The organism is Stetteria hydrogenophila (assembly GCF_054657575.1).
Genome location: NZ_BAAHYL010000001.1, coordinates 393,770 through 506,663, shown reverse-complemented (window position 1 = coordinate 506,663; position 112,894 = coordinate 393,770). Strand labels below are relative to the sequence as shown.

The following is a 112,894-nucleotide window of genomic DNA, read 5'->3' as shown; positions in this document are numbered from 1 at the left end:
CGAGGAGCAGCCTCTGCGTCGCCACGAAGAACACGAGGGTGGGGATCAGGTAGATGACCGCGGCAGCGGCGACTACGGGGAGGTAGGCGGTCTCCAGGCTGCCCCCGCTTAGCTGGCTGTGAATAAATGTCGCCAGCGTGGTCTTGGGGAGGAAGACGTAGACGTATATCAAGTCCTCCCAGCCCGCTAGGAAGGAGAAGATGGCGAGCGCCGCTATGCCGGGCTTCACGAGTGGGAGCACTATCCTCCTGAACACGGTGAACCTGCTGGCCCCGTCGACTATCGCGGCCCACTCCAGCTCCCAGGGGATCCTGTCGAAGAACCCCTTCATGAGCCATATGCTCATTGGGACCTCGAGGGAGGCCCTCGCCACGATGACGAAGAGGAAGCTGTAGAGCACGTCGAAGCTCGTGAGGAGCGCCCTGCTGGCCAGGCCGGCCTCGGCCAGCTCCCTGAGGGCGTTGTAGAGCGGCGACCTGGAGTAGATGTAGATGAAGTAGACGGCTATAATGAGGGCCACGCCTGGGAAGGCGTGGAGGAGCATGAGGAGCCTCATGAGCCCCGTCCTCCACTTGAAGTTGACCCTGGAGATGGCGTACGCCGCGGGGACGCTCGACGCCAGGACCACGGCCGTCACCCCCGCCGCTACTATGAACGTGTTAGCGATGAACTCGAGTACGTCCCTCGTCGAGTAGACCTGGCCCGCGGCGGGGGTTAACTTGCCCTGGAAGAACATCTTGTAGTTCTCAATGGTCCAGTCGACCTTGAAGTCAATGAATGGGGTGAAGACAACCGTGTCCGCGAAGCTCGTCAGCACGAGGAAGCCGTAGGATAACAGGAGCGGGGACGAGGCTAGGAGTAGGGCGAGCACGATGACTGCTGCGCTCCTCCCCTTCGCCAGGGGCTCCTCCCACTCGCTCCTCTCCCTACCCCTCCCTCCATCCTTTTCGTTCCTCCACCGCAGCCTCCTGGGGATCAGCCTCGAGAGCACTACACTTCACCCCTGGGCGGGGTAATCATCTCCTCGAACCTCATCACCCTAAGCGCTATGAAGCCGAGGATTGCGGAGATGACTACGAGCACCGTTGCAGCGGCCGCCGCCAGGGCCTGGTAGTTGACTGCTTTTCCGAACGCTGTCTGGAAGACGTACAGCGCCCAGGTGGTGCCGTAGTCCCTGTCCACCACGCCCCACTCGGTGAGGACGAATAGGTGCGGGTATGTGGTTAAGAGGCTCAGTAGCTGCCAGACCGTCACGAAGACTAGGTGCCACCTCGTCATTGGGAGGAGTATGTACCGGATCACCTGCCAGGTCGAGGCGCCGTCCACCCTCGCCGCGACTATCAACTCCCTTGGGATGCTCTTGAACGCGCTGTAGAAGACCACCATTCCAAAGCTGACCCCGACGAGGCCGTTGACGAACACTATGATGAGCCATGACGCCCAGGGCTGGACTGAGGGGTCGCTGCCCCACGAGATCGGGTGGTCTATCAAGCCGAGGTGGAGGAGTATGCTGTTAAGCGTCCCGAGCCTGCTCCCGTAGAAGAAGTAGTACCAGAGCAGGCCGAAGACCGCCACGGGGGTCATCCTGGGGAGTATCCAGAGGAGCCTGAAGGGGAGGCTCACCCTCTCCTCCAGCAGGAACGTGGCTATGGCGAGGGCTAGCCCCCCGAGGACGTTGACTAGGAGCGTGAGCAATGTAAACACTATAGTGGTCTTCACAACGTTCTCCACGTCGGGGTCGTGCCTTATAAAGTGTATTAGGTCCCTGTAGTGCTGGAGCCCGACGAACTTCTTGATCTTGTCGACCCTCCAGTTGTAGAGGTCGGTGAAGCTTATCCACATGGTAAGGATCGCCGGAATGATGTAGAAGAATATCACTAGGAAGAGGGCGGGCGCGAGGAAGAGGGTCAAGAAAAACCTTCTACTTCTAGGGGAGCGCTTCGCACCCATCACTTAATGCCCCTTTCCCTGCCGGGGCTAGCTCCTCCTTAGCGCGTAGATCACGGCTGCTATCACTATTAACACGAAGAGGATAGCGATCACGGTGCCCGCGCTGACCCCGCCGGCCTCCGTGGTGGTAGTCTCGGCCGGGGTGGTTGTTGCAACGGTTGTCGTGGTGGTTGTCCCTGTAGTAGTTGTCTGGGTAGTCGTCGTCTCCGCCGCTTCGGCGGCGGGGAATTGCCAGCCGCTGGGCACCTGGCCTGAGATGACGACCTCATCCTTCAGGACGGGGTCCGCCTTTATCTTTGCCTCGATGTAGTCTATGGCCTCCTCCGGCGTCAGCTCGCCTCTAACCACCTTGTCCGCCGCCTCGAAGTAGATCGAGGCGAGCTTGTCGTACGCCGGATGGCTGGGCGCTAGCTTGGTGTAGTCCAGCATGTAGCTGACGTTAGCTAGGAACTGGATGTTTATCGGGTCCGCAGTCTTAGCCACAATGTCCTTGATTGCGTTGATCACGTCGTCGTGGAGGTTTAGCTTGAGGTTAATCAGGTTATCGACCCAGTTGGGGTCCTTGAGCAGCTTTGAGGCCGCCTTCCTCACCGGGAGGTGGGCGCTGATCGCGCTGTGCACAGCGTTTATCTCAGGGTCGCTGGCCGCCACCACTATGAGGAACGCCAGCTCCTGGTAGGCCTTCCTGAAGTCTGGGTTGTCGTAGTTGGGGTTGCTCTTCCCAGCGTTAGCGGCTATCATCCACATGAAGGGCTGGCTTAGGGTCACGGGCTTCTTGCCCGGCTCGCCGGCGGGGAAGAGCGTGTAGTAGAACTTCTCCTTCACCTCCTCCGGGGTTAGCGGCCTGAACTCCCCGGTCTTCGGGTCCTTGTAATACTTCTTCGTCTGCCACTCGGTCCAGTGCCACGTGCCCCCTATGAAGAAGACAGTGTTCCCGGTGCCCCCGTCGGCCTTCCTGTCGCCCACGACCGTCGGGTGTATCTGCGTGGCCCAGTCCCACTCGAATATGTTCCTTGGGAGCAGGCCCGCGTCGGCGAAGGCCCTCTCCACCTTGAGCCACTTATAGACCGCCTCCTTGTCGAAGACCAGCTTACCCGTCTGGGGGTCGTAGAGCTTGCCGTCGAAGGCGTAGATGAACTGGATCAGGTCTGGGTGGACGCTGCCCTTCCTGTGTATGAGCCCCCAGTCGGCGCAGCCCTTCTCCACGGCCTCCTTGGCCTTGGCGTAGACGTCGTACCAGGTGAACTCCCCGCTCTTCACCTTCTCATCGAGGCCCTCGAGACTCCAGCCCATACACTCAGCCACATCCTTCCTAATGTAGAGCGGCCTAGCCTCGGTGTCCTGGGGCACGGCGTAGTACCTGCCCTTGTACTTGGCGGCCTCCATTAGGGGGGCATAGAAGTCGCTGAAAACGCTGTCCCAGTAGGCCTGAACCCACTCAGTTATGTCGAGGAGCCTCCCATCAGCCGCGAGCGGGGCTATGAACACGTAGCTGTTCACCAAGAAGTCACCGTTCCTCCCCAGCTCGTACTGGTTCACGAAGTTCTCGTATTGATCGTGGAAGTTCGGGGACCAGTCCCTTTCAATCTTTATCCTCACGTTAATGCCGTTGCTGGCCCAAATATCGTTAATGTCCTCCGCCGCCTCGACTATGCCCCACATTCTCAACACGCTATTAGGATCCCCGGTGGCCTGGACCTTATACACCACCTCCGTAACTCCGTGCTGCTCGAGCCACTCGCCAATGGCGATCACGTCCTTCTCGAAGTCCCCAGTCAGCTGCGGTGGCGCCTGAGCCCACACGGGGATTACAACGGCCGCAAGGGGCGCCGCGACGAGGACGGCCACGAGAAGTACTGGCAGCAGTCCTCTATAACCCATGCACCGACACCCTGAACCCTATTCTAATAAACAAATTTACATAGACCGCTCCAAAATAAAGGTTTGGCTCCAGGCCAGCCCGGGGCTCTATAGCTGTTACCCGCCATTACCGCCCCGGGCTGGCCTGGCGGCTCGTCGGGGTGAGTGGTGGAGAGGGGTGCCCGGGCTCCCGCCGGGCAAGGTGCCGGTGGAGCTGTTGGAGAGGTACGTCTTCAAGAGGATTGGGGTCGGGAGCGCGTCGGTCCTCCTCGGCCCGTCCTACGGCGAGGACTCTGCCGTGGTGAGCGCGGGCGGCTTCACGTTCGCGACCCACGTTGACCCCGTGACTGCTGCGAGCAGGCTAGCCGGCTGGCTTTCGGTCCACGTGGCCTGCAACGACGTAGCCGTAACCGGGGCTGAGCCGAGGTGGCTCCTCACCGTCATCCTCCTACCCGAGGGCGCCGGGGAGGGATTGCTGGACGAGCTAACCGGGCAGGTCGACAGGGCCGCGAGGGAGGTTGGGGCTATGGTGGTGGGCGGCCACACCGAGGTAACGCCCGGCCTGGGGAGGCCCATCATAGTGACGACCGCTATAGGCGCCGTGGCGGGGGGCTACGTGACAACCGGGGGCGCAAGGCCCGGCGACGTGGTGGTGATGACTAAAACCGCCGCAGTGGAGGGCACGGCCGTGCTGGCCACCGACTTCGAGGCCGAGCTCAAGCGTAGAGGCGTCCCGGGGGACGTGGTCGAGGCCGGGAAGCGGTACCTCGAGAGGGTCAGCGTGGTGAGGGAGGCCCTCCAGCTCGCCGGGTACGGGCTTGCGACGTCGATGCACGACCCCACCGAGGGCGGGATCCTCGGCGGGCTAGCGGAGATAGCCCACGCCTCCGGCGTCAGGGTGGTGGTTAGGGAGGAGGACGTCCCGGTCTCCAGGGAGACAAGGCTCATCGCGGAGGCGCTGGGCGTCGACCCCCTACGGCTCCTGGGCAGCGGCTCCCTCCTAGCCACGGTGCCCGGCGACCGGGTGGGGGAGGCGCTCGAGGTGCTCGGGGAGGCGGGAGTCAAGGCCAGGGTGATAGGCCGCGTCCTCGAAGCCCCGCCGGGCGGCGCAGGAGTGGAGCTGGTGAGGAGGGACGGCAGAGTCGAGCGCCTGCCACGGCTGGTGCAGGATGAGGTCTACAAGCTATTCTAGCCCAGCCTAGGCCGCGCCGCCCTCCGCCCCGGGCCCCCGGGCTTCTTTACGGCCTTTAAGGGGGTGCAGTGCTTAGCCCCGTGCATGGCAAGGTGGGGCTGCGTCTTGCCCAGGGCTGAGGTGTACCTGGAGTCAGCTTATGCCAGCCTGAGGAACGCGGGGTTAGCGCTCGCCGCGGCTTCGGTCCTCGCCCTCCTAGGCTTCTTCACGCTGGCTGTTGGCGCCTCGACCATCACGGTCTACGTCAACCCGGAGACCGGTGAGATAGTGCCGAACGCTACGAGGGCTGACGTGGAGGCAGGGATAGTGGTCGAGGAGGTGAGGGTGAACTCGACGATGCTCAAGACGCTCCTGTCCACGAGCCTGGGCAGGGCTGGCTCGCTGCTCGCAGGCCTCGGGGGCGAGGGTAGGATAGCCCACAGCGGCTACGCCGAGGCCCTCCTGCTAATGGCTGCTCTCCTAGCGCTCGCTGCGTCCGCCTACCTGCGGGGTGCGGCGGTGGTGTTCCGCGACTACGCCAGCGCCTTCAGGGCCGGAGTGGTGGGCGGCTGGCTCAAGATAGCCGGGTCCATCGTGCTCCTCTACACGGTCTGGCAGGTCTTCAGCTCGATCTCCCAGGGGAGCGAGGCCCTCCTCCTGGGTTCCCTCGGCTTCTACTACACTGGAGGCGTCCTAGTCACGGCGGGTGCAATCCTCTTCGCCGCGCCCCTAATCGCCGCGGGCGAGAAGGTCCAAGCCCCAGGGCTGGCTAAGGCTGGGGCTGCCCTCCTCGTGCTAGGAGCCGCCGTGGCGTTCACGGCCGTGAACACCGTCCAGCTGATCGCGGGCCCCCTGGTCTGCCTTGCCTCGGGCCTCACGCTAGCCTTGGCGGCCGGCAAAGCGTTGAAAGCCATAGGCGGGGCCTAGGCCCCGGCTACCCGGGGGGCTACAGGCTCCTCCTGAGGGTGTACACGTCGGCATTGTCGGCCACGGCTATGGTGTAGCGCAGGGGGTCCCGGCTCTTCTGCCACGCTATGAGCACCACGACCCCGCGGGCACCCGCCCTGACCGTCCTGACCTCTCCCTTGCCCGTGACCACGTAGGCTACGACGTCCCTCTCCTCGACCTTGTCGCCCTCCCTCACCGTGAAGTCCACCCTGACGCCGCCGGCCTCGACGAGCGAGAGCCTGGTCCCCCGGGGGATGTAGATGGCCTCGAAGCCCCGCCAGGGGAGGATGAGGGCGTACCCCCTCTTCGCCTTGCCCTCGAGCGGCTCGAGGACCAGGTCCCAGGCGTCCTCGTAGATGGCCTTGCCCAGCGCTAGGGGGCCTGTGGGGTTCGGGGACAGCTTGTAGGTGAGCGTCTCCAAGTCGACTATCATGTACTCCCCGGACTCGACTCCCTCAACGTAGAAGCGTGGAAAGGACTGGTAGTCCTGGGGGCCGTAGCCTCTAACCTCCTGGAGCTGCAATCCCGCCAGCCACCACCCTTACCCTTACGGCTACTTGTCTCTCTTAACCGCGAACCACGCCAGCTCCCTGAGGGCCTCCCTGGCCTCCTCGTCCCTGGCCGGCAGGGAGTCGAGGGCCTCCAGGGCCTCCCGCACGAGGGACTCGGCGAGCCTCTGGGCGTAGTCGAGCGCGCCGCTCTTCCTGATGAGCTCCGCCGCCTCCCGGTACTCGTCCTCCGAGGCCCTCCTGCCGAGGACGCTCCGGACCCTCTCAGCCTCGTCCCCGGGTAGGTTGCGGAGGGCGTAGAGCACGAGGAGCGTCTTCTTACCCTCCCTCAAGTCGTTGAACACGGGCTTCCCCGTCCTCGCCGGGTCGCCGTAGAGGCCTAGAATGTCGTCCCTGATCTGGAACGCCACGCCCACCCTGGCCCCGTAGACGCCGGCCCTCTCCTCCACCTCCACGGGGGCGCCCGCGGCTATCGCGCCGAGGCGCGTGCTAGCCTCTATCAACGCCCCCGTCTTGAGGTAGATCATCTCGAGGTACTCCTCCGGCGTGACGTCGAGCCTCTCCTCGAAGCTCATGTCGAGGGCTTGGCCCTCGCAAACCTTCTTAGCGGCGTCGGCGAGCGTCCTCGCCGCCCTCACCGTAAGCTCCGGGGGGAGCCCGGAGTAGGCTATGGACCTGAAGGACTCCGCGTGGAGCAGGTCCCCCGCGAGAATGGCGGTTTCCAGGCCGTACTTCGCGTGGACCGTCGGCACCCCCCGCCTGAACTCGTCCCTATCCATTATGTCATCGTGGATCAGGGTGAAGTTGTGGAACACCTCCACCGCCGCGGCTAGGGGGAGCGCCGCCTCCCCCGCCTCCCCGCCGCCGAGGAGCCTAGCGGTCAGCACCACCAGCGCGGGCCTCAGCCTCTTCCCGCCGGCCCTGATCAGGTGGAGGGCGGCCTCGTAGAGGTACTCGGGCCTGCCCTTCACGGTGTTGTAGATGTACTCGTCAACCCTCGAGGCCACCTCGCCGAGGAGCCTCCAGAGGACCCCGGCCGTCAAGCTAGTGCACCGCGGCGTTTAACGGCGAGGAGCCTCCTATATTTCGCTTCCCAGAGCCTGCGCTCCGTCACCCCCCGGGCCCCCAGCTCCTCCGCCAGCCTCCCGTGGATCACGACCGGCTTGAGCCAGTACTCCGCGATGCTCCTTGACCCCGTGAGGAGGAGCGCGGCCCTCAGCTGCGCCTTCAGGCTTGAAATGTAGCGGTCCAGGGCCTCCTCCCCGGATTTGAGGAGGATCCTGAGGGCTGGGAGGGCGACGCCGACCATGTCCGCCCCGAGCGCGAGGGCCCTCGCGGCGTCGAGCCCCGTCCTGACTCCGCCGCTCGCGATGATGCAGGCCTCGGGCGCCGCGGCCCTGGCCTCAGCCGTCGCGACAGCCGTTGGGACCCCCCAGTAGTCCTCGAAGCCCCCGGCGCCCCCACGGCCCGACCTGATGACCTCGACCTTCACCCAATTCGTCCCGCCGAGGCCGCTCACATCTATGCAGGCAACCCCTAGGGCGTGGAGCTGCGCCGCGGCCTCGCCGGGGATTCCGGTGCCAGTCTCCTTCACTATGACCGGGACGCCGGCCTCCGACGCTATCTCGGCTATCTTAGCGTACACGCCCCGAAACGACCTGTCGCCCTCCACCTGGAACAGCTCCTGGGCGGGGTTCAGGTGGATGGCTAGGGCGTCCGCCTCGATCATCTCCACGGCCTTCAGCGCCTCCCTCACGCCGTACCCCTTAGCCAGCTGGGGGGCGCCTATGTTGGCGACCACCACCGTTGAGGGGGCGTACTCCCTGACGACGCTGTAGGTGTCTGCTAGCTCCGGGTTCTCGATTGCGGCCCTCTGACTCCCGACGCCCACCGCTATCCTGTGCCGCTCTGCCACCCTCGCCAGGGCGGCGTTGACCTCCTTCACGTCCGGGTGGCCACCCGTCATGCCGGTGATCATTATCGGGGCGTCGAGGCGCTTGCCGAAGATGGTCACGCTCAAGTCGACGTCCTCCAAGCCCAGCTCGGGCAGGGGGTTGTGGACGGGCCTGACGTAGTTGAGGAGCGTGGACTCGGCGGCCTCCACGTCCCTCTCCATGACCACCCTGAGGTGGTCCAGCTTCCTCGACCTCGTGGCCTCCCAGCCGGGCCTGGCCACCTTGGTCACCTCGCCACGAGCGTGCCTCCCCTGCCCTCGATGAGGGCCTCCCAGACCCCGTCAACGCCGACTATGCGCACTGTGACCTCCCGGGGGATCCTGGCGGCCTCGGCGACTTTAGCCGCCATGCCGCCGGTCTGGTCGAAGCCCCCGGAGCCGTCGAGCCAGCCCGGGATCCCGCCGCTGACGTCTAGGACCTCCAGCACCCTCCCGTCGGGCCCCCTCACGCCGGGATCCCGGGTAGCGTAGACGACGCAGTCAACGCCCAGCTCCACAGCTAGGAGCCTGGCCAGCCTGTCGCCGCTGATTATCGACGCCCCTCCCCCGCAGAGCACGACGTCCCCGTAAGTCATGGGCGCCAGCCCCTTCGAGTAGTCCCTCCGGGCAACGGCGAGGTCGCAGCGGTCGCAGGAGCAGAGCGAGTGCGGGGGGTGGACGGTCACCGGGATCCCGTGGGAGATGAGCACGTCCGCAACCGCCACCGCGAGCCGGAGCATGTCGAGCTGCACGACCCCAGCGTTCCCCGGCGTCAGGGCCCCGCTGCCCCCGAGCTCAGCCACCGAGGCGTGGCCGAAGCTCCCCCCGCCGTGGACGAGAGCGAGCCTGCCACCGAGCCTGTGGTACTCGGCGAGCTGCCTCGCGGCGGAGGAGAGGGCGGCCCAGTCCACTACGCGGGGCCTCCTCTTGTCCGTGACCAGGCTACCCCCGAGCTTGACGACCGCCGACCTGCAGGCGAGCCGAGGCACGCCCGTGATCCCGGGAGGAGGAGCCTCCGCCCCCAGGGGGTTAATGGCTGGGATCCCTGGCGGCTGGGTGGATTGCCTCAGCCCTCTCTGGGGGGCAGGAGACCTCGATGACGCCGGGGAGGCCTGGGTGGGGCAGGCAGCCCGGCCTCGGCTGGACCCGCCACGCTGCGTGAGCGACGCCCCACTCCACGCTCTCGAGGGCCTCGAGGACCGCGGGGAGGCTCTCCCCCTCCCTCAGCATGACGGCCGCCGTTAGCACCGCCGAGCCCGCGAGGCGCACGAGGCTCTCGTAGACGCTGGAGCCGACCCTCTCCCTGTCAATGCTCCACCCGGGCTTCACTGCCTCCACGACCCTGTAGCCCAGAGGCTCCCCGGGGAGGGTCGCCTTCTCATCCACGCCCCTGTAGACGGCGAGCGACCCCTCCAGGCTGGCGTACCTCAGGGCCTCGACGGCGAGCGCCCACTCCCTCGGCATCTCCGGGTCTGCGAGCCCCGCGATCTCCATAACCTCCTCGACGTCGGGCCTCTCCCCGTGCCACCTCGCGACCGCGTAGGCCAGGAGCGCCGAGGCAGCGGCGTAGAGGCCGGCCTGCGAGTGCCACCCCCGGACCCCGTGGAAGACTGCCCTCACGCACAAGCCCCCGCCGAGCCCCTCGATCAGCCTCGAGGCGGCCTGCCCGAGGAGCCCAGCGGCCGGGCCATCGAGCCCCGAGGACTCGAAGCCCCCGCTCCCCCCGCACTCCCGGAGCGTGAACACCACCGAGACCTCCTCGGGGTACACCACGGCCAGGAATGGGTTCTCAGCGCCCGGCACCGGGATCCCGAGGGCTATCCACGAGGGTCGAACCGCGAGCCTGTACTCAGCCTCCAAGCCAGCCAACCCCAGGGAGGACGCTGGCCACGCCAGCCGTCCCCCCTATGAACACGCAGGCCCCCCATTAACGCCGGCGCCAACAGCGTTGCCTCGGCCACATGGCGCCCCGCCGCGAGGGCTTCACGAGCCCGGGGGAGCGCGGCGGGGCGCCCTCAGCTTGGGGTTGAAAGCGAAAGCGTGACCCCGCCGGCTCCGGGGCGGGCACGGCTGCAGCGGCGGGCGCCGGATTAATACCCCCCAAGCGCCTTATCCCCGTCTGGCTGTGAGGACCCGCTGTCCCCCCGGACGGCTTGATGGCGCTGCAGTGGGGTTTGCCGAGCCGCCCCGCCTCCCCTTGCTCACGCTCGCTCCTTCCTCGCGTAAATCACTAGCAGGCCGCGGCGCCTCTCGTACCTGGCCGTCGACGGGTCTACGGGGTGGGGCAGCGTTATCGTGGCCTTGTACCGTTTAATCGCGCCCCTCCACGCGACGTGCGTAACCGCCTCCTCCACCGCCTCCCTCCTCAGGCTCGCCTCGACCTCCACCCTGTCCCTGTAGACCCTAACATCCACCTGGTCCCCCGCGCCGGCGAGGTCTACCACGACTGCTATCCAGTCGCCGAGGTCCTCGACGCGGAAGAGTGGCTCTATGACGCCCTCCCTGAGCGCGGTCTCCACCTCCTCCAGCAGCTTCCCTGTAAAGCCCCAGTAGTCCTCGATAATCTCGGTCAGCCTTCTCTCCATAACCCTAGCGTTCCTCAGGAGCCTCGACAGAACGTCGAGGGGGTCCTCGCTCAACCCTAGAGCACCCCGCGGGCTACGTGTAGACGAGTGGAGCCCTATACTCCATCGGCTTCCCAAGCCTGCTCATGGCCTCCCTCGTCTCCTTCATGAGCTGCCTCAGCCTGAGCCTCAGCTGCTCGGCCTCCTCGAGGAGCTTCTCCACGCTAACCTCGAGCCCCGTCGCTTTGCCCAGCGCCTGGAGAGCCGCAGCGGCGGCCTCCGGGTCCGGGAAGTCTATGTAGGACTCGGCGAGCACCACGAGGTTGTTCACCTTCCTCCTAACCGACTCCTTCAGCACTATAGCGTAGGGGCCTACTATGATCCCGTTCTCGAACTTCTCGGCCCCCAGCCGGGATCCCAGCTCCTCCGCGCGGCTCCCCGTGGAGACCCAGTACACCTTGGGCTCGGCGCCCCTCATCCTCGCAGGGCTCCCGACGCCCGTGAGGCTGATTATGACCTCGAACCCCCTGCTCCTGGCGTACTCCACTATAGCGGAGCCTAGGGGTGCAACGCCCGCCGGGGCGACGGGTACGTCCGTTATCAGCACCGCGAGCTCCTCCCCATCCGTGTAGATCCTAACCGGGTGCAGCGGCCTCCCGTTGGCGACGACCGCGACCGGCGGGAGGAAAGTATAGCTCTCAATGCCCACAGCGTCCTTCAGCTTCCTCTCCCTGATGATGTGCATCGCCGCGATGGCACCCACCAGGCCCACGTCGGGGAGGCCGAGGACGAGGTACTTGGGCCTGCCCAGCTCCCCGTACTCCCTGAAGAGGAACCCGTTAATCTCCTCCTCGTAAAAGCCGCCTATCACCACCAATACCCCCGAGCGCCCGCCGGGCCGGTAAGACCTCGAGCCGCCACGGCCGGCGCCGAGCCTACACTTTAACGCTGGGAGGGTAAATGAGTGCATGAACAAAGGATAATAAACCTCTAGCCAGCCCTACAGCCTTCAAGCTGGTTCAAGGCGGGTGTGGAGAGCCATGGCTAAGATAAAGGTGTGGATAGACAGGGACCAGTGCATAGCCGACATGGTCTGCGTCAGCCTCTGCGGCGAAGTCTTCGAGATGAGCGAGGAGGACGGGAAGAGTCAAATCGTCGCCAAGTACAGGGTTGACCCCAACAACCCCGCCGAGGGCCTAGTGCCCGAAGAGCTCAAGGACTGCGTCGAGGCAGCCACCGAGAGCTGCCCCGTCTCAATCATCCACTACGAGGTAGCCGAGTAACCCGAAAGCAGGGACTAACCCCCTACAGCCCCTTGAGGGATCCCGGGGGGAGCACCCGGGCCCCCCGGGTTTCTGCCCCTACGCCCCAGGCCAACCCCTCCGAGGGCCTTCTGGGTCGTTGACGGGTGCCGGTTAGGCCGGCGTAGACACGGCCTAAGGGGCCGGGGGTTAGCCGGCTCGCTGCTCCTCGACTATCACCCTGCCGTCGGGGAGCACGGTTACCCTGCTCCCCTCCCTTACCCTGGAGAGGGCACTCCAGGGGATCCCGTCCACGAGTGGGATCCCGGCTAGGACGCAACCCGTCACGATTATTGGCTCGGCCTTCTCCATCACGACGGCGCTCGGGGCCCCATGCCTCTTGGCGAGGGCGTAGATCACGTAGGACCCCACCGTGGAGCCCCGGCCGGCCCTAGCGAGGAGGACCGCCCCCTTGAGACTCCTGCCGTCCCTCAGCTCCGCCCTTTCAACGTCCACGTCGCCGTAGAAGCTGATGTACTCCGTGAGCACCGCCCTCCCGGAGGCCCTCCCCGGAACGAGAGGCCTGCCCTTGAGCTCGACTGCCAAGGCTACCAGCCCCTGGAAGCCGCTTCGAGGAGCTCCTCCTCCGGCGCGAGCCCCACGCGGGCCCCCCTCCTCTCGAGGTAGAAGTAGGCCTTGTAGCTGTTGGTCCCAATCCTCGCCCCCTTAACGCTGAGGGGGCTGACTATCATGCAGGTGTCGCCCGAGACCTTCACCCCGAGCCTTGCCAGCCTCGCTAGGAGGCCGCTCCTCGCAGCCGCCGCGACTGCGAGCCTCGACGCCGAGACTAGCACGGGGATCCTCGCCCTGCCGAGCCGCTCGAGCCGGGACGCCAGCCTCTCCAGGTCCTCAAGCCCGTAGTGGGGGCAGCCTAGGTAGACGACGTCGACCGCGCCGGGGGAGAGCTCGGCCAGCCTAGCCTCCACGTCCTGCTCCTCCACTTCAACCCTCTCCAGCCGCCCGGGATCCCTCGGAGCCCCTGGGGTGACGCCAGGGATCACCGCCATCCCGATACTCCCCGCCGCGCCGAGGGCGGCGAGCATCTCCCTCAAAGCCACCTCCCTCGGCTTGGAGGCGAGGGCCACCAGCGGGGGCCTCTCATCCCTGTGCGTCAAGGCTATGATCTCCCCCAGCATCCCCGCCCTAGCCTCGTCCAGCCTCCCCGTGTAGACGTAGGCCCTGGAGGGCTCCCTGTTCTCGTCGAGGTGGAGGCCGTAGTAGTACGTCCTCCCCGTCACCGCCGCCATCACCGCGAGGGGGCCACCCTCCCTGTTGGTCCTGAGGCCCAGCACGGTGTTAGCGTAGACCACCGCGTTGCTCTCGCCCCAGGCGACGTGGGACCCCGCCGGGAGCCCCCTCACCTCGGGCAGGTAGTAGGGGGTGCAGGAGAGGGTGAGCCTCGCCCCCATCCTGCGCAGCGCCCTCAGGATCCTCGCCTGCCCCCCGGCGAAGGAGGGGCCGGCCTGGAAGAACGCGGGGGCCTCGAGGTCGAAGCCTATGGGGTTAACCGTCGTCGGCACCCTGAACCTCGCCCCCCGCCTCGGCGAGCTCCTCGAGCAGCTCGGCCCCGGGGTCCCCGAGGTTGTGGTAGGAGATCCCCGAGACGTGGGCGTGGCTTATCTCCACCAGCCTCTCCGCGCCGAGCGCCTCGCCGACCTTCACGATAACCCTCATTGCCCTGGCGACGCCCTCGCCGTAGTCGCCCCTCAGCATAGCCTCCTCGACGCGGGTCAGGTACATGCCGCACCTCCCTTGGGCAGCTCCACGCCCCACGACGGGGCTCCTCTGGGGAGCGTTTAGGGCTTAGGGTAGAACACTTAGCGACGCGCACCCACCCGCTGGGGCGCGCCGGGGGAGGGCTTGGCGAGCGACGGGGGCCTAGCGCGGTTCCTCGAGGCCGCGGGCTTCGAGAGGGTTGAGGGCGAGGTCGAGCCGGAGTACGGGGTCACCATGCTCCTCGCCGGCGGCGGGGGCCCCCTAGTCTTCAGGGTCCGCGGGGCGCCGCTCGACGCCGGGGGCAACGTGGTCTCCGCTAGGGAGAGGGTGCTCCAGGCGCTCGGGGCATCGAGCGACGCGGAGGCCTACGAGAAGCTCCTCAGGGCGATGTCGAGCCCGGAGCCGCTCAGGTTCACGGGCGCCCCCACCCTGAGGGAGGCGCCCCGCGGGCTCCTCGACGCCCCCGCGGTCAGGTTCTACGAGGGGGAGGGCGGCCCCTACCTCACGGCTTCAGTCTTCATCGCCTGCTGGAGGGGGGTGTGCAACGCGAGCGTCCACAGGGTCATGGTTAAGGGTGAGAGGGTCGGAGTGGTCAGGGTGGTACCCAGGCACCTCTGGCGCCTCTACAGGGAGGCGGTGGGGGAAGGGAGGGACCTCCCGGTCACCGTGGTGCTGGGCGTCCACCCCGCCGTCCTCCTAGCCGCGGCGTCGAGCCCGAGGCTCGGAGTGTTCGAGCTCGGCGTCGCCTCCGCGCTCCTCGGGGGCCTCGAGGTCTACGAGAGCCCGGTGCACGGGAACCCCGTGCCGGCGGGGGCGGGGGTCGTGGTCGAGGGCTGGCTCACCAGGGAGACCGCCCCCGAGGGCCCCTTCGTCGACGCGACGGGGACGCTGGACAAGGTGAGGGAGCAGCCGGCGCTGAGGGTGGAGGCCGCCTACTACAACCCGGACGGCGTCTCCCACGTGATACTCCCGGCGGGGAGGGAGCACTTGATGCTCATGGGCTTCCCGAGGGAGGCGCAGGTGTGGGAGGCCGTCTCCCGGGTCGTGCCGAGGGTCCACGCGGTGAGGCTCACGCCAGCGAGCGGCGGGTGGCTCCACGCGGTCATTGCGATCGAGAAGAACCACGACGGCGACGCTAAGAACGCTATACTCGCGGCGTTCGCCGGCCACCCCAGCCTGAAGCACGTCGTCGTCGTCAGCCCCGACATTGACGTCGACGACCCTGGGGACGTGGAGTGGGCGATAGCCACCAGGTTCCAGGCGGACAGGGACCTGGTGGTAGTCAGGGAGGCGAGGGGGTCCACGCTGGACCCCAGCGCCCCCGAGGGGTTCACCACGAAGCTCGGCCTCGACGCCACGAAGCCCCTCGGGGGAGGGGTGGAGTACGAGAAGGCCACGAGGATCCCGGGCCGGGGGCTGGTGAGGGTCAGGTAGCCCGCTCCTCCCCGGGGCCCAGCCCCGCCAGGGCCACGGAGGCCATGATGAGCGCCGCCCCCGCGACCTGCGAGGGGGTCATGGCCTCGTGGAGCCAGAGGTGCGAGGCGACCGCCGCGAACACCGGCTCGAGCTGGTAGATCACGGTCGCGGTCGCGGGGTCGACGAACCTCTGGCCGTAGACTTGGAGCGCAAAAGCCCCTATGCCCGGGCCGGCGGCGAGGTAGAGGAGGACTGCGAGCGCGCCGGGCGAGGGCCTGGCGATCCCGGAGGAGAGGGCGTCGGGGATTATGAAGGCCGTGGAGACACCCATCTCGGCCGCGGTGAACTGGAGCGGGTCCCCCCGGCTGTACCGGTCCACAATGATGACCTGGAGGGCCCACATGAACGAGCCCGCGAGCACCAGCAGGTCCCCAACGTTCAACCCCAGGTCGGGCCTGGTGAGGAGGAACATGCCCGAGAGGGCCAGGAGCAGCGTGGCCGCCAGCCTGGAGTCGTACCTCTCCGAGGCCAGGGACTGGTAGAGGTGGACCCACACCATGTGCAGCGCAGTGATGAAGGCGCTGTTGCTGGCGGTCGTGAGCCCCGTCCCCCAGCCCTGGAGCCAGAGCCCCAGAGCGTAGGCTACCCCAGCCAGGAGGCCCCCCTTGACCGCCTCCGAGTCGAGCCGGCCCCTGGCGAGGGACCAGGCCAGGTAGGGGGCGAGGAGGGCGAGGGAGAGAGCCCCCCTCATCCAGGTGTAGGCGTAGCTCCCAATCTCCCCGACCACAACCTTAATCCCCGGGAAGCTCGTGCCCCAGAGCATCGAGGTCAACACGAGCGCCGCCACGCCGAGGAGCCTAGACACCGCAGCCATCCCTCCACCGCAGCGCCCCTCGGAGAAGGCCCCGGAGCCCCGGGGGCTTCGGTAAGACGCGTGCCCACCGAAGTGTTACCGGGTAATTAGCCTGCGCCCCGCCCCGCCTGCCGGACCGTTAAAAGGCTCACAAGGCGGCTGCCCGAGCCTGGAGGCTCGCCCGGGGCCTGGCGGGGTGACTCGCTGCGGCTAGGGTTATCGCTTGGCTGCGGGGGGACCCTGAAGGGGTTAGAGTGCTCTCCAGCTCTAGGGGGCTCCTCGAGCCCCAGGGCTACACCTTCCTACTGCCTCCCCCGGGCTCGAGGGTCGTGGCCGACGTCGCCGTGATGCCCCTCCCGGGGAGCCCGGAGTGGGCGGCTTACAGGTCGACCCGCATCGATGCTAGGGGCGTGGTTTCCGAGCGGGATCCCTGGCTGGCCCTAGCCCTCGCGGTAGCGTACCCCAAGAGGGGCTTCACCCGGCTCCTCGTCGGAGTCGACCCCGGGGGCTCCTGCGGGGTCTCAGCGGTCGCCGACGGCGTGGTGATCTACACCGGCAAGGCGCCCTGCAGCCAGGTGGGGGGCCTGGTGTCCTGGATAACCTCCTGGGTGCCCCACTCGAGGCTCTCCGTCTACATAGGCACGGGCCCCGGCTACCCGGAGGCCTCGCTGAGCCTTGAGGAGGCGGGGGTGCCCTACATGGAGGCGGACGAGTCCGAGACTAGCGACCCGGCTGTACCGGGCCTGGCGAGGCACGCGTGGAAGGATAGAGACTTGAGGGCTTCGACCCTGATAGCCCTCCTGGGAGCGTACCGGAGGGGTGGGAGGAGTTGAAGGGAGTCAAGGCGGTGCTGATAACCAGGGGCGGGGACGTGGTCGTGGCCGAGTCTCTCTCCGAGGCGGAGGAGCTTATTGAGCGCGTGGACGTGGATGCATTCATACTCATCCGGGGCGAGGTCCTCTCGGTCTTCAAGGCGGTGAGGAGGCCCCAGGCCCAGCCCCGGGGGGCCGGGGTGGAGCGTGGGGCGGGGCCCCTCGCCGCGGGGGGCGAGGGCACTGTCGCGCTGGTCCTCGACCAGATGTTCAGGGGGTTCGCCGGGATACTCGAGAGGGAGCTGAAGGATGGCAATATCGAGATACACGAGGTCGTTGGGAGAGGGCTGCAGTCCACGCTGAAAGTCTCGGATAGGATCTACCAGGAGCCCGCCAACGACGACTTCGACGTCTTAAAGCTGGTCGAAACGCTTGCGGGGCGCTCGAGGCTCGTGGTATTCTTCACGGGCGACAAGAAGCTCGCCAGGCAGGCCTCCCTCCTGGGCCTGGGCAACGTCGTGGTTAAGTACATGCCCCCCAACGAGTACCCCGGGAAGGAGGCCCTCACCAAGGCGATGATAGAGGCGGTCAGGGAGGCGTTGCAGGGAGGATAGGGGCGATGGGGATCCCCGTAATAGGGCCTACGTGGTGGCTCCTCAGGCACCTTCCGGCGGGGTTGGCCTCTAGGGCGGTCCACTCAGCCCCCGAGCCCCTGGCGAGGCTGGCGGCGAGGATCGAGGGCAGGCGCCCCCAGTGGGGCGGGGGGTGCGTTGAAGTCAAGCGGCTCGGCGTCTGCGTGGAGAACCTTGCAGGCATCGCCGCCGGCTTCGACAAGGACGCGAAGCTCGCCTGGGTGGCCTGGGCGCTCGGGGCCGGCTTCCACGTCGTGGGGAGCGTGCTCCCGCACCCCCACAAGGGGGCTGAGAGGAAGGTTATGGCCCGGCTCGGCGGGGAGGCGACGGTCAACAGGCTCGGGCTGCCGAGCGAGGGCGCGGCGAGGGTCGCCGGGAGGCTCTCCAAGCGCAGGCCCCCCGGGATGCCGGTAGCGGCCAACGTCGCCTCCCTCACCCTCGACGGGTACGCCTCCGTCACTGAGGCCCTCGCCCCGGTCGTTGACTGGTTCGAGGTCAACGTTAGCTGCCCGAACGTGGAGGAGCACAGGCGGATGGAGGAGCCTGACCTGGCCCGGGAGGCGTGCAGGAGGGCGGCCGAGGCCGCCGGGGGCCGGCCGGTGCTCCTCAAGATACCCCCCGTGACGGGCAGGGACGAGGCGTGGACCTACGCGGACGTTGCTAGGGAGTGCGGCGCCGCGGGCGTGGTCGCGGCGAACACGCTGCGGGTCCAGTACAAGGGCGTCAACGCGGGCCTCGGGGGGGCCCCGCTCTACCCCATCGTGAAGTCCATGGTGAAGTGGCTGGGGGAGAGGCTCCCCAGCGGGAGCGTAATCGTCGCGGTTGGAGGCGTTGACTCGGGGGAGAAGGCGGTCGAGCTACTCAGCCTCGGAGCCAGCCTCGTAGAGGTGATCACCGCCCTCTTCCTCCACGGCCCCGCCAGGTTCAGGAGCATAGCCACGGCCACCAGGGCTTGGGCGATGCGCAACCTCTAACCCCCGCCCCGGCCCGGAAAGGCTAAAGGCGGAGCCCCTCCAGGCCGGTCTGCCCGCGTCCTCGGGGGCGGCTGCGCAGAGGCCCGGCCGGGCCTGCACTCTCGGGCTGGGGACCCGCTGAGGCGTGGTGGCCGGCATGGAGGGTGTGATAAGGCACTTCTGGATGGTCGAGGACCTTAAGCCGGCGCCCTACATCCTCGGCTCCATCGCTGCCGCCGTGGTCCTCTACAGCCTCTACGCTGGCTACAAGCGCTGGACCCACGGGGGGGAGAGGGTCGAGTGGGGCCCCCTAGGCTTGAGGCTGAGGTACCTGGCTAAGTACGCCCTCCTCCAGTGGAGGGTTGTCAGGCACAGGTTCCCGGGCGCGGTGCACCTCCTAATCTTCCTGGGGATGGGCTGGCTGCTCGCGGCCACCATCCTGAGGGCTCTCGACGCCGACGTGTTCCAGGCCCTCCTCGGCAGGCCCCTCATAGGCCCCGGGTTCTTCAAGGTGTACAAGCTCCTCGACAACCTGGCCGGCCTGATGGTCCTCGCCGGGAGCGCGGCCGCCGTGGCTAGGAGGGCTTTGGGTTTAACCCCTAACCTCCTCAGGGACCCCGCCTACTACCTGGTCCACGCCGGCTTCATGGCGGTGGCTGCGACGGGCTTCCTCCTGGACGGGATGGCCGCCGTGGGGAGGGATCCCGGGCTCGAGTCCCCGGCCTGGGATCCCGTAGGCTACCTGGTATACTCCCTGGCCTCCACCTGGGATCCCGGCCTCCTGAGGCTAGCCTACAGGGTGGCGTGGGTGACCCACCTAACCATAGCGATGGGCCTGCTGGCGCTCATCCCCTACACCAACCTCTGGCACATCGCGGCCTCCACGCTCAACGTCGCGCTCGCGAGGCGGGATCCGGGCGCCACCGCCAGGCCCGTGGAGGACTTGGAGGAGAGGATCGAGAGGGGAGAGCCCGTCGGGGTGGTGGCGCTCAGGGATACGACGTGGAAGCAGAGGCTCGACTTCGAGGCGTGCACGAGCTGCATGAGGTGCACCAATGCATGCCCCGCCTTCGCCTCGGGCAAGCCGCTCGACCCCCGCGGCCTGGTGGTGGCGCTGAGGGACAAGATGCTGAGGGGGGAGTGGGACGACCCCGTCGTCGGGGCCGGCGGCGGGAGGGTTAAGGTGGACCCGGAGGCCGTGTGGAGCTGCGTGACCTGCGGCGCCTGCGTCGCCGAGTGCCCCGTGCTAATCAACCACGTCGAGGTGATCATAGACCTGAGGAGGGGCCTCATCTCCATGGGGAGCGAGCACGTCCCAGGGGACGCGCAGAACGCCCTCTACAACCTGATGCAGCAGGGCAACCCCTTCGGCTTCAACCCGGCTGAGAGGGAGGAGTGGCTGCGGAGGCTCGCGGAGAAGTACGGCGAGGACGTGGTGGCAAGGGAGGGGGTGGAGTACGACTACCTCTACTGGGTCGGCTGCGTCGCCAGCTTCGACGAGAGGATAAGGCCCGTAGCTGAGGCGGTCATCAGGCTCCTGAGGATGGCCGGGCTGAGGGTGGCGGTGCTCCCCGAGGAGGGCTGCTGCGGGGAGCCCGCAAGGAGGATGGGCGAGGAGGCCCTCTTCCTCGAAGCCTTAAAGGAGAACCTCAGGATCCTCTCGCGCTACAAGTTCAAGAAGCTCCTAGTATCCTGCCCCCACGGCTACACGGTGTTCAAGCGCGAGTACCCAGCGTACAGGAGGCTCCTCGAGTCCAGCGAGGAAACCAAGCCGCTCGCCGAGCTACTCGACAGGCTGGAGGTGGAGCACCACACCGTTGCCCTGGCGAGGCTGGTCAGGGAGGGCAGGCTCAAGCCCTCGAGGCCGGTGAACGCCGTGGCGACCTACCACGACCCGTGCTACCTCGGCAGGTGGAACGGGGTGTACGATGAGCCTCGCGAGATCCTCAAGAGCATACCCGGCCTCGAGCTGAGGGAGATGCCGAGGAGTAGGGAGAAGAGCTTCTGCTGCGGGGGAGGCGGGGGGCAGCTGTTCTACGAGGTCAGGAGGGGCGAGAGGCTGGCTGCGGTGAGGGCCAGGGAGGCGGCCGGCACGAGCGCCAGGGTGGTCGCAGTAGCCTGCCCCTACTGCAACACGATGCTCAGGGGCGAGGCTGGAAGCCTCGGCCTCGAAGTCAGGGACGTGGCGGAGCTGCTGGCGGAGAGCGTCGAAGGCGACAGCGGCGGGGGCGGTTGAAGCCTAAAACCATCAGGCCCCCAGGCCCTTCCTGGGATGGGCCGGGTTGCCTGAGGAGTCCCTAGGCGGCTACACGGGGAGCGCCCGGAGGCTCCTCGAGGAGGCGGGGGCCAGGGTCGGGGACCTCGTGGAGGTCTCGGGCCCCGGGATCCCGGTGCTCAGGGGCGTGCTGATGCCCAGGTACGCCCTCTCGGAGAAGCCGGTGCTAGTGATTAAACTCGAGAACGGCTACAACATCGGAGTCAGGGTAAGGGATGGCTTGAAGGTTAGGGTGCTGGCGAGGGGGAGGAGCGGGGGGAGGCGTGGCGGCGCCCCGGCTCCCCTCGCCGAGCCGCCCAGGGAGCTGCCGAGGGAGAGGGTCATAATACTTGGGACCGGGGGCACGATAGCTAGCAGGATAGACTACGAGACCGGAGCCGTCTACCCCAGCCTCGACGCGGACGAGATAGTCCAGGCCGTCCCGGAGGTGCTGAGGTACGCCAGGATAGAGTCGAGGGAAGTGTTCCAGGTGTTCAGCGAGAACCTGACCCCCAAACACTGGGAGAGGATAGTGGACGAGGTGGCCAGGGCCATCGAGTCCGGCTACGACGGCGTCGTGATCGCCCACGGGACGGACACCATGGGCTACACCGCCGCCGCCCTCTCCTTCGCATTCCACAAGGGGCTCCCTGTCCCAGTCGTCCTCGTGGGGGCCCAGAGGAGTAGCGACAGGCCGAGCAGCGACGCGGCGTTCAACCTCACCGCCGCGGTGCTGACCGCTGCTAGGGCCCCGTTCGCGGAGGTGGTCGTGGTCATGCACGGGGAGACCGGTGACACGTACGCCCTCGCCCACAGGGGGACGAGGGTGAGGAAAATGCACTCGAGCAGGAGGGACGCCTTCCAGTCGATAAACGCCCCACCCCTCGCCAAGATCTGGCCGGACAAGGGCGTGGTCGAGGTTATAGACAACCGCTTCAGGCGCCGCGGCGAGGCCGAGCTGGTGGTGGAGAACGGGTTCGACGACAGGGTCGCGATCGTGAAGCACTACCCGGGCATGGACGGGGAGCTGATACACGTGCTCATCGACAGGGGGTACCATGGGATAGTGGTCGAGGGGACGGGCTTCGGCCATGTGAGCGACGGGGCCATCGAGGCCATCAGGAGGGCGACGGAGGAGGGGATCCCGGTAGTGGTCGCGACCCAGACGATATTCGGGAGGGTGAACCTGAACGTGTACAGCCAGGGGAGGAGGATGCTCGCGGCGGGGGCGATACCGGTTGACGACATGCTCGCGGAGACGGCTTACGCCAAGCTCTCCTGGGTCCTCGCGAGGACGAGGGACCTGGGGGAGGTTAGGAGGCTGATGCAGACCCCCCTCGCCTGGGAGATCGGTGAGAGGCTGGACCTGCGCCTGTACCCGAGGTGGTACCATGGCTGAGGGGATAGACTACCGGGCGATAGGGCTAACCGTCGGCCTCGAGATCCACCAGCAGCTCGACACGAGGAGCAAGCTCTTCTGCCCCTGCCCGGCGGAGCTCGCGGACGAGGAGCACGTCGAGTTCGAGAGGAGGCTTAGGCCGACGAGGAGCGAGCTCGGCGAGGTCGACGTGGCGGCGCTGTTCGAGTGGAGAAAGGGGAGGGTGTACGAGTACGAGGCCCCAGTGGGCCACAGCTGCCTCGTGGAGGCCGACGAGGAGCCCCCGCACCCGATTAACAGGGAGGCCGTGGTTATAGCGATGGCGATAGCCAAGGCCCTCAACTCGTGGATAGTCGACGAGGTCCACGTTATGAGGAAGATAGTGATCGACGGGAGCAACACGAGCGGCTTCCAGAGGACCGCCATAGTGGCGCTCGGCGGCTACATCGAGGTCGGCGGGAGGAGGTACAGCATCGAGACGATAGCCGTGGAGGAGGACGCCGCGAGGAAGGTGGGGGAGAAGCCGGGGCGGACCAGGTTCAGGCTCGACCGCCTCGGGATCCCGCTCATCGAGGTCTCGACGGGGCCGGATATACACGACCCCAGGGAGGCGTACGAGGTGGCGCTCGCCCTCGGCAGGCTCTTCAGGCTCACCGGCAGGGTGAAGAGGGGCCTCGGCACGATAAGGCAGGACTTGAACGTTAGCATCAAGGGCGGGGCTAAGACGGAGATCAAGGGGGTCCAGAGGCTGGAGCTTATACCCGAGGTGATCGAGTACGAGGCCAGGAGGCAGCTCGGCCTCCTCGAGATCAGGGAAGAGCTGAGGAGGAGGGGGGTCACGGAGGAGCACCTAGCCGACGCTAAACCCGTGGACGTGACGGAGGCCTTCAAGTCCACGAGGAGCAGGGTGGTCAGGAGGGCGCTCCAGAGCGGTGGCAGGGTCTACGCAGTCAAGCTCCCAGGCTTCCACGGCCTCCTTGGCAGGGAGCTGATGCCCGGGAGGAGGTTCGGCACCGAGCTGGCGGACTACGCCAGGTTCTGGGCGGACGTCGGCGGGATATTCCACACTGACGAACTGCCCGGCTACGGCATAACGAGCGGGGAGGTGGAGGCGCTCTACGAGGCCCTCAACGCTAGGAGGGGGTTCGACGCCATAGTCCTAGTCGCAGACGAGCCCGGGAAGGCGTTGAAGGCGCTCGAGGCCGTGGTGGAGAGGGCGAGGCTCGCCCTCCACGGCGTGCCCGAGGAGACCAGGGCCGCCCTCGAGGATGGCACCACGAGGTTCCTCAGGCCGAGGCCGGGGAGCGCGAGGATGTACCCTGAAACCGACATCCCACCGCTGGAGGTCACCGAGGACATGCACAGGGAGGCCGAGGAGCTGAAGCCCGAGCCGGTCGACGTCAAGCTGAGGAGGCTTGTGGAGGAGTACGGGCTCAGCAGGGACCTGGCGGAGCAGGTGATAAGCGACATACGCCTCGACCTCATAGAGAGGCTCATCAGGAAGTACGGGGGCAAGCTCAGCCCCAAGACCATAGCCAGCCTCTTCGTGGTCACCCTCAGGGGCCTACGCGGCGAGGGGGTGAACATAGACTCGATACGAGACGAGGCGATCGAGGAGCTCGTGGAGCTGATAGCGGAGGGCGCGGTGGCGAAGGAGGCTGCCGAGGACATACTGAAGCTCCTCGCCGAGGAGCCGGGTCTCACCGCGAGGGAGGCGGCTGAGAGGCTCGGCCTTACAAGGGTGACTCCCGAGGAGGCGGAGAGGATAATCGAGAAGATAATAGAGGAGAACATGGACAAGGTGAGGGAGCGCGGGGAGAGGGCCTACGGCCTCCTCATGGGCAGGGCCATGGCCGTGCTCAGGGGCAGGATCGACGGGAAGACTGTGTCCGACATCGTGAAGAGGAAGCTCTCCGAGGCGCTCTCGAGGATGCAGGAGTAGCCAGCGCCCCTACGCTGGGCCCCTTAAGGGTCTCGGCGCCGCCCCCCGTCTAGGCGTGGCTTTAAAGCCGGCTGGTCTTCCCGGAGCCCCACGGCGGTGATTCTTGCCCACCCGGGCCGGGGACATTCAGGGGTTCGTGGACTCCTTCCGGGAAGGCTTCAGGGCTGGAGGGGTGCTGGTGCGGGGCAGGATTTGGCGTGGCAGGTTCCCGGAGGAGGTTAACGTTGAGGCCCTAGTAGAGTCTAGCGGCTGCCGGGAGCCCCTCTTCCACGTTAAGGTGTTTAGTGGGAGGCCCCCGTACTACAGGCCCTGGCTCGAGGTCCACACGGTCTACTCTAGAGCGTGCGGCGTCTCCTTCGACGGGGTTATAGAGGACGCTGTCCTCGACCTCGCAGGGCTCTACGCCGGGCCCGGGGTCAGGGTCTTCGTGGAGTACGAGTGGGACCGGGAGACCCTCAGGGAGCTCGAAGCCGGCGTGCCCCCGGCGCTCTCGAGGCTCGGCTACAAGCTGCTCGTGAGGGGCTTCACCTGGTTCAAGGACTGGTACTACCCCGAGGGCTTCATGGAGGGCGGGAGGAAGCTGCAGGCCGAGAAGCCAGTCACCAGGAGGCAGGCGGAGGGGCACCTGAGGGAGCTGGCTGAGCAGGCCAGGGCGCTGCTGGAGGGGGGCCCGGCGCCCGGCGCTGAGGGGGCTGCAGCCAGGGCCCATGGGATCCTCCGGCTACTGGGCCTTCACTATCGCCTCTAGCACCGCCCTCGCAGCCTTCTCCATGTAGCCGGCCAGCTCCTCGTGGCTGAGCAGCCTCTCCTTCCCCGGCAACACGAGGTTGTCGGAGGCGACGAGGAGCGCGCCCGCCCTGAAGCGCCTCAGCTGCGCCAGCGTGAAGAGGGTCGCTGCCTCCATCTCCACCGCTATGAAGCCCAGCCTGGACATTCTCTCGGCGAACTCGGGGCTCTCAGCGTAGAACGCGTCATTGCTGAAGACGGGGCCGACGTGGACCTCTAGACCCGCCCTCCTAGCCTCCTCCTCGAGGAGGATGGTTAGCCTGGCGTCGGGGGCCGCCGGGGGGTTGACGCCGGGGAAGTACTGGCCTATCGTGCCGCCGGGGTTGTAGCCGGCCCCGGTAGCCACAACAGCGTGCCCAACATCGACCTCCCTGACGAGGCCGCCGCAGGTGCCGAGCCTAACCATGACCTCCGCCCCGAGCATCCTCAGCTCCTCAAACACTATCGCAGCGCTCCCAGCCCCTATGCCGTGGACTGCAACACTGACATCAACCCCCCTATAGCGGCCGGTGTAGACGTAGAGCCCCCTATTCTTGTTAACGAGCCGGGCGCCCTCAAGCATGCCGGCCACTAGCTCCGCCCTCGCGGGGTCCCCGACGACTACAACCCTCCTAGCGACCTCCCCAGGCCTAGCCTTGATATGCTGCGGCTGAGCCACGAGCACCCGCCCCTCAGGGAACCCGGGAAGAGAGCAGCCCTAACTATTTAAGGCAAGCTATTTACCCGAGCACCGCAGTACATGCATCCAACACCGCCACCGAGGCCCCCGCAACCGTCCTGGGCACAGCGAGAGCTGTGGAGGGAGGAGCGTGCAATTCTTGCATAACCAGTCTTCACAGGGGTCTCCCCGGGGGACGGGTGCCCCCCAAGTCTTCGCTACGTTCGGGCTCGATGCACAAGCCCCAGGGCGTGGGGTGGAGGCGGCTAGGGCTAAGCGGGATCCCTCAAGCTAGTAGGCCAAAAACTAAACAATGACTAGTGACGTGGGCGGCTCGAGGCCGCCGGGCTCGCTGTGGGCGGGGCTACCTTGTAGAAGCCTGCTGGGCGGCCTGCAGTATCTTCCTCTCGTACTTCAGCCTGTTCCTGAGCCTTGGAGGGAGCCTCTTCTTAGGCTTAGGCTCGATCTTGGGCGTCTGCTTCCTCACCTTTCCGGCCTTAGTCATTGAGCCGTGGGTTGGCATGCCTGCCGCACCCCTCCCCTGGGGGGTCTCCTCTATCGCACTCTTTTAAGGCTGACTCCGTGCTTCTTTAAACGCTGAGAGCGGCCTGCAGCCAGCCCGGCTGAGCCCGTGGCGGTGATGGGTTTGACGTCTAGGGTTTACATTGCGAGCCTCCCATACGGTAGCTTTGCACTAGACGAGCGGGGCGAGGTTGTAGACTACGAGCTCGGCCCGAGGGACATGGATGAAGCGGTGGAGGAGGCCCTGAAGATCGAGAGAGGCGAGCCCAACCAGGCGCTTACTAGGCTCGCGGAGAAGCTGAAGGAGCGCGGGTTAACCGACGTAGTGGTTGAGGTAGACGATGAGGCTAGGTTCTTCTCCAAGATGGGGTTCAACGTTGAAGTCGCGCCGGCCGCGGAGCCGTTCTACAAGGCTAGGCTCCAGATGTTCGACCTAGCCGTTAAGACCGAGTTTGCCAAGGATGAGAAGGAGTTCGCGGAGTGGCTGTTCAACGTCGAGGTGGAGTACACGAGGAGGAAGCTGAGGAGCGCCGCTGAGAAGAGGGACATGCTTGCAGCCCAGGCTGTAAGGGCTATCGACGACATCGACAAGACCATTAACTTGTTCATAGCACGCCTGAGAGAGTGGTATAGCCTCCACTTCCCCGAGCTCAATGACATCCTGAAGGATCACGAGCTCTACGCCAAGCTCGTGGCGGAGATCGGCAGGAGGGACGACATAACCGTGGAGCGCCTCAAGGAGCTGGGCTTCAGCGAGCAGAAGGCCAAGGAGATAGAGGAGGCCGCCAAGAACAGCATCGGAGCAGACCTCTCCGAGTTCGACTTGAACGCAATCCAGACTCTCGCAAGCATCATAACCCAGCTCTACCAGCTCAGGCGCCAGCTGGCCACCTACATAGAGGCCGTGATGAAGGAGGTCGCCCCGAACATCACCGCACTCGTAGGCCCGCTCCTGGGAGCCAGGCTCATCAGCCTCGCCGGGGGCCTTGACAAGCTCGCAAGGATGCCGGCCAGCACCATCCAGGTGCTCGGCGCGGAGAAGGCCCTCTTCAGGGCGCTGAGGACGGGTGGGAAGCCGCCGAAGCACGGCATCATATTCCAGTACCCCGACATCCACAGGAGCCCGAGGTGGCAGAGAGGTAAGATAGCCAGGGCCCTCGCGGCTAAGCTGGCGATAGCCGCCAAGGTCGACGCGTTCACCGGCAGGTTCATAGGTGACAAGCTGAGGGAGGAGCTTAGGCGGAGGATCGAGGAGATCAAGAAGATATACGCCAAGCCGCCGAAGAGGAAGAGGGAGGAGAGGAAGCCCGCCAGGCCAGCGCCGAGGCCGGGGAGGCGCGGCAAGCCGAGGCGGAGGAGGGGCAGGAGGTGAACCCGGAAGGGCTCGGCTCCTGGCCCAGTGGAGGGGGTGAATTGCTGTGGTTGAAGTGGTTGGGGTGAAGGAGCACCCTAAGTGGAAGGGCGTCTACGTTCTCGAGCTGGAGGACGGCAGCCTGAGGATCGCCACGAAGAACCTCGTGCCGGGGCAGAGGGTCTACGGCGAGAGGCTGGTTAGGTTCGAGGGCGAAGAGTACAGGGAGTGGAACGCTTACAGGAGCAAGCTCGCCGCCGCCCTACTCAAGGGCCTCATGGAGCTGCCGATTAAGGAGGGGGACAAGATACTCTACCTAGGCATAGCCAGCGGCACCACGGCGAGCCACGTGAGCGACATCATTGGCGCCGAGGGCAGGATCTATGGCGTCGAGTTCGCCCCCAGGGTTATGAGGGACCTCCTCCTCGTCGTGGCCCGGAGGAGGAACATCTACCCCATACTCGGCGACGCTAGATTCCCGGAGAAGTACAGGCACCTCGTCGAGGCAGTGGACGGGCTCTACGCCGACGTCGCGCAGCCCGAGCAGGCTGCCATAGTCTCTAGGAACGCCGCGTTCTTCCTCAAGGATGGCGGCTACATGCTCATGGCCGTCAAGGCTAGGAGCATCGACGTAACGCTCTCCCCAAGCGACGTCTACAGGAGGGAGATAGAGGTGCTGAAGAACTCGGGCTTCGAGATAGTCGACATCGTACACCTAGACCCGTTCGACAAAGACCACGCAATGATCTACGCCAGATACCACAGGGGCCGACAGCAGCAGTAGCCGCCCCCAACGCGCTACCCCTTAGGGGCTAGGTTTAGCTGAGAAGGCGCTGGAGCCGCTCCCGCCACGATCGTAGGCTACGGGGCACTTTCCACCGACGAGAGCACTTGGAGGGAGGTAGGCTCTAGCGGGTGGCGCGGCGCATTCAACTACTCAGCAGGCTTAACGCTGGACTCTTTCCCTCCCCATCCACCCGGCTCGAGGGCTTCCCCCTCTTTAGGGGCGAGCTAAAAGTTTAAAGGTAGACTGCTGGCTGTAATGGCGTGGAGCGGGGTGGTGCGGGTGGAATCGACTTTAGGCTTCTAAGCCGCGTCAAGCTTCTCGACCCTGTTACTTGCGTTAAGTGCCTCCTGGAGTCCCGGGCGGCAATGGCGCCGGGGGGTGATGTTGAGGGCCTCCTCGGGCTCCTCGCCGGGGCTCGCGGGAGAACTGAGCTGTTCATCGAGTCCTTCCTCAGGGTGTCCCGTGGGCGCGACATCCTTGCCCCTAGGAAGCGCGAGCTGAACCTGGAAGCCCTCAGGCTCCTGGAGGGGGTTGCGGGTGATCTCAGGGATCCCGTTCGGGGCATTGGCCTCGCCGCCCTCGCCAACTCAGTGGATGTCTGGATGCCTTGGCACAGGGATGGGGGTATAGACGCCCGGCGCCTTGGTGAGGGCGTGGCGTACCTGGAGCCTGAGAAGGCTCTGGCCCGCCTCCTAGACTCACCCGGCACGGTGGCTGTTCTCCTCGACAACGCCGGGGAGGCGGTAATCGACATAGCGTACGCTCTGCTAGCGCTTGCACCCCGCGCCTCCAAGGTCTACCTGGTCGCCCGGGGCGGGCCCTACGAGACCGACGTCACTGCCGGGGAGGCCGAGGAGCTGCTGCGGGCGGTGGCTGAGAGGCTGGGCGTGGATGCCGGCGGCGTGGAGACGGTCTCCACGGGCTCCAGCTACCCGGGGGTGGCTGAGGGCTTCGCCGCGCCCGAGACTGTGGAGCTGGTGAAGAGCGCGGACCTCGTCATCTCCAAGGGGATAGCAAACCTGGAAGCGCTGGCCGAGTACTGCAACGTCGACAGGGACAGGGTTATCGTAGCGTTCAGGGCCAAGTGCCCCGTCCTCGCCAGGATCTACGGCGTGCCCCTCGGCGCCGCAGTCGTGTCCAGGGGGTACCCCTGCATCGACGGCGGGAGGGGTGAGCCCGGGGGTGCCGGCTAGGGTTCTCGTGGTTGACCCCGTAGACCCCGTCCTGGACGGGATCCTGGCTAAGCACGGCATCCAGGTCGAGCGCCGCATAGGCCTCGCGAGGGGGGAGCTCCTCAAAATAATAGCCGGCTATGACGCCATCGTCGTGAGGAGCCGTACCCGCGTGGATGCAGAGCTCCTCGAAGCCGGGGCCAGGGGCAGGCTGAGAGTCGTCGCACGCGCCGGTGTGGGGCTGGACAACATAGACTTCGACGCTGCCTCCAAGCTGGGCGTGCGCGTCGTGAACACTCCAGGCCCGTCAACGCAGAGCGTAGCCGAGCTAACCATAGCGCTCATGATAATGGCGGCTAGGAGGGCTCTGGAGGCTAACCTGAGGCTCCGCGAGGGCGAGTGGTACAGGCCGCTCGGCATGGAGCTCTACGGCAAGCGGCTCTTCGTGGTGGGCTTCGGCAGGATAGGGAGGCGGGTAGCCGAGATCGCCAAGGCGATAGGCATGAGGGTCGCAGCCTACGACGTGGTCGACGTCAGGGAGGAGGCTAGGGCCAGGGGCGTGGATCTCGTGGCTAGCCTCAGGGACGGCCTGAGGGAGGCCGACGTCGTATCCCTCCACGTGCCGCTGACGCCGCAGACGTACCACTTAATCAACCGGGACACTCTCAGGGACTTCAAGAGGGGCGCCATCCTGGTCAACACGGCTAGGGGCGAGCTCATGGACACGGAGGCGGTGCTGGAGGCCCTGGAGAACGGCGTGCTCTCAGCCGTGGCCATCGACGTCCACGAGAGGGAGCCCCCAGGCGAGCGGGAGCTGCGCCTCATACGCCACCCGCGCGTAGTCGCCACGCCCCACATTGGAGCGTCAACGGCGGAGGCCCAGAGGAGGATAGCGGTTGCCGTAGCCGAGGAGCTGGCCCGCGAGCTGGGATCCCTGGAGGGGGTGGAGGGTGGTGGCTAAACTCTTCACGCCCGGGCCAGTCATGGTGCCGCGGGACGTTCTAGCCAGCTCCGCGAGCCAGGTGGTTAGCCACAGGGGGCCCGAGTTCCGCGAGATCCTCAGGCACGTGACGGAGGGGCTCGCCAGGATCTTCGACACCGACGGCTACGTGTACGTGCTGACGGGAAGCGGGACGACGGCGGTGGACGCTATGGCCTGGAGCATGGTGGCGCCCGGGGAGAAGGTGCTGGTCCCGGTCCTGGGCGAGTTCTCCAAGCGCCTCGCCGAGAGCCTGAAGAGGAGGGGCGCCAGGGTGGCCACGCTGAAGGCCGAGCCGGGCGATGCCCCGGGGCCCGACGCCATCCTCGGCGAGCTGGAGTCGGGCGATTATGACGCTCTGGCGCTGGTGCACAACGAGACGAGCACGGGCCTGGCCTACCGGTGGCTGCGCGACGTCGCACGCAAGGCCTCAGGGATGGGCGTGAAGGTGCTCGTGGACACCGTCTCCGGGCTGGGCGGGGAGGAGTTCAGCATGAGATGGGGCGTCTGGGCGGCGGCATCCTGCAGCCACAAGGCGCTCGCCGCGCCCCCAGGGGCCTCCTTCGTCGCCGTGAGCAGGGAGGCGGCTGAGTACTTAGAGAAGAGGGGCACGCCCGAGCAGACCCCGCCCCTGCTGGACCTTTCAAAGTACCACGCCTTCCTCAGGGATAGGGGCGAGACCCCCTTCACGCCGCCCGTCACGATACTCTACGCCCTCCGCCGGGCCATCGACAGGGTGCTAGAGGCGGGTGTAGACTCCTACGTGGAGGCCCACGCCGCCCGCGCCTCGCTGCTCTACGGGGAGCTGCCGAGGCTAGGCCTAACTCCCCTGGTCCGCGACGCTAGGCTGCGGAGCAACACCGTGGCGGCGTTCGAGACGGGGGCGAGGAGCGCCCTGGCGGTGAAGAAGCTGCTAGGGGAGAGGGGGTACGTGGTTGCAACCGGCATGGGGGAGCTCAAGGATCGAGTGGTCAGGATAGGCGTCATGGGCGACCTGACGATGGAGGACGTTAAAGGCCTCATCGACGCCATGAGGGAGGTGCTGCGCCAACCCGCCTCAAGCCGTGAGTCGCTCACGCGCTAGACACACGCCGCGAAGAGCCGCGCGGCATCTAAGCTTTAAGCACCAGCACCTCCCGTAACGTCTAGCCGGCGCTGGGCTGGCCAGGTAGTCCACTCATGAGCCTCCCCAGCGAGAGGCAGAAGAGGCTGATAACCTCCAGGTACAGGCACGAGGTTAGCAAGCTCCAGTCGTACCGGCCAGCATCTACCATCACGCTGGAGAAGGCCATGGCCTCGGCGAGGCCCGGGGTCCCCCTCGCCGACGGCTCCTTCCACGAGTTTGACCCCTGGCAGCTCAGGGAGATGGCCGGCGAGATCCCCAGGATCCTATGGCCCCTCGTAAACCTGCCAGTCACGCTGACTTACGAGCGCGACTCGTCCGGCCGCGCGTTCTTCCACGTGGCGGGTGACATCTGGCAGAAGAGGGCGGTGGGCCTCCTCCTCAGCGGGGAGCTAACCTCGGAGGGTAGGAGCGAGCTTACGGTTGAGGAAGCCCGGCTGCTCCTCTCGAAGTACAGGAGCCTCTTCTTCGTCTCACTCAGGCTTTAAGGCCCCACCCTCGGGATAATGGGTCTATAGACCTTGGCGGGATGAGCGGGGTTACGCACTGCCGAGCCCTTCTAGCCCGGGGCTATGCGGGTGGCCCTCCTAGGCGACCGCTTAGGGGAAGGCTGGGCGGCCAGGCGGGAGTCCTCGTCTTCGCCTTCTCCGCGTGACGGGGGAATTGGTGGATACTAATATTAATATCCCTCCAATGGAAGCACCCCTAAAGGGTTCAGAGGGGCGGATATGAGGTGCAGAGCGAGATAATTGCTAACCTACTCTTCAAAAGCGAGGCTGTGAAGAGGGAGTGGCTGAGGGTACGGAGGATCCTGGAGCCAAGGATTATCGAGGTCGCCAGGGCCGGGGCGGAGGCCGGTGTTGCTGAGATTTCCGAGTACATCGTGCGCGGCGGGAAGAGACTGCGGGGGTTTCTCGTTGTAGTCACCGCCGAGGCGCTCGGCGGCACGGTCGAGGACGCCATGGATGCTGCCGTGGCCATAGAGCTGGTGCATAGCGCCAGCCTCGCTATTGACGATATTATCGATAGGGACAGGGAGAGGAGGGGCGCGCTAGTCGCATGGCTCGCCCACGGCCTCTCCGGCACTATACTAGCGAGCCTCCTCATGATCCCCGTGGCTCAGAGGCTCACGGAGAAGTACGGGTTCAAGGCCATAATGCACGTGATCAGGGCGTGGGAGTCGACGGTGAGAGGGGAGATCCTGGACGCATTCCTAGCCGGCACCATTCCAGCTAAGAGGTATCCCGACCTGGCGTCCCTCAAAACCGGGAGCCTGTTCAAGCTCGCCTGCGTCCTCGGAGCACTAGCGGCGAAGAAGCCCGAAGCAGTGCCTTTAATGGAGGAGTACGGCAGCCTCCTCGGCAGAGCCTACCAGCTGGCCGACGACATAGTAGACTACAAGGCATACCTGGAGGGGAGGAGGAAGCTAGACCCCTCGGAGAGACTGTTCGAGAAGTGGGCCCGAGAAGTCCTCGGAGCCCGCAGCGAGGAGGAGGTAATAGAGAAGGCCCTGAGCGAGCTCTCAAGCATCGTGCTGAAAACGTCAAGGCTGGCATCAACCCTGCCGGCGACCAGTAAGCGGGAGATACTCGAGGCAATACCAGTATTCATAGCCGAGAGGATGCTCGGGGAGGCAAACCTCACCCTCCTCAAGTGAAGGGCCAAAAATAAACCCCCACACACGCCACTTAGCACGCGGAGCGCCGGGGTGGCCGAGCGGCCCAAGGCGGCGGGCTCGAGACCCGTTGCCCCGAAGAGGGGCGCGCGGGTTCGAATCCCGCCCCCGGCGCCATGGAGCCCCCACTACTCTCGAGAGCCCCCTGCAGGCGAGCCACGAGGTTGGGCCTTGCGCCGCTCAAACCAAACTCTTCCCACTCCTTAGGCCTACAAACCGGGCCCCGAGGCCGGAGTGGAGCCCTCAGCAGTCAACGCCGTCCCCACGGAAGCCGTCGGCACCCCCGAATCCTTCCTCATTGGGCCGCGTGCTGCGTCCGCGGGGAAGGGCTTAATTCCACAGCGCCAGCTGCATCCATCCACACTCTTTAACCTCCAGCAGCTCCAGGAAACGGGCTCCGGTCTATGCCCTTGGACCCCTTGTGGAGCGCACGGCCCTCCCGGGGAGCCCCTGGTTTTCGCCGGGAACCACTAGGACTTGGGGCGCGCCGTGGGCTTGCGCGTCTAGCGGGTTAATTAAAGTCTTAATACATCGTTGGGGTCAGAGTATTCAGTGTCGAAGCTGGGCTGGCGCTAGTGCGCCCGGCATTCTGCAGGGCTTGGGAGGGTGCTTAGCGGTGGATCCCAGGTTTAAGGCCGAATTTATCGCCGCGTGGGTTGCGTCGCGGTTGCTCGACTCGGCTACGACTTGGTTTATTTTGAGGAACAGGCTGGGGTGCGAGTTAAACCCTGTGCCGGTGAAGCTTATAGAATACCTTGGCTTGGAGCTTGGCCTGGCGGTGCACGCGCTCGTCGGTGTTATTCTGGGGTTTGTGCTGCTCTACGCGGTTCCAAAGATAATCATAAATGCCAGGCGCATGACTAGGTTTGATAGAGTAATCATTGCAACCCTTGGGAGGGAGAGGACGGTTAAGATTATACTCTACACCGCTCTAGCCTTGAGCTTCGTGCCGCCTATGCTGAACTCTACGTGGATAGTTGCGTCCCTGCTCTCCACCCGTTGAAGAGCGGGTGGCGGGTGCGGGGGGCTAACTCCTCCCAGCGCTCCTCGCTACTCTAATGGCTGCCAGCAGCTTCTCCACGGCGTCCTCAGCGTTGGAGCCGAGGAAGACTGCCATGGCCTCCTTGCCCCAGTCGCCCTTGTGGTAGATTACGTCTGGCACCTGGCCTCCGAGTTTTCTGACCGCCTCCTCGACGCCCCAGGGTATGGTGGCTCCCTCCCTCTCCTTCACCTCTGGAGGCTCCTTGGACCTGTCGTAGTATGACACCTTGAACCCGAGCCTTTCAGCTGCTTTAACGAGGTCCTCGGAGTACCTCACGTTGACGGCGGCCCTAACCTTGGGGTTGTACTTCATGACGCCTAGGACGTACCTGGCGAGGTGGCTGCTGGCGCCGAAGCCTATGGGCCCGGCGGGCTGGAGGGATCCCATCACCTTCACTATCCTGCCGTGCACGCCCACTACGTCGCCGGGGGTCCTGGCGTAGGGCTCGGGCAGCGCCTCCACCACGTTAATGCCGACCTCAGGGTAGTAGTTGACCACGTCGTCGCTGGCCTCTACGAGCTTTGCCACCGCTCTCTCAACGCTCTCCGAGGCCATCCAGCTATAGGCGGGTATGTGGATGTAGGCCATGGGGTTTACTGGACAGTGGCCCCTGCCCACTCTTAACCCGTAATCCACGGCTAGGGTGATTAACTTCTTAGCCTCCCTAATAGCGTCGACTAGGCTCAGCCCCTTCGCTAGGCCCGCGGCGATGGCTGCTGAAAAGGCGCAGCCCGTCCCGTGCGTGCACCCGTCCCTCACCCTTGGGGCCTTGAACTCCCTGAAGCCCCCCTGGTAGTAGAGCACGTCCACCGCCTCGTCGCCGGAGAGGTGCCCACCCTTGACGATTACCGCCTCGGCACCGTACCGCTCGGCTATCGCCCTCGCAGCCTTCTTGGCGTCCTCGAGGCTTTCTATCTTGAACCCCGCCAGCTTCTCGGCCTCCATCCTGTTCGGGGTGACAAGCTTAGCTAGGGGGAGGAGGTCGTTGGCCAGAGCCTCCACGGCGTCCTCGCGGAGGAGGGGGTCGCCGCTCTTGGCCACCATTACGGGGTCCACGACGAGCGGGAAGCCGTACCTGGCCACCTCCCTCGCGACCGCCTTTATTATACCAGTGTTGCTCAGCATCCCCGTTTTCCCGGCGTCGATCCCCAAGTCCTCCGCTACAACCCTGATCTGCTCCGCAACCATCTCAGGCGGGAGGTCGTGGATCGCGGTGACGCCCAGCGTGTTCTGGGCTGTAACGCTCGTAACTGCGAGCGTCCCGTGAACCCCCATGGCAGCGAACGCCTTTAGGTCAGCGGCGATGCCCGCGCCGCCGCCCGAGTCAACCCCGGCTATCGTGATAGCCACAGGGATCCTTCTTCCAGCCAATCCGGGGCCACCTGCCAAGACGAGTTATGCTTCGCATGACCCGGTAGAGAGGGTGCTGCGCGGGAATTAAGCCTTAAACAAGCGCCCCCACGCGTGCGCCGCCTTTAAGGAGCCACGCGTGGATGAGGCGGGCCATGTTTCCCCTTTAAAACCCTCCCCGGCCAGGGTTTTGTGGCTTAGGTAGAGCAGGGTGCCCTATTGAAATGGCGTCGAGTACATGGTCCTGGATGGGGAGGAGGAGGGAGCACGAGGCTCTATCGCTCTTGAAGGCTCAGGCCTCAAAGGTCCACGACTTCGTGGAGCTGCTGCAGAGGCTGGTTTCAGAGGCGCCCATGGAGAGGAGGGAGGCCTCCAAGATCCTCATGGAGATGGCAAGGCTGGAGAGGGAGATCCAATCGGCTAAAAAGTCCATCATAGAGGAGCTGGCCAAAGGCACGGCCGAGGCCCCCGAGAGGGCTGAGCTGGCAAGGCTCACTCTGTCAATAGCGGCTATCGCCTCCCACGCTAGGGCAGCCGCCAGGAAGGTCGTGGCCCTAAGCGACTTAATCGACAACGTTAAGGGCCACGCTAAGGCGCTAGCGGGGTTCGCCGAGAACTCCGTCCTGATCCTGGTTAACGCTGTAGGCAAGCTTGAGGAGGACCCGGCCGAGTCGCTGGCCATGGCGGCTAAGATCGAGGACTTGAAGAGGGCCGCCGACGAGCGGCTGGCCGAGGCGGAGGCGTCCATTTTAAGGGAATGCGACCGCGACGGCAGGCTCTCCGCCTGCCTAGCCCTGCTCAGGCTCTTCACGCTGCTGGCTCTAGTCACGAGCCAAGCGGAGAGCGCCGCAAACGTCCTGCGGGTGCTGATAGTGGTTAAAACCTACACCCCGCAATGAGCCGCCCGGAGCCTTGTGGAGGGCCTCAGGCAGGTTTGAGGGTTGACCAGGAGGTTGTTGACAGGCTCCGGAGAGCCTTCGGGCTATCGGGCTACGAGGCGAAGCTCTACCTCGCGCTACTCCAGGGCGCGCGGAGCCCTCGGGAGGCAAGCATTCTAAGCGGCGTACCCCTGCCAAGGGTCTACGACGTGGCCAGGCTCCTCGAAGCCAAGGGCTTGGCCAGGAGGGAGCCTGGCGGATGGTATACCCCGGTGCCTCCGAGGGCGGCGGTCGCGTCCCTAGTGGCTAGGATGGAGGAGGAGCTGAGGGCGAGGGTGAGCCTTGCCAGCTCCGTGGCGGGCGAGCTGGAGTCCCTCATCGACACCCTCAGGGAGGGCGAGGCTTCCTTCTCGCTAACAGCCCCCGGCGTCGCCTCGCTGATAGCCCAGGCCCTTAGGGAGGCTAGGGTCGCCTACGTCACCGTCGCGCCCGACAGCAACCTTTTCATCAACACGTTGAGGAGCGCCCTGAAGGCCTCCAGCCTTGAAGCAGTCCTAGCTGTGACGAGCCGCCCCGGCGGGTCGGAGCCCCTGCTCGAAGGCTTCGACTTCGTCGAGGAGTGCAGCGACCCAGACCACGGGCCAGTGGTGAACAGCGTCTCCACCCCTAGCTCCGCAGTCTTCGCGTACGAGGACTGCTCCACTGGCTCCATAGTGGGGGTTCTAGTTAAGTGGCAGTGCTTCACGGCCAGGTACTACAGGTCCCTCAGGGGGCTGTGGGAGCGGTGCCGGGCGAGGAAAGGTTCCCGGTAATAGTGGCGCTCGACCCGCCGGGCTTCACGGGGGTGGCCGAGTGGATCAAGTCCAGGTGGGAGACCCTAGCCGGCCACGTGGCTGGCTGCAAGCTCGGGGCGGCCGCCCTGCTACCCCTCGGCTTAGAGGAGGTCAAGTCTATAGTGTCGCACCTGAAGGATCAAGGCTGCCCGCTCGCAGTCGCCGACTTGAAGATCGCCGACGTGCCCCACACGTCGAGGAGGATGGCCCTCTACGCCCGCGAGGCCGGGTTCGACGTAGTCATCTCACACGCCTTCCCGGGGGCAGACACGGTCGCGGAGGTGGCGAGCGTTGAGGGACTACGGGTCTGGCTCGTCGCAACCCTCTCTAACAAGGGGGCGAGGCTCACCATGGACCCGAGCCTGCCCTACTTCATAAAACTAGCCTCCGGGCTGGGGGTTGAGGGCCTCGTGCTGCCAGCCACGGAGCCCGGCCTTGTGAGGCTCGCTAGGAGGCTCGGGTGGAGGGGTGTGATAGCGTCCCCAGGCGTCGGGGCCCAGGGGGCGGCGCCCTGCAGCGCCCTGGAGAGCGGCGCGACGCTCGAGATCGTGGGGAGGAGCCTCGTTCTAAGCGGGGATCCCCTCGGGTGGCTTAAGGCCAACTACGGCCGCTGCACCCAGGGGTAGGCCTGGAGGGGCGTCCTCACCCCTCGAGCCCGCGGGCCTCCACTACTTCGGCTTCAACGCTTCTCCCCGACTTCACCCCGGTGACTACGACCTCCTCCAGCAGGACCCCCCTCGGGAGCCTCGCCCTCACCGCCACGGTTAGGGGGTAGCTCCCCGGCTGCCTGGCGTAGCAGACTCCGCCGCTGCAGTCCTCGACCCAGAGGCGCCTCAACCGCGTGCCGGGCGGCGCCACCCGCCGGAGCATCTCGACGTCGAAGTGCTCGCGGACCCACCTCGTGAAGGAGCGGGCCTTGGCCTCCAGCCTCCTAGGGACGCCGTGCTTCATCCTCCACACCCTCGTCGCCGGGAGCGGCAGGAGCCTCCTGACGTTGACCCTCCTCACCATGTACCCCCTCCTTAGGACCTCCTCGAGGAACTCCCTGTTGAGCCTGTAGGTCTCAGCGGTCTCGCCTGGGAGGCCTAGGATGAAGTTGAGGCCGGGGAGGAGGTGGGGCAGACCGTTCCACCCCCTCCTGGCGCCTACGCGGTTCACTACCTCAACAGCCTTGAGGGCCTCCTCGGGGCTGGTGTTTAGGTTGTTCAGCTTGGCCACCCGAGGGTCTGCGCTTTCCAGGCCCATGGCCGCCACGTCGCCCGGCGTGTGGTGCTCTACGATGACTTTCAACGCCTCCAGGCTCTCGGCGGGGTGCCTGGCTATGGTTCCAGGGTTGACGTTGTCTATGTGGAGCACTTCAAGCGTCGGGGCGGCGCTGCGTATCCCCACGAAGAGCCTCCTCAACGCTTCCGGGTCGGGTTTGGGCCACTCCTCCTCCCCCAGCCCCCTGCTCCCGTAGACCAGTATGTCGGCCTGCCTTCCCAGCCTGAAGTTCCTGGCCCCCATGAGGTAGAGGGCTCTGACCTCCTCAGCTATCGCCCGGGGATCCCGCTGGATAGGCCTCCCCCTGAGGGGCTCGACGCAGAAGCTGCACCCCCCGCTCACCCAGCGGGCGCAGCCCCTGTAGGTCTCAAGCTCCACCACCAGGTTCCTCCCGTAGTTGGGGTGCATCCTGATGATCCTTGCACCCCTCACGGCGACCTTGTCTACGAGGGAGTAGTCCCTCCTAACCCTCCACGGCTCAGCCTTCTCGGGCCCGTACAGGGCCAGGTTGTAGAAGTACTCCTCAACGTCGCCGGTGACTAGGACGTGGAACATGGCCTTCTTGAACTCCGAGGGCGGGTAGGCGGGCCTGCCGCCCTGCAGCCCCATCCCCCACCTCGCGGCTGGCCCAGCGAGGACTAGGAGCGGCACGGACGGCGAGAGGATCCTGGCCCACTCGATAAGCTCCCTGGCCTCGGCCGGCCTCCCCCCGATGTACCTGCCCGGAACCACGACGCCGGCTATGAAGACCACTACATCGTACCTCGCAGCCCTCTTGAGCCACACCCGCGGGGACGACCTGAAAACGTCGACTGTGACGTAGTCCACCCTGTTGTGCTTGTTCGCCAGCCAAAAACTGCCTGCAATATACCTCGGGTACACGTCAATATAGGGCGGAACACCGAGGCCCCCCGGTTCATCGTTATACCCGTCGACTATTAGCACCCTCCACTCCTTCAACACCACGCCGGCGCCAGGCACCCCCACAGGGCCGTTGGGGAAGAGTTAGGCTGGGCTAGGCGTATAAAGCCTCGGGTTAAGCAGTGTAGGGAAGCACTGGGTAGGCCCGCGACGCCCCCGGATGGGGGAGGCTGAACGGGCCTCTCCCGGCCTTCAACTCCCTCCTCGCGGGGAGTGCGTGGGGCCAGGGTTTAGGCTAAGTTGCTCAACGGGAGATTCTCGTCGCCCTCTACGTTGCGGTGGTGTAAAATAAATTAAGCCGGCTCAGGGCTTCGCCTAGCCTCATATGGTGGCTTCGTGTGCCCAGCTACTCCATTAGAGCGGTAGTAGCACACCTAGGCGTCGCTCCATCGAGCCCCGAGGAGTACAAGGACCTCGCCGAGTCCGCCGCTTCAAAGCTCTACGAAGCCCTGGATAAGATCAACGTTAGGCCTGATAGTGTCAGGATCACGTTTCCGAACGGAGACCCGAGGGTCGCCGCTGAGGCCGCGCCCTACCTGGGCGAGGTTGCGGAGAGCGAGATGGTCCTCATCTCCCTGGGGGGAGTCGAGGCTTCCAGGAAGGGCTCCCGGGACTTCCTGGCGGAGGCCGCTGGGAACGGGGTCTACGCCCACGCCCTCCTCGACGAGCCCACGTGGGAGGTCGCGCTGGAGCTGGCCAGGACCATTAACGGCATAGCGGAGCTGGAGCCTGTTAAGGCGACGCGCATCGGAGTCAACGCGCTGGGCCGCCCGGTTCTAACGCCCTACTACCCCCTGAGCAGCAGCAGGCCCGGGGAGACCGGCGTCTCAGCCGCCGTAACCTACCCCAACGCCCTCGCCAAGGCTTACCAGGAGGGCGGGATCCCAGCGCTCGAGAGGGAGGCGGCTAGGATAGGGTTGGAAGTCCTGGGGGTGCTGAGGGAGATCGCAAGCGCGGCAGGGTTCAAGGCCTACGGAGTGGACCTAAGCGTATCCCCCTGGATGCAGGAGACCAGCCTCGGCCTAGTCGAGCTCGTGGCCGGCACCAGGATCCCGGAGCCGGGCTTCGCCCGGGGAGTCTTGGAGGTCAACAAGGCCCTGGCGAGGGCGGCCCAGAGCGTTGGCGAGTCGATAGGATTCAACGAGGTCCAGCTCCCAGTGGCCGAGGACCAGAAGCTGAAGCTCAGGGCGGCGGAGGGTGTGATAACAGCCAGTGACCTAGCCAGGCTCTCAGGCGTGTGCCTCGCCGGGCTCGACATGGCCGTCGTGCCCTACGACGAGAGGCGCGTCGCCGGCTTGATACTCGAGGTCTCGGCGTACGCTGAAACCAAGGGGAAGCCCCTAGGGGTCAGGCTGGTACCACTTCAGGACGTGGAGCCCGGGGACAAGGTGGACCTCGGCGCCTTCGGCGAGACGCCGGTTATAGCGTTATAGCCCAGCGGGGGGATCCCGCGCCCTCAACCTGTTTAAGGCGTTCCAGCAGCCCAGCAAACCGCTTGCCACCGTTGTAATCGTGCCGCTAAGGCAAGCGGCCCCTCGACTGGTAAATGCATCAACCGGTAAATATAAATCATAAATCTCGTACTTAAAAACCGCTTCGGGCAGGTGGGCAGGCCGCTTCAAGACGCTTCACTCCCCACAGGGTTAGATGGGGGCTGGGCTAGAGTGACAGTAACGCAGTCCATGGCTTCGCAGTACTCGGACGAGGAGCTTTACTCGATGCTGAGGCCATACGTGGCTGAGTGGTTTAGGAGGACTTATGGCGTCTTCACGGAGCCTCAGAGGGCCGCTATACCCTTAATCAAGTCCGGGAGGAACGTGCTCATATCCTCGCCCACCGGGACCGGCAAGACTCTCGCGGCGTTCCTCGGCATACTCGACGAGCTCTTCAAGCTGGGGGAGGCAGGGGAGCTCGAGGACAGGATCTACGCTGTCTACGTCTCCCCCCTCAGGGCGCTCAACAACGACATGAAGAGGAACCTCCTCAGCCCGCTGGAGGGCATTAGGAGGGTAGCTGAAGAGATGGGCGTCGAGGTCCCCGAGATCCGCGTGGCGGTGAGGACCAGCGACATCAGCCAGTCGGAGAAGCAGAAGATGCTCAGGAAGCCCCCGCACATACTCATCACCACGCCCGAGAGCCTGGCGATCTCCCTCGTCGCGCCCAAGTTCAGGGAGAGACTGGCCACCACGCGCTGGGTGGTGATAGACGAGATCCACGAGCTAGCCAGCAACAAGCGCGGGGCCCACCTCTCGCTCTCGCTGGAGAGGCTGGAGGAGCTTGTGAGGGAGGCCACGGGGAGGGGGCTCCAGAGGGTGGGGCTCAGCGCCACCATCGCCCCCCTCGACGAGGTCGCGAGGTTCCTCGGCGGCTACGACGACTTCGGCAGGCCGAGGCCCGTGGAGATAGTAGACGCAAGGTTCGCCAAGCCCATAGACATAAGGGTCCTGGCCCCCAACCTCGACTTGATCCACTCCGACCCGGAAGTGATAAACGAGGCCATCTACGACAAGCTGGTCAAGTTAATCAAGGAGCATGGAACGGTCCTCATCTTCACCAACACGCGGAGCGCCACGGAGAGGGTGGCGTACAAGCTCAAGAAGAAGCTGAAGGAGGCTGGGGTGATTAAGAGCGACAGCGAGGTCGAGACCCACCACAGCAGCCTCTCGAGGGACCTCAGGCTTGACGTAGAGGAGAGGCTTAAGCAGGGGAAGCTCAGGGTCGTCGTCTCCAGCACCAGCCTAGAGCTGGGGATCGACATCGGCTACATAGACCTCGTAGTCCTCCTCAGCAGCCCCAAGAGCGTGAGCAGGCTCCTCCAGAGGGTGGGGAGGGCGGGCCATAGGATAAGGCAGGTCAGCAAGGGCCGCATAATAGTGGTCGACAGGGACGACCTGGTCGAGTGCACTGTCCTAGCGAAGAGCGCCATGGAGAGGTTCATAGACAGGGTCCACATACCCAGGAACCCCCTCGACGTGCTGGCCCAGCACATCGTCGGCATGAGCATCGAGAAGAAGTGGAGGATCCAAGACGCCTTCAGGGTGGTGAGGCGCTCATACAACTTCAGGAGCCTCCCCTTCGACGACTTCATGAACGTGCTCCGCTGGCTCGCGGGCAAGCACGAGTTCGAGGAGGAGGGCGTCTACTCCAAGATATGGCTCGACGAGGAGGAGGGCACCTTCGGCCGCAAGAGGTCCGCCAGGATGATTTACCAGCTCAACGCCGGCACCATACCCGACGAGACGAAGATCCACGTATACACGACCGACGGGAAGTACGTGGGCGACTTGGAGGAGGAGTTCGCCGAGATCCTTATGCCCGGGGACATATTCGTCCTGGGCGGCCGCACCTACAAGTTCATATCGAGCCGCGGGATCAAGGTGTTCGTGGAGCCAGCTGAGGGCCAGAAGCCCACCGTGCCGAGCTGGTTCAGCGAGATGCTCCCCCTGAGCTACGACAGCGCCCTGAGGGTCGGGGCGTTCCGCTGCTACGTCGCAGAGAAGCTTCGCAGAGGCGAGGAGTCTAAACTCTTCCAGGAGCTGGTGGAGGACTACCTGCTCGAGCCCCACGCGGCCAGGACCATCATCGACTACTTCAAGGAGCAGCTCATGTATATAGGCGTGGTCCCCTGCCACAACCTGATACTGATAGAGTACTTCGACTACGACGAGGGAGTGGGGATAGTATTCCACATGGCCTACGGCAGGAGGGTTGTGGACGCCCTCTCTAGGGCTTACGCTTACGCCCTCAACAAGCTCGTGGGGACACCCGTCAGGATCACCGTCACCGACAACGGGTTCATGCTCACCGTTCCCACAGAGGTGGAAGTGAACCACGAGCTGATAAAGAGGCTGCTGGGAGAGGTTAGAAGCTCCAACCTGAGGCAGATACTGGAAGCCACCATCGCCAGGACCGAGCTTATGAAGAGGAGGTTCAGGCACGTGGCCCAGCGGAGCTTCATGATACTGCGCCGCTACAAGGGCTACGAGAAGAGCCCCGAGCGGCTCCAGCTAAGCGCACAGCACCTGCTGGAGATAATGCTCAAGAAGCGCCCCGACAGCCCCGTCATCAAGGAGACGTTCAGGGAGATACTTGAGGATTACATGAACATCGAGGCGGCCACCGAAGTCCTAAAACGCATAGAGTCCGGCGAGTACAGGATAGTAATCAAGGGCCCCCTGCCATACCCCTCACCCTTCGCCCACGGAATGGTAGCAAAGGGTTACAGCGACGTCGTCCTGATGGAGGACAAGAGAAAGCTCATAGCCGAGCTACACAAGAAGATACTCGAGTACATCGCGAAAGCCGGGCAGAAGTAGCCAAGACTCCCCTGGGGCCTCTCGGGGTTTAATGCTTCAAGGGGCTGAAGGACCTTCCGCTGCAAGAGGCTCGACCTACGCGGGCCTCCATCCCCCTATCCTAGTACCTCCTCACCCGGGGCCTTTCATGCCACAATGAAAAATCCGTATTAGGGCCATGAAAGCTTGTAGCTGCTACTATCTACTACTATCCCGGCGGGCGCCCTCGGCTCCCCCCGTGCAGCTTCACTCTAGGGCGGCGATGTAGCGGAGTATGTCAGTCCTCGTCACTATGCCTACCGGCTTACCTTCACTATTCAATACCACTAAGCGGCCGACATTGTAGTAGTCCATGAGCCTCATAGCCTCGGTAAGCCCCTCGTTCTCGTTTATAGTGAACACGTTCTTCCTCACATACCGCGACACGGGCGCGTCGAGGTCCATGTTGAAGGCCACCAGCGCCGCTATATCGCTAGTCGTGATGAACCCCTCTATCTTCCCGTCCTTGTTAACTATGGGGGCCCCCCTTATCCCGTGCTCGTGGAGCAGCCTCGCCACCTCCCTAACCGTCATGTCATTCCTAGCAACTATCAGGTTCCTAGACGCTATCTCTCCCACTCTCACGTCCGGTATCACGATGAGTTTGTCTACAGCGATGAGAGCCTCTCCCCTAGCCGGCTCCGCTTTCTCTATGACACCCTTGACAATCATCCTAAGGCTAGGGGCGCTCTCCACCCGAGCCTTGGCGCCAGGCCTCAGGGCCTCGGATGACCTGGAGAGCCTCACGAGGGCCTTGGCCTTGCCCGGGCCGAGGAGCCTCATAATTTCCATGTCAACAATGGTAACCTCATCCTTCAAGCCGTCGCTTTCGATTATAAGCTTCGCGTAACCCATGCCGGTGACGCTCAACTCCCCGCGAAGGTACTCGTAAGCCTTCAGCGTGGGCGCGTAGCCGCCAGCAGGCCCCGCTCTAGACGTTACGAAGCCTATTCCCTTGAGCCACATGATTATGTTACGCACAGTACCCTCATCCTTGCCGAGGAGTTCGGCGACCTCCTTACTCTTCACCATCCTACCCTTCTTCTCATATAGCCTCACGAGAGCCTCCAGGATTTCCCTCTGGACGTCTGTGAGTTTAGCCATAGAGCACCCCGCCTCCACTGCACCGCTACCGACTTTCATCTAACATAAACAAATAATATAAATCAATGACTAGCTTGAAGGTGTATCTATGAACGAAACCCGGCACCTATACAGCCCGGCCGAGGGTCTACGCTAAGCCTGTTCTGGTGCCCTATCCTTTTTATTAATTCTGGCTGGAGGTGAACCGTGGGGCAGGGAGGGTATTACTCTATGCCTGAAGAGAGGGTTATGCGTGAAAGCGGGGATAGACTGGTTAACCTAGTAGTTAGGCTTGAGATTTTAAGGAACAGGATACCCTACTCGGTAATCGACGGCTCCATGGAGGAAACCCTTAGATCCATAGCGCTCGAGATCGACGCGGGAAGAACCGCTAGCGAGGGGCTTGGCTGGGCTCGCGTGGTCAGGAACATGCTCTACTCCGACCTGAGGCATGAGGCGTTCCTCCTCTCAAAGCTCGCCAAGGCCCTGAGGAGGCGGATGAGCGCGTACGGGCGGCCCGAGATAAGCGGGGTAGACTACCTAACCCGGAGGATTGACTCGTTCCTGGAGAGGATAAGGGGCGAGCTAGGGTTCCACCCGCGCATACCCATAAGCATGCAGCACTGGCGCGACCTCAACCTATAGCCGGCCCCCTAGCGGTTCAGGTTCAGCGAGGGGCACCGCCCTGCTGGGCTGCCCCGGGCTCACCTTACCTGGATTGCCTTGGATGGATCGACTCCCGCAGGGCTTGGTAGAGTTTGAGGTAGCCATTGGCTAGAAGCGTTACCTCACCCCCGTCTACCCGGGCCAGTATATGTTTCGCCTCCATCCTCTTCATTACAGCGTACAGCTTGTCCACAGCTGTGGGGACTCCGTCCGGCACGAGGGCTAGGACTATTCTGGCCGGCGACCCTTCCCGCGGGACGCTTGGCTGCTCCCCGAAAATCTCGTATCCCGACTTGAACAGTGCTGAAGCCGCTATCTCTGCTGCCCCCCTCTTCAACCCTAGCAGCCTGCCTATGTAGGTGAGGATCCTCGCCTCCTCCCAGGGGTCGGGCGTGAACCATGCAGCGTTGTCACTCCCCAAGCCTATGCTGACCCCGGCCTTGTAGGCCTCGTCCACCCTGGGCAGCCCGAGGCCGTGCCACATGTTGCTCCTCGGGCAGACCACTAGCCCGATGCCGCGGTCCCTGAGCACCTCGAAGTCCACCGGGGCTAGGTGGGTCCCGTGGACTGCCACGGTGAAGCCCGCCTCTACCGCCAGCTCTAGGTCTCCGAGCATCCTGGCCCTCGGGGTCTCAGCTATGTGGGCGGCGGCGTAGCGTGACGCCCCAACCAGCCTCTTCAACTCGCCCGGGTCATAGTCGAGGGGGCTGCTGACCCCGAGCCCGTCGCAGCCCTCCGGCCAGCCGGGCCCAGGCCTTCCGAGGACTAGAACCCGGAGCCCCCTGACTCCGGCCAGCGCCTCGCGGGCGGCTCTACACCCGAGCCCTCCCCCCTCGCGGAAGTCAACCAGGAGCCCCACGCCCCTCTCCCAGGCGTGCAGGTAGACCCTGCGGATTGCCTCGACGAGCCCCCTGAAGCTCAGCCTCGAGAGGAGCCTGTGCTTAACCCCAGCCGGCGGCGCTACCGCCTCCTCTAGGCCTAGCTCGACCCCGAACTCGGGGAAGGCGAAGTCACCGCTGTGAATGTGGGCGTTAGCTGGCTGGGGGAGGATCATGAGCCAATCCCCGCCTACAGCCCCTCCGGGGCATGAGGACCACGACCCGATGCTTGCCACGAGCCCCTCCTCAATATTGATGCAGACCTTTTCCTCTACCTTGAACCCGTCGTCGCCCTCTATTAACGCGAACCCAGCCTTAATGTTCATAACCGGGCCCACCTTGATTCCGTTCACGCTTTTACATCGCTAAAGCAGACACTCACGTCAGAGTTTTTAGTTTAAAGATCTTGGCTGCTAGTAGCATGTGAGCGCCTCTAGAGTCCTGCGGGGAGCCTGAGGGTTAAAGGTGCACTGGGATGTCGGCGGTAACCGAGCACCTAGGCAAAAGGATCCTGCTCAGCCAAGCCTACCTCATAGTGTACTCGGCCCTCGCGGCAATAGTCGGGCGCGGCAAGCTGCTATGGCTGGTGATAATCCTCTTCTTCATACTGATGATTATTGTGCAGAGCAGACTAGGCGGGGGCCCCCTCGGGCAGGGGAGGGTTAAAGCCGAGGAGGTCGAGGCCGGGCGCACCCTCCACGAGGAGAACGACGTGAGGGAGCTGCAGATGAATGACAAGGAGCTAGCGGTGGAGATGCAGGAGCACTCCAAAGCAACCATGATGCTGAGCTTCGGGACTTTCATCTCCCTAGCATACTTCTTCCTGCTCTGGAGCAAGATCTCAAGCATTGAGAGCTACCTAGCCGGCAAGTTCGGCATCGGCCCGAAGACCGCAATGTTCCTAGCGTTCCTCATCTACTTCGAGGGAGTATTCATAATCAACCAGCTCTTCCTGCTCTACACGATTAGGAGGATAGGCAAGATGCCGGTGTTAAACATGCCTCAAGGCTTCAAGATCACGGAGAAAGGCATCATTCTTAAGGGGCTCGTGAGCAGGCAGGCGATCACGTTCCCTCTGCCCAGCGACGTTGAAGTTGTCTTAAACGAGAAGCGCAAGTTCGTGGAGCTAGTCAAGCACGGGAAGAGGAGCGTGACAAGGATCCGGCTGTACACTAAGAGCCCTAGAAAGGTTTACAGCCTCATAACATCGCTTAATGAGAGGTCTCGTGGAGGCTAGCGGCCTAGGTCAATGTGCTCCTCGACGCCCTGGATTTTAACGCCAAGCCTGTCGGCGGTGCATATTAGGAGCCGTCTGACCTCCTCTACCAGCTCCTTCAGCTTATCCCTGCTCCTTGCCTGGCCGTAAATCCTTATCTTGGGCTCTGTGCCGCTCTTCCTCACGAGTATCCAGCTCCCCTCGTCGAAGTCTATCCTTACCCCGTCAATGTCGGTTACACGCTCCTTACCGCTCCGCGTAAAGGCGGAGAGAACCTCCTCCTCCAGCTTCTCGTAGAGGACCTGCTTCTCATCGTCGCTGCCTAGCTTTACGCTTATCCTAGCCGAGGGGTAGGAGGGGAGCTCTTCAATGAGCTGGGCGGGCTTCTTCCCCGACTCCAGCGACAATTTAACCAGCAGGGCTGCCTGGTATATAGCGTCGACCCAGAGGCCCCAGCTCGGGTCTATAAGCTTCCAGGGCTCTGCCGCCATGAGTGCTCCCGGCGTCTCCTTCAGCTTTTCATGTGTCTTCCCCAGCTTGGCTCGCACCACCTTCCCCCCGAGTTTCTCGACAACCTCATCGACCTCTATACCGACATCGACTGAAACTATTATAGTGCCCTTCCTCTCCTCCAGCTTGTGCTTGGCGAAGAGGGCTATCAGGAGGTCCTGCTTCACGAACGCCCTGCCCGGCACGGCGAGCGCCAGTCTATCCGCGTCGCCGTCGTGGGCTAGAAGGGCGTCCAAGCCTAGGCTTTCAGCCCCCTTGATGTACTCTCTGAGAACGTCGGGCCTCGGCTCCGGGCAGCGGCCCGGGAACAAGCCGTCAGGGTGGCAGTTGAAGCTAACCACCCCCACCCCCAGCTGCCTGAGCACCCTCGGGGTGACGCCGCTGGCTGCGCCGTTAGCGCAGTCCACCCCCACCCTGAGCTTGATTCTGGGCGAGTGGACCCTCATCCTATCCACGAGGTCTCTCACGTACTCCTCCACAATCTCCGTGCCGACGATGAGCTTACCCACACCGTTCCATGGAGCGTGGAGGGCCTTCAAGTCACCCGTCAATATGAGTCTCTCGAGATCGCTCTCCATGGACTGAGTATACTCCATCCCATTATCATCGAATATCTTCAAGCCATTATCGGAGGGCGGGTTATGGCTAGCAGTAATTATGATCCCGGCCCTGCTCCTCGTGTGCGGGACCGAATACGCCAGCACGGGGGTCGGGACCAAGCCGAGGTAAATGGCGTCCAGCCCCCCAGCCATCAACCCTGCAGCAGCCAGCTGGGCGAGGAGAGGGCTGGTCGTCCTCACGTCGTGGCCCACAGTGGCCGAGCCACGCCCGCCTACATAGGCCGCTAGCGACAAGCCCACCCTATAGGTAAGCTCGGGCGTAATCTTCTCCAGGTAGGGGCCTCTAATGCCAGCCGTACCGAAGAGGCGCCCCAAGACGCTTCCACCGGAGGGGTGCCCAGCCGGTACCCCATGAATCCAGATTGCCCCTCCCGCCAGGGAATTTAGGTTTGCCTGCCGGACCGTAGCGCTTGATTCCTAGGAATGATTCCTAAAGATGAATATTCATCCCTATTCATCTATATCCTCAGGGTGTAGCGGCCGCCGTGCGCCATGGCTTTCGCCCGGCCCCCGCCGGGTCTTCACTCGAGCCTCGAGCGAGACTCCTTGACCGTGGAGAGTATGCCGCTCGGCGGCCCTGTGTAGATCGCTGCAACCCTCCACCTGCGCAGCCTAGTGACTTTAATGTATACCAGCACGTCGGGGCTGCGAAGGTTGACGGGCCTCTCGATTCCATTCATTATGGCTACCGCTGCGTCCCTCCTGTGCATGACCCTGCCGTTCTCGTCTAGCAGGTGGCCGTCTATCCTAACCGCTACCGAGCCCTCCGGGTGCCTCGAGAGAAGGGTGTGGACACTTCTCCTAACAGCGTCAATATACGGCTTAACCACGTCGTTCACGGGTATAATCCTTAGTATCGGCGTGCTCCGGGGCATGCTTCTCCTGAACTCCTCAACGGCCCTGAAGGGGTCGGGGGCTACGCCGTAGATGATGCTCTGCCCGTACCCGACGACCCTGAACTCATCAACCAAGGCCTCCAGCTGCCTGACAGCCTCCCTCCTCATAGGGAGCCCTGGAAGGTGCGTCACGATCAGGTTAAACCTCTCCACCGCCAACCACTCCCTAGCCACCCAGGGATAGCGGGAGGGGCGTTTAACAATGCAGCGACGCCGGGCAGGACTAGAGCCGCCCGCCGCTTCAGTGAAACCGTACACCTTCATATTCAGCACTATGAGCGTTGACGGCCGCATAGCGGGGGAGACGGGCTTCAGCAGGCTCAGCTGCCACGAGGACTTCGTCCTCCAGCACCGTCTTAGAGCACAGAGCGACGCCGTAATGGTCGGGGCCGGGACTGTCCTGGCGGACAACCCCAGGCTAACCGTCAGGCTGACACCCGGCAAGAGCCCGGCCCGGGTGGTTGTAGACGGGAGGCTGAGGAGCAGGCCCGACTCCAGGGTCTACCAGGGCCCTGGGCTGAGGGTGCTCATCACGTCAACCCGTTGGGGCCCCGAAGACCTGAAACCGTACAGGGAGGCCGGCGTGGAGGTTATCCAGGCCCCCGAGGACAGCCGGGGCCTCGTCGACCTCAGGCTTGCCCTCGAGGATCTCAGGGAGAGCTACAACGTGAGGAGGCTGATGGTCGAGGGTGGAGGCAGGCTCAACTACGAGCTGCTCGCCCGCAGGCTAGTCGACGAGGTCAGAGTTACCATCTCACCACTAGCCCTAGGCTCGGGGACCTCTATCTTCCAAAAACCCGAGGCTAGGATGGAGCCGAGCCCAGGCCCCCTCGCCAGGTTTATTCTAGTGGATTACAAGCCCGTTTGCGGCAACTGGCTCCACCTGGTATACAAAATACTCTATGATTAAGTAACGGAATTAAATCGAATTGAATTAGGAAAATTGGGGAAAGGGGGTAGGCTAGAATATTATGCCCTTATATGCCTCGTGGTAGATGGGGCTCGACTTAATGATCTTGAAGTACTTGGCCCTGTTGTACTTGACGCCCGGGCCTAGGCCGCCTCCAAACTCCTCCTCGTACTTCTCGATCGAAATCTGGTACTGCTGCTGCACGTAGTCCCTGTAGATCTGCTCCATCACGTTGAAGGCGCAGAAGGGCACCACCCTACCGTCGGGCATGAGGTAGTGTATGTTGCACCTCCTAACCCTGGTTACGTCGTAGTTGTATAGGTCCATGAAATGCATCATTCCGAGGAAGAGCAGGTTGTAGTGTAGCTCGCCCAGCGCGTCGTAGTTCTTCTTGACGAACACGTTCCAGAGCAGCTTCGTGATGTTCAGACCCTTCGGCAGCTTCTCCTTGTCAACGAACTTGCTTAGGTCCACTATTCCACTCATCAGTGCCCTCGCCTTCGCCAGCCTGGAGCCTGACTCGAGGCGTATCCTGTTCTCGTCGAGCCACTCGATGAACCCGTCTACGTCGAAGAAGTCGGTAATGGGTACGAATCTCTTGGGAACGCCGTCCTCGCCCCTCTCTACGAAAACGTAGGTTGCGGCGCCGCACATTGGGTGGTTGGCCATGCAGAACTGCTCCGTGCCAGTCCACGCTTCGATGAACTTGGCGAACTTAGCGGCCACCGGTATCGGGTACCACGCCTCCGGTGGTATCTGGTAGTCCGTCTGCTCCGCAATCCCCTTAATGGCGTCCGCGATGGTTATCCTGTACTTCTCCCTCTCCCTCTTCTTCATCTGACCGGTGAGGCTCACCGGCTGGAAGTTGACTGCCCTCACTATGTCCATGTGCTTCCCGGCGAACTTAATCATTGCCCCCATCTCGTGGTCGTTCACCGACTTTATGAGGGTTGGGACTAGGACAACGCTCGTCATGCCGGATTTCCTGAACACCTCGAATATGAACGGTATCTCCCAGTGGTTCTTCCAGTTAGTCTTAGGCGTCACCCCGTCGAAGCTCAGGTACACCGTGTTTACGCCAGCCTTCCTCAGGGCGCGGGCGTATTCTATGGCCTTCTGCGGGTCCTGGAAGTATAGCTCAGCGAACTTTATGCCGTTAGTGTTGAGCTGGATGTGCCTCACACCCTCCTCCTTAAGCATCTTAACGATCTCAACTAGGTCATCACGCATCGTGGGCTCGCCGCCGGTTATCTGGACGGCCATAGTCACGCCTTGCTTCTTCAACTGCCTTATCATAAACCTCATCTGCTCTATGGAGGGCTCGTACACGTAGCCAGCCTTCTCAGCGTAGTAGAAGCAGTACCAGCAGCTCAGGTTACACCTGTTCGTCACCACGAGGTTGGCGAGTGCGGTGTGGTTCTCGTGCATAGCGCACAGGCCACAGTTGAATGGGCATGGGGTGCTCAGTTGCACGTAGGGCTTCTTCACGCCCTTACCCGTCTCCTCGAACGACATCATCCTCCAGTAGAGCTTGGCGTCGCCGAAGTACAGCTCCTCTATCTCACCGTGCTCCGGGCAAACCTTCCTAATCCAGATCTTCCCATCCCGCTCGAAGACCCTAGCCGGCAGGAGCCTGAGGCAGTAGGGGCACAGGCTCGTCGTGATCCTTACGTGCTTCTCGCCCTCCCTAAGCTTGGGGAGGGGGCCTCCGATCGGTACCCTCAAGCCCGCTATCTCCACGTACGCGTTACCCTTCTCGTCCTGCTTAAGGGCACCCGGCGCCGGCAGAATGTCCGGCTTTTGGGGGGCCTTCTGAGGCACTTTTAGAACGGTCTTCAACTCTACCGGGCTATCCCTTGCCGGCAACACTCAAACACCCCGTAGCCAGCACTCTTTAACCCTGTGTTACTTCGTGGGTTACCCTTGTAAACGGGACCTGTTTAATATATAAATGTGTCTATACCCCCTTGGAGTTATAGTTTCAGCCTTCCCAGCCTTAACGCCGCGGCGATGATAGCGCGCCGCCTAAAGCGAGGCCCCACGCCAGCGGCCTGCCTTTAGGTTTCTTTAGCCTCAATCAAACTCGCCCTACGCCGCTTGGGGGATTTGGGGTGGATGAGCAAGGCTATGCGCTGGAAAACCTGGCCGAGGAGCTTGCTGGGCTCCTGCTCAAGAGAGCTGAGATGCTAGAAGCCGCCGCGAAGGAGCTCGTTGCAGAGGTCACCAGGCACAACATTGACGAGGTGCTGAAAAACAATAAAGTGGTCTTCCTATTCTTCACTGCTGACTGGTGCGGGCCCTGCATATCATTCATGAAGACGTTCAAGGAGGTCGCCGCCGCGAACCTGCACCCAGCAGTCTTCTACGGTAAAGTCGACGTGGACAGGTCCTACAGTATCGCCGACAAGTACGACGTGAAGCATATACCGTCGATCCTAGTGTTCGTGGACGGCAAGCTAGTTGAATCCATAATCGGGTCCATGGACAGGGCTAAACTCGAGGAAAAGGTGAAGCGGTACATCAAGCTAGCGCAGGGCAAGCAGTAGTGCGAGCGGTAGAGCAGCCCCGGGCCCACGCTGGCCCCCGGGATCCCCCGGAGCCGGTGTATCAGCGGGTTCCCGCCGGGGCTCCAGGCTTCTCCAGCCCGTGTTGGCCTGCTTGGCTGCGTGCCCGGCGGTAAGGGGTGTGAGGGTTTAACTGCCCGCGGCGCCCTGCGTCGACTGGCGGGGGTGCGGCGCTGAAGAGACGCCGGGTTGCCTGAGCTGCACGCAGTTTAATGATGTTTTCGCGGACCGTCGGAGCCGCGCCTCCCCCAGGCCTCTATGGCTCCCTGTATGATGCTCCAGGGGCTCCTCCCGGCTATGCTCTCGTAGATCGCCGCGACTTCGTCGAGGGTTGGGTTTCTCAGGCAGGCCAGGATCCTCCTCTTAACCCTCTCGTCCTCGCAGGCCCTCGCCGCCCTGGAGAGCAGGCGCCTGCCGTCACTGTTGAGGGTGAGCCTCTTGTCGAAGAATAGGGGGATCCCCGCCAGGAGCTTCTCGAGGAGGTTAATTACTTCATCCATCCTCCGGCATGGCTCCGCGCTTGCACCCCTCATCACTACCCTCCTCAGCTCCAGAGCAGCCTGGCGGGGATCCCCCGAGGGGGAGGCTCTCCTGGAGGGGCACGGGTAATATCGCATTGGGGCGGCCGCTCCGGGTTGCCTGGCGTTTACTTCTTCCCCTTCTCTCGCTTTCCTAGGTGCTCTTTTATGATCTTGGCTAGGACATACTTCAGTATGCCGCCGTACCTGTAGTACTCAACCTCTATCGACGTGTCTAGCCTGGCCTTGACCTTGAACTCCACCACGCGGCCGTCTGGCTTGGTGGCCCTGACTGTCAGGATCTTGCCTGGGTGGAGGCCCTCCTCTATGCCGGTTATGTCGTAGACCTCGCTTCCGTCGAGGCCCAGCGTCTTAGCGTTCTCCCCCGGCATGAACTCTAGTGGGAGTATGCCCATGCCCACGAGGTTGCTCCTGTGTATCCTCTCGAAGCTCTCCGCTATCACCGCCTTCACGCCCAGAAGGTAGGGGCCCTTGGCCGCCCAGTCCCTGCTGCTCCCTACGCCGTAGTTCTTGCCCCCGATGACTATGACGGGCGTCCCCTCCCTCTTGTACCTCATCGCCGCCTCGTAGACGTGCATCACCTCGCCCGTGGGCCAGTATATGGTCCACCCGCCCTCCCTGTCTGGGGTGAGGAGGTTCCTGAACTTCGGATTGTCGAAGGTGCACCTGGCCAGCACCTCGTGGTTGCCCCTCCTCGCGCCGCAGGTGTTCAGCTCCTCGGGCTTCACCCCCTGCTCGATGAGGTACCTGCCTGCGAGGCTGTCCGGGCTGATCCTGCCCACCGGGCTTATGTGGTCGGTGCTAACCCTGTCGGGGGCCATCACGAGAACCCTGGCCCCCCTGATGTCCCTGGGCGGGTCAGGGTCGAGCTTGAAGTCGTCGAGGAACGGGGGCTTCCTTATGTAGGTGCTCCTGGGATCCCAGGGGAACGTGTCGCTCTCCATCTCTGGGAGCCTCCTCCAGAACTCGTCGCCCTCGAATATGTCCCTGTACTTCTCCCTGAAGAACTCCGGGTCGAGCGCCCTCCCCAGGGCCTCGCGTACCTCCTCGCTCGAGGGCCAGATGTCCCTGAGGTAAACGGGCTCGCCGTTGGGGTCGTACCCCAGCGGCTCCCTCTCGAAGTCTATGTCCACCCTCCCGGCTATGGCGTAGGCTATGACGAGCGGCGGGCTGGCGAGGAAGTTGCCCTGCGTGAGCGGGTGGACCCTGCCCAGGAAGTTCCTGTTCCCGCTTAGGACCGCGACGCCGTAGAGGCCCCTGTTCTTCAGGGCGTCCTCCACCGGCTTGGGGAGGGGGCCGCTGTTGCCTATGCAGACAGTGCACCCGAAGCCGGTCACGTGGAACCTGAGCGCTTCGAGGTAGGGCATCAGCCCTAGCCTCTTCCAGTACTCCACCACAACCCTGCTGCCGGGGGCGTTGCTCGTCTTAACCCAGGGCTTGACCCTCAGCCCCCTCTCCACCGCCTTCTTCGCCAGGAGGCCCGCCATCAGCATGAGTGTCGGGTTGCTGGTGTTCGTGCAGCTGGTTATGGCTGCGAGCACAACGCTCCCGTCCGTGATCTCCCCCCTCTCGCCGGCGTGCTCCACCTCAATCGTTATCCTGCCCCTCCCCCTCTTCTTCAGGTACTCCTCTATCACCCTGGAGACCCTCTCCTTCGCCTCCCGCAGCGGGATCCTGTCCTCGGGGTGGCTGGGCCCGCTGATGCTTGGCTCCACATCTGAGAGGTCGACCTCCATCACCTCAGTGTACCTGGGCTCGGGCTCGTCCAGGCTGTACCAGAGCCTCACGAGCTTGGCGTACTTCTCCACGAACCTCGCGTGGCCGGGATCCCTGCCAGTCTGCAGTAGGTACTTGATTGTCTCCTCGTCGACGGGGAAATAGGCCATGGTGGAGCCGTACTCCGGCGCCATGTTGGCGATCGTAGCCCTATCCGGCACGCTCAGCTTCTTCATCCCCTCCCCGAAGAACTCTATGAACATGCCGACCACTCCCCTCCTCCTGAACTTCTCGGTCAGGTAGAGCGCGATATCCGTCGGCGTCACTCCCTCCCTCGGCTCCCCGACGAGCCTGACCCCCAGCACCTTCGGGAGGAGCATGTAGTAGGGCTGGCCGAGGATCACCGCCTCGGCCTCTATGCCCCCTATGCCCCAGCCCACCACCCCGAGCCCGTTGACCATGGGCGTGTGGCTGTCGGTGCCGAGCACCGTGTCGGGGAAAGCCGTCAGTCCCCGCCGGGTCTCCCTCACCTCGACCACGCTGGCCAGGTACTCGATGTTGACCTGGTGGATGATGCCCTTGCCCGGGGGGACTACCCGGAGGTTCCGGAAGCTCCTCTGGGCCCACTTGAGCAGCGTGTACCTCTCCCGGTTCCTCTCGTACTCCTTCTCCATGTTCCTGCGGAGGGCGAGGCGGGTGCCGTAGTAGTCCACCTGCACGCTGTGGTCTATAATTAAGTCGACGGGTATGAGGGGGTTCACTATCCTGGGGTCCAGCCCGTACTCCTTGACCTTGTCCCTCATCGCGGCCAAGTCCAGGATGGCCGGGACCCCGGTGAGGTCCTGCGTGATCACCCTGGCGGGGTGGAACGGCACCTCCCTCGCGCCGGCCGTCTCCCTCCACCTAGCCACGGCCTCAACGTCTGCATCCCCGACAACGTAGCCATCGTAGTGCCTGAGAACGTTCTCCAGGAGAACCCTGATGGAGTAGGGCAGCTCCTCCACGTCAACCAAGCCAGCCCGGCCGGCCTGGTCTATCCTAACGAGCCTAGCCCTGCCAGCGGGGGAGTCCACCTCGCCCCACAGGGACTCGACCAGGCCCGAGTAGTCGCCCAACCCCCTGCACCTTGCCAAGAGCCCCGGAAATGTGGGAGCTTAAGGAATTACCGGCCCCACAGCAAGACCCCGAGAAGGCCAGCCGGCCCCTGGGGGCCGGGGACCCTTCCAGGCGGGCGGCGAAGACTACCCGCGGCGGCGCACCATTTAAATCCTCCACCACCCCTAAGCCCAGTCAGGAGAGCCGCGGTCGCCTAGCCTGGCCAGGGCGCCGGCCTGCTAAGCCGGTGGGGGAGACCCCGCGCGGGTTCAAATCCCGCCCGCGGCGCCACTCCTCCCAAACCCGAACCTGCCACTTCCCCTAAGGAGGGAGCGCCGCCCGCGGCTTGAAGTGCTCTAAGCCCAACGCTTCAATCCAGGACCGCGAGGCTAGGGGGCCTACCTTCTCCTCCCTGGAACTCGGCTGTGGTGAGGCGCGGGAGTGAAGGCTCCGCGTGCGGCGCACGGCCTCCGGGCCCGCCCCGGGGAGCCTGCGCCCGGGGCGTTGCCCCGCGGCCGCCTCACCCCCGGGAGCCCCGCGAACGCTGGCGTCCGGGGCCAGGTTGCTCCCTTCCGGGCCTGGCCAGGTTCCCCCGGCTCCGGGCGGTAGGATCCCGCCCTCCGGCGGGTCCTCCGCCCCCGCCAGCCCCGCGGGAGGGGGTTCATCGCCGCTCCGCGGGGTCGCCCCGGAGGCTCCCTGGGACGGCCCGGATTACTGGCCCCCGCATTGCGCCTTCGGGCGCGGGCCTCTCCCGGCCCGCGGGGAGGCGGCGACCCTCCCGGCCCTTCCCGTGCGCCGGCTAGTATAATAGGGGGCGTGCGGTTAATAACGCGCCTCGGCCCCTCGGGGGAGGCTCGTTGCAGGCCTACGAGGCTCTAGTCATCCTTGGCTTCATACTGATCTTCGTTGGCGTGGCGCTGATCTTCATAGGCACACTAGCCCTAGCGTTCTCCTCGGGCAGGGAGGGTAAGGCGGAGGCTGGCGGCGTGGTTTTGATAGGCCCGATCCCGCTGGTCTTCGGCACCTCCTGGCGCGCCACCATTATTGCTTCTATAGTGGCGGTTGTCCTCATGGTTCTAGCCATAATCGTCATGCTCATGGCTAGGAGGGCAGTGCCCCCGGGCGCCTAGGCCCGGGGCCGGGGCTAGTCGTCCATGAAGGCTAGGAGCCCCTTCCTCGCAGCGTTCTCGGCTGCCTTGTACCTCCTGGCCTCTCCGGTTCTCCCGAGGAATTCGAGTATCGAAGCCACTGTCCCCGGCCCTATGCCGGGGATCCTAGCCAGCTCCCTCGGGTCGGCGAGGGCAAGGTCCTGGGGGATCTTGTAGCCGTGCTCGTAGAGCCTCCTAGCCCTCACCCTCCCGATCCCCGGTATTGAGACGAGGGGGATGAGCTCGGGCTTCACGCCGTACCTTATCCTCTTCTCCATCAGCCTGAACCTCCTCGAGACCTCCAGGCCCAGCTCCGGCATCGCCTCAGCCATGGCCGCTGAGGCCGCGGCGAGCCAGCGGGCGGTCTCGGTTATGGAGGCCAAGTCCCCGGGTCCCACGTCGTAGTCCTGGACTATCTCGTCGTCGAGCCTCTCGTTGACCCAGTCCAGGAGCACCATCATCGTCTTCACGGTGGCTATCTCCTCGGGGCCGACGTAGTCCATGAGGTCGAACACCTCGGGGGCGACGTCTAGAAGCCTGTCCAGCAGCCTGTCCCCCTCCCGCCTCCCCGCGGGGAGCCTGGTCATGTCCGGCATCGCCGCTATCACGTAGAGGATCTGCGCGTCGGTAACGTCCCCCTTAACCTTCGTGAGGATCTTCAGCACCTCAACGCTGGCGGGGTCGACGTAGTACCTTGAAACCACCTCGCCGAGCGGCGTGACGGTCAGCCTCCCACCCCCCACGCTCTCGACGAGCCCCAGCCTCTCGAGGTCGCGGAGCGCAGCCTCGACCGCGCCGTCGAGGCTCCCGTGCTGCCTCGCGTAAAGCGTCTCCCTGTGGACGAGCTTGACGAACTCCGCCCCGCCCGCTCCGAGGGCTATCAGGCCGAGCACGCTGTGCCTCACCGCCGAGGAGCTAGCCATCTTGCTCACAACGGGCTCGGGCTCCGCCTTGATGTACCCGGATACCAGCTCCTCCGGGTCGTCGCCGCCCTGAGGAACTATGACCGCCTCCCCGTAGGGGTCTAGCCCGGGCCTCCCGGCCCTCCCGGCGAGCTGCTTGTACTCGGCCACGCTTATCGGCCTCCTGTACCCGGACTCGAACCTGTAGTACTCCGCGACGACCACGCGCCTCGCAGGCAGGTTCACCCCGGCGGCGAGCGTTGGCGTGGCGACGATCGCCGCCAAGGCGCCGCGCTTGAACGCCTCCTCGACTAGCTCCCTAGCCTCCGCCCCCAGGCCTGCGTGGTGGTACGCCACCCCCCTCTCCGCGAGCCACGCCAGCTCCTCTCTCAGGGGGCCGGGGATACTGAGCCTCCTGATGCTCGAGGCCGCCTCCCGCGCTGCCTGCTCGTCGTAGTTGAAGTGCTTGTGGCTCCTGGCGAGTTGCTTGGCGAGCTGGACGGCCCTCCGCCTGGACTGCACGAAGACCAGGGACTGGCCCCCCTCGTTGCTGGCCTGGGCTACGATGTCCGCGAACTTGTTGCCGGCGACGCTCTCCACCTCCTTAACCCAAGGCTCCCCGCCCTCCCTGTAGAAGACTATCGAGTCCCCAGTGTAGACCCCCTCGTGGAGAGGGACGGGGCGCCAGCTGGTCTTGACGAGCCTCGCGCCGAGCCAGGCCGCTATCTCCTCCGCGTTGGGTATGGTCGCGCTGAGCGCGACCACCTGGACCCCCTTGCTGAGGACTCTGAGCTTCGCGATGAGCGACTCCAGGACGGGGCCCCTCTTCGGGTCCCCGACGTAGTGGATCTCATCCACTATCACAAGCCCTATGCCCGAGGCAAGCCCGGGCCTCAGCCTAAGGGTCGAGTCGAGCTTCTCGTAGGTCGTCACGACTATGGGGGCGTCCGGGATCCCCCGCTCGTAGTCGCCTATGCTCACCTTCACGCTGAACCCTAGCCTCTCGAAGACCCCGAAGTCCCTGTACTTCTCCATCGCAATACTCCTGAGGGGGCAGGTGTACACAACCCTCCCGGCCCCCCTCTCCAGCGCCGCGGCAGCTGCGAGCATGGCGGCCAGCGTCTTCCCAGACGCCGTGGGGGCGGCGATTACGACGCTCTCCCCCTCAAGGATCCCGGCCTTCACCGCCTCCTCCTGCGTGGGGTAGAGCCTCTCAACACCTATCTCCCTGAGGAGCCTGCCGGGGAGCCCCTTCAGGCCTGCAGCCATCACTCATCACACAACCCGGTAGCAGCCCTCCTTACCCCTGGGCTCGTAGATCAATCCTCTGGAGTGGAGCTTTTCAATTGCCTCCTTCACCTTGGCCTCGCTGACGCCCTTCCTCTTGAACTCCTCGATTATCTCCTCCTCCCTGACGCACCTCCTGCCCTCCTGCTTCTCCTTGACGAAGTCGATTATGGCCCCCATCAGCTTCCTCGTGCTGAACGTCGCCCCGGTGATTATTGTCCCGACGTCTATAACGCCGGACTCGACGTCGAAGCCCACGCTGGTGAGGAAGCTCAGCGTGAGCCTAATGGCCTCGGCCGCATCCTCCTCAGTGACCTCCTCCCGCAGCGCTATCTTAGCGTTCGCCTCGGCCAGGCGCACCAGCGCCTCGAGCTGCCTCGCGGTCACGGGTATAGGCACGAGGTCCTTGGACGCCTCCTCGGAGTTCTGCATGGCCGCAGCAACGCTCCCCCTGAGCTCTATGTAGAAGTCTCTCAGCATCTCTATGGCCGCCTTCGAGAGGCGCGGCCTCACGTACCTCCTAGCGTAGATTATATACTTCCTCAGCAGGTCCAGGTCTATCTCCGGCTTGAACCTCTCAGTGTTCCTGTGGCTCTCCAGGATGTAGGAGGCCATCTCGTAGTCCCTCCTGAGGTTCGGCACGTCCCTCAGGACGAATATCAAGTCGAACCTCGAGATGATCGGCGGAGGCAGGTTCACGTTCTCGATGAAAGGCCTCCTGGGGTCGTAGTAGCCCATCTTTGGGTTGCCGGCGGCGAGCACGCTGGCCCGAGCGTTCAGCCTGGCCACGATGCCGGCCTTCGAGACGCTTATGACCTGCTGCTCCATCGCCTCGTGTATCGCCGACCTGTCATTGCTATTCATCTTGTCGAACTCGTCTATAATCGCCACGCCGCCGTCGGCGAGGACGAGCGCCCCGGCCTCGAGGTAGAACTCGCCGGTCTGCTTGTCCCTGAGCACCGCCGCAGTGAGGCCTGCGGCGGTAGCACCCTTGCCGCTCGTCAGCACGGCCCTCGGGGCTATCCTCGCGGCCGCCTGGAGGAGCTGGGACTTAGCCATACCCGGGTCGCCGACGAAGAGGACGTGTATGTCGCCCCTAACCCTTATCCCCTCAGGCCTAACCTTGGGGACTCCGCCGAAGAGGAGGAGCGCTATAGCCTCCTTCAGGTCCCAGTTCCCGTAGATCCCCGGGGCTATGCTCGCCACTATCTTCTCCTTGATCCAGGGATCCCGCGCCAGCTCCCTAATCTTCTCCTCATCCTCCCTGGTTATGCTCACCTCCTCAAGAGCCTTCTCCGACACCTTGATGCTGTTAGCGTCTATGTAGAGGTCGAAGAGCGCTGAAGCCTTCGAGCTCGGCTGGTCCAGGCGCACGACCCCCACTATTGAGACCCTGTCACCAGGCCTAGCAACGTCGACTAGGTCATCGGTGAGCCTGACCTCGATGCTCCTTGGCATCTGGCCTCCGGGCACGTCCTCGGGCCTCTCCTGAACCACGATCTTCTGGTAGTCAACGTAGACGCTCTTCTCTTTAACCAGGATGAACCTCCCAGCCGACTCGCCGCATACAGGGCAGTAGGTCGGCTTCTCGAGGACGTCGCTGGTGATCTCCTCGTCCCCCTCCGGCCAGTCAAACTCTGCGCCGCACTTCGTGTGGAGGAAGCGTGCCTTCACAAGCTTGCTCTTCACCGGGAGCATCCTAGTTATTATTCCCTCGATTTGGACCATCTTCCCGATGTACTGTGACTTTATGTCCCTGATCTTCACGGTCTCGTAGAGGCCTATTATCCTCGGCACGAACTTCCTAACCCTTACAGCGTACTCAGGGTCCTCGAGCTTCACAACCTCCCTGATGGCCTCCCCGGCCTCCTTCAAGAACCTGTCCGGGTCGTCTATGACCGCCTCGGCAAGCTCGGTGTCGTACTTGTAGAGGTCCCCGTAGTCGATGATGAGGCTGTGCTGGTTGAAGTTGATCATCCTGCGCACTCTGTCGATGTACTTGAATCTACCCGTTTCATCCCTGAAGTTCCTCAGGAACTCGATGAAGCGGGTGCCGTAGTCTAGCTGCTCCAGCTCGCTCAACCCTCACCCCCCGCCGCGAGCCTCCTAACGTATCCCCTCCACTCCTCGATAACGGACTGTATTACGTCAAACGCTACGTGCTCCTCGGGCGTCATTCTATCCTTGTACTCGCTCGAGCCGCTCTGGGCGAGCCTGAGAATCTTCACCAGCCTGGCGTCGGCAAGGTCAAGCGTGTTCTTCTCGGCGACCTCCCTCTCCCTAAGCAGCATGGAGGAGGGGTTATCCTTTATCGCGCTGTTGAGCATGGAGACGTAATCCCTCACCTTCAAGTAGAAGTCTGGGGGTAGGGGCTGGATCTCATTAGCCCCCCGCCCCCTCTTCTCGCGGTAGTGAAGCATGTTGATCTCGTCGACGCTGAGGGGTCTCTCCTTGATTTCAACGTAGCCCTGCTCAGCCAGGAGCCTAGCCTGCCAGCGGGGGAGGTCCAGCTCGTCGCCCTTCCTAACGGTCACCTTCCCATTCGGTAGAGGCAGCTCCCCATAGTCTCGGAGGAATAGCACTCTTACATCCCTGAACTCGTAGTCGAGCTCTATCAACCTAAGCCTGTCCCCTATCAGGCCCACACCCGAAACCCCCAACAGGGCCTAAGCCCGGCAGGGCGTATAAACGAGGGGGACCTCCTCCCGGGGCTTCACACCATTTAGGCGCAGAGGCCCCGAGGATATGCCGGGGTGAGGTGGAGGGCGAGTGTCTACCGCCTTTGATATTCTGTGGACTGAGAAGTACAGGCCAAGGACCCTGGATGACATTGTGAACCAGACTGAGATAGTCGAGAGGCTGAAGCAGTTCGTTAAGGAGAAGAACATGCCGCACCTACTCTTCGCCGGCCCGCCGGGTACGGGTAAGACCACGGCCGCCCACGCGCTAGCCCACGACCTATACGGGGAGAACTACAGGCAGTACATGCTCGAGCTTAACGCCAGCGATGAGAGGGGTATCAACGTTATAAGGGAGAAGGTTAAAGAGTTCGCCCGGAGCAGGACCCCGCCCGGCATCTCCTTTAAGATAGTTCTCCTAGACGAGGCCGACAACATGACGGCCGACGCCCAGCAGGCGCTGAGGAGGCTTATGGAGCTCTACACCGCCTCAACAAGGTTCATACTGATAGCCAACTACCCCTCTAAGATCATAGACCCGATCCAGAGCAGGTGCGCCTTCTTCAGGTTCACACCCCTCAAGAAGGAGGACGTGATAGAGCGCCTGAGGTACATAGCTGAGAACGAGAATGTGGACTACGATCTCGAAGCTCTGGAGACCATATACGAGATAACTGAGGGCGACATGAGGAAGGCAATCAACCTGCTCCAGGCGGCGTCGGCACTGGGGAAGGTGACGGTTGAAGCCGTCTTCAAAGTCGTCGGCATGGCTAGGCCGAAGGAGGTCCGCGAGATGCTAATGGCCGCCCTCAGCGGCGACTTCACTGGCGCCAGGGAGAGGCTGAGGAAGCTCATGATAGAGTACGGCCTCAGCGGCGCCGACCTCGTGAGGCAGATCCACCGCGAGATATTTAGTAACGAGGTGAAGATCCCCGAAGAAGTCAAGGTGCTCGTGGCCGACTACCTTGGCGAGATCCACTTCAGGCTAATCGAAGGGAGCGACGACGATATACAGCTAAGCGCCTTCCTCGCCTGGCTATCCCTGGTCGGCAGGAAGGTAGGTGCTAAGGCTTGAGCCTCGCCTACAGGCACTTCAGGGGGAAGGTCCCCTGGATAATCAAGTACAGGCCAAAAAGAGTGGAGGACGTGGTAAACCAGGATACGGCGAAGAAGGTCCTCGTGTCGTGGATTAAGGAGTGGCTGAGCGGCAAGCCCCCCAGCAAGAGGGCGGCCCTGCTCTACGGCCCCCCCGGCGTCGGCAAAACCAGCCTCGTAGAGGCTATAGCGAACGAGTACAAGCTTGAAGTCGTGGAGCTTAACGCCAGCGACTACAGGAGGGCATCAGACATCCGCAGGGTGGTGGGTTCAGCCGCGTTCAAGAAGCCCCTGTGGGGCAGGGGTATAATCATTCTCTTAGACGAGATCGACGGGATCTCGGCCAAGGAGGACGCTGGGGGGCTAAGCGAGCTCCTGCACATAATCCCCAGGACTGCTAACCCGATAGTGATGACCGCGAACGACCCCTGGAAGGACGCCCTCAAGCCCCTGAGGGAGCACTGCCTCCTAGTCGAGTTCAAGGAGCTGGGTCTAACCCACATAGTGGCGATCCTGCAGAGGATATGCGACGCTGAGGGCCTCTACTGCGAGAGGGAGGCGCTAAGGTACATAGCTGAGAAGGCCGAGGGGGACGTGAGGGCGGCGATCAACGACCTTCAAGCGGTCGCGGAGGGCTACGGGAAAGTCACGCTGAGCCTCGTCAAGGCGCTCGTGCGCGGCCGCGAGAAATCCGTCAACCTCTGGCGCACCCTGACGGCGGTCTTCTACTCCAAGTACGCCTGGCAGGTTAAAAGGGCCATCAGCAACAGCGAGGAGGACTATGAGACGCTCATAGCCTGGATTAACGACAACATACCCCGCCGGTACTCCGATGTCGAGGACTACTACAGGGCCTACGAGGCGCTGGCCAGGGCCACGCTCTTCCTCACCAGGGCAAAGCTCTCCGACTGGTCCCTGCTCTCCTACGTCTTCGACCTAATGGGCCCGGGCGTCACCTTCGCCCGCAAACACCCGCACGCCAAGATGAAGTACGCGTACCCCGAGAGGATCAAGCTCCTAGCTCGGCTTAAGGAGACCAGGGAGACTAGGGAGCACCTCGCCGAGAAGCTCGCCTCAAGACTCCTAACCTCCAAGGCCACCGTTAAGAACGAGGTGATACCGGTGCTCCACTTCATATTCAGGGAGGCCCCGTCGCCCATACCAGCAGCTAAGCTGGCCCTAGGCTACCAGCTTACCGAGAAGGAGGTGAAGTTCCTAGCCGGCCACCGGGCCAGCGAGGTGCTGAAGGCTATCGAGAAGATAAAGAGGGCTAGGGCAGCGGAAGCCGTGGAGGCAGAGGCCTCCAGAGGCGAGGGGAAGCCCGTTGAAGCCGCCAGGCGGCCCGTGGGCCTCTTCGGCGAGCCGCTAGAGCCCCAGCCTTCAAAGAGGCAATCCACCAAGAGGAGTAGGTCGAGGTCCAGGACCAGTAGGAGGAGGCAGGGCACTCTCTTCTAGGCACGCTGTGGCTTTACTCGCCGGGCTTCTTCACCTTCTCGACAACCCTAACCTCTTCTATCACAGTCTCCGGGTAGTTGCCGCTCTCATCCTTCTCGATCGCCTTAACCATGTCCCAAACGTTGAGCAGCGCGGCCATTACGCCGGTGAGGGCCTCCATCTCGACGCCTGTCCGGGCGCGGGCCTTCACCTCTACGCAGACCTTAACCCTGCTCGACTCGGGGTCGACGTCCATCTTCACCTTCACCGACTCCACGGGGATCGGGTGGCAGTAGGGGAGTAGCCTAGGCGTCTCCTTAACCGCGTTTATAGCAGCGATAGTCGTCGCCGTCGCAACGTCCCCCTTAGGGATCCTCCCCTCCCGGATGAGGTTAATGGTCCCCTCCCTCAGCTTAATGGAGCCACAAGCCCTGGCAACCCTCAGGACAACATCCTTACCCGAAATGTCAACCATACCCAGCTCGGCCAACAGGGGCTACCCCTTTCCTGCTAGAGGCTCTCAATGGTCCTAATTAAGTCCCTAAGAGCCACAACCTTGGGGTCGTCAAAATTCGCTTCAACAATCCTAATCCTCCCGAGGTTCTTCACTCTGACGATGTTTAGGGATAGCAGGTGCTCCACGTGCTTCATTACCAGGTTGTAGTGGAGCCCCGAGAGTTTCACGAGCCTCGTTATGTTTATCTCTCCCTCCTCGAGTATGAGCTTGAGTATCTTGATCCTCCCCCTGCTGCCGAAGAGCTCCTCCAGCTTCAACCCCTCCCGCCCCCTCTGAGCTTAACATTGTTCACAACATAATCGATTAGCTCGATGAGGTTCCTCGACGGAATCTCGCCTACGAGCCTGATCTCCTGCAGCCTGCCTCGACCCGCTATCCCGGCCGGCTTCTTCTCGATCAGGCCCACAGCAACCAGCTTGTTCAGGTACTCGTGGAACTGGCTCTTCCTCCTAGGCCTGTCGCCCACCTCCTCCGCTAGGTTTGAGTAGGCGCCATAGATTTCATCCGTGGTAACCCAGCCCTTCCCCGTCCTCAAGATGAGGTCCGCTATAGCCTTGAGTATCAGGAGCTCGTGCAGGTTCAGGCTGGCGAGGTCCTGCATCGTAAGCCTATAGGGCGATAAGTCGGCTAGTGCTCTCCTCACGTCCTCCTCCTCGATAACGGACTTGCCCTCGTTCTCAGCGTAGAGCGCGGCCTTGTAGAGCGCCTTTATTGCACGCCTAGCGCTGCCATCCCTCCCCCTATCCACCCCTATACTGCCGGCTATGAGCGAGAGCAGGTAGGGGTCTATGGAGTTGGGGTCGTTGAAGCCTAGCTCAACCCTCTGCTCCAGGATCTTCTCCAGCTCATAGCTCGTGTAGCCGTCCAGCTTAATCCTCAGGTTCAACTGGGACTCGACCTGCGGCAGCTTCTTTTTCATCAGACTCAACGCAATGTGGTCGTAGGCGACTAGAAGTATGCTCACCCTGTCGGAGCCCTCGGACGGTATCTCCTCGTATATCCTGAAGAGCATGTACAAGTCCGTTATCTTGTCGGATGCGAGGAGGTTCTGGAACTCGTCGAGCGCTATCAAGAGGTACATGTTGCGCTCGTAGACGTAGTTCACGAGGAGCTTTAGGAGCTCTACGGGGCTATACCCCCTCAGGACGTCGTCCCTGAATGAGGGTATGAGCTTGACTATCACCTGGCTGAGGATGGCGTTGAGCGACGGCATGCCGAAGACGTTCACGTGGACATACCTAACCTTCACGCCCTCCCTTCTGCCGATCTCCTCCAGGGTCCTCCCAACGTAGCGTGCCAGAGTCGTCTTCCCAATGCCTACACGCCCTGTGGTGCCGTATATTACTGAGATGTCGCTGAACGTCGAGCCCTGGAGTAGCTTCCTGACGTAGTTTGATAGGAGCAGGTTGACCTCCCGTTCACGGTGAGGCAGGTCCGGCGGGAGGTACGTGTCCTCGAATACGTCGAAGTTTTTTATTATTCTACCCCCGCCAAGGAAGCTCATGGATTCTCCGCCCCACTATGTACTCGTGTTACATAGCTCCCCGGCGTTTCTATATAATTGTTACTTCACTTAAATCCACAAGTGTACACTTAACGCCGCATTGCCAGGTATTACCGAAGCTCACCCCAACGTAGTCGTCTACCCCCTCCACTACCAGAATCCTGCGAGGCCCCCTCCTAGCCACGCTGAAGCCGAGGGCGGCTAGGATCTCTCTAACCTCTCTCTCGCTAGCCACGCGCTTCGACCTGCCTCGAAGCTTAACCCTGACCAGCACGCTACCCGGGCCCTCGGGGTGCCGCCTCAGAACGAGCCTGACCGCCTCGGCCACGTCGCCCGGGGATGGGTTGACGCATCTGACGAGCACCGGTGTTATGAATGCGATGAACGCGTACTCGAACCTCTTGAAGGCCCTAACCGCCTCGGCCACGCTTGTTTTAGCCCTGGCTAGGATGACGCCCTCGTAGGGGGTTCGGGAGACCTCGGCTTCAGGGTCTAGGGGGATTAGGGTGTCCGCCACCTCCTCGATGGCCCACGAGGTTTTACCCGGCTTCGCCGTCACGATCAGCTCTGCCGTGCCCTTGGGTACGGGCATACATCCCTCAGGGGGCACTCGCCGCACCTCGGCCTCTTAGCTTTACAGTAAAGCCTGCCTAAAGCTATGAGCAGGCGGTGGGCCTCCTCAGCCCTCTCCGGCCCGAAGAACTCTAGGAGGGCCCGCGAGACCTCGTCGTAGCTAGCGTTGGGCCTAGCCAGCCCCCACCTCACAGCTATCCTCCTGGCATGCGTGTCAACGGCGAATACTCCGACTCGCCTGTAGGCGGATAGGAAGACGTCCACAGTCTTCGGGCCCACCCCCCTGACCTGGAGTAGCTCCCTCTTGAGAGTCTCCGGGTCAAGCTTGACGAGGGCCTCCTCGCCGCCGAGCTCAAGCACCTTGGCGGCTGCACCCTTAAGGGCCTCAGCCTTCTGCCTCGCAAGCCCAGCCAGCTTTATGGCCTCCGCTATCCTCTCGACCGGAGCCTCCGCTATGGATTTGGGGTCCACGCCGATCTTCTCCCTCAGGCTCAGGTACGCCTTAACCGAGTTCTTGTCGGTCGTGTTCTGGCTCAGTATCACAGCTGCGAGGACTGCGAAGGGAGTCCCATCCTCGTAGAGCGCTACCAGGGCTACATAATCCCTCCAGTCGTACTTGATCGACGACTTAAGCCTCTCAAAAACCAAGCCACCGTCTGCCACGTCCCTGATCGAGTATGGGAGCCTCTCAAGCTCCGCTTTACTCGAGCTACGCGTGCCACGTGTGCCACGTGCGGCTCCGCCGGCACCCTCAGCCTTAGCCATCCCACCCGCCACCCCGGAGGGCCCTAGACTAGCCCCCAGCCGGACGGCTTGGCTGGCCTAACCATCCTGACCTCCGGCGGCGACGTGCCTTTCCCTGTCCGTTAAATCGAGGGTTTAGTATCTGCCTTCATTAGGCGGCTCTTAAAGTAAACCCTTTCAGGTGGCGGGGTGTCTAGGCTTGGCTGAGGCTAAGGATTACTTTGAGGGCGTGGAGTGCCCTGGCTTCGCTCACGGCGAGCATACTGCGGACGTGCTCGTCATAGCTAAAGGCAGAACTCTTGAGGAGCTCTTTGAGCAGTCCGCGCTCGCGGTGTACGAGATAATAACGGATACCAGTAAGGTGAAGCCTAGGATCAGAGTGGATATACGAGAGAGCGGCATTGACCTCTACAATCTCCTGTATAGGTGGGTCGAGGCACTCCTCTTCCACACCGATGCCGAGGGCTTGGTGTTCTCCATCTTCAGGGTATGCAGGATATGGGAGGAGAACGGGGAGTGGAAGCTCGACGGATCAGCGTGGGGCGAGAAGTTCGACCCGCAGCGGCACGAGCATAGAACAATAGTTAAGGCCATGACTTACGCGCAGATGGAGATAAAGCAACTGGAGGACGGCTGCTGGGGCGCCACGTTCGTGCCCGACATCTAGAAGAGGCTAGAGGCGCCACGACCCGCTTCTAGCCCCGTATCTTTCCATGAGGACCCTGGCGCAGGAGTCGCAGAAGCCCAGCTTCTTACGGTCCACCTCCTCTAGGGTGTTACTGAAACTCATGACGCAAGCGGGGTTACTGCAGTGGCCCAGCCCTAGGAGGTGGCCTACCTCGTGGGTTATCTCCTTCGCCAGCCTCTCTATGAAAACCCGCCTGCTGCCCTCGAGCCTCTTCGTGAAGACCACGGCTGTGCGTAGCCTCGGGATTGCTAGGCCGAAGACGAAGTTGAAGCCGTCAACATAGCCGTCACCGTTAACTATGCCTACCACTAAAACGTTGTCCTGCCCGATTAGCCTCCTGTAGTGTTCGTAGAGGCTTAAGGCGGCAGCCTCTGCTTCATACTGCATCCTCTCCACGTTGAACGCGTGTAGTGGAGGGGGGAGGCTCCACGTTACAATATCCACCCTAACATCTATCGGGAAAGCCTCCTCGACCTTAGATGCAGCCTCGATGACCTCGTGGAGGCCCACCGCTCCCATGCGCTGCAAGACCACCCTGACGCCCATCGGGCCGAACCACCGCTAACCTTCAAGTGAGGGAACCATTTAATAGCCCCTGCAGCTCTAATGCGTGGAATGGGCCAGCCGCCGTAGCTCAGCGGGAGAGCGCCCGGCTGAAGACCGGGTGGTCGGGGGTTCAAATCCCCCCGGCGGCACCATTCCAAATTAAAAATGTACATTAGCAAAATTATACACGATCACGCCTATAGGGGGCATAAACAGGAGGTGAAGCGATAGCTTGGTTATGGCAGCTATACTTGCGGGAGGCTACGGCAAGAGGCTCCGCCCGCTAACTATTGAAACGCCCAAGCCCTTGCTTGAGGTCGCCGGTAAGCCGATCCTGGTGCACACAATTGAGTGGCTGAAGTATTACGGGATAAACGAGTTCGTGATCCTAGTCGGCTACCTGAAGGACAAGATAATAGGGTACCTCGGCAGCGGCTCCAAGTTCGACGTCTCCGTAGTATACTCCGTGGAGGACGAGCCCCTGGGAACAGGTGGCGCGCTCAAGAACGCCGCCAGCATCCTCAGCAAAAACGAGAAGTTCCTCATAGTCAACGGCGACGTGCTAACGAACCTGGACCCCAGGCCCCTCCTCGACGTGCTGGATAGGGGCTTCTACACATCAATAGCTTCCGTGCAGCTCAGAAGCCCGTACGGCATACTGCAGCTAGGCGAGAACGATGTCGTCCTCGGGTTTAGCGAGAAGCCCATACTCAAAGACTACTGGATAAACGCCGGAGTTTACGGGGCGGTACCGAAGATGCTGGAGTACCTGCCAAGCCGCGGCGACATAGAGAGGACCACATTCCCCGCACTCGCCAGCGAGGGGAAGATCGTCGCTATAAAGTATGACATCACGAGAACGTACTGGAAAAGCATAGACTCCGTGAAAGACTTGGAGGAGGCCAATAGGGACCTCCTCGAGATGGGCGGGCTAGTTCCGCGGGGCAGCCCCGCTAGCTAATAGCCGCTGGGGCTACTCTCCATACTCACCTATTTGATCCAGAACCATCTCATAGTACTCTTCCTTGGCCTGCTCCAGCTCCTCCTTGCTGACCTTAAGCTTCTTCGCCTCAATCACCGTGCCTGTAGTCTTCAGCTTAGCGGTTGAACTGGGCTTCGCCACAACTTTCAGCTCCTTAAGCTCTTCCTCGGTGGCTTCCTTCACGTAGCCGCAGGATGGATTCGTGCATACCAGCACTATCTTATCTCCCCTTCTCTGCGGCACCATGAGGCTTCCGCACTTGGGGCACGTAATCAAATAGGGGCACCCCCTCCTCGTCTTTTTAGCGCCGAGCGAATGGGTGCTTAATTCCCGGGAAAGGTTTTAAGGATTTCGTCGGGCTTACAGTTCTTCCTCGAGGTGCTTCGGCCTGCCTATTACCCTGATCTTGTAGCCGCACCTGGGGCACCTATTGTCCCTGGTAAGCCTCCAAGCCGTCACTGTGAAGCCGTACCTTTCTATCACCGGATAGCCGCACCTGGGGCAGTAGGTGTGCTCTAATGGGTGGCCCCAAACGTTCCCGATGTAAACGTACTTCAAGCCCTCCTCCTTCGCCACCTTGGCCAGGCGCTCAAGGGTCTCGACGGGCGTTGGGGGGAAGTCCTGCATCCTGTAGGCTGGGTGGAACCTTAGGAGGTGGAAGGGGGTCTCGTCTCCCAGGTTCTCGACTATCCAGCGGGCGAGGCGCCTTACGTCCTCCTCCCGGTCCCCGACCTTGGGCACGACGAGGTTCGTGATCTCTATCCACCACCCCTTCTCCTTCATAGCTAGGAGTGTCTCGAATATGGGTTCAGGGTCCGGCACGTACATGTACTTCCTGTAGAACTCCTTGTTCCCGCCCCCCTTGAAGTCGACGGTGACGGCGTCCATGTACCCGTCTAGGTCGTCTACCGCCTCGGGCGTCATGTAGCCGTTGGTGACCATGGTGTTGAATAGGCCCTCCCGCTTCGCCAGCACGGCGGTGTCTTTCATGAACTCGTAGAATATCGTTGGCTCGTTGTAGGTGTACGTTATGCCGTCCGCCCCAAGCTCGAGCGCCAGCTTGACGACCTCCTCCGGCTCGAAGTACCTGCCGTAGAGGCCCCTCTCGAGCCTGGACTGGCTTATCTCCCAGTTCTGGCAGAACTGGCAGAAGAAGTTGCATCCCACCGTGCTGATCGAGAGGACCCGGCTGGTGGGCATGAAGTGCATGAGCGGCTTCTTCTCTATCGGGTCGAGGTTCGTGGCGGTGAGGAGGCCGTAGACTAGCGTGTACAGCTTGCCGTCGATGTTCTTCCTCACTCCGCAGACGCCGTACTTCCCGGGGGCGATTATGCACCTCCTATGGCACAGGTTGCACCTAACGTAGCCCTTGCGCCCCTCCACGGGCTCCCAGAGCAGTGCTTCCCTCACGTGCTTCCTCTTCAGGAGCTGAAGCTTATCCTGATGGGAAGGCTCTGAAGAGGATACCATACCGTCTCCCCTCTAGTCTCAGCGACCACGCGGCGGGGAGTCTTTTCGCTTACCACCCTACGCAGGAGGAGCCTGTAGCCGCACTTCGGGCACTTACCGTCCCTCGCCGCCACCGTGTGGAGCACGCCCTCCGTTCTCACCGCGACCACAACGGAGCAGTTGGGGCACTGCGTGTCAAGCTCACTATACGGGTCGGCGTGCATGTAGACGTAGGGCGTCCTCTTCTTCAGCTTCTTATAGAGGTCCAGGACAGGGCCGCCACCCTCCGGGTCGTCGATGAACACGTGGATGGGGACCTCCTTCCCCTCCACCCTGTGGACTAGCGGGGCTAGGAGCTGCAGGTCGGGCTTCTCCTCGTATGCCGCCACCTCAACGTGCAGCCCGCCCTCCCAGGGGTTGTAGGAGTCGATGAACTCGAGTATATCGTAGGGCGCCCTTGGGTCCGAGTACATACCGGGAGCGTAGTCCACCAGGATGGCGTCCACAGGCCCCCACTCGGGGCCGGGGCGGCCTCCGAGCCCCTGCCAGCGTATGCCGGTGGCCACGCCCGCGCTCCGGAGCTCAGAGAATAACTCCCCCACCGCCTCGGCGCCCACGTTTACTATTGGCTCGACCCCGTCTAGGAAGACCATTGACACGCCCCAGCGCTTGGCCAGCCTCACCACGTCGCCGCAGCCCGCCCAACCCCATAGAATATTGCCGGGGCTCGTGTTGAGCTCCCCGACGCTGCAGAAGTCGCACTCGAAGGGCGCCCGAAGCCTTATCGGGGGGACTAGCAGCCTGAGAGCATCCCCTCCCAGGAGGAAGTGATAGAACGGTACAGCCTCCACAGTTGAGTACCCGACACCGGCCACCGGGATCCTGCAGTCACCCAACGCAGCGCCCCTTTGAGGGGGGCGCGTGGCCAGAGGCTAATACCCCGATGACGGGCACTCCACTACGTGGCTTAGGGGGAGAAGCCTATGGCCCGCACCATAGTCTTGGGGGGCGGCGACGAGGCATCCAACTCCTTCGCGGCTAGCCTGGCCCGCCACTCGGGGCTCAGCTACGCTAGCGTTGAGAGGAAGATCTTCCCCGACGGCGAGAGCTATGTGAGGGTGAGGGAACCCCTCGACGGCGTTGACAGGGTTGTGCTCGTCAAGACCATGGCTCCGCCCCAGGATAAGTCCATAATCGAGACCCTGCTACTCATCGACCTCCTGAAGGAGAAGGGGGTCGGCGAGGTGGTTCTAGTAGCTCCATACCTAGCCTACGCTAGGCAGGACAGGGAGTTCCTCCCCGGCGAGTCGGTTAGCGTTAGGGCCCTGCTCAGGGCTCTCCGGAGGGTGGGTGCCGACGCCCTGGTAACTATCGAGATTCACAAGGAGGAGTCCCTCAGGTACTTCGAGGGGAGGGCGGTGAGCGTCTCACCCTACGCCTACATGGCTTCCAGGATAAGGGTCGAGGGGGACGCCGTGGTGCTGGCCCCGGACCAGGGCGCCCTGCGCCGGGCGCGGGAGCTAGCCGAAGCCCTAGGCGTGGGCTTCGACTACCTTGTCAAGCACAGGGACAGGGTGACCGGGGAGATATCGATCGAGCCCAAGAGCGTCGACGTGAGGGGGAAGAGAGTCATCATCGTCGACGACGTGATCAGTACGGGCGGCACCGTGGCCAAGGCTTCCGAGCTGCTCCTAAGCCAGAGGGCTGAGAGCGTGGACGTGGTCGTAGCGCACGCGCTAATGGTTGGCGACGCCGCCTCCAAGCTCAGGAGGGCGGGGGTTAGGGCTGTGTACGCCGCCAACACACTGCCCCCCAAGGATCCCGGGCTGGTACACTACATAGACGTGGCGCCCCTCGTCGCCGAGAAGGCCTTGGAGGTACCCTGAAGCCATGGGTGGAGCCGGGAGGTACTACGCCATACTCTCAGGCCTCTACGAGCGGCTGGCCAGGGCGGAGCTTGAGGCAATACTCGAGGTAGAGGCTAGGGGGAGCAGGGTTGAGGGGTACCTTGAGGGGGCTGCGGTGATACTCTCCCAGGGGCTACCCGCGGAGAGGGTGGTGGGGCGTGCAGCCTACGTTAAAGAGGTCGGCCTGCTCCTGGGCGTCGCCGAGGCGAGCATCGAGTCCCTCCTCGGCGTGCTAGAATCCCTCGCCGACGCCCTCAGGGGCTCCCGGGAGCCGTTCAGGGTGGAGCTGTCCAGGTACAAGGGGTACTCCCGCGGCAGCCTCCCCCACGACGCCGCGGTCAGGCTCGCCGTCTCGCTCCTGGAGAAAGCGGGGGTCCCCCTGAACCCTAGGTCGAGGAGGGTTCTGAGGATACACGTCACCGAGGGAGCGGTTCTCGTGGGCGTCGCCCTCGCGAGGCTCAACCCCAAACCCTTCCAGGAGAGGAGGCCGAGGATGAGGCCGTTCTTCAAGCCGGGCCCCCTCGACCCCCAGCTCTCCAGGGCGCTTGTGAACCTGTCAAGGCTGGAGAGGGGGCGCAGCGTGTACTTGGACCCGTTCTGCGGCACCGGCGGGTTCGCCCTTGAGGCGTGCCTGCTAGGCGCGCGTAAGTGCGTCTGCAGCGACATCGACAGGGTGATGGCCGAGGGCGCCCGGGTAAACCTGGACCACTACGGGTGCCGCGGCGTCCTAGTGGCGCAGGCGGACGCCGCAAGGATCCCCCTGGCCAGCGGATCCGTCGACTCGATAGCGACCGACCCCCCATACGGGAGGTCGACCACGCTGGCCAAGCGGAGGAGGGAGGACCTCTACAGGGACTTCCTCTCCGAGGCTTCGAGGGTGCTCGCCAGGGGCGGCTGGCTCGTCTTCGCCGCCCCCGTGGAGTCGAGGCCGCGGGAGCTGGCGGCCGAGGCGGGCTTCCGGGTGGTGGATTACGTTGAGATGTATGTACACTCAAGCCTAACCCGGGGGATAGTCGTGGCTAGGAGGCCGTAGAGCGTGGAGCAGCGGGCAGACGAGGGTGCCAGAGTTGGAGGCCCGGAGCGGGAGGTACGTGGAGGTAACCGTTCTCGGCAGCGGCGGCGGGGCGCCCACGAGGGAGCGGTGGCTGCCTGCGTTCTTCGTAGCCGACTGGATGGGGCACGGGATCCTCCTGGACGCGGGGGAGGGCGCCCAGCTGCGCCTAGCCGAGCTAGGGTTCTCTGTCAACGACATAGACGTCGTCGCCATAACCCACAGCCACGGCGACCACGTCAACGGGCTCCCCGGGATCCTCCAGTCGATGTACATGAACTCCAGGAGGCGCCCCCTAACCATTCTGGCCGACCGCCACACGGCGGAGTTCGTGAGGGACACGCTCGCGGTCGACCGCCGCGACCTCGGCTTCGAGGTCAGGGTAGTCGAGGTGAGCGGCGTGGGCGAGTACGTGGCCTCGGTCAAGGGCGGGGACTCGCTTGTCCTGAAGTGGTTCCCGGTCTGCCATAGCGTGGAGGCGTACGGGTTCGCCCTCGAGTGGAGGCTGAGGGCTCGCCTCGACGTAGGGAAGCTTGAGAGGATGGGCCTCAAGCCGGGCCCCTGGGTCTCGGAGCTGCTAGCCCGCGGGGAGGCCGAGGCGGGCGGGCGCAGGGTCAGGGTTGAGGACGTCTCCACCGGCCCCCGGCTCTTGAGGATAGTGTACACCGGCGACACCGCCCCCTGCCCCTCGGTGGTGGAGAACGCCCGCGGGGCCCGGCTGCTCATCCACGACTCCACGTTCGACTCCAGCCTCAGGGAGGAGGCTGAGGAGAGGAGGCACAGCACCGCCCTCGACGCGGCGAGAGTGGCGAGGGAGGCTGGGGTGGAGTACCTCCTCCTCACCCACGTGAGCCCCCGCTACCGGGGCCACGCCACGGTGCTCGAGAGGGAGGCGAGGCGCGTCTTCGGGAACGCCAGGCTCGCATGGGACAGGATGAGGCTGCGCTTCACGGTTTAACGGCTACTCAGGCATCTCCCTCTCCCAGAGGGGCTTCCCCATAGCGGTGCGCGGGGCCAGCCAGTCGATCACAGCGTTGGGGTCGGGGTGCTCTATGGTCACCTTGATAGCCCCCAGGGGGGACTCGTGGTCGCCGCCCACGAAGCTCGCCTTCCCCATCAGCGCCGCCTGCTTGTGCAGGTAGAACGTTATCCTATTCCCCTGGACGGACTTCTTCAGCACGCTGCGGGCTGCGTCGAGGATCCTCTGCTGCCTCAGCAGCCTGTGGAGCTTCACGAGGCCGTGGAGGCCCCGCGACTCCGCTATGAGTATCTTAACCCCGCCCACCTCCTCTATCCTGACCTCGTCCGGGTCTATGATGTTCTCGACGGCGCGCCTCACCTTGTCGGGGTCCTCAGTAGGCCTTATCTCGACCTCTACCACAACGCTTCCACGCGCCATCCACAAGCACCCCCACTAGTTCGTTAACCTGCCTCTCGAGCTCCGGGATCCCCCACTCGTTAATAATAGCGAAGTCGGCTAGCGCTATAACCTCGCCCACCCCGAACCTGAGGTTGTAGCGGTCCCTCATCATCAGAGCCTCCGGGGTCTCCCCCGGCCTCCCCCGCTCAAGCAGCCTCCTATGCCTAGTGGCCGGGCTGGCGTGCACCGCCACCACGCAGGTGGCGGCGATCCCGGCGAAGACTGCCACCTCCTCCAGGCCGCGGACCCCGTCGACGACCACCCACGGAGACCTCTGGAGGGCCTCGCGGACGCTGCCCTCAACTAGTCTGGCTACAGCCGCTCTGCCATACCTCTCCCTAAGCTCCTGGGCGACCATCTCAACGTTTTTAGCGTTGACCTCGAGCCCCCTCCTGGCGACCTCTCTCCTAACGGCGTCGCCCATCGACACTATGGGGCATGAAAGCTTCTCCGCAATCATGGACGACGCTACAGTCTTCCCGGAGCCAGGCATCCCTGCAACAGCTATTATGACCTGCAAGCCCGCCCTACCCGGGGGCCTCGGTCTTAATTACGCGGAGCACTAAAAAGAGCCGGCTCGCCCTAAGCCCTTCAAGCGTGGGGGCCCGAGCTTGGACAGGCTCAGAGTGTTCATAGCCGTGGATATTGAGGAGCCCCTGGTAGTCTCGGCTATGGAGAGGGTGAAGGAGGCACTCGTAGCCACGAGGGTCCCCATGAAGCCGGTTGAAGCCCAGAACCTGCACATAACGCTGCGCTTCATAGGCGAGGTTCCCAGGGGCGTCGTGGAGGAGATAGCTAGGAGCGTGCTCGCCCGCCTGGAGTTCGAGGAGTTCGAGGTCGAGTTCAGGGGCCTGGGCGCTTTCCCCTCGCCGCTGAGGCCGAGGGTGGTCTGGGTGGGGGTCTCGGAGGGCCAGGAGCAGCTCGCGAGGCTGCACGAGTCTATAGAGGAGGGGCTCAGGCGCCTCGGGATCCCGCCGGAGAGGGAGCGCTTCGTCCCCCACGTTACCCTGGCGAGGCTCCGCGGCTCGAGGAACCTAACCGCCCTAGTCAAGCTCCTGCAGGAGTACGAGGACTACGTTTTCGGCAGGATGAGGGTCACCAGCGTAAGGCTGAAGAAGAGCACGCTCACGCCTAAGGGCCCCATATACGAGAACCTCTGGGAGGTAAAGGCGAGGTGAGCTGCGGCGAGAGAGGTGAAGTCGAGGAGCAGGTACTTAAAGCCATCAGGCCGTCGAGGTTCCAGGTGAGGCTCCTTAACCGCTTCTACGAGCTGGTCAAGTCCAAGCTGGAGGCCTGCATCGAAGCCAGCGGGTTCAAGGCGTTAATCGAGGCTCAGGGGAGCTTCGCTAAGAACACGCTGTTAAGCGACAAGTGGGAGGTGGACGTCTTCATACTATTCGAGGGCGTGAGCGACGAGTGGATACACAATGAGTCTCTCAAGCTGGTCACGCGCTGCCTGAGCGGGCTCCCAGTCATTAGGAGGTACGCCCAGCACCCCTACGTTACGGTGGTGATGAACGGCCTGGAGGCGGACGTCGTGCCAACGATCAGGCTCGAGAAGCCGAGGCCCCACGCCATGGGCGTCGAAAGGACTCCCTTCCACACCAGGTACGTGAAGTCCAAGCTAACCCCATGCCTCGCCGACGAGGTCAGGCTCCTCAAGTCGTTCCTTAAAGGCATAGGGGCCTACGGGGCTGAGACCCACGTAGGCGGCTTCTCGGGGTACCTGGCTGAGCTGCTAGTAATCAAGTACGGGAGCTTCAGGGGGGTGCTGAGGGCCGCGGCCCGCTGGAACCCCGAGAAGAGGGTTTACATAGACGTGGAGGGGGTGGGCGACCGGGAGTACCTCGAGGAGAAGTACAAGGACTCCGTAGTCATCGTAGTCGACCCGGTCGACCCCGGCAGGAACGCGGCGGCAGCCGTCAGGCTCGACAAGCTGGCACTATTCATACTCGCCGCCAGGCTTTACCTGGAGAAGCCGAGGAAGGAGTTCTTCCACGTATACAGCGGGGAGCAGCGCGGGGCGCTGAAGTACAGGGTTGACCCGTCCCGGCTCGGAGTCGTGCTATATAAGGGGGCCCTCTACAGCCACCCGCCTGAAAGCGTGTGGGGCAGGCTCTACAGGTCCGCCAGGCTCCTCGCCGGCGAGCTGGAGCGCATGGGGTTCAAGGTGGGGAGGTACTGGTTCCACACCGACGAGTCCTCCTACGGCGTGATCGTTGTAGAAGTCGAGGAGGCTGAGCTGCCGCCGCTGGAGGCCTCCCGCGGCCCTCCAGCCTGGACCCCCAGGCGCTCCGAGAGGTTCATCCTCAAAAGGCTCGGGGAGGGCATGCCCGTCTGGGTCAGAGACGACGGGACACTCGCGGCCTGGAAGCCCCGGAAGGTCAGGAGTCTCGGGGAGGCGGTGGCCAAGGCTTCCCGGAGCCTCCCGGCTCCCCCAGGGGCGTCGGTGAGCTATGCCGGCACGCTTGAGGGGGCCGGTGAGCCGTGGCGGGGCATTATTTCGAGGGAGTACCTGAAGAGTTTCCCCTCATGGATTGCGAGCCCCTAACGGGCCCCCGGGCGGTCCTCGCGCTAAGCTACCCCCACGCCTCTAAGCAGGGGTTGGAGCGGCTAGTCCACGAGCTCGAAGCGCGCGGCGTCCGCAGGGTATGCTTCGCGGGGAGGGTACTCCTCCCAGGCGGGGTGAGAGTACTGGGCAAGGGCCACTCGTCGGTCGTCACCGCCGTGGAGCTGGACGGGGGTGAGGTGGCGGCGCTGAAGGTGCTCCGGGCCGACTCTAGGAGGGAGAGCCTCTGGGGCGAGTGCGTGAACCTCCGCAGGGCGAGCCTGCACGGGGCCACGCCTAGGCCCAGGGCCTGCGGCGGGGACTTCATAGTCATGGACCTCGTGTGGGGTAAGTCCCTCCTCGACCTCGTCGAGGAAGGGGCCGTCACCGCCCGCCACGTGCGGGAAGCGCTGGAGGCCGCTTACGCTCTCGACAGCGCCGGGATCCTCCACAAGGAACTCCACCGGCCCTGGAGGAACATCTACTACCCCCAAGGATCCCGCAAGGCATTAATCATAGACCTGGAAAGCTCGACGAGGGGCTGCGGAAACCTTGCGAGGCTGGCCCAGGCGGTCTACGTTAGACTAGTGGGTAGGCCCACCAGCGCGCTGATCCAGCTCCTGAGGGCCTACAAGGAGAGCTGCAGCTACCGCTATTACGTTGAAATCGTTAAAGAAGTAACGAGGTCCGTCGACGCGCTCACTCAAGGTCCAAGGCGTTGACCTCGTCCCAGGCGTGGACCGACCCTGGCACGGCCAGCGCGTCACCGGCTACCAGGTCTTTCTCCACGAGGAGCTCCCGCCCCCCGTAGGATACCAGCCTGTACGCGTGCCTGAACTGCTCCACCGTGAGCACCTTAATCTTGGGCATGTTGCCGAGTCTAGCCCCGCAGAAGGGGCACGTATTCCTCGAGTCATACCTAGCGTAGACCCTCTGCGGGCTCGGCGGGCCTATGTACTTGTCCTTGCTCCCCTCGTCCCCAATTATGTACTTGTACAGAACGCTCTTACACCTTGGGCAGCGGACGATGAATCCTCCCCCCTTCCCATACTCGCTCATCTACCAACACCTCAAGCTCAAAGCTTAAGGCGTGAAAGCACGAGGCTGCTATAGTATTACCAATCACGCCGCTAGCAAATAAACGGTTCCACCGGGTATACCCCGATATCGCATCCCCCCCAACCCCCGCCAGGGCCCCGGGTGGGGATTGAAAGAATGCATCCTTAACGGGGATGGATGGCCGGCTTCCAAGCTGCCCACGCGTAATTCTAGCCGCGCCTAAAGCGACGCCAAGTTTTTAAGAGCCCCGGAGTGGAAGGTAGCTAGACCCGGACTGGCGGGGCCGTCGTCTAGCCTGGCTAGGATGCCAGCCTGGGGTGCGCAACCCCGTAGCCGGGCTGCGCCCGGATCGCTGGTGGTCCCGGGTTCAAATCCCGGCGGCCCCACCACTCCTCCCAGGCTACAGTTTCCGCCTTGCTTGAAGCGCGCGGCGGCACTAATCACTAATTAAGGGGCTCGAGGCCCAGCGCCGCCCACCCGGGGATGGGTGGTGGACGAGGCTCCCCAGTACACGGTTAAGGTCGGGGATAAGGTGATCGAGATAAACGAGGAGGTACTCAAGGTCCTGAGGAAGCACGTTCACCAGGAGATGAGCCTGGAGCAGCTAGCCGCCGAGCTAGGCCTGGATAGCTGGGAGGAAGCATACGAGTTCATCAAGAAGGTGCCCGCGTGGATCCTTTGGATACCGCCAACCCTCTGGAAGACTCTGAAGGGCATGAAGACCGCCCAGGAGGAGCTACGCCCACAGTAGCCCCCAGAGCCGTCCTCATTTAACCCCTCCAGCCGCAGTACCTGCACACCGCGGCCGGGAGGGATGGCCGAGCGTTCCAGCTCCGACTCCAGCCTCCCGGGGGTGTGAGGTGAACTTCCGCCCCTGGGCCAGCCTCCCGGCGATCCACTTATTACTCCCAGGAGCGAGTGGAAGCTTGGGTGTACCCCGGTCCCGTGTGAAGTTGCCCCGTGTCGCCGGGGCTGCATGTGCACGGGGCGGGTCACTCCCGGCCCACTGTGCCATTATTCCCCTAGCAGCCCAAACCCCTCATGGGCTCGAGTCCTAGCGCCGGGAGCCGTGGTGCGCCATGGTGGAGACGAAGTTCATAGTAATCACGGGCCCAGCCGGCTCGGGTAAGTCCCTCCTAACCGCTGAGCTAGCGGACTACATGCAGAGCCAGGGGGCATTCGTCGCGAGGGTGAACCTGGACCCCGCCGTCGCGACGCTGCCCTACGACCCCGACGTTGACATCCGGGACTATGTGAAGTACGAGAAGTACTTAACGCAGAACCTGGGCCCCAACGGCGCCTTGATAGCGGCGGTCGACGAGGCCTTCAACTACGCCTCCGATATTAGGAAGGAGATAGATGATATAAACCCGGAGTACGCCATCATCGACACCCCAGGGCAGCTGGAGCTCTTCGCTTTCAGGGTGGGCGGCCCCCTGGTACTCGACGCGATAATAGCCGAGAGACCCGTCACCCTCGTGTTCCTAATGGACGCTGTGTTCTTTGAGAGGCCGAGCAGCATCGTGTCCGCGCTAATGCTCGCCTCATCAGTGACGGCCAGGCTCCTGAAGCCCCAGATAAACGTCGTAAGCAAAGCCGACCTCCTCCTCGAGGACGTCAAGGAGGAGATAATACCCAACCTCAGCGAGCCCGGCTTCCTAATAGGGCTGCTGGAGAGAGAGGATATCGACTGGACGCTAAAGTCCCTGCTCATGCGCCTAGCCGAAGCCCTCTACGACTCCGGGGTAATAGGCGAGGTCCTACCCGTCTCCATCAAGGAGAGGGAGTCCCTGGGCCTGCTCTACGCTAAGATCCAGCAAATCCTAGCCGGCGGCGACGACTACACAGCATACCGGGAGCTCTGAGAGCCGTAAAAACGGCCATCCACGCTAACCGCTTCACCAAACAAGCCGCCGCCACTTTTAATCTCACCAATTCAACGGTTAATCCACTAATATTTTAAAGACGAGATTTTTAAGATTTTAAAGTATTCGCGGCGGCACATCCCGCCCGGCGCTCCAGCGTTTCAACAATTAGGGGATGATGTTTTGACTGTAGACAGGCTGGAATCGAGCCGGGTCAGCCACGAGCTGGACGTCTTCTTTAACCCTAAGAGCGTGGCGATCGTTGGGGCTTCGAGGAGGAAGGGCAGCGTAGGCAGGGCTATACTGGAGAACATGATGAGGAGCTATAAAGGAAAGATTTACCCAGTCAACCCTAAATACGATGAAATTCTCGGGCTCAAGGCTTTCCCCCGTTTGACTGACATACCGGAAGACGTGGATTTGGCCGTCATAGCCGTCAGGGCAGAGTTGGTACCAGCAATTATGGAGGACGCCGCCGCTAAGGGTGTTAGGGGGGTTGTAATAGTTAGCGCGGGGTTCGCGGAGGTAGGCGAAGAGGGTAAAAGGCTGCAGGACAGGATCCTGGAGATCGCGCGGAGGCACGGTATAAGAGTCGTCGGCCCCAACTGCATTGGCGTCTACAGCGCCCTGACGGGCGTCGACACGTTCTTCATGCCGTGGGAGAGGATGAAGAGGCCCCACAAGGGGCCTATAGCAATCATCAGCCAAAGCGGGGCATTCCTAACCTCGGTCATGGACTGGGCTGCGGAGGCAGGTATAGGGATAAGTAAGGCTGTGAACTTCGGGAACAAGATCGACGTGGATGAAGTAGACCTCCTCGAATACTTCGGGGAGGATTACAATGTAAGAGTGATCATTGTGTACCTTGAGGGCGTTTCGCCGGGTAGGGGTAGGGAGCTAATACGCGTCGCCCGGAAGGTCACGCTGGAGAAGGGGAAGCACATCCTACTCTTGAAGGGAGGGAAGACCTCCAGCGGCGCGAGGGCGGCAGCCAGCCATACGGCCGCGCTCGCCGGCTCCTACGAGGTCTTCAGGGCCGCGATGAAGCAGGCTAACATAATAGAGGTCGACGATATTGTAACCCTGTTCGACATGGCGAAAGCCCTGGCCCTCCTGAGAACCCCGAAGGGTAGGCGGGTCGGGGTTGTAACCAACGCCGGCGGCTTGGGGGTGATAGCCTCCGATAACCTGGTCAAGTACGGCCTTGAGGTGCCCCACTTCTCGGAGAGGCTGAGGGCCAGGCTGCGCGAGCTGTTCCCGCCGAGAGCAGCCGTGGGCAACCCCGTCGACTTGACTGGCGACGCGAGAGATGAGGACTTCAAGAAAGCCCTTGAGGCTCTGATAAACTCCGACGAGGTCGACATGATACTGGTCATCGTGCTCATGCAGCCGCCCACTTTAACCCTTAGGGTGGTAGACTACATAGCCGAGGAGTCGCATAAACGCAAGGATAAACCGGTTGTAGTAGCCACGGCAGGGTCCGAGTACGCTTGGAAGCTCAGGGAGTACCTGGAGAGCCGGGGGATCCCGGTCTACGAGTTCCCCGAGAGAGCGGCGAGGGCCCTCTATGCTCTTGCCCGGCGCGCCGGGATCCCGGAGGCCAGGATTGCCGAGGAGAGGGGGTGAAGAGCCACGCCCGGCCCAACGCTCGCGGGCTCCACAGGCTCCTCGAAGGGCTACGAGGCCATGGAAAGCATTATAGGTAAAGCGTTAGGTGAGGGGAGACGCGTCTTATACGAGCACGAGGCCTACAGGCTCCTAAAGCTCGCCGGGATAAGTGAGGTGCCCGACCACTGCCTGGCTAGGACCCGGGAGGAGGCCGCCGAGTGCTTCTCCGAGCTGCCGAAGCCCCTCGTGGCTAAAATAGTCAGCCCAGACGTTGTCCATAAAAGCGACGTGGGCGGCGTAATCCTCAACATAAAGAGCCTGGAGGAGGCGTTGGCGGCGTACGACAAGATCGTATCCAATGTTAAGCGCCACCTTCCCGATGCCAGGGTGCACGGTATCCTATACCAGCACATGGTCCCACAGGGGCTTGAAGTCATTATTGGCGCGAAGAGGGATCCCTTCTTCGGGGCCGTAGTCCTCTTCGGGCTGGGCGGCATCTTCGTTGAAATATTCAGGGATTACTCGATGCGCGTGACGCCCATAAACCTAGACGACGCAGTGGAAATGATGAGGGAGATTAGGGCTTATAAGCTGCTCGAGGGCTACCGCGGGCAACCGCCGCGGGATAAAATGGCGCTGGCGGAGATAATGTTTAAAGTCTCCCGTCTTATGGACTCCACCCCCCAGATATTGGAGTTGGACCTAAACCCCGTGATGAGCTACCCCCGGGGAGCGGCTGTGGCGAGTGCAAGAATAGTAGTTGGTGAGGGTGGAAAGTAGTGAGTGGCGAGTCGCCGGGGAAAGCCCAGAACAACACGCCCCTAACCGTTGAAATGGTTGAATCGCTCAGCGAAGCCGAGCTAGAGAGGCTCATAGACGAGCTTAAGGAGCGCATAGCCTCCCTGAAGGCCCAGCGAAGGGAGTTAATAGACGAGATCAAGGGAGTCAGAGAGCAGCGAATGAAGCTGATTGAGGAGAAGAGGCAGCTCGTCAAGAAACTCATGGATTTGAAGGCGAAGAAGAACGAGCTACTAGAGGAGCTGAAGAGCATCAAGGAGGAGAGGGATAAGCTCCGGGAGGAGTACAAGACGAAGAAGCAGCAGCTGGAGGTGGCCCGCAAGCTAGCTCAGAGCGAGGGGAACCTGGCCAAGATCAGCCTTGGGAGGCTTCAAAGAAGGCTTCAGGAGCTGGAATGGAGGCAGATGACCTCAGTGTTGCCGCCCCACGAGGAGCAGAGGCTCATCTCCGAGATTAGCAGGCTTGAAGAGCTCATCGAGCGCGTTAGGAAGGCCCGGCAGCAAATGCTATCCCTTATGGAGCTCGAGGTTGAAGTGAAAGCGTTAAGGCTGAAGATTCGCGACTTGCATGAGAAGGCCAACAGCATCCGAGAGGAGGTTGGTAGGATAAAGAATGAGATGAGCGAGATCTACAAGAAGATCGAAGAGTACAACAGCAAGATAGATGCCCTCACGGAGCGCATCAAAGAGCTGAGCCCAATGATCGACGACCTCTCCAAGCAGATAGATGCATTATACGAGATCTACAAGCATGCAAGGAAGAGGTTCAGGGACCTGAGGATCGCGAAGCAGCTCAACATGAGGCTAGATGAGTTGAAGAAGAAGAGGGAGGAGCTGAAGAAGAAGTATGAGAGGGGAGAGCCTTTAAGCCTCGAGGAGCTGAAGATGCTGTTCTCCGACGTGGACGAGCTGGTTTCTTGAGGGTGGAGCGCTGGGGCAGCGCTCTTTTCTACCGTCCACGCAGGTTGCACCCCGAAATATCTTTAAGTCTGCGCCGCCGGAGTCTATTCACTCGCGAGGTTGCAATGGCTTCAGCAGTTAAACATACTCAACCTCCTAGAAGTGAGGGATTGAGGAGGGAGGCAGCGCAGAGGCGTGCGCTAGTTGTGGTTATAGACTTGGATGACGACATTGCCGAGGCGGGTTTTACAACCCCCATCATAGGTGAAGAAAACGTTCTCCGGGTGGCCATCGAGTTCGCCCTTTCCAAGCCGGAGGACTCCGATGCAAACGCCATCTTCGCAGGCTTGCAGCTTTACAGGAGGCTGGTATCTCAAGGCGTCCCGGCGGAGATAGCCATAGTCTCCGGGGTGAGGGATGATACCGTCGAGGCCCAGATAAGGGTTAGGAACCAGGTTAAGTCGATAGTAGAGAGTTTGGGAGGCAATGTGGAGCTATACCTTGTCAGCGATGGGGACGAGGATCTCCTAGCTTTGGAGGCGTTGAGGGAGGTAGCCCCGATAGTCGCTGTTAAAAGGGTGGTCGTCGAGCAACACCTAGGCTTGGAGGGAGTGTTCATACTCATCCTAAGGTACGCTAAGAAGGCTTTCCTCGACGTTAGGTTCTCAAAGTACTTCCTAGGCGTGCCTGGGCTCATCCTGGCGACGTGGGCTACCCTCAGCCTAGCCGGGTACGCTGACGTATTCTACAAGGTGGCGATGCTCATCCTCGGCCTGGCCATGATAGTTAAGGGGTTCAACCTTGAAGTCGAGATTGAGGGGTTCTTCAGCGAGCTAGTTAACAGGCCCCCCTTAATGCTGGCTGGCAGTATAGTCCTCATCATCTTCGCGCTCGCCAGCGCTGTGAGCGCGTACTACGCCTCCACAGCCTCCAGCGCCCTGCAGGCGCTGGCGATCATAATGAAGAACTCTGTGCCCCTGCTAGCGGCGGGTATGATAGCTTACGTAGTCATCTCCAGGATTCTATACAAGATCTCAAACAGCGACTTCGACCTGCACAAGGACTTAGCTATCATCGTGCTAGCGGGCTTCATGGCTCTGGCCTTCAACTCTCTAGGCAACCGCCTAGAGGGTATTCTATACAACGCTAGCTCCGAGGCGATAGTCGACGCCATCCTTGGAAGCAACTTCGTGGAGGCAGCCATCATAGGCGCAGGGCTGGCTGGAATCATCGAGCTGGCGGGCAAGTACCTCAAGGGTAAGAGGAGGAGCCAGTACAAGGACCCCGAGGACTCCTAACCGCCCGCGTTCGCGGGGTCTAGGCTCCAAACTTTCTCTGCACGCTCGCGTACCAGCGTAGGGCCTCGTCGATCTCCCTGATTGATATGTCGGGCCACAGGGTCTCTGTGAAGTATAGCTCCGCGTACACGGAGGCTAGGGGTAGGAACCCGCTTATCCTCCTCATACCGCCGCTCCTGATTACAAGATCTATCGGAGGCATGCTGAGGGTGAACGGCTCCACGCCTGCCTCGATCGACCTTCTCACCTCCTCCTTTACGCTGTAAAGGAACGCAATGTACAGGGTTCCACCGTCCCCCTTCCTCGTGTGCTCCATTAATTTGAGCGCCTCCTCTCTAACATCAACGGGTAGGTAGCTTAACTCGCCCAACACCACCACTTTGGCCCTTTTCTCGTTGACCTCCCGGTCCTCCCTTAGGTCCCTGAACCCCTTCTTAGCCAGCCTAAACAGGATCTCAACCTCTTGCCAGCTCCTCCTCAGGAAGTTGTCAAGGCTCATCGCGTAAATACTGATATTCCTCACGCCGAGGTTGAAGAGGTACCTGACAACTTCCCTGAGCTTATAATACCCCCTCAGGTAGCCTTCCCAGAGGCTTAAACCCCTTAGCTTCGCCCATCTCCTATTGCCGTCCGGAATTATACCCACGTGCCTAGGCAGCCTCATGGCGTTCATCATCAACATTCACCTTAATATTGCCTCCGGCACCAACCACCCCCGGAGGCGGTTAATGTTTTGCTTGCCCCCTGCATTCCCATCCATGGCTGGAGCGCGGGGATGGGTGGTTTAATTTGTGTGCCAGCGGCAAGGTAACCGTGGCTCTTGGCAGCGGGAACCCAGTGAAGAGGATGGCGGTTGAGAAAGCGTTCTCCTACTACTTCGACGCCTCAGTCGTCGCAGTACCCGTCCACACAGGCGTTCCGCCGCAGCCGGTAGGCTTAGGGGAGGTGGTTAGAGGGGCCGCCCTCAGGGCGGTGAGGGCCCTCGAGAAAGTCGACAGCGCGCACTTCGGCGTCGGCGTAGAGGCCGGGCTAATCGAGTTCATAGGCTCAACAGGGTTCATCGAAGTCCAGATCGCAGTGGTTGCGGGGAGGGACGGGAGGGCGAGCATCGGCTTAAGCCCGGGCTTCGAGCTACCCCCGTGGATCGTGGCGGAGATGCTCAAGGGAGCAGAGCTGTCGAGCGTTGCAGGCATCGAGAGGGGCAGGCGCGACATTGGGGAACACGTAGGGTACATTGGAGTCAAGACGTGGGGGAGAGTGACCCGCCACGACTTAACGGAGCAGGCAGTGATAATGGCCCTAACGCCCTGGCTCGACGATCCCTCATGGCTGGTGAGCGTCGACGAGCTACTGGAGCAGGCGAGCCTCACGCCCAAGCCCCGCCCCCGGGCTAGAGGGCAAAAATTAAACTAGACCCAGGCGAGGCCCGAAGCTCCGGGGGGGTGCAGGCTTAGTGGGAGTCTACCAGTGGAGGGACCACAAGAAGCCTAGTGGGGGCAAGAGGAACTGGTACTATAAGGTTAAGCGTAAGTACGCGTTCGGGAGACCCTTCACGCCGGCAGTGCTCAGCGACTCCGATGTCAGAGTGAAGATAAGGGTTAGGGGCGGCAACTACAAGATCAGGCTGAGAAGGGCAGCGTTCGCCGTCGTCTCGGACCCGAAGACGGGCCAGTCCAAGAAAGTGAGGATACTATCCGTCGTCGAGACGCCTGCTAGCAGGGAGTTTGCGAGGAGAGGCATAATAGTGAAGGGGGCCATAATCGAGACTGAGCTCGGGAGGGCCAGAGTCACCAGCAGGCCCGGCCAGGACGGCGTGGTGAACGCGGTCCTCCTAAAGGAGAAGCGCTAAGAGGCCAATACTCGCCTAGGCCCGCTGAGCCCCCTCTAAGGGGCGTACTCCCTCCACACTACTCTGCTATTCTGCCATTCCCATCATTTCAGGCCTGCGGTTAGGCTGGAAAGCTAGGAGAGCCCCCGGGGCAACGCCGCTGGCTGCGCGGCTTGAAGCCTTATCCGCCACGTGTGAGCGCCGGCTCTACACGGGGGCGGGATGAAGAGTAGCTAACCGGGGGAGCCGCAGGGCAATGGCCTAGGGCTCTCGCTGGACCGCTCCTCGGCTAGCCTTTCTTCCCGTCCTCCTTGGCTTCCATCCACTTCAACGCTAGGTCTATTATGCCCGAGCCGTCCTTTACTTTTCTAAGAACCATCATGACCTTGATGTCCTTGACTCCGGGCATTGTGCTCATCTCGTCCACGATGCGCATCAGTTTCTCCTGATCCGGCGCGTACGCCTTCACTATGAACTGGTAGTCTCCGCTTATCTCGAATGCTTCATACACTCCTATCGACCGCTTGAGTTGTTCCCGGGCCTCCTTCAAGTAGGGGGCTTCAATGCTTAGCAGGATGTATGCGGAAACGTTTAGCCCCATCTTTTCAGGGCTCACTTCAACCCTGAACCCTTTTATAACCCCCTTCTCGATGAGGTTCTTCACCCTCAGGTAAACGGTCGTCTCGCTCACGTTCATCATCCTTGCCAGTCTCCTCCACGGTATCCTGGCGTCCTCGAACAGGATCTTCAGGATCTCGACGTCTTTCTCGTCGAGCCGCATCGCGTGCATCACCCAGCCGCGATAATCCTTAACAGGCGAGAGGCGAGCCTTGGCCTCGAAGCGAGTGCTCTGGCTATTTTAGCTGTTCTCAGTGACCCCAGCGAAACCTCGATGTGGACGTCTTCGGGTATTGATAGGAGTAGCTCCCTCCTCCTAGTAGCCGGCAGCCTCTTAACGTACTCAAGAATCCGCCTTTGGACGCGGATCGCCCTAGCTATCCGGGTCGATAGCTGGGCTTTAACGGGGTCCCTCCCCGAGGCGAGGGCTTCAGCGGCCGCCCACCCCGAGATCATTGCTGGCCTGATACCCTCACCCGTTAGGGGGAGCACGAAGCCTGCAGCCTCCCCTACGAGGTAGACGGGGCCCTCCCTCCTGGCGTTCACGCCCCCTACAGCTATCAACGCCCCTTGGGGCGGCCCGTAGACCCCCTCCACCCGCCCGCTCCTCTTAATGAATGCGTTAAGCATATCGATCAACTTTCTGGGGTCAGCGTAGCCCCCGACTCCAATTTCAGCGCGCCTCTTATCCCCGAGCGGGAAGATCCAGTAGTACCCGATCAGCTCGGTGTCGAACATTATCTCGAGCACGTCGGGCTCCAGGTCCTTAACCCTTCCATGCACCTGCACCGCCGCTATTTTCTCGCCCGGATAGTAGGCCCAGCCGCCTGCTAGGAGTATCCTGCCACTCCACCTGTCAAGGTCGACCCGGGATCCCCGCGTTTTCACGGATCGACGCCTCACGTCGTAGAAAGACCTAGTCACCAGCTCGGCTCCGCTCTCGACTATGATGGATTCAAGCATTCTACTCTTATCCACGATGTAACCGTTAACCCTCCCGTGGATTTCCACCGCCGGCTCTCCATCCACGTATAGTTTAACCCCCCTGACCTCAGCTAGCACAGAGTCCTTTGGCACAGCGACCGGGAGATCCTCGACCGCCGGTATCCCCATGCCGCAGGGTTTAACGGCAAGCCTTTCGTGAGCCTCGTAGACCGTCACGCTGTAGCCTAGCCTGGCAAGCCTCGCTGCAGCGGCTGCGCCGGCGGGTCCAGCGCCTACTACGATGAACTCCGGCTTCGCCAAACCCGGCGCCCTCCTAGGAGAAGGGGGTAACGGCTCCCTCCGCCCCTTTAATTGCCCGTCTAAAGGAATTATGATATGTTAGCGTAAAGCAGTATATCAGCCTAACATCCTACCATGTTAAACATTTCAATTTAGACATAGCCATCATTATCCCGGGCCAGCTTCTCGACTCCAGCGAGGAGAGCCAGGGAAAGCCTCGGGATCAGGCTCTGCAGCCCCAGGGGCGGGTAAGGCAAACATGGAGGGTGAAGCCGTGTAGGCCTAGAGGCCTACGCGGGTTGAACCCCTACTTTATAGCCTTCGTCCTATTCAATGGTGTAGCGTGGATGACGCTTCATGGCTCCAGCAACTACTGCGGAGAGCATAGAGCTGGGGCCTTTCCCGTATAGGGCAACGATACTTGACCCTATACATAAGGAGATCAAGATCAATATTCTCGAGTACAACCTGCTCCAGACCCCATTCACGAGGCGCCTCCACAACGTCAAGCAGCTGGGCCTAGCCTACCTGATCTACCCTCAAGCGAAGCATTCACGCTTCGAGCACAGCCTGGGTGTGGCGCACCTCTCAGGCCAGATAGCTGCCAGGTTGGCTTCGGGCTTGCTCGCCAGGCCGGGCGAGGCTAAGTCTATATTCACCAAGGAGACCGACAAGTCCGTCAGGAACTTCGTGGGGGTAGCCCGCCTAGCCGGGCTGCTCCACGACCTCGGGCATCCCCCCTACAGCCACTCCCTCGAGAACGTATTCGAGAAAGTCGCCAGCTCCGACGACGGCTGCGGGGGATCCCTCTCGGGGATAGGCAGGGTTATAGACAAGGTCAGACAGTACAAAATAAAACTGCACGAGTACGCCACCATCCACTTCGCCCTGAAGATGAAGGAGTTCATCGAGGAGAAGATGCCCGAGGAGGCGCCGCAGGCAGGGGCCATGCTGGACTCGGCGCTCGAGGTGCTTAGCAGGACGTGGACCGGGAGCTGCACCGCCCCCAGCGACTCAGTATCCATCGGGGCGCTGGAGGAGCTGGGGATAAGCGAGGAGGGCGCCGCGCTCCTCGCCTCTATCATCTCGAACGACCTTGCCGACAGCGACAGGCTCGACTACCTCCTCCGCGACGCGTACAACACTGGAGTAGTCTTCGGCACGATAGACTACCATAGGCTGATCGACAACCTCTACGTGAGCTTCGTGAGGGGCGTGCCTAGGCTTGCACTGGGCGTGAAGGGGCTTCCAGCCATCGAGCACGTGATAGAAGCCCGCTATAGGATGTATAGGATAGTATACTTCCACCACAAGCAGATAGCTCTCAACATAGCTTTAGGGGAGGCTTTCAAGGAGCTCCTCAACAACTGGGACGAGGCCGCGCTGCCCTCGTACAGGGACTGCATAGACAAGCCCTATAACGTCATGGACCCCGAAGTGATTGCTAGGTGCATCGAGGAAGAATTCTTCCTCTACGATGACTCAGAGTTCGACGTAATGATTAGGAACCTTCTACGGATAAAGGGCAGGCCTAGGCGGTGGGCCGCGAGCCTCTTCAGCGACAGGAGACTCCTACCCATAAGCCTCATCAAGAGGCCTGAATCGTTTATCTACCTCATCCTGGACTGGCTGTTTGACAGCGTCGACTCTGAAGCCCTCGTCAAGCCCGCCGCGCACTCCATGCTGAACCCCTTAATCCTACAGTTTAAGGACCGCCTCTCAAGGCTTGTCTCCGAGGACATTGATGTGCTTAAGGGTGAGATAGCGAGAATAGTTGGGAGCGAGACCGGGTTGAGGGAGGACGAAGTCAAGGTTGACGTTTGGACCGGCCTCATAGGAGGCGGGGGAGGCAGGAACGAGGCCTCCTGCCGCCGCATCGAGATCCTCGGGAGGGAGTCAACGCTCTACGTTAGGCTGGTTGAGGAGCTGTCAAGCATACCCCTACTCTCCGCCTACGTCTACAGCGACGACGTCGAGTTGCACCTTAGGATCTACAAGGTTAGAGGCGAGATACGGAGGAAGACGGAGAAGGCCGTGGAGCGCATACTGCTTAACGCTGCAAGAGCCTAGATGCGGGATTGGGCCAGGCCGAGAAAAGGGCGCTACGGCTACTAGTGGCTCGTGAACTGCCTGAACTGGCGGGCAACGTAAGCAGCTAGGGAACCCTTCGGCTTAACGCCGGACTTGATCCACTCGAGCACGAGTGCCAGCCTCGAGCGGTCGGTTAGCAGGAGCCAGGCAACCCTGCCCGGCCAGCCGGGTAGCTTAGCCATCCTGGCCAGCGTGCTCTCCAGGGGCTCGCCCCTCCTACGAGCCTCTCCCAGCGCAATCGCGGCCACAGCAATCCATCTCTCAACGGCCTCCCTCTCAAGTAACGCCACAACCAGCACCCCTCAGCATTTACCCAACGTCAAGTTCAATAGGCTACTACCCCGGATTACCGGCCGCCTATTGATGCCCAGTGAAGGAGCGACAATGCACCCGGGAGGCCCCCGGAATTACCCTTGAAGCCGCGGAGCGGGTCAGGCCGCGGAATACACCCTCACCAGCTCGGGTTGGGGGCAAGTATCCTCATACCCGCTCCTCCAAGAAGACCCCGGAGGCTCCACGTGAGTACTTGAACTTTAACAACCGCGGCGAGCGCGTAACACCCGCCGAGCCCTACCCGGCCGCCCCCGGGCCCCTTCACGGGGAGATCCCCGCCTGTGAAGGCCGCTGCACCGTTGGCACTTAGCACTAGCCCTTAGAGTTGCTTGGGAAAACTTTATGGGCGGCACGCCTCTGTCGCTTCCTCCTAGAGGGGCCGGTAATGAGGTCTTACTCCCGGACGGAGCTGGCTTGGGTGAAGACTACTTACCCGCCCGACGCCGGCCCCTCGGGGGTCACTGGCTGAAGTGGCTTCCGCGCGCGTGAGCAGGCTTCGCCACCCGCTGTTCGACTGGAGCGAGTGCATGGGGCGGGGGCCTGGGCTCGAGCGCGTGCTACACCTGCTGGGGTCGACTCTCCTACTAGAGGAAGTCGAGGTGGATGGAGTTCCTCCCTTCACGCTCACTCACCCGCGCGGCGTGGCGAAGCTCAGGGTCAACGGGGGCGGCGAGCTCGAGGCGTGGGAGCCCCTAAAGCCGCCTGTGGCCGAGTGCATCGGCAGGCCCCTCTACGAGCCGGTATGGGTCGGCAGGCCCCGCTTCAACCCGACAAACGCCTGGGTGGACCTCCTGGCCCCGCTGGGGGACGGCTCGTTCCTCCACGCCCGCGCGGGGCCCCTGGGCGGCTTCACGTACGAGAGCGTGGACGCGCCGCTAACCGCCTCGGTGGGCAGGGTCGGCCTGGGCGGCGTAAAGGTGCCCCTCGCCGGGAGGTGCTCGCCCAGGGAGTTCGGCGGCTGGCATGCATGCGAGGGGCTAGCCTTCTCCAGCCGCCACGCCAAAATAGTCACCGCCACCCCCCTAGATGTTGAGACGCAGTGCTTCAGGCTTAGGAAGGAGATCCTCCACCCCGCAGGCTTTGCCCGCCTCGACTATAGCGTGGACGAGGTTGAAGCCAACGCGGTGCACGTGAGCTGCCCCAGGGCCTCCTTCTACATAGCTTCACCCTTCGGCTTCAAGGCAAGCTTCAAGGGCCACGGAAGACTCCGCGTCGAGCCCTTGGGTTTAACGGTCATCGGGCTCGGGAGCCGCTTGGACGCCGTGAAGGCGCTGGCCTCGACCACCCCGCCAAGGGTTGAGGGGGCGTGGGTAACCCTCAGAGGGGGCCTTCTATGCCTAATCACCGACTCCACGGGCGACCGGGTCAGAGCCTCCGCGTGGAACCCCGCCGCCGACGACGCTTACTGTGAAATAGTATACAGGGCCAGGGCTAGAAAAGCGAGGGTAACCGACCCGGCGGGGGCCGTAGACGTCGAGGTATCGAGGGGGATCCTTAGGCTACCCGTCCCCGGCTATACGTGGGTTTGGGTGGAAACCGAGCGCTACAGGGGCCTTGCCGAGAAGCTGCGCGAGCTGAAAGAGTTGAAACATTAGCCCTCCCGCGCCCGCAGCCGCCCCCGTGGGGGGCGGCGCTTTCCGGCGGTGTGGAGTGGCTAGAACTTTGTAGCCCCCTCGAACTCCTTGGCCACTAGCTCCTCGATCCTCCCCTCGCTCGCCGCGACGATGTAGTTGATGAAGTCCTCCTCGTAGGGTACTCCTATGAAGGCCAGTTTCCCGTTGAGGGCTATGGCTGGAACGCTCATCACTCCATACTTGTCTGCAATGTCGGGGTTCTCGTAGGCCTCGACAGTCTCGGATATCACCTTGGGGTTGCCCTGCTTCACAGCCTCATAGGCCATCATGTTCGCGAGCAGGACGGCGTAGGGGCAGTATGGGCACGAGGGGGTCACTATGGTCTCTATGTGAACCTCGCCCTTGAGCGACGCCAGAGTCTTCTTCGTCTCCTCCTCAAGCCCCGAGTCGCCCTCGCTTATCCTCATGATGGTTTCAATGAAGCCCTTGATCTCCTCCTCGGCCGGGATCCCCGTGTACTTTATGTATCCGTCGAGGAGCGTCACGCTTGGCACGCGTTCAACCTTCTGCCGTTTAAACTCTTGGAGGTCATCCGGCTTAGACTTATCGAAGATCCTCACCTCAATAAGGTGTTTCCCGTCGACCACCGGGGAGTTCTCCTGGATTACCTTGACTAGCTTTACCGTATCCTCGCACGTCTCGCAGTTCGGGCCTATGAATACGTCGACGCGTACAGGCTTCACCATGTAGCTTAGGGTCTCCTTCAACTCCTGCAGCAGGTCCGGGGTGAACTCCAAGGTGTAGAACTTCATCTCCATCACCCCTGCCCCGTGCTTCAGAGGCTCGAAGTAGCACAGCATATATGCGCTGGCTCTATAAACTTTGAGCTAAAAAGTATAATTGGCCTACACGACTGAGAGCGATGATGGGAGGTTGACATGGCGAACGAAATAGAATTCAATTCGTCCTTGATGCCTTGCGAAATAACCGCCAAGTACATTATACCATCCATACGAGCCCTTATAGCTAAGGTGCTAGTCGAGGAATACGGTGTCCCCAGGTATAGAGTCGCAAAACTGTTAAACACAACTCCTGCCTCTATAACCAATTACCTAGAGGGCAGAAGAGGCAACAAGTTCCTAGAAGCCTTGATGGAGAACGCTGAAGTAAAGTCTATTGTTAGAAGGTTTTGCGAGAAAATACTCAGCCACCCGGAGCAAAGCTCGATCGACATGGCTGAATACCGGGAAGTAGTCTGCTCCATCTGTACTCAAATAAACCCGCTTGCAAGGCTTGCATTGGGCTCGCGTCCAGGCGGCCACCCGCAGCTACTGACGGGTAAGCGGAAGAAGCAGTTAACGCTGGCAAACCAGGATGGATTGTAGTGTAGCCAATACCCAATCCTACGCTTCACTATTGAAAGCTTCTAGGGGCATGAACCCGCCGCCACATCCTAAACGGGATAGTTAGCTGCACAACTTCATGGAAGTCTTTCTACGCACACGAAAGCTTTTAAGGCTTTATATAATATGAGAGTCTGGAACTAGGTAGACGCGGAACTGGATGTCAATGCTGCCAGGGATTGGACTTGAAGGGCAGAGCTGAGGTAAGGGGGCTGCTATATAGGGTTTTGGCATCCATGTACCGGTACGCAGAGAAAGTTGAAGTTATAGAATACCCGCGCAACGAGGACAGGCGAAGCATAGACCTTGCAGTAGTGTTGAGGAACAAGAACAAGCTTCTAGTCAAGGTAGCCCTTGACTTGAGCAAGCTGCCGAAGAACGAGATCGCAGAGCTCACAGCGGTGGCCTTAACGTTCAGGGTACCGGCGATCGTGACTGCCCTGTATAACAAGGAGAAGCCGCTTATTGAGGGGGTTGCCTACAGCAGGATGAACTTGATGGCGGTCGACCCCAACACTCTAGAGAGCGTCTTGAGCGGGCAGGGGAAGCTTTACGTCTACTCATCCAAGGACACCTTTAGAGTTAAGGTTAACCCCGAGAAGCTGAGGGAGAGGAGGAACTCGATGAACATGAGCCTAGGCCACGTGGCCTCCTACCTCGGCGTCTCAAGGGAGGCGGTGTATAGGTATGAAAGGGGCCTCATGGACCCGACCATCGACAAGGCTGAGAAGCTGGTGGAACTCTTCGGGGAGGATATACTGGAGGAGATAGACATCTTCAAGCCGCCCAAGACCATGCAGGGCGCGGGCTCGAAGCCTTCCACCACCGACGAGATACAGCTAGCCAATAAACTGGCCACCATGGGGTTAAGGGTCGTCCACACCAAGAGGACTGCCACCGACATAGTCGCCGCCTCGGACGAGGTGAAGATAGCCGCGATAGTCGAGAGGCGGAGGGAGTCGGCCTCCAAGCTCCTAGAGCGTGCAGAGTACGCAACCAGGCTTGCACAGGCAATCGACGCCAACATGATAGCCTTGACGAGGAATAGCGAGGTAGCCACGGAGCTGGAGGCTCTGGGCTTCGAGAGCGTAAAGGAGCCCCAGGAGGCCCGGGATCTCGTGAGAAGGAATCTCCTAAGAAACGAGTAGCGAGCGCAGCAGACCCGCTTGTATCAGTATCGGAAAGCCTAGCGCCGGCGAGCGCTGGGAAGGCTTGCCCCTCTAGATTACAACGAAGTTCTCCTTCTGACCGTCAAGCTCGCCCCTCGCCTTCTTCTCCTCCCAGATCTTCTTCACAACCTTTAGGGCGACCGCTCTTACCACCATTAAATGTATGTCGGTGTACTGCCTGATTATCTCGCGTATGGCGGTGAGGTCCGGCCAGGCATCGGAGTCGGTGCACGCCTTAGCTATGCCGGCGTTCTCCTCATCATACCTTATGAGCCTGTTCAGAGTATGCCTCATGGGCCCCCCGATCGGCACGTCGTAGAGCTTCTCCAGGAGCTCCTCAAGGACCTTAACCTTATTGGGGGCCATCATCTTCATGATTTTCATAAACCTGCCCATGTAAGAGCTTCTCTCGCTGAACTTCATTATCTCCTTCTTCTCCTCCTGGCTGGAGGCGTAGCCTAAGAGCCACCTAAGCTTCTTCTCCAAAGGCCAGTCCCTATACTCCCTGTCAAAGTCTAGAACCGTCGCCTTCATGAGGTACTCCAGGGCCTGCCTCACCGTGGAGTCGACGGCTTCAACCCTGCAAAGGAAAGCCGATAGGTTTATGCCGAAAGTGAACCTGGGCATAATGTAGCGGGCGTAATAAGCCAGCGCAGAGTCTTTAGGGAGCTCGGTGAAGGTATCTAGTGCCTCTGAGAAGGCGTAGTGCACGTCGTAAATCGCCTTGCCTAACTCCTTAACCTTGGGGTTTGAGTAAACGTCAGACCCTTTAATGGGGCTGGCAAGTCTATCAATCAACTTCCTAATATCATCAACGTCGCCCTCAAGCTGCTCCTCAACAGGCTCCACCCGGATCCCTCTTAACTCTAGGAGCAGGTCTCTCAGATCCTTCCCCTTATCTCCAAGCAACATACACTTGCCCCCCGATACATCCAACTCTATGTTAAACTCAGTTTTAAACTAGAGGCCTACTGCTCTATGTAAATCGGTAGACTCCAGTTTAAAAGGTTACGCCCACCAATAGCGGTTAGACCCTTAAAAATGAAACCCCAAGCTCCCACGACCCTCTGAAGATTGATAATCTGCAGGTTCCAAAACGCCTATAATACATATAATATATAGGGATACATAAAATGTTTTCGCTGCCCGTCCAATCTAAATCCCCTAGAAATCCCCTAGATGCACCGGTAATGCAAATGGTGGAATGCTAGCCTAGGCTTGAAGTGGAGGCGGGCTTCTTCGCACCCGAGGCGCTTAAGTTTAACCGGGTAGCACTTTGGAGCGCTGCAACGGCTTAGGTGTTGAGGACTTGAGCGGGATTAGGATTTCCAGTGTCTTCATCGCAAAGCGGCCGGGGGTTAGAAAGTCAACAATACTTTTTTTGCTCTATAGCTAGATACCATTGAGAAGAGAAAACGCAACTTGGTAGTATGTAAAAGAGCCGATGTAACTGATGTAATAGACTCTAACAGAATTATAGATATTTGATTAGCTATGAGAGGTAGCTTCCTCAATAAGGCCGTCCAAAAACCGTGTCGCGTCTGATGGGCGTTGATAGGTATGGGGTGTTTTAAATCCTGGGTACCCTGGATATATCTGAGACCTACTCCCTCTGCCCCAGGCAGGCTTACTGCCTATCGGAGCAGGCAGTTGAAATGCATGTCTTCAGATGTGGGACCCTAGGAGTTGCCCTGAAAAGGGGGGAGCAAGCCCCCTATTAGGGGTGATGCGCCGGGCGATGGCTCCAAAGTCTACATAGAAGATTAAGGTTATGTAGGTTAAACCCCCGCGGGCTGAGCTATTAATTCTTTATTAATCCTTTTCTTTACTCTCTTTACTGGGTTGCTCGACTAGATTTTCATCTTCTATACATAAGTCTTCCCTACACCTTACTTCGTTAACTTGAGTTAGATCTACAGTCTTCGGTATATATAACACTAGATTCATTAAGGTTTCACGTAGTATTCTTCTTGCATCATATAGTACCTTCAAACTATTGATCGCTTTTTGATCATCAATTCTACGGATTATTTTCTCTATATTTTCATCGCAGTGTACTAATGCCATAGATAAGTGTTTTATTGTGCACCAAAGATTTTCTGCTCCTCCTCTAAACTCTCCTCCACCACCTTCACTACGTAAACCAGCATAATCTAATAGTATTTGGCCAATATTCTTTCTAAGGATTCTTAACCCGTCTATTAGTGCGGCTAGTGTCGGCTCTCCAATCTCAGCCTCTATCTCTAATAGATGTTGCTCTGAATGGGCTATATGGGCTATAAGGTATAGCAATTCTTCTAGTAGAGCCTCCTCCCAGACACCAGACTTTATGCTTGTTTGAGGCTTCGTAGCCATAAGGCTTTTCTCGCCAACTTGCACCTTCTCCTTTATCTCTCCAGCCATCTCAGCAACCACCCACTTCGGCGAGATGTAGAACTAAAGGACTTGAAGTCTTCAATAACATGTACTGTTTTGTCTTAATCAAATCCAACTTGTAAACCTTATAAAATTTGCACCGCGATTCCAAAAAGAAGGGGACTAAGCAGTCATGGAGGATAAAGAGTTAAATAAGATATTGGATAAGTTATTAATTGAATTTATACTGCATGGTAAAATTAGGAGGAAGGAAGAAAATCGCTTAGTTAAGTTAAAAAGGATTACTGCTACATCGCCGCATGGAATATATGTTTATGATAAAGCTAGTGATGTATGGGTGCTTAAATATATTGAGGGAGAAGAGTTTAAGCCTTGGAAGGATGGATATTACGCAATATATTTTGATAATACACTCTGCCCTGCATGCAAGGTATACGATCTAGTATGGTTTCCATATGTAAGCCTCGTAGGGAGGAAACTTGAGGATACGGAATTCGTGGTAGTATTATGTGAATGGTTTAGTAGGAGGTGTAGGTCCTCCGCAGCAGCTAAGAGCTTTGAAAAATATAATATCCATGTATCGCCTACAACTGTACTCCTAAAAGTTGAAAACAACGTAATAGTGAAAAGGGAGGACATTAGAGGAGCTAAGCCGCTAGATGTCTTAATAAAGAAGATAGATTCATTTAGAAGCTCCGCATAATTAGTAGTCGCATAATTAATGTTCGTAAATATAATATCCATAGTGGGACTAGGCTATCTGTGGCGCCCCTACAAAGTATGGAGCGCCCTTGGCTTGGGTCTTTCCAGTCCTAAACCTCATCCACTACTTGGAGGTATCCCGCCGCGTCTAGCGGTGGGTCTATCGTGTCTTCCGGATATCCTCCTGAAAGGCTGTCCCGGGGGGTTGGGAGGTACACCGTTAACACCGTTAACCTAGCCGCCTGTGCCCTGGGAAGTGCGCAATACTCAAGGCTCTCAGGGACGCCGACGTTGTTGCTGTCGACAAGATAGACCCTATGGAGCCTGCCTCCAGCGGGTTCAGCGGCACAACCATTAAGGCTCTGGAGCTGGAGAAGCTTATCCGGCCATGGTCCACGAGGGGCTGGAGGCTAGGGATCTAGGGGGGGTTTACAGGCTCGTGGAGGGGAGGGGGTTAGTCATCTACTTAACGGAGTCCATCAGGGAGGCTCACATGGCCAGGGCGAGGGAGTACGCCGGGATCCCGGCTAGGAGCGCGGGCTGCGCTGGGCGGCAGTGAAGGCTAAGGTGCTAAGGTGGAGGTGGATGCCTCTCTCGGTGATCCGTGAGGGGCTTGCACTGGTTAAGACTTGGGATCCTCGGGAGGCCAGCGTCGGCGGTAGGCTCGAGCCTGCCTGGTTGCCCGTGTTCTACAACCCCGTCATGGTGTTCAATAGGGACCTGAGCGTTGCGAGCCTCCAGGCGTACATCGACCTCTACGCCCCTCACCGAGGGGTAACGGTTGTCGAGCCCCTCACAGCAACCGGCGTCAGGGCGGTAAGGTACGCCCTCGAGGTTGAAGGCATTGAGAGGGTGGTGGCGGGGGACATAGACCCGAAGGCTGTGAGGCTGGCGTTGGAGAACGTTGAACTCAACAGGGTCGAGGGTAGGGTCTCGGTGGTTAGGGCCGACGCTAACGCCTTGATGTATAGGCTCCGCTACGAGGATCCCACCCCCGTGCTAGCCGTCGACCTGGACCCCTACGGGAGCCCGGCCCCCTTTCTGAGGGCGGCGGTGGCGCTCATAGGCCACAAGGGCCTCCTAGCCATGACCGCCACGGACGTTGCGGTGCTCGAGGTAGCCAAGCGGGAGGCGGCTAGGAGGAGGTACCACGTCACGGGCGCCCCCACGCCGCAGTCGAAGGAGACGGCTGCAAGGGTGCTCGCAGGCTTCGTTGCCAGGGTGGCCGCAGAGCACGATAAGGCCGTGAAGCCCCTGCTAGTCTACCACGCTGACCACTACATTAGGGTATACTTCCTCGTCGAGAGGGGCGCTAGGCGCGCGGACAGAGTGCTCCAGGAGAACCTGGGCTACCTTACGTACTGCAGGCACCTCGGCTACGCAGTGCTAAACGCTGGGTGCCCAGAGCCGAGTGGAAGCGTCCGCGTGGAGCCCCTCTGGACGGGGCCACTCTACGATGAAGCCTTCGTCGAGAGGGTAATCCGGATCCTCGAGGGCAGGGCCTACCTTGAGACGAGGCAGCGTGGATTGAAGCTGATGAAGCTGATACTGGAGGAAGCCGGCCTAGACGAGAGGGTCCACCAGAGGCTGGATGCCCTCTGCTCGGCGCTGAGGCTCAACATGCCCAGGATGAGCGCCGTCCTGGAAGGACTGGAGAGCATGGGGTACCGGGCATGCAGGACGCACTTCTCACCCATAGGGTTGAGGACCGACGCAGGCTACCCGGTCATATCCTCGCTGCTCTCAGAGCTATCCTGCCCCCGCCGGGGCTCCACGAGCTTAGCGATCCAGCGCTCCAGCCACGGGCAGGTGGCGGGCTCGTAGAGGTTCCCCACGCCGCACTCCTTCCTGTAGGGGCAGACGCTGCAGGGGATGTCGAGGATGGAGGATACATCCACGGCTATGCTGAGTGAGGGTGTACCGCTGTCGACCAGGTAGAGCCTGTAAGTCATCCTCCCGTTGACGGTCACCTTGTCCCTCTTTATAAGCCCGCGCTTGACAAGCCTCGTCACAATCTTGGAGCCAAGCCTACTGTTCACTCCGAGCATTTTAATCAGCTGGCTCTGCAGTATACCCTCCTTGCCAGAGTTCTCGATGATCTTCAATACCTTCTTCTCCAAAGCCTCCGTAGTGTTTGCACTATAACTCGACACCGTCACCACCACGTGCCGCTTTCGCTTCCTTTTAAGTATCCTCTGAAGCCTCCTTTGATAGAGTAGCCCGGGCGGCTTTTATAATTCTTATTAAAAAGCGTCGGCAAACCCAGGCCTCCCGCGGTGGCTGCCCAGCCAAGGGCCTCGGGTGGCTATAGTTCTATGAGGAGAACCGTGCCGTTGAGGAGGAACTTCTGCTGCTTCCTGAGGGCTGTGTCCCTTATACCCAGGGCTTTCGCCACGCTCTTCTGGCTCACCTCGAAGCCGTAGAGCCTTGCACCGATGTAGACCGCTGCGGCTGCGACGGCTTCAGGCTTGTGGCCGCACAGGCTCTTGTTGCCGGCTTTCAACAGGTCCACTAGCAGCATTGATATCCTCTCCTTAAGCTCGAGCGGGAGCCTCAGCTTCATCACTGCCCTGTGTATGAACATGTTCACCCTTGGCAGCAGGCTCGCGCAGCCTATGCCGGCCTCGAAGTCGCGGGGCCTCGCCGGCTCCGGCAGGCTCCTCAGGGCCTTCCTCTCGTTGAGTAGCCTGCGCGCCTTCCAGAGGAGTTTATCCTCCTCCCCTTCAAGCCCGAGAGCCTCCTTTACCTCCTCCTGCGAGACTGGTATCTGATGCAGCTCGAACGCCTTGATCAGCGCGACGGCTACGAGGGCCCGTAGCTCCTTGTCGCGGCTCGGGAACGGCTTCGCGTGGTGCAGGATGAAGCTAGCAGTCTCGAGGACGGGGTTATCCCCTTCGCTGACGCCGAGGATTGAGGCGGCCTCTTGGAGGATGCTGAAGGCCCTGACGCACCTCGCCTCCTCCCTATCGGCAAGCTTCGGAGCCTTCCCATCCCTTATGATTGCCCTGGCTACGTGGTTCCTATCGAAGCCCCGCGGGAGCCTCGTGCCGCCCCTCCTCGCCAGCGTTACTTCGGCCGTGCTCGCATCGTGGTACCTGTAGGTGTACCTTCCCGAGGCCCGTATCCTATTGGCGCTCCTCTCGCCGTCCCCGCCCGTCCGCCACTCCGGGCCAGCGTCTATCACCTGATCCTCTAGAACAATGCTTCTCCCGTCCTTCGTAATGCCTATCCTCCTACCCCGGTCCAGTATGATCTCCACAAACTCGTCCAGGCCAGGGGCCCCGGGTGTGGGGTTCTCACTACCTCCTCCGCTGCCCTTCGCGTCCACGGCCTCTGCCACGGCCCCTCCTCCGCCCACCCCCCCGCGGCCCCGGTTTCCCGGAGTGCCTCTTCACGGCCACTAGGGCGTAGAGCTCCGCCCCCTCACTTAGGTCCCTAACCTCGCCGCTGGGCTTGATTACCGCGAAGGGGCTAGCGACGGGGCCTATTATGTCGGCTAGCACCCCAACCTCCCTCCCGCTGCCGTCGACCACCTTCGCCCCTAGGCTTGGCAGCCTCTCCATGGGCTCCATCCGAGCCACAAGGTGCCCGGTGGGTACCCTGTGCATCAAGCGGCCCAGCGGGATCCTCCTGTACTCGACGGGCCTCCTAGGCTCCCTGCGCTGCCTCCTCCTGGCCCTGCCGCCTTGCAGTTCCAGCACACCTCCGGCTAGCCCGGCTTCAAGCCGCGGGGTGAGGGGGCATCTGGGTAATACTGCTTGCCCCACGTATTTAGTGGGTGCTCGGTCGGCCTCCCTATTACTACCCGGTATTACCGGCAGGCCCCGGCGTCGTGGCTTTCAATCAGCGCCCACATGCAAGCGGGATGGTTTACCTCGCTCTGCCGCCTTTCAAGCGTAGCTCCTTAATCTTCTCCGCTATGGCTATGAGCGTCCTTCTCTTCGAGCCGATCTTGTCCACAACCACTCTCGACGTGTAGAGCCACCAGGCGCGGGGGTAAGCCTTCTCCTCGACCTCGGGGTTCAAGCCAAGCATCCTGGCGGCCTCCACTATCTCCCGGATCTTGGGGTTGACCACGGCCTTTGATCTGGGGATCTTCCTACCCATCCCTCTCGACGCTTTCTCGTCTAGGTAAACTGGCCAGACGACTACACGCTTCTCCCTATACTCCCTGCTGCTCGCCATAACACGTCTCCAAGAGGCTTTTAGACGTAGCTAACCGGCCATTTAAACGGGGGCACGTCGGGGTCAAGGTGAACCCACACTTGAAAGTAGCCGTTGTCGGCGGTGTGGGCTATGTCGGCTCAAACGTTATACCCGAGTTGGCCGGTGAAGGCTTTGAAGTAGTGGTGCTGGCTAGGCGTTCATCCGTCGCTAGAAGGCCCGGGATAGCTAGGCTCCTCAGGGAATCAGGCGTGGAAATCGTTGCCGCTCCTAGGGTTGACTCCAACCTCTTGCTAGGCGTCGACGCAGATGTTTACGTTAACATGGCTGGCGCTATAGACAAGCCGTCCGGCGCTTTGTGGGAGGCCCACGTGGAGCTAACCAGGCGGATAGTGGAGGCCGCGGTTCACCGAGGGTCACGGGTGGTCTACACGAGCGCGGTCGCCGCCGTCGGTAGGCTGCCAGGGGTCCCGCGGGGTGGGAGGGTCGTCGACGGGGATCCCCGGGACACTCGCGGCGTCCCCGAAAGCGTTTACGAGGAGACCAAGGCTAAAGGCGAAGACGTAGTGGCGCTCGCGGATGGATTGAGGGGTAAGTGGTGCATCGCCCGGCCGGGCCTCGTGGTCGGCCGCAACCCTAGCCACGCCGAGTGGAGGCTCCTATCCACGGTGATGAAGCTCAGAGTAGCCCCGAGCCTCGGGTGGGAGGCACCGGTGACCCACGCGCTAGACCTAGCCAGGGTTTACGCCGCCTGCATAGAGGGGCGCCTCGACGGGCTCGCAGTCCACGCCGTCAGCTACCACGTGGATTTGGGGGAGCTGGCGTTGACGGCTTGCAGGCTCAGGGGGCTACGGTGCCACAAGGTGCCGGTTGGCCTCCTCCTAAGGATAGCAGGCCCCCTAGCCCCTGGGGCCTCGAGGGCTAGGATAGCTTACCTAATGTATAGGAGGGGTTACAAGTACGTCTCGCTCCACGCCGGCAGGGTGGGTGTGCCCGCGACCACGCCTAGGGACGCGGCTGAGGTGGTTGCCTCAGAGCTTCTCGGATAGAATGAGGCTGGCTACCTCCGCGAAGCCCTGGCCTCCGGGCTTTGAAGCCACTATCCTCGCCGCGCGCCTAGCGGCCTCGTCGGCGTCGGCCGGCGCCGCAGACCACCCCGTGAGCCTGAGCATTTCAACATCGTTCTCCCCATCGCCTATTGAGAGGATCTCGGAGAGGTCGACGCCTGTAACCTCCGAGATCCACCTGACCGCCGCTCCTTTGCCGCACTCCGCGGGGGCGATGTGGAATGCGTAGCCGCTGTAGAACACCTTGAAGCCCTCGTACTTCGACACGACCCTCTCGACGTCCCTGTAGGAAACGGAGCCGTCGCTCAGGAACGCGAGGTCATGGTACCTGCAGGGGTTCTGCCAGCTCTCCCTCAAGCCCAGCCTCTTCAACTCCTCCACTAGCTCCTTGGGGGGTCTCTTCCCGGCTAAATGGTGCACCTCACCGTTAGCTAAGCCCACGCACCCATTCTCGGCCACGACGGGACCGGTGGCTCCTATGTACCTAGCCAGCCCCCTCGCAACGGGCAGGCTGTTGCCCGTGACGAACGCAACCCTCACACCGCTAGACTCCAGCATCCTGATGGCTTTGATCGCCTCCACCTCTAGGAGGAAGCTGCCCCTCCTGACAGTCAGAGTCCCGTCGACGTCGCTCACCACGAGTTTAATCTTAGCCAAAGCACCGCCACCCCTAGGGGAGGGAGGCCGCCGGGGCTCCACCCTCCAAGTCCCGGGCTCAGACGGGTAGGTACACGGGGTTGTCGAGCGTTGCCACCCTCTTCTCCGACTCGAGCAGCCTCCTAGCGTAGGCTGGCAGGTTGAACATCCTCGCGTGGCTCTCTCCATCGTAGAACCTGTTCTCTCCCTCCACGAGGGCGGCTAGCCTCTCGTCGACCAGGCTCGGCGTGAGGCTCTTGGCGTCCTTCTCGTCGCTGGCTATGACGAAGCTCCACTCGTCATCGAAGCTCTTAATGAACACGCTGTAGCTTGCGGTGTACCTGAACACTGATGCAATGGTGTTCCTTATGATTGCGTGCACGCCCGCCAGGTAGGAGAGGCTCGTGGCCTGTGTCACGAACACCCCGCCCTCCGCGAGGAGAGCCTTGACGCTCTCGTAGAACTCCTTCGTGTATAGCTTGTAAGCCGGGCCGCCCTCCGTGGGGTCGGCGAGGTCTGCGATTATGACGTCAAACTTCTCCCTGCCGGCATTCCTCTTCACATACTCGAACCCGTCGTCTATGACGAGCTCGAGCCTCGGGTCCTCGAAGGCGCCCTGGTGCCACTCGGGCAGGTACTTCTTAGCTGCCTCTATAACCTCCCGGTCGATGTCAACCATCACAACCCTCTTAACAGTCTTGAACCTCAGCGCCTCCCTCGCAGTGGCCCCCTCGCCTCCGCCGAGTATTAGGACCCTCTCAGGCTTCCCGTGGAGCAGCATTGCCGGGTGGACTAGGGCCTCGTGGTACACGTACTCGTCGAGGATCGCAGACTGGATTTTACCGTCGAGGATCAACGCTTTACCCAGGTACTCCAGCTCGACGACCTCTATCTCCTGGTAGGGGGACTTTGCCTGGTAGATGATCCTCTTCAAGTGGAACAGGTGCCCGCTCCGCGGCAGCTCCCATTCAATGTACCAGAGCCACTTGGGCGCCTCCAACCCGGTCACCGCACGCTTAGCCAGCGCTAGGCTCGGATAAATGGGGTACCCTCCAGTCCTTGGGAAGCAGTGAGGATAAGCGTGGAAACGTAGAAAAAGGGGTAAAGAGTGGAATGCCGGCCTTGCCGGCTTAGTTTAGTCCTTTAGTCCCTCCTTAGGGGGTTACTGGGATCCGGCCGCCCTCTTCAGCCACTTCCTAGCAGTCTCCGCGTCCTCCTTGATCTCGGGCTTCTCCTCGTAGCAGAACCACCAGTCGTAGCACTTGAACTTCTTCACTCTCTCCTCAGCCTCCTGGATTGTTGAGGCCGGCGGGACTATGAGGGAGTCGCCTATTAGCTCGTTGTTAGGCCAGTTGGCCGGGATCGCCCTCCCGTACTTGTCGCTGATCTGGAGGACCTTCACTATCCTGAGGATCTCGTCGATGAGCCTGCCGATCTCCTGCGGGTAGTAGAGTATAGTCCTTATCACACCCTTGTCGTCAACGATGAAGACCGCCCTGATAGTGTGGGTGGCGCTCTCGGCGTGCAGCATTCCAAGCTTCTTGGCTACAGTGCCCTGCGGGTCAGCGATTATCGGGAATGGGATCTCAACCCCCAGCTTCTCCTTGATCCACTCAACCCACTTGATGTGGCTGTAAGTGCTGTCAACGCTGAGGCCTATTAGCTCCGTGTTGAGGGCCTTGAAGTCCTCATACCTCTTGGCGAAAGCCACGAACTCCGTGGTACAGACAGGCGTGAAGTCAGCCGGGTGGCTGAAGAGCACGAACCACTTGCCCTTGTAGTGGTCGGGCAGCTTTATGGGGCCGTGAGTGGTCATTACCTCCATTTCAGGGAACTTCTCCCCGATAAGGGGTATCTCTCCAGGCATCCATCCTCACCCGTTATTTCTCCGACTTCGTAGTCACTTCTACTAAGTGACGAGTCTGGATATTTAAATCTTTCCCCGCCGGTTAGTCGGCGCAGGATCCCATTACCGTGCACTGCATAACGTTTAAACGCGGCTTACAACAGGACGTCCTGCAGTGAGGGTTGGAGCACGGCTCCGGGCGCCCGTGGGGATCCGCGCATCCCGCGGCACGTGAAGAGAGGGGAGGGATTGGCGGGCTTCCCGAAGGCGTGGGGTCGAGGTTAGATGTCGCAGGTGGGGCATCCGCCTGCGTACTCTGCCGGGACTGCGAGTAGCTCCTTCACCTTCCCGCTTCCAAGCCTGACTCTTGAAACGCTCGGGGCCATCCTGCCCTTTCCGCCGCCCTGGGGGTTTGGGGATTCACTCGCCGCTTCCCCGCGGGCGGCGGGGGCGGCTGGGCTTGCCTGGCTGCCCTCCGGAGTGCTGCCCGGCTTAGCCTCTTCCTGCTGGGGCTTTATGACTAGGGCCGGCTTCTCCCCGGGGATCCCGGGCTCGGCCTCCTCCTTGCCCTCGGCCTTCTTGGACTTGATGCCGAAGTATATGACCTGCTGGCTCTTGCTCCTGTCCCTGTACACCGTGATCCCCTTCAGCCTGAGCCTCCAAGCTAGCCTGTAGACCCTCTCGACGGTGCTCGGGGGCTCGTCGTGCCTGAGGTTTATCGTCTTACTCACCGCTGCGTCGACCCACGCCTGCCAGGCCGCCTGGTGGGCTAGGTGCCACTCGGGGTCGATGTCGTGGGCGGTCCTGTAGAGGCGCCTGAGCCTCCTGGGGACCCACTTGAGGTGAGCGATGCTCCCGGTCTCCGCTATGGCCTCGATCACCTCGGGCTCGTCCATTTCGAGCTTGCGGAGCTCCTCGAGGAAGAGGGGCTCGACCTCTATGAACGTCCCGACTGCGACGCTCCTAACGTAGGCCAGGGCGAAGAGGGGCTCAATGCTGGCCGAGGCTCCCGCTATTATGCTGATACTCCCCGTGGGGGCTATGCTGAGGTAGGTGGCGTTCCTGAGCCCGTGCCTGAGGGCCTCCCTCTTCACCCGCTCCCAGTCCACGGGGGGCCTCGACTTGAGTATAGCGCTAACCCTCGGGGAGGGATCCCGTGGGAGCCCGAGGATCCGGAGGACCTCCTCGGGCCCTCCGAAGGGCACGGTCTCGTGGAGCCACCTGTACTTGGCTGGGTCCCAGGCGGGGAAGGGGCCCTTCTCGCGGGCTAGCCTTACGCCCTCATCGTAGGCGTTCCACGCTATCCACTCTGCAATGCTCCACGCGAGGTGGACGGCGTCGGGGCTATCGTAGGGGATCCCGAGCCTGATCAGCATCCTGGCCCAGCCCATCACGCCGAGGCCTATCTTCCTCGTGCGCCTGTTAGCCTCCGTTATCTGGGGGAGTGGGTGCCTGTTCGCGTCAATAACGTTGTCCAGGAGCCTCACCGCAATCCTCACGTCTCTAGCCAGACCCTCCCAGTAAACGGTGGGCCCCTCGGGGGTCTCCTTCACGTACTTCTCCAGGTTGATGCTGCCCAGGTTGCAGTTCTCCCAGTCTAGCAGCGGCTCCTCGCCGCATGGGTTGGTCGCGTGGATCTTCCCGAGGTACCAGGTCGGGTGCCTCCTGTTCACCTCGTCGAAGAAGATCAGACCCGGGTCCCCCGAGTCCCACGCACCCATCACTATCTTGTTGAATAGCTCGCGGGCGTCAACCCACCTAACTATGCCTCCCTCAGCCTCCGCTATCGCGAGGGCCTCGTCCCACGTGACTAGGAGGCTCTCCTCCAGCGGCACGCTTCCCCCGCGCTCCTCGAGCTCGTCTATTATGACCTCCTGCACCCAGTCCTCGCTCAGGTAGTGGCGGGCCTTGACTACTGCGTAGTTCCTGCTGTCCCTTTCCCCCGTCAGGTCGGTCTTCCTCGGGTTGATGAGCGGCCAGGGCCTGCCCTCCTCCACCGCTCTGAGGAACTCATCGTAGACCCCGACGCTTATGTTGAAGTTCTGCAGGTTCACATCCTTCAGCCTGCCGGTCTTAGAGAGTATGAACTTCTCAATGTCCGGGTGCCACACGTGCATTATCCCCATGTTTGCGCCTCTGCGCTTGCCACCCTGCTTCACCACGTCGGTGGCGGTGTCGAAGAGGCGCATGAAGCTCAGGGGCCCGCTGGAGGCGCCCCCGCTGCTCCCAACCACGTCGCCCTCGGGCCTCAGCTCGCTGAAGTCGAAGCCCGTCCCGCCCCCGGCCTGGTGGATGAGGGCCTGGGCCCTCAGGGCATCCATTATCCCCTCCCCTTCAGGCGTCGACATGGCGTCCCTAACCGGGACCACGAAGCAGGCGCTCAGGATCCCGAGCTTGGTCCCCGCATTCATGAGAGTGGGGCTGTTGGGCATGAACCTTCTCGTAATCATTATCCTGTAGAACTCCTCCTCCAGCTGCTTCACGCGCTCAGGGCTGGCGCCGTAGGCCTCCTCCACCTTGGCCAGGAACCTGGCAACCCTCCTAATCATCATTGAAGGAGTCTCGCGGAACCTGCCGGTCTCCGGGTCCCTCTGGAGGTACCTGGCCTCCATGACCTTCAAAGCATTGAACGTGAAGCCCAGGTCGTCCTCGCTGAACTCCCTCCACCCGCCCTTACCGTAGACGTCCTTGTATATCCGGGCCAGCTCGTAGCGCTTCACGGCCTCAAACCACTCCGGCTTGTAGACTCCCCTCTCAACCATAACCCTGGCCGCTATGTCAGCGACCTTCCAGGACGGCACTTCCTCCCCGCTCTCCTCGACCTCCCTCCTAACAGCGGCGAAGAGAGAGTCGATCTCATCCTCGCTCAGGCCTGCAGGCTCTGCAGCCTTCCTTATGCTACGGTAGAGCTTCGCAGGAAGAAACTCCTCGCGCCTGCCGTCCCTCTTCACTATCACGAGGCGCTTCCTGAACCCTGATTCCATCGCGACTAAACCCCCACTGGGTAGCCTACACAGTCAAGGGGCAGCGGAGCTAGCTAGGCTTAGCCTCCGGCAAGGCTCCGCCGCTCCCTCTCGTACCATATCCGTATGCATGTCTAGGATTCTTGCTGATAATACCATAAATTGGTAACTGCCACAAGTCTCTCTTTGTAAACATTTGGTTCACCTTTAAACCTCGGGGGAGCGCGTCGCTCTGGCGAGGAGATGGCGCGAGAGAGTGCAAGAGAAGCAGTCCCTCCCATCAGCCCCCGGAAGGCAGGCTGGGGGCTGCCTGCGTCTTTGCAGCTTCGGTTATAGTCGCTGGGCCGGGTATAGTTCCTACAAGGTCCAAGGGTGCCGGGAGTGGCTAGGGGTAGAAGGAGGCGGAGCGCGTCTAAATCTCAAGGCGTTAGCGCTGGCTCCGCTCCCTCTGCCGGCAAGGCGAGAAGCGCGTCTAGGAGGTCCAGCTCGCGGAGGGGCCTCACAGAGGAGGAGGTGGAAAGCCTCGCCCGCGCTGCGGCGCAGGAGCTAGCGGCCAGGCTCGGCTTGGAGAATGTAATCCAGCAGGATAAGCTCGTGGAGATTGTTAGGGACATAGTCGTCTCGATAGCCGAGTCGAGGGCGACCAAGCCCAGCTTAGAGTCCATCATTAAGAACATCATGGCGTCTGAGCAGGTGTTCCTGAAAGCCATAGCCTCGAGGCTCATCGAGGACGTGGACTCGCTAAGCCTGGAGCAGCTGGAGTTCATAGTGAACAACGCGCCGGAGATAGCTGGCCGAGCAGCGCCCCTCCTCTACCAGAGGGCTGCGGCGCTGGGCGCGCAGCACGTCATTGACTCGCTGAGACACTACTGGCTGATCTACGGGAACCCGACCCCGATAACGTGTCCCCGGTGCGGGTTCCGCGCTGTAACACCCAACCTGACCTGCATGGTCTGCGGCGCGGTCCTCGACGAGCAGGAAGTCAAGGAGGCGATAGGGTTCAAGTCGATGCTGAAGGAGTTCGCGGAGCACGCCGACCCCAAGCTAGTCGAGGAGGTCCTCAGGGCGGGCTTTGTCCTGGTTAACCACGAGGTTAACCCTCCAAGCATGAGGCACTCCCTCGACTTCTACGTCGAACTCTACCTCACGAGGGAGGAGAAGGAGCTGGTTAGGAGCATCATTAGAAGGAGGGTCGCAAGCGGGGAGCCTAGAGTCTAACTCTCTCAGCGGGCCTCAGCCTCTCGCACACCGGGCAAACGCTCGCCCCGCCCCCGGCGGTGAAGCCTCCGCAGTACCTGCAGACTCCGAAGCCGCCGGCTAGCTGGGCTAGCCTGGAGATGGTCTTGAGGGCGCTGTACTCTAGCTCAGGGCGCCTGTAGGCCACGCTGTAGAGGACCTTCTTCGAGGGTGAGGCGACCCGGCAGGGGCTCCAGGCCCTCACCTCCATGCGGGCTGCGTAGGCCGCCACCGCCTCCCCCTCAATCGTTCCGAAGGCGTGTATCACCCTCACGCCCCCGACGCTCCGGGAGAGGAGGGACTCCGAGGCGAGCCACGCCTCGCCCAGGATCAGGGAGTCGAGCATAGCGAGAACCCTGTCGGTCAGGGTTAACGGTAGCAGGACAGCGTTGCCCCCGAGGGACTCGGCCACCCTAGCGCTCCACGCGGAGTCGAAGCGGATGCACTCGCTGAGCGTCGCCTCCTCGGGGGGCGGGACGCTCACCCGCACGAGCCTGCTCAGGCCCTGCTCGCCCGGGAGGCTCGCCCCCTCAGGCTCGACCTCGACCTCTCTAGGAACGACCCCCACCACCTCGGAGCCGAACCTCCTCTCCACCCTGACCGCGACGTCTAGGAGGGCCAGCGAGAGGTGGGGGGAAGTGAAGGAGACGGGCACCACGACCCTGGACCTGGGCGGCAGCCCGCCGGCCTCGCTTATCGACCTCCTCAGCGCCCGCTCGAGAGTCCTCCGCAGGCAGGCCGCGCAGAGCCTCTGGCCGCTGTATGTCCTCAAGTAGAACGCCTCCCTCCTCCTGCAGACGCTGCAGAGAGCCACCGCGAGGCCACCTCTCCCCGAGCCGCCTCCAGAGCCCGCGAAGCGTTTTACTTCAGGTAAAGCTGAGGCCCCACAGGCCTGCGAAAGGTTTTTATAGAAGCGGAGCTACTTGAAACTCGCTGGAACCCGCACCGGAAGTGTAACAGGGGTGGCGTGGCATGGCTGCTGGCGCTGGGATACCTGTGCTAGTGCTTAAGGAGGGCACGCAGAGGACCTACGGGAGGGAGGCGCTTAGGAACAACATCCTAGCCGCTAAGGTCATGGCTGAGATGCTTAAAACCAGCCTAGGGC

At 62.1% G+C, this 112,894-nt stretch carries 113 protein-coding genes and 4 tRNA genes (2 of these 117 cut by a window edge); 61 read left to right on the top strand and 56 right to left on the bottom strand.

Features of this window, described 5'->3' with window-relative positions; translation table 11 throughout:
* The 3 genes from ACYQ3J_RS02690 to ACYQ3J_RS02680 form a co-directional block, all read right to left on the bottom strand.
* Window positions 1-991, bottom strand: partial view of a carbohydrate ABC transporter permease gene (locus tag ACYQ3J_RS02690; protein ID WP_460124120.1) — the 5' portion only. It extends 29 nt beyond the left edge of the window; 991 of the gene's 1,020 nt are visible here — the first part of the coding sequence; the start codon lies at window positions 989-991; the stop codon falls past the left edge of the window.
* Window positions 991-1,911: a carbohydrate ABC transporter permease gene (locus tag ACYQ3J_RS02685; RefSeq protein WP_460124117.1), complete on the bottom strand. Its 921-nt coding sequence runs from the start codon at window positions 1,909-1,911 to the stop codon at window positions 991-993. Before ACYQ3J_RS02685 ends, ACYQ3J_RS02690 begins: the two co-directional genes overlap by 1 nt.
* A 66-nt stretch (window positions 1,912-1,977) precedes the next feature.
* Window positions 1,978-3,831: an ABC transporter substrate-binding protein gene (locus ACYQ3J_RS02680; protein ID WP_460124114.1), complete on the bottom strand. Its 1,854-nt coding sequence runs from the start codon at window positions 3,829-3,831 to the stop codon at window positions 1,978-1,980.
* Between the two features lie 157 nt (window positions 3,832-3,988).
* Here ACYQ3J_RS02680 and ACYQ3J_RS02675 point away from each other — a divergent pair, with 157 nt between their 5' ends.
* Both ACYQ3J_RS02675 and ACYQ3J_RS02670 read left to right on the top strand, forming a co-directional pair.
* Complete coding sequence (locus ACYQ3J_RS02675) at window positions 3,989-5,002, top strand: AIR synthase family protein (RefSeq protein ID WP_460124110.1); 1,014 nt, start codon at window positions 3,989-3,991, stop codon at window positions 5,000-5,002.
* Between the two features lie 105 nt (window positions 5,003-5,107).
* Complete coding sequence (locus ACYQ3J_RS02670; protein ID WP_460124107.1) at window positions 5,108-5,908, top strand: hypothetical protein; 801 nt, start codon at window positions 5,108-5,110, stop codon at window positions 5,906-5,908.
* Window positions 5,909-5,927: 19 nt separating this feature from the next.
* On the opposite strand, the gene ACYQ3J_RS02665 is transcribed toward ACYQ3J_RS02670, so the two are convergent.
* From ACYQ3J_RS02665 to ACYQ3J_RS02635, 7 genes are all read right to left on the bottom strand, one after another.
* Complete coding sequence (locus ACYQ3J_RS02665; RefSeq protein WP_460124104.1) at window positions 5,928-6,452, bottom strand: DUF2118 domain-containing protein; 525 nt, start codon at window positions 6,450-6,452, stop codon at window positions 5,928-5,930.
* A 30-nt stretch (window positions 6,453-6,482) separates the two neighbouring features.
* Window positions 6,483-7,481, bottom strand: a complete 999-nt coding sequence (locus ACYQ3J_RS02660) for a polyprenyl synthetase family protein (protein WP_460124101.1) — start codon at window positions 7,479-7,481, stop codon at window positions 6,483-6,485.
* Entirely contained in the window at window positions 7,478-8,614 is a 1,137-nt protein-coding gene (fni, locus tag ACYQ3J_RS02655; RefSeq protein WP_460124098.1) for a type 2 isopentenyl-diphosphate Delta-isomerase, read from the bottom strand. The genes ACYQ3J_RS02660 and fni overlap by 4 nt, the downstream gene beginning before the upstream one ends.
* Before the next feature lie 5 nt (window positions 8,615-8,619).
* A complete protein-coding gene (locus ACYQ3J_RS02650; RefSeq protein WP_460124095.1) occupies window positions 8,620-9,360 on the bottom strand; it encodes an amino acid kinase family protein in 741 nt (246 codons plus the stop codon).
* Between the two features lie 40 nt (window positions 9,361-9,400).
* A complete protein-coding gene (locus tag ACYQ3J_RS02645; protein WP_460124092.1) occupies window positions 9,401-10,231 on the bottom strand; it encodes a hypothetical protein in 831 nt (276 codons plus the stop codon).
* Between the two features lie 341 nt (window positions 10,232-10,572).
* Window positions 10,573-11,010 carry an Hsp20/alpha crystallin family protein gene (locus tag ACYQ3J_RS02640; RefSeq protein ID WP_460124089.1) on the bottom strand — a complete coding sequence of 146 codons (438 nt, stop codon included), beginning with the start codon at window positions 11,008-11,010 and terminating at the stop codon, window positions 10,573-10,575.
* A 19-nt stretch (window positions 11,011-11,029) separates the two neighbouring features.
* Window positions 11,030-11,806 (bottom strand): proteasome assembly chaperone family protein, encoded by a 777-nt coding sequence (locus ACYQ3J_RS02635; RefSeq protein WP_460124086.1) that lies wholly within the window; start codon window positions 11,804-11,806, stop codon window positions 11,030-11,032.
* Between the two features lie 169 nt (window positions 11,807-11,975).
* Between ACYQ3J_RS02635 and ACYQ3J_RS02630 the strand changes: the two genes are divergently transcribed.
* Window positions 11,976-12,218, top strand: a complete 243-nt coding sequence (locus ACYQ3J_RS02630) for a ferredoxin (RefSeq protein WP_460124083.1) — start codon at window positions 11,976-11,978, stop codon at window positions 12,216-12,218.
* A 168-nt stretch (window positions 12,219-12,386) separates the two neighbouring features.
* Here the strand turns inward: ACYQ3J_RS02630 and ACYQ3J_RS02625 are convergent, their stop codons facing one another.
* The 3 genes from ACYQ3J_RS02625 to ACYQ3J_RS02615 are packed head-to-tail and all read right to left on the bottom strand — an operon-like array spanning window position 12,387 to window position 14,009.
* Window positions 12,387-12,782: an aconitase X swivel domain-containing protein gene (locus ACYQ3J_RS02625; protein ID WP_460124080.1), complete on the bottom strand. Its 396-nt coding sequence runs from the start codon at window positions 12,780-12,782 to the stop codon at window positions 12,387-12,389.
* 2 nt (window positions 12,783-12,784) lie between these two features.
* On the bottom strand, window positions 12,785-13,756 hold the full coding sequence (locus ACYQ3J_RS02620; protein ID WP_460124077.1) for an aconitase X: 972 nt from the start codon (window positions 13,754-13,756) through the stop codon (window positions 12,785-12,787).
* Window positions 13,740-14,009, bottom strand: a complete 270-nt coding sequence (locus tag ACYQ3J_RS02615) for an aconitase X (RefSeq protein ID WP_460124074.1) — start codon at window positions 14,007-14,009, stop codon at window positions 13,740-13,742. The genes ACYQ3J_RS02620 and ACYQ3J_RS02615 overlap by 17 nt, the downstream gene beginning before the upstream one ends.
* An 87-nt stretch (window positions 14,010-14,096) precedes the next feature.
* Between ACYQ3J_RS02615 and ACYQ3J_RS02610 the strand changes: the two genes are divergently transcribed.
* Window positions 14,097-15,386 carry a UbiD family decarboxylase gene (locus tag ACYQ3J_RS02610; protein ID WP_460124071.1) on the top strand — a complete coding sequence of 430 codons (1,290 nt, stop codon included), beginning with the start codon at window positions 14,097-14,099 and terminating at the stop codon, window positions 15,384-15,386.
* Here the strand turns inward: ACYQ3J_RS02610 and ACYQ3J_RS02605 are convergent.
* Window positions 15,379-16,242: a DMT family transporter gene (locus ACYQ3J_RS02605; protein ID WP_460124068.1), complete on the bottom strand. Its 864-nt coding sequence runs from the start codon at window positions 16,240-16,242 to the stop codon at window positions 15,379-15,381. The genes ACYQ3J_RS02610 and ACYQ3J_RS02605 overlap by 8 nt on opposite strands.
* 233 nt (window positions 16,243-16,475) lie before the next feature.
* Here ACYQ3J_RS02605 and ACYQ3J_RS02600 point away from each other — a divergent pair, with 233 nt between their 5' ends.
* The 7 genes from ACYQ3J_RS02600 (at window position 16,476) to ACYQ3J_RS02570 (ending at window position 24,940) form a co-directional block, all read left to right on the top strand.
* Window positions 16,476-17,054: a hypothetical protein gene (locus ACYQ3J_RS02600; protein WP_460124065.1), complete on the top strand. Its 579-nt coding sequence runs from the start codon at window positions 16,476-16,478 to the stop codon at window positions 17,052-17,054.
* Entirely contained in the window at window positions 17,051-17,647 is a 597-nt protein-coding gene (locus tag ACYQ3J_RS02595) for a hypothetical protein (protein WP_460124063.1), read from the top strand. Before ACYQ3J_RS02600 ends, ACYQ3J_RS02595 begins: the two co-directional genes overlap by 4 nt.
* Window positions 17,648-17,709: 62 nt before the next feature.
* Window positions 17,710-18,639 carry a beta/alpha barrel domain-containing protein gene (locus tag ACYQ3J_RS02590; protein ID WP_460124060.1) on the top strand — a complete coding sequence of 310 codons (930 nt, stop codon included), beginning with the start codon at window positions 17,710-17,712 and terminating at the stop codon, window positions 18,637-18,639.
* Window positions 18,640-18,775: 136 nt separating this feature from the next.
* A complete protein-coding gene (locus ACYQ3J_RS02585; RefSeq protein ID WP_460124057.1) occupies window positions 18,776-20,854 on the top strand; it encodes a (Fe-S)-binding protein in 2,079 nt (692 codons plus the stop codon).
* Window positions 20,855-20,900: 46 nt separating this feature from the next.
* Entirely contained in the window at window positions 20,901-22,271 is a 1,371-nt protein-coding gene (gene gatD / locus ACYQ3J_RS02580; RefSeq protein WP_460124054.1) for a Glu-tRNA(Gln) amidotransferase subunit GatD, read from the top strand.
* Window positions 22,264-24,192, top strand: a complete 1,929-nt coding sequence (gene gatE, locus ACYQ3J_RS02575) for a Glu-tRNA(Gln) amidotransferase subunit GatE (protein ID WP_460124051.1) — start codon at window positions 22,264-22,266, stop codon at window positions 24,190-24,192. Before gatD ends, gatE begins: the two co-directional genes overlap by 8 nt.
* Before the next feature lie 103 nt (window positions 24,193-24,295).
* Window positions 24,296-24,940, top strand: a complete 645-nt coding sequence (locus tag ACYQ3J_RS02570) for a DUF1122 family protein (RefSeq protein WP_460124048.1) — start codon at window positions 24,296-24,298, stop codon at window positions 24,938-24,940.
* Here the strand turns inward: ACYQ3J_RS02570 and ACYQ3J_RS02565 are convergent.
* Complete coding sequence (locus ACYQ3J_RS02565; RefSeq protein WP_460124046.1) at window positions 24,914-25,636, bottom strand: purine-nucleoside phosphorylase; 723 nt, start codon at window positions 25,634-25,636, stop codon at window positions 24,914-24,916. The genes ACYQ3J_RS02570 and ACYQ3J_RS02565 overlap by 27 nt on opposite strands.
* A 364-nt stretch (window positions 25,637-26,000) precedes the next feature.
* Window positions 26,001-26,159 (bottom strand): 30S ribosomal protein S30e, encoded by a 159-nt coding sequence (locus ACYQ3J_RS02560; protein WP_460124043.1) that lies wholly within the window; start codon window positions 26,157-26,159, stop codon window positions 26,001-26,003.
* A 117-nt stretch (window positions 26,160-26,276) separates the two neighbouring features.
* Between ACYQ3J_RS02560 and ACYQ3J_RS02555 the strand changes: the two genes are divergently transcribed.
* The 9 genes from ACYQ3J_RS02555 (at window position 26,277) to ACYQ3J_RS02515 (ending at window position 34,248) form a co-directional block, all read left to right on the top strand.
* Entirely contained in the window at window positions 26,277-27,530 is a 1,254-nt protein-coding gene (locus ACYQ3J_RS02555; RefSeq protein ID WP_460124628.1) for a C/D box methylation guide ribonucleoprotein complex aNOP56 subunit, read from the top strand.
* A 46-nt stretch (window positions 27,531-27,576) separates the two neighbouring features.
* Window positions 27,577-28,293 (top strand): fibrillarin-like rRNA/tRNA 2'-O-methyltransferase, encoded by a 717-nt coding sequence (locus ACYQ3J_RS02550; RefSeq protein WP_460124040.1) that lies wholly within the window; start codon window positions 27,577-27,579, stop codon window positions 28,291-28,293.
* A 263-nt stretch (window positions 28,294-28,556) separates the two neighbouring features.
* The gene (locus ACYQ3J_RS02545) at window positions 28,557-29,489 is read left to right on the top strand and encodes an ARMT1-like domain-containing protein (RefSeq protein ID WP_460124037.1); all 933 of its coding nucleotides are present in this window, start codon (window positions 28,557-28,559) and stop codon (window positions 29,487-29,489) included.
* Window positions 29,479-30,429, top strand: a complete 951-nt coding sequence (locus ACYQ3J_RS02540) for a hydroxyacid dehydrogenase (protein ID WP_460124033.1) — start codon at window positions 29,479-29,481, stop codon at window positions 30,427-30,429. The genes ACYQ3J_RS02545 and ACYQ3J_RS02540 overlap by 11 nt, the downstream gene beginning before the upstream one ends.
* The gene (locus ACYQ3J_RS02535; RefSeq protein ID WP_460124030.1) at window positions 30,422-31,531 is read left to right on the top strand and encodes a pyridoxal-phosphate-dependent aminotransferase family protein; all 1,110 of its coding nucleotides are present in this window, start codon (window positions 30,422-30,424) and stop codon (window positions 31,529-31,531) included. The genes ACYQ3J_RS02540 and ACYQ3J_RS02535 overlap by 8 nt, the downstream gene beginning before the upstream one ends.
* A gap of 95 nt (window positions 31,532-31,626) precedes the next feature.
* Window positions 31,627-32,058 carry a DUF61 family protein gene (locus ACYQ3J_RS02530; protein WP_460124027.1) on the top strand — a complete coding sequence of 144 codons (432 nt, stop codon included), beginning with the start codon at window positions 31,627-31,629 and terminating at the stop codon, window positions 32,056-32,058.
* 245 nt (window positions 32,059-32,303) lie between these two features.
* Complete coding sequence (locus ACYQ3J_RS02525) at window positions 32,304-33,227, top strand: polyprenyl synthetase family protein (protein ID WP_460124024.1); 924 nt, start codon at window positions 32,304-32,306, stop codon at window positions 33,225-33,227.
* 45 nt (window positions 33,228-33,272) lie between these two features.
* Window positions 33,273-33,362, top strand: a tRNA-Ser gene (locus tag ACYQ3J_RS02520).
* 499 nt (window positions 33,363-33,861) lie between these two features.
* A complete protein-coding gene (locus ACYQ3J_RS02515; protein WP_460124022.1) occupies window positions 33,862-34,248 on the top strand; it encodes a hypothetical protein in 387 nt (128 codons plus the stop codon).
* 24 nt (window positions 34,249-34,272) lie between these two features.
* On the opposite strand, the gene ACYQ3J_RS02510 is transcribed toward ACYQ3J_RS02515, so the two are convergent.
* Window positions 34,273-35,658, bottom strand: a complete 1,386-nt coding sequence (locus ACYQ3J_RS02510; RefSeq protein WP_460124021.1) for a bifunctional hydroxymethylpyrimidine kinase/phosphomethylpyrimidine kinase — start codon at window positions 35,656-35,658, stop codon at window positions 34,273-34,275.
* 203 nt (window positions 35,659-35,861) lie between these two features.
* Between ACYQ3J_RS02510 and ACYQ3J_RS02505 the strand changes: the two genes are divergently transcribed.
* From ACYQ3J_RS02505 to ACYQ3J_RS02495, 3 genes are read left to right on the top strand one after another with little or no spacing between them, the layout of a single operon-like run.
* Entirely contained in the window at window positions 35,862-36,536 is a 675-nt protein-coding gene (locus ACYQ3J_RS02505) for a hypothetical protein (protein WP_460124018.1), read from the top strand.
* A 35-nt stretch (window positions 36,537-36,571) separates the two neighbouring features.
* Window positions 36,572-37,327, top strand: a complete 756-nt coding sequence (locus ACYQ3J_RS02500) for a TrmB family transcriptional regulator (RefSeq protein ID WP_460124016.1) — start codon at window positions 36,572-36,574, stop codon at window positions 37,325-37,327.
* Window positions 37,300-37,974 carry an orotidine 5'-phosphate decarboxylase / HUMPS family protein gene (locus ACYQ3J_RS02495; RefSeq protein ID WP_460124014.1) on the top strand — a complete coding sequence of 225 codons (675 nt, stop codon included), beginning with the start codon at window positions 37,300-37,302 and terminating at the stop codon, window positions 37,972-37,974. Before ACYQ3J_RS02500 ends, ACYQ3J_RS02495 begins: the two co-directional genes overlap by 28 nt.
* A 16-nt stretch (window positions 37,975-37,990) precedes the next feature.
* Here ACYQ3J_RS02495 and ACYQ3J_RS02490 read toward each other — a convergent pair whose 3' ends face one another.
* Window positions 37,991-39,577 carry a radical SAM protein gene (locus tag ACYQ3J_RS02490; protein WP_460124011.1) on the bottom strand — a complete coding sequence of 529 codons (1,587 nt, stop codon included), beginning with the start codon at window positions 39,575-39,577 and terminating at the stop codon, window positions 37,991-37,993.
* Between the two features lie 293 nt (window positions 39,578-39,870).
* Here ACYQ3J_RS02490 and ACYQ3J_RS02485 point away from each other — a divergent pair, with 293 nt between their 5' ends.
* Complete coding sequence (locus ACYQ3J_RS02485; protein WP_460124008.1) at window positions 39,871-40,965, top strand: DUF711 family protein; 1,095 nt, start codon at window positions 39,871-39,873, stop codon at window positions 40,963-40,965.
* Window positions 40,966-41,214: 249 nt separating this feature from the next.
* Window positions 41,215-43,848, top strand: a complete 2,634-nt coding sequence (locus tag ACYQ3J_RS02480; protein WP_460124625.1) for an ATP-dependent helicase — start codon at window positions 41,215-41,217, stop codon at window positions 43,846-43,848.
* 225 nt (window positions 43,849-44,073) lie between these two features.
* On the opposite strand, the gene ACYQ3J_RS02475 is transcribed toward ACYQ3J_RS02480, so the two are convergent.
* On the bottom strand, window positions 44,074-44,970 hold the full coding sequence (locus tag ACYQ3J_RS02475) for a CBS domain-containing protein (RefSeq protein WP_460124005.1): 897 nt from the start codon (window positions 44,968-44,970) through the stop codon (window positions 44,074-44,076).
* 210 nt (window positions 44,971-45,180) lie between these two features.
* Here ACYQ3J_RS02475 and ACYQ3J_RS02470 point away from each other — a divergent pair, with 210 nt between their 5' ends.
* Window positions 45,181-45,594, top strand: a complete 414-nt coding sequence (locus ACYQ3J_RS02470) for a hypothetical protein (RefSeq protein WP_460124003.1) — start codon at window positions 45,181-45,183, stop codon at window positions 45,592-45,594.
* Window positions 45,595-45,658: 64 nt separating this feature from the next.
* Here the strand turns inward: ACYQ3J_RS02470 and ACYQ3J_RS02465 are convergent, their stop codons facing one another.
* Complete coding sequence (locus ACYQ3J_RS02465) at window positions 45,659-46,846, bottom strand: amidohydrolase family protein (RefSeq protein WP_460124000.1); 1,188 nt, start codon at window positions 46,844-46,846, stop codon at window positions 45,659-45,661.
* 122 nt (window positions 46,847-46,968) lie between these two features.
* On the opposite strand from ACYQ3J_RS02465, the gene ACYQ3J_RS02460 reads away from it, so the two are divergent.
* On the top strand, window positions 46,969-47,730 hold the full coding sequence (locus ACYQ3J_RS02460) for a DUF2208 family protein (RefSeq protein WP_460123998.1): 762 nt from the start codon (window positions 46,969-46,971) through the stop codon (window positions 47,728-47,730).
* Here the strand turns inward: ACYQ3J_RS02460 and ACYQ3J_RS02455 are convergent.
* Both ACYQ3J_RS02455 and ACYQ3J_RS02450 read right to left on the bottom strand, forming a co-directional pair.
* On the bottom strand, window positions 47,727-49,154 hold the full coding sequence (locus ACYQ3J_RS02455) for a phosphohexomutase domain-containing protein (protein WP_460123995.1): 1,428 nt from the start codon (window positions 49,152-49,154) through the stop codon (window positions 47,727-47,729). The genes ACYQ3J_RS02460 and ACYQ3J_RS02455 overlap by 4 nt on opposite strands.
* 206 nt (window positions 49,155-49,360) lie before the next feature.
* The gene (locus ACYQ3J_RS02450) at window positions 49,361-49,909 is read right to left on the bottom strand and encodes a hypothetical protein (RefSeq protein ID WP_460123992.1); all 549 of its coding nucleotides are present in this window, start codon (window positions 49,907-49,909) and stop codon (window positions 49,361-49,363) included.
* 70 nt (window positions 49,910-49,979) lie between these two features.
* Here ACYQ3J_RS02450 and ACYQ3J_RS02445 point away from each other — a divergent pair, with 70 nt between their 5' ends.
* Window positions 49,980-50,645, top strand: a complete 666-nt coding sequence (locus ACYQ3J_RS02445; RefSeq protein ID WP_460123989.1) for a dihydrofolate reductase family protein — start codon at window positions 49,980-49,982, stop codon at window positions 50,643-50,645.
* 51 nt (window positions 50,646-50,696) lie between these two features.
* Here the strand turns inward: ACYQ3J_RS02445 and tes are convergent, their stop codons facing one another.
* Entirely contained in the window at window positions 50,697-52,466 is a 1,770-nt protein-coding gene (gene tes, locus ACYQ3J_RS02440; protein WP_460124622.1) for a tetraether lipid synthase Tes, read from the bottom strand.
* A 290-nt stretch (window positions 52,467-52,756) separates the two neighbouring features.
* On the opposite strand from tes, the gene ACYQ3J_RS02435 reads away from it, so the two are divergent.
* Window positions 52,757-53,191: a thioredoxin family protein gene (locus ACYQ3J_RS02435; RefSeq protein WP_460123986.1), complete on the top strand. Its 435-nt coding sequence runs from the start codon at window positions 52,757-52,759 to the stop codon at window positions 53,189-53,191.
* Window positions 53,192-53,418: 227 nt separating this feature from the next.
* Here ACYQ3J_RS02435 and ACYQ3J_RS02430 read toward each other — a convergent pair whose 3' ends face one another.
* Window positions 53,419-53,826, bottom strand: coding sequence for a hypothetical protein (locus ACYQ3J_RS02430; protein WP_460123983.1), 408 nt, complete (start codon window positions 53,824-53,826; stop codon window positions 53,419-53,421).
* A gap of 29 nt (window positions 53,827-53,855) precedes the next feature.
* A complete protein-coding gene (gene acnA, locus ACYQ3J_RS02425; RefSeq protein WP_460123981.1) occupies window positions 53,856-56,579 on the bottom strand; it encodes an aconitate hydratase AcnA in 2,724 nt (907 codons plus the stop codon).
* A gap of 183 nt (window positions 56,580-56,762) precedes the next feature.
* Between acnA and ACYQ3J_RS02420 the strand changes: the two genes are divergently transcribed.
* Together ACYQ3J_RS02420 and ACYQ3J_RS02415 are read left to right on the top strand one after the other, a co-directional pair.
* Window positions 56,763-56,850: transfer RNA gene (locus ACYQ3J_RS02420), tRNA-Ser, on the top strand.
* 566 nt (window positions 56,851-57,416) lie between these two features.
* Window positions 57,417-57,689 carry a TIGR00304 family membrane protein gene (locus tag ACYQ3J_RS02415; protein ID WP_460123980.1) on the top strand — a complete coding sequence of 91 codons (273 nt, stop codon included), beginning with the start codon at window positions 57,417-57,419 and terminating at the stop codon, window positions 57,687-57,689.
* A 14-nt stretch (window positions 57,690-57,703) separates the two neighbouring features.
* Here the strand turns inward: ACYQ3J_RS02415 and ACYQ3J_RS02410 are convergent, their stop codons facing one another.
* From ACYQ3J_RS02410 to gins23, 3 genes are read right to left on the bottom strand one after another with little or no spacing between them, the layout of a single operon-like run.
* Window positions 57,704-59,878 carry a DEAD/DEAH box helicase gene (locus ACYQ3J_RS02410; RefSeq protein ID WP_460123977.1) on the bottom strand — a complete coding sequence of 725 codons (2,175 nt, stop codon included), beginning with the start codon at window positions 59,876-59,878 and terminating at the stop codon, window positions 57,704-57,706.
* A gap of 6 nt (window positions 59,879-59,884) precedes the next feature.
* Complete coding sequence (gene mcm / locus ACYQ3J_RS02405) at window positions 59,885-61,978, bottom strand: minichromosome maintenance protein MCM (protein ID WP_460123974.1); 2,094 nt, start codon at window positions 61,976-61,978, stop codon at window positions 59,885-59,887.
* Window positions 61,975-62,541: a DNA replication protein Gins23 gene (gins23, locus tag ACYQ3J_RS02400; protein WP_460123972.1), complete on the bottom strand. Its 567-nt coding sequence runs from the start codon at window positions 62,539-62,541 to the stop codon at window positions 61,975-61,977. The genes mcm and gins23 overlap by 4 nt, the downstream gene beginning before the upstream one ends.
* Before the next feature lie 124 nt (window positions 62,542-62,665).
* Between gins23 and ACYQ3J_RS02395 the strand changes: the two genes are divergently transcribed.
* Window positions 62,666-63,649 carry a replication factor C small subunit gene (locus ACYQ3J_RS02395; RefSeq protein WP_460123969.1) on the top strand — a complete coding sequence of 328 codons (984 nt, stop codon included), beginning with the start codon at window positions 62,666-62,668 and terminating at the stop codon, window positions 63,647-63,649.
* A complete protein-coding gene (locus tag ACYQ3J_RS02390; RefSeq protein ID WP_460123966.1) occupies window positions 63,646-65,124 on the top strand; it encodes a replication factor C large subunit in 1,479 nt (492 codons plus the stop codon). Before ACYQ3J_RS02395 ends, ACYQ3J_RS02390 begins: the two co-directional genes overlap by 4 nt.
* 13 nt (window positions 65,125-65,137) lie before the next feature.
* On the opposite strand, the gene moaC is transcribed toward ACYQ3J_RS02390, so the two are convergent.
* From moaC to ACYQ3J_RS02365, 5 genes are read right to left on the bottom strand one after another with little or no spacing between them, the layout of a single operon-like run.
* Window positions 65,138-65,578 carry a cyclic pyranopterin monophosphate synthase MoaC gene (gene moaC, locus ACYQ3J_RS02385; protein WP_460124619.1) on the bottom strand — a complete coding sequence of 147 codons (441 nt, stop codon included), beginning with the start codon at window positions 65,576-65,578 and terminating at the stop codon, window positions 65,138-65,140.
* A 35-nt stretch (window positions 65,579-65,613) separates the two neighbouring features.
* Window positions 65,614-65,877, bottom strand: a complete 264-nt coding sequence (locus tag ACYQ3J_RS02380; RefSeq protein WP_460123963.1) for an ArsR family transcriptional regulator — start codon at window positions 65,875-65,877, stop codon at window positions 65,614-65,616.
* Window positions 65,874-67,124, bottom strand: coding sequence for a Cdc6/Cdc18 family protein (locus ACYQ3J_RS02375; RefSeq protein ID WP_460123959.1), 1,251 nt, complete (start codon window positions 67,122-67,124; stop codon window positions 65,874-65,876). The genes ACYQ3J_RS02380 and ACYQ3J_RS02375 overlap by 4 nt, the downstream gene beginning before the upstream one ends.
* Before the next feature lie 49 nt (window positions 67,125-67,173).
* Window positions 67,174-67,683 (bottom strand): hypothetical protein, encoded by a 510-nt coding sequence (locus ACYQ3J_RS02370; RefSeq protein WP_460123956.1) that lies wholly within the window; start codon window positions 67,681-67,683, stop codon window positions 67,174-67,176.
* Window positions 67,684-67,685: 2 nt separating this feature from the next.
* Window positions 67,686-68,462, bottom strand: a complete 777-nt coding sequence (locus ACYQ3J_RS02365) for an endonuclease III domain-containing protein (protein WP_460123953.1) — start codon at window positions 68,460-68,462, stop codon at window positions 67,686-67,688.
* Between the two features lie 178 nt (window positions 68,463-68,640).
* Between ACYQ3J_RS02365 and ACYQ3J_RS02360 the strand changes: the two genes are divergently transcribed.
* The gene (locus tag ACYQ3J_RS02360; protein WP_460123951.1) at window positions 68,641-69,108 is read left to right on the top strand and encodes an archease; all 468 of its coding nucleotides are present in this window, start codon (window positions 68,641-68,643) and stop codon (window positions 69,106-69,108) included.
* A gap of 6 nt (window positions 69,109-69,114) precedes the next feature.
* Here ACYQ3J_RS02360 and ACYQ3J_RS02355 read toward each other — a convergent pair whose 3' ends face one another.
* Window positions 69,115-69,675 carry an archaemetzincin family Zn-dependent metalloprotease gene (locus ACYQ3J_RS02355; protein ID WP_460123948.1) on the bottom strand — a complete coding sequence of 187 codons (561 nt, stop codon included), beginning with the start codon at window positions 69,673-69,675 and terminating at the stop codon, window positions 69,115-69,117.
* Window positions 69,676-69,752: 77 nt separating this feature from the next.
* On the opposite strand from ACYQ3J_RS02355, the gene ACYQ3J_RS02350 reads away from it, so the two are divergent.
* Window positions 69,753-69,827, top strand: a tRNA-Phe gene (locus tag ACYQ3J_RS02350).
* A gap of 86 nt (window positions 69,828-69,913) precedes the next feature.
* The gene (locus tag ACYQ3J_RS02345) at window positions 69,914-70,636 is read left to right on the top strand and encodes a nucleotidyltransferase family protein (RefSeq protein WP_460124616.1); all 723 of its coding nucleotides are present in this window, start codon (window positions 69,914-69,916) and stop codon (window positions 70,634-70,636) included.
* Between the two features lie 12 nt (window positions 70,637-70,648).
* On the opposite strand, the gene ACYQ3J_RS02340 is transcribed toward ACYQ3J_RS02345, so the two are convergent.
* From ACYQ3J_RS02340 to ACYQ3J_RS02330, 3 genes are all read right to left on the bottom strand, one after another.
* A complete protein-coding gene (locus tag ACYQ3J_RS02340; RefSeq protein WP_460124613.1) occupies window positions 70,649-70,903 on the bottom strand; it encodes a transcription elongation factor in 255 nt (84 codons plus the stop codon).
* A 114-nt stretch (window positions 70,904-71,017) separates the two neighbouring features.
* On the bottom strand, window positions 71,018-72,127 hold the full coding sequence (gene amrS, locus ACYQ3J_RS02335; protein WP_460123946.1) for an AmmeMemoRadiSam system radical SAM enzyme: 1,110 nt from the start codon (window positions 72,125-72,127) through the stop codon (window positions 71,018-71,020).
* Window positions 72,079-73,002: a hypothetical protein gene (locus ACYQ3J_RS02330; RefSeq protein ID WP_460123944.1), complete on the bottom strand. Its 924-nt coding sequence runs from the start codon at window positions 73,000-73,002 to the stop codon at window positions 72,079-72,081. Before ACYQ3J_RS02330 ends, amrS begins: the two co-directional genes overlap by 49 nt.
* 87 nt (window positions 73,003-73,089) lie before the next feature.
* On the opposite strand from ACYQ3J_RS02330, the gene prs reads away from it, so the two are divergent.
* The 3 genes from prs to ACYQ3J_RS02315 are packed head-to-tail and all read left to right on the top strand — an operon-like array spanning window position 73,090 to window position 76,022.
* Complete coding sequence (gene prs, locus ACYQ3J_RS02325) at window positions 73,090-73,992, top strand: ribose-phosphate diphosphokinase (protein WP_460123941.1); 903 nt, start codon at window positions 73,090-73,092, stop codon at window positions 73,990-73,992.
* Between the two features lie 4 nt (window positions 73,993-73,996).
* Window positions 73,997-75,046 (top strand): RsmD family RNA methyltransferase, encoded by a 1,050-nt coding sequence (locus ACYQ3J_RS02320; protein ID WP_460123938.1) that lies wholly within the window; start codon window positions 73,997-73,999, stop codon window positions 75,044-75,046.
* Window positions 75,047-75,080: 34 nt separating this feature from the next.
* On the top strand, window positions 75,081-76,022 hold the full coding sequence (locus tag ACYQ3J_RS02315; RefSeq protein WP_460123935.1) for a ribonuclease Z: 942 nt from the start codon (window positions 75,081-75,083) through the stop codon (window positions 76,020-76,022).
* 3 nt (window positions 76,023-76,025) lie between these two features.
* Here ACYQ3J_RS02315 and ACYQ3J_RS02310 read toward each other — a convergent pair whose 3' ends face one another.
* Together ACYQ3J_RS02310 and ACYQ3J_RS02305 are read right to left on the bottom strand one after the other, a co-directional pair.
* Window positions 76,026-76,463: an RNA-binding domain-containing protein gene (locus tag ACYQ3J_RS02310; RefSeq protein WP_460123933.1), complete on the bottom strand. Its 438-nt coding sequence runs from the start codon at window positions 76,461-76,463 to the stop codon at window positions 76,026-76,028.
* Window positions 76,417-77,004, bottom strand: a complete 588-nt coding sequence (locus tag ACYQ3J_RS02305; RefSeq protein WP_460123930.1) for an AAA family ATPase — start codon at window positions 77,002-77,004, stop codon at window positions 76,417-76,419. The genes ACYQ3J_RS02310 and ACYQ3J_RS02305 overlap by 47 nt, the downstream gene beginning before the upstream one ends.
* 91 nt (window positions 77,005-77,095) lie before the next feature.
* Here ACYQ3J_RS02305 and thpR point away from each other — a divergent pair, with 91 nt between their 5' ends.
* The 3 genes from thpR to ACYQ3J_RS02290 are packed head-to-tail and all read left to right on the top strand — an operon-like array spanning window position 77,096 to window position 79,754.
* Window positions 77,096-77,662, top strand: coding sequence for an RNA 2',3'-cyclic phosphodiesterase (thpR, locus tag ACYQ3J_RS02300; RefSeq protein ID WP_460123927.1), 567 nt, complete (start codon window positions 77,096-77,098; stop codon window positions 77,660-77,662).
* Window positions 77,659-79,035, top strand: a complete 1,377-nt coding sequence (gene cca / locus ACYQ3J_RS02295) for a CCA tRNA nucleotidyltransferase (protein ID WP_460123924.1) — start codon at window positions 77,659-77,661, stop codon at window positions 79,033-79,035. The genes thpR and cca overlap by 4 nt, the downstream gene beginning before the upstream one ends.
* Window positions 79,017-79,754: a hypothetical protein gene (locus ACYQ3J_RS02290; protein WP_460123921.1), complete on the top strand. Its 738-nt coding sequence runs from the start codon at window positions 79,017-79,019 to the stop codon at window positions 79,752-79,754. Before cca ends, ACYQ3J_RS02290 begins: the two co-directional genes overlap by 19 nt.
* Here the strand turns inward: ACYQ3J_RS02290 and ACYQ3J_RS02285 are convergent.
* Window positions 79,732-80,091, bottom strand: a complete 360-nt coding sequence (locus ACYQ3J_RS02285; RefSeq protein WP_460123918.1) for a hypothetical protein — start codon at window positions 80,089-80,091, stop codon at window positions 79,732-79,734. The genes ACYQ3J_RS02290 and ACYQ3J_RS02285 overlap by 23 nt on opposite strands.
* A 279-nt stretch (window positions 80,092-80,370) precedes the next feature.
* Here ACYQ3J_RS02285 and ACYQ3J_RS02280 point away from each other — a divergent pair.
* From ACYQ3J_RS02280 to ACYQ3J_RS02250, 7 genes are all read left to right on the top strand, one after another.
* Window positions 80,371-80,480, top strand: a tRNA-Pro gene (locus tag ACYQ3J_RS02280).
* Window positions 80,481-80,581: 101 nt separating this feature from the next.
* Window positions 80,582-80,842, top strand: a complete 261-nt coding sequence (locus ACYQ3J_RS02275) for a hypothetical protein (protein WP_460123915.1) — start codon at window positions 80,582-80,584, stop codon at window positions 80,840-80,842.
* A gap of 331 nt (window positions 80,843-81,173) precedes the next feature.
* Window positions 81,174-81,956, top strand: coding sequence for an ATP/GTP-binding protein (locus tag ACYQ3J_RS02270; RefSeq protein WP_460123912.1), 783 nt, complete (start codon window positions 81,174-81,176; stop codon window positions 81,954-81,956).
* 183 nt (window positions 81,957-82,139) lie between these two features.
* A complete protein-coding gene (locus tag ACYQ3J_RS02265; RefSeq protein WP_460123909.1) occupies window positions 82,140-83,582 on the top strand; it encodes an acetate--CoA ligase family protein in 1,443 nt (480 codons plus the stop codon).
* A gap of 60 nt (window positions 83,583-83,642) precedes the next feature.
* Entirely contained in the window at window positions 83,643-84,344 is a 702-nt protein-coding gene (locus ACYQ3J_RS02260) for an acetate--CoA ligase family protein (RefSeq protein WP_460123906.1), read from the top strand.
* Entirely contained in the window at window positions 84,344-85,282 is a 939-nt protein-coding gene (locus ACYQ3J_RS02255; RefSeq protein WP_460123904.1) for a coiled-coil protein, read from the top strand. The genes ACYQ3J_RS02260 and ACYQ3J_RS02255 overlap by 1 nt, the downstream gene beginning before the upstream one ends.
* A 149-nt stretch (window positions 85,283-85,431) precedes the next feature.
* A complete protein-coding gene (locus ACYQ3J_RS02250; RefSeq protein WP_460123901.1) occupies window positions 85,432-86,559 on the top strand; it encodes a DUF373 family protein in 1,128 nt (375 codons plus the stop codon).
* A gap of 19 nt (window positions 86,560-86,578) precedes the next feature.
* Here ACYQ3J_RS02250 and ACYQ3J_RS02245 read toward each other — a convergent pair whose 3' ends face one another.
* The gene (locus tag ACYQ3J_RS02245) at window positions 86,579-87,235 is read right to left on the bottom strand and encodes an undecaprenyl diphosphate synthase family protein (protein ID WP_460123898.1); all 657 of its coding nucleotides are present in this window, start codon (window positions 87,233-87,235) and stop codon (window positions 86,579-86,581) included.
* 137 nt (window positions 87,236-87,372) lie between these two features.
* Between ACYQ3J_RS02245 and yjjX the strand changes: the two genes are divergently transcribed.
* On the top strand, window positions 87,373-87,972 hold the full coding sequence (yjjX, locus tag ACYQ3J_RS02240) for an inosine/xanthosine triphosphatase (RefSeq protein WP_460123895.1): 600 nt from the start codon (window positions 87,373-87,375) through the stop codon (window positions 87,970-87,972).
* 40 nt (window positions 87,973-88,012) lie between these two features.
* Window positions 88,013-88,408 carry a 30S ribosomal protein S8e gene (locus ACYQ3J_RS02235; RefSeq protein ID WP_460123892.1) on the top strand — a complete coding sequence of 132 codons (396 nt, stop codon included), beginning with the start codon at window positions 88,013-88,015 and terminating at the stop codon, window positions 88,406-88,408.
* Between the two features lie 268 nt (window positions 88,409-88,676).
* Here ACYQ3J_RS02235 and ACYQ3J_RS02230 read toward each other — a convergent pair whose 3' ends face one another.
* Window positions 88,677-89,177, bottom strand: coding sequence for an Lrp/AsnC family transcriptional regulator (locus ACYQ3J_RS02230; protein ID WP_460123890.1), 501 nt, complete (start codon window positions 89,175-89,177; stop codon window positions 88,677-88,679).
* The gene (locus ACYQ3J_RS02225) at window positions 89,177-90,250 is read right to left on the bottom strand and encodes an NAD(P)-binding protein (RefSeq protein ID WP_460123887.1); all 1,074 of its coding nucleotides are present in this window, start codon (window positions 90,248-90,250) and stop codon (window positions 89,177-89,179) included. Before ACYQ3J_RS02225 ends, ACYQ3J_RS02230 begins: the two co-directional genes overlap by 1 nt.
* Before the next feature lie 336 nt (window positions 90,251-90,586).
* Between ACYQ3J_RS02225 and ACYQ3J_RS02220 the strand changes: the two genes are divergently transcribed.
* Window positions 90,587-92,299, top strand: a complete 1,713-nt coding sequence (locus tag ACYQ3J_RS02220; RefSeq protein WP_460123885.1) for an HD domain-containing protein — start codon at window positions 90,587-90,589, stop codon at window positions 92,297-92,299.
* A 41-nt stretch (window positions 92,300-92,340) separates the two neighbouring features.
* On the opposite strand, the gene ACYQ3J_RS02215 is transcribed toward ACYQ3J_RS02220, so the two are convergent.
* Window positions 92,341-92,610 carry a hypothetical protein gene (locus ACYQ3J_RS02215; protein WP_460123882.1) on the bottom strand — a complete coding sequence of 90 codons (270 nt, stop codon included), beginning with the start codon at window positions 92,608-92,610 and terminating at the stop codon, window positions 92,341-92,343.
* A gap of 528 nt (window positions 92,611-93,138) precedes the next feature.
* Here ACYQ3J_RS02215 and ACYQ3J_RS02210 point away from each other — a divergent pair.
* Window positions 93,139-94,248 carry a hypothetical protein gene (locus tag ACYQ3J_RS02210; protein WP_460123879.1) on the top strand — a complete coding sequence of 370 codons (1,110 nt, stop codon included), beginning with the start codon at window positions 93,139-93,141 and terminating at the stop codon, window positions 94,246-94,248.
* A 59-nt stretch (window positions 94,249-94,307) separates the two neighbouring features.
* Here ACYQ3J_RS02210 and pdo read toward each other — a convergent pair whose 3' ends face one another.
* Window positions 94,308-95,087 (bottom strand): protein disulfide oxidoreductase, encoded by a 780-nt coding sequence (gene pdo, locus ACYQ3J_RS02205; protein WP_460123876.1) that lies wholly within the window; start codon window positions 95,085-95,087, stop codon window positions 94,308-94,310.
* A 111-nt stretch (window positions 95,088-95,198) separates the two neighbouring features.
* Between pdo and ACYQ3J_RS02200 the strand changes: the two genes are divergently transcribed.
* A complete protein-coding gene (locus ACYQ3J_RS02200; RefSeq protein WP_460123874.1) occupies window positions 95,199-95,612 on the top strand; it encodes a transcriptional regulator in 414 nt (137 codons plus the stop codon).
* 203 nt (window positions 95,613-95,815) lie between these two features.
* Complete coding sequence (locus ACYQ3J_RS02195; protein WP_460123871.1) at window positions 95,816-96,778, top strand: helix-turn-helix domain-containing protein; 963 nt, start codon at window positions 95,816-95,818, stop codon at window positions 96,776-96,778.
* A 72-nt stretch (window positions 96,779-96,850) separates the two neighbouring features.
* Here ACYQ3J_RS02195 and ACYQ3J_RS02190 read toward each other — a convergent pair whose 3' ends face one another.
* Both ACYQ3J_RS02190 and ACYQ3J_RS02185 read right to left on the bottom strand, forming a co-directional pair.
* Window positions 96,851-97,708 (bottom strand): hypothetical protein, encoded by an 858-nt coding sequence (locus tag ACYQ3J_RS02190; RefSeq protein ID WP_460123869.1) that lies wholly within the window; start codon window positions 97,706-97,708, stop codon window positions 96,851-96,853.
* A gap of 903 nt (window positions 97,709-98,611) precedes the next feature.
* Window positions 98,612-99,214: a hypothetical protein gene (locus tag ACYQ3J_RS02185; protein ID WP_460123866.1), complete on the bottom strand. Its 603-nt coding sequence runs from the start codon at window positions 99,212-99,214 to the stop codon at window positions 98,612-98,614.
* 133 nt (window positions 99,215-99,347) lie between these two features.
* Between ACYQ3J_RS02185 and ACYQ3J_RS02180 the strand changes: the two genes are divergently transcribed.
* The 3 genes from ACYQ3J_RS02180 to ACYQ3J_RS02170 all read left to right on the top strand — a co-directional run bounded on the left by ACYQ3J_RS02180 (window position 99,348) and on the right by ACYQ3J_RS02170 (window position 101,701).
* The gene (locus tag ACYQ3J_RS02180) at window positions 99,348-99,878 is read left to right on the top strand and encodes a hypothetical protein (RefSeq protein WP_460123864.1); all 531 of its coding nucleotides are present in this window, start codon (window positions 99,348-99,350) and stop codon (window positions 99,876-99,878) included.
* A 387-nt stretch (window positions 99,879-100,265) separates the two neighbouring features.
* The gene (locus ACYQ3J_RS02175; protein ID WP_460123862.1) at window positions 100,266-100,436 is read left to right on the top strand and encodes a hypothetical protein; all 171 of its coding nucleotides are present in this window, start codon (window positions 100,266-100,268) and stop codon (window positions 100,434-100,436) included.
* Between the two features lie 26 nt (window positions 100,437-100,462).
* Window positions 100,463-101,701 carry a tRNA (guanine(10)-N(2))-dimethyltransferase gene (locus tag ACYQ3J_RS02170; RefSeq protein WP_460123859.1) on the top strand — a complete coding sequence of 413 codons (1,239 nt, stop codon included), beginning with the start codon at window positions 100,463-100,465 and terminating at the stop codon, window positions 101,699-101,701.
* Here ACYQ3J_RS02170 and ACYQ3J_RS02165 read toward each other — a convergent pair.
* The 4 genes from ACYQ3J_RS02165 to ACYQ3J_RS02150 form a co-directional block, all read right to left on the bottom strand.
* On the bottom strand, window positions 101,596-102,036 hold the full coding sequence (locus tag ACYQ3J_RS02165) for a helix-turn-helix transcriptional regulator (RefSeq protein ID WP_460123856.1): 441 nt from the start codon (window positions 102,034-102,036) through the stop codon (window positions 101,596-101,598). The two genes, ACYQ3J_RS02170 and ACYQ3J_RS02165, sit on opposite strands and share 106 nt — an antisense overlap.
* A 146-nt stretch (window positions 102,037-102,182) precedes the next feature.
* Window positions 102,183-103,217, bottom strand: a complete 1,035-nt coding sequence (locus ACYQ3J_RS02160; RefSeq protein WP_460123853.1) for a transcription initiation factor IIB family protein — start codon at window positions 103,215-103,217, stop codon at window positions 102,183-102,185.
* Complete coding sequence (locus ACYQ3J_RS02155) at window positions 103,177-103,578, bottom strand: H/ACA ribonucleoprotein complex subunit GAR1 (protein WP_460123850.1); 402 nt, start codon at window positions 103,576-103,578, stop codon at window positions 103,177-103,179. Before ACYQ3J_RS02155 ends, ACYQ3J_RS02160 begins: the two co-directional genes overlap by 41 nt.
* A gap of 169 nt (window positions 103,579-103,747) precedes the next feature.
* Window positions 103,748-104,062 (bottom strand): signal recognition particle protein Srp19, encoded by a 315-nt coding sequence (locus tag ACYQ3J_RS02150; protein ID WP_460123848.1) that lies wholly within the window; start codon window positions 104,060-104,062, stop codon window positions 103,748-103,750.
* Window positions 104,063-104,142: 80 nt separating this feature from the next.
* Here ACYQ3J_RS02150 and ACYQ3J_RS02145 point away from each other — a divergent pair, with 80 nt between their 5' ends.
* Window positions 104,143-105,090 (top strand): NAD-dependent epimerase/dehydratase family protein, encoded by a 948-nt coding sequence (locus ACYQ3J_RS02145; protein ID WP_460123845.1) that lies wholly within the window; start codon window positions 104,143-104,145, stop codon window positions 105,088-105,090.
* Here the strand turns inward: ACYQ3J_RS02145 and ACYQ3J_RS02140 are convergent.
* From ACYQ3J_RS02140 to ACYQ3J_RS02125, 4 genes are all read right to left on the bottom strand, one after another.
* A complete protein-coding gene (locus tag ACYQ3J_RS02140; RefSeq protein WP_460123843.1) occupies window positions 105,073-105,765 on the bottom strand; it encodes a phosphoglycolate phosphatase in 693 nt (230 codons plus the stop codon). The genes ACYQ3J_RS02145 and ACYQ3J_RS02140 overlap by 18 nt on opposite strands.
* Window positions 105,766-105,823: 58 nt before the next feature.
* Window positions 105,824-106,744 carry a polyamine aminopropyltransferase gene (speE, locus tag ACYQ3J_RS02135; RefSeq protein ID WP_460123841.1) on the bottom strand — a complete coding sequence of 307 codons (921 nt, stop codon included), beginning with the start codon at window positions 106,742-106,744 and terminating at the stop codon, window positions 105,824-105,826.
* A 162-nt stretch (window positions 106,745-106,906) separates the two neighbouring features.
* Entirely contained in the window at window positions 106,907-107,611 is a 705-nt protein-coding gene (locus ACYQ3J_RS02130; protein ID WP_460123838.1) for a peroxiredoxin, read from the bottom strand.
* 260 nt (window positions 107,612-107,871) lie between these two features.
* Entirely contained in the window at window positions 107,872-110,574 is a 2,703-nt protein-coding gene (locus ACYQ3J_RS02125; RefSeq protein ID WP_460123835.1) for an adenosylcobalamin-dependent ribonucleoside-diphosphate reductase, read from the bottom strand.
* Window positions 110,575-110,934: 360 nt separating this feature from the next.
* Here ACYQ3J_RS02125 and ACYQ3J_RS02120 point away from each other — a divergent pair, with 360 nt between their 5' ends.
* Window positions 110,935-111,771, top strand: coding sequence for a hypothetical protein (locus ACYQ3J_RS02120; protein ID WP_460123832.1), 837 nt, complete (start codon window positions 110,935-110,937; stop codon window positions 111,769-111,771).
* On the opposite strand, the gene ACYQ3J_RS02115 is transcribed toward ACYQ3J_RS02120, so the two are convergent.
* Window positions 111,761-112,603, bottom strand: a complete 843-nt coding sequence (locus ACYQ3J_RS02115) for a hypothetical protein (RefSeq protein WP_460123829.1) — start codon at window positions 112,601-112,603, stop codon at window positions 111,761-111,763. The genes ACYQ3J_RS02120 and ACYQ3J_RS02115 overlap by 11 nt on opposite strands.
* Window positions 112,604-112,761: 158 nt before the next feature.
* On the opposite strand from ACYQ3J_RS02115, the gene thsA reads away from it, so the two are divergent.
* Window positions 112,762-112,894: the 5' end (the start) of a thermosome subunit alpha gene (gene thsA / locus ACYQ3J_RS02110; protein ID WP_460123826.1), read on the top strand. 1,526 nt of this gene lie beyond the right edge of the window; only the first 133 of its 1,659 coding nucleotides appear in the window; the start codon lies at window positions 112,762-112,764; its stop codon lies beyond the right edge, outside the window.

Coding starts and splice junctions, on each gene's coding strand:
- ACYQ3J_RS02260 (WP_460123906.1), top strand. CDS start 83,643: ATGGAAAGCATTATAGGTAAAGCGTTAGGTGAGGGGAGACGCGTCTTA.
- moaC (WP_460124619.1), bottom strand. CDS start 65,578: ATGGTTGACATTTCGGGTAAGGATGTTGTCCTGAGGGTTGCCAGGGCT.
- ACYQ3J_RS02480 (WP_460124625.1), top strand. CDS start 41,215: ATGGCTTCGCAGTACTCGGACGAGGAGCTTTACTCGATGCTGAGGCCA.
- ACYQ3J_RS02430 (WP_460123983.1), bottom strand. CDS start 53,826: ATGCGATATTACCCGTGCCCCTCCAGGAGAGCCTCCCCCTCGGGGGAT.
- ACYQ3J_RS02310 (WP_460123933.1), bottom strand. CDS start 76,463: ATGGCGCGTGGAAGCGTTGTGGTAGAGGTCGAGATAAGGCCTACTGAG.
- ACYQ3J_RS02560 (WP_460124043.1), bottom strand. CDS start 26,159: ATGCCAACCCACGGCTCAATGACTAAGGCCGGAAAGGTGAGGAAGCAG.
- ACYQ3J_RS02345 (WP_460124616.1), top strand. CDS start 69,914: ATGGCAGCTATACTTGCGGGAGGCTACGGCAAGAGGCTCCGCCCGCTA.
- ACYQ3J_RS02410 (WP_460123977.1), bottom strand. CDS start 59,878: ATGGCTGCAGGCCTGAAGGGGCTCCCCGGCAGGCTCCTCAGGGAGATA.
- ACYQ3J_RS02470 (WP_460124003.1), top strand. CDS start 45,181: ATGCCTGAAGAGAGGGTTATGCGTGAAAGCGGGGATAGACTGGTTAAC.
- ACYQ3J_RS02605 (WP_460124068.1), bottom strand. CDS start 16,242: ATGGCTGCGGTGTCTAGGCTCCTCGGCGTGGCGGCGCTCGTGTTGACC.
- ACYQ3J_RS02375 (WP_460123959.1), bottom strand. CDS start 67,124: ATGAGCTTCCTTGGCGGGGGTAGAATAATAAAAAACTTCGACGTATTC.
- ACYQ3J_RS02220 (WP_460123885.1), top strand. CDS start 90,587: ATGGCTCCAGCAACTACTGCGGAGAGCATAGAGCTGGGGCCTTTCCCG.
- ACYQ3J_RS02175 (WP_460123862.1), top strand. CDS start 100,266: ATGGTCCACGAGGGGCTGGAGGCTAGGGATCTAGGGGGGGTTTACAGG.
- ACYQ3J_RS02130 (WP_460123838.1), bottom strand. CDS start 107,611: ATGCCTGGAGAGATACCCCTTATCGGGGAGAAGTTCCCTGAAATGGAG.
- amrS (WP_460123946.1), bottom strand. CDS start 72,127: ATGGTATCCTCTTCAGAGCCTTCCCATCAGGATAAGCTTCAGCTCCTG.
- pdo (WP_460123876.1), bottom strand. CDS start 95,087: ATGCTGTGCTACTTCGAGCCTCTGAAGCACGGGGCAGGGGTGATGGAG.
- ACYQ3J_RS02530 (WP_460124027.1), top strand. CDS start 31,627: ATGAGCCTCCCCAGCGAGAGGCAGAAGAGGCTGATAACCTCCAGGTAC.
- ACYQ3J_RS02555 (WP_460124628.1), top strand. CDS start 26,277: ATGGGTTTGACGTCTAGGGTTTACATTGCGAGCCTCCCATACGGTAGC.
- ACYQ3J_RS02125 (WP_460123835.1), bottom strand. CDS start 110,574: ATGGAATCAGGGTTCAGGAAGCGCCTCGTGATAGTGAAGAGGGACGGC.
- ACYQ3J_RS02355 (WP_460123948.1), bottom strand. CDS start 69,675: ATGGGCGTCAGGGTGGTCTTGCAGCGCATGGGAGCGGTGGGCCTCCAC.
- gatE (WP_460124051.1), top strand. CDS start 22,264: ATGGCTGAGGGGATAGACTACCGGGCGATAGGGCTAACCGTCGGCCTC.
- ACYQ3J_RS02170 (WP_460123859.1), top strand. CDS start 100,463: ATGCCTCTCTCGGTGATCCGTGAGGGGCTTGCACTGGTTAAGACTTGG.
- ACYQ3J_RS02245 (WP_460123898.1), bottom strand. CDS start 87,235: ATGATGAACGCCATGAGGCTGCCTAGGCACGTGGGTATAATTCCGGAC.
- ACYQ3J_RS02680 (WP_460124114.1), bottom strand. CDS start 3,831: ATGGGTTATAGAGGACTGCTGCCAGTACTTCTCGTGGCCGTCCTCGTC.
- ACYQ3J_RS02290 (WP_460123921.1), top strand. CDS start 79,017: ATGGATTGCGAGCCCCTAACGGGCCCCCGGGCGGTCCTCGCGCTAAGC.
- ACYQ3J_RS02230 (WP_460123890.1), bottom strand. CDS start 89,177: ATGCACGCGATGCGGCTCGACGAGAAAGACGTCGAGATCCTGAAGATC.
- ACYQ3J_RS02505 (WP_460124018.1), top strand. CDS start 35,862: ATGGCGTCGAGTACATGGTCCTGGATGGGGAGGAGGAGGGAGCACGAG.
- ACYQ3J_RS02180 (WP_460123864.1), top strand. CDS start 99,348: ATGGAGGATAAAGAGTTAAATAAGATATTGGATAAGTTATTAATTGAA.
- ACYQ3J_RS02340 (WP_460124613.1), bottom strand. CDS start 70,903: ATGGTGCCGCAGAGAAGGGGAGATAAGATAGTGCTGGTATGCACGAAT.
- ACYQ3J_RS02365 (WP_460123953.1), bottom strand. CDS start 68,462: ATGGCTAAGGCTGAGGGTGCCGGCGGAGCCGCACGTGGCACACGTGGC.
- ACYQ3J_RS02475 (WP_460124005.1), bottom strand. CDS start 44,970: ATGGCTAAACTCACAGACGTCCAGAGGGAAATCCTGGAGGCTCTCGTG.
- ACYQ3J_RS02285 (WP_460123918.1), bottom strand. CDS start 80,091: ATGAGCGAGTATGGGAAGGGGGGAGGATTCATCGTCCGCTGCCCAAGG.
- ACYQ3J_RS02460 (WP_460123998.1), top strand. CDS start 46,969: ATGTCGGCGGTAACCGAGCACCTAGGCAAAAGGATCCTGCTCAGCCAA.
- ACYQ3J_RS02585 (WP_460124057.1), top strand. CDS start 18,776: ATGGAGGGTGTGATAAGGCACTTCTGGATGGTCGAGGACCTTAAGCCG.
- prs (WP_460123941.1), top strand. CDS start 73,090: ATGGCCCGCACCATAGTCTTGGGGGGCGGCGACGAGGCATCCAACTCC.
- ACYQ3J_RS02320 (WP_460123938.1), top strand. CDS start 73,997: ATGGGTGGAGCCGGGAGGTACTACGCCATACTCTCAGGCCTCTACGAG.
- ACYQ3J_RS02630 (WP_460124083.1), top strand. CDS start 11,976: ATGGCTAAGATAAAGGTGTGGATAGACAGGGACCAGTGCATAGCCGAC.
- ACYQ3J_RS02200 (WP_460123874.1), top strand. CDS start 95,199: ATGCCTTGCGAAATAACCGCCAAGTACATTATACCATCCATACGAGCC.
- ACYQ3J_RS02150 (WP_460123848.1), bottom strand. CDS start 104,062: ATGGCGAGCAGCAGGGAGTATAGGGAGAAGCGTGTAGTCGTCTGGCCA.